Genomic DNA, 110,760 nt, shown 5'->3' on the forward strand with positions numbered 1-110,760 from the left:
CTCGACGACGTCCAGCTGCCCGGCCTCGGCGACCATTTCGAGCAGCACGTTCCAGCGTTCGTACCGGTTCACCCCGCCAATCATGCAGCTATTGCGCGATATGTGCAAAGATGTGCGCGAAATGCTGAGTATCTCCTCGATCAGGCTCCCAGTCTCGCCGCTCGGCCCTGAGAACCCGCTGCCGCCGCTGCACACGCTGCCCGACCCGCGCGGCGGCCTGGAGGCGACCGCGGCCGACGCCGAGATGGCCGCCCAGCTGGCCTACGGCCATGCCGAGTCGCTGCTGCCGTACACCTTCCAGGACGGCTACGGCCGCGAGCGCGCCGAGCGCGAGCTGAAGACGGCGGTGCTGGACAACGGCGTGCTGCGCGCGGAGTTCCTCCTGGAGTACGGCGGGCGGCTGCGCTCGCTGATCCACCGGCCCAGCGGCAGGGAGCTGCTGCACAGACCGCCCCACCTGCAGCTGGCCAACCTGGGCCTGCGCAACGCGTGGTTCGCCGGCGGGGTCGAGTGGAACCTCGGCACCGTCGGCCACACCGCGCTGGCCTGCGCGCCCCTGCACGCGGCCAGGATCACCCGGCCCGACGGGGTGCCGGTGCTGCGGATGTGGGAGTGGGAGCGGATGCGGCGGCTGGTCTACCAGATCGACGCCTGCCTGCCGCCGGGCTCGCCGGTGCTGCTGGTGCACGTGAAGGTGGCAAACCCGTTCACCGCGGACGCGCCGGTCTACTGGTGGTCGAACGCCGCGGTCCCGCAGACTCCGGGCAGCCGGGTGCTCGCACCGGCCCGCCAGGCCTACCACTTCTCCTATGACGGCCGGCTGCGCCGGGTGCCGGTGCCGCGCTGGCAGGACTCCGACCAGTCCTACCCGGGACGCAACGAGCACGCCGCCGACTTCTTCTACGAGATCCCCGACGGCGAGCGCCGCTGGGCCGCCGCCGTCGACGAGTCGGGCGCCGGACTGGCCCAGGTCTCCACCGATCTGCTGCGCGGCCGCAAGCACTTCCGCTGGGGAGTCAGCGACGCCGGCCGCAACTGGCAGGACTGGCTGTCCGGGCCCGGCCGGCCGTACCTGGAGATCCAGGCGGGCCTTGCCCGCACCCAGCTCGAACATGTCCTGCTCGGGCCGCGCTCGTCCTTCTCGTGGACGGAGGCGTACGGCCTGGCCGAGGTGGACGGCGCGCACGGCGACTGGACGGACGCGATCGCCCGCGGGGCCGAGGCGGTGGAGCGGCTGATCCCGCGCGACCGGCTGGCCTTCGAGCACGACCAGGCCGTACGGCTGGCGCAGGCCGTACCCGAGGAGAGCCTGCACGTCGGCAGCGGCTGGGGCGCGCTGGAGCGCAAGGCGCTCGCCAGGCGGCGCAGCAGGGCGCTGAACCTGCCCGCGACCCCGTTCGCCGACTCCACCATCGGCCGCGACCAGCAGTCGTGGCTGTCGCTGGTGCGCAAGGGCACGATCCCGACGCCGGCGCCCTCGCTGCCGCCCTCGTCCTACACGGTCGGGCCCGAGTGGCGCGCGCTGCTCGAGACCACGGAGCCGACCTGGTTCACCCAGTTCCACCTGGGCGTCAACCTGTACCACGACGGCGACCACGAGGGCGCGCGCAAGGCGTGGGAACGCTCCCTGGAATGCGCGGAGAACGCCTGGGCGCTGCGCAACCTGGCCGTGCTCGAAGCCGACCCCGGCGCGGCGGCCGAGCTCTACGTCAGCGCGCACGCACTGTCGCCGCGGTTGCGGCCGCTCACGATCGAGACACTCTCGGCGCTGCTCGCGGCCGGACGTCCCGGGCAGGCGATCGCGCTGATCGACAGGCTCGGGCCGGCGGACCGCTGGCACGGGCGGATCAGGATGCTGGAGTGCCGGGCGGCGCTCGACGGCGGCGACCTGGCCAGGGCCAGGCGGATCCTCGACACCGGGCTCGTCGTCGACGACCTGCGCGAGGGCGAGGACTCCCTCGACGCGCTGTGGTGGGACTTCCACGGGGAGCCCAGGGCGCGTGCCGAACACCGGCTCCCCTGCCGGTACGACTACAGCGTCAAGCAGTACTAGTGCATCATTCCCCGCACTCCTTGCAGGAGTGTGCATTTTTGTGCGCAAAAATCGTCACTTTGTGCATCATGTAATCAAAGCGATGCATGGACTGCCTTGTTCGCCCCTTTGAGGCGGATCTAGGGTGCCGCCAGATGTCATCTGTGAAAGGTGAACCGAAATGCGCGCACCCCAAGGGACCGCTCGCTTCCTGGCGGCCGCTGTCGTGGCCACCCTCGCCCTGACCGCCTGCGGCGGCAGCGGCGACCAGGGCTCAGCGGAGGAGAAGGGCGGCCAGTTCACCTACTGGTCGATGTGGAAGGAGAACGAGCCGCAGGCCAAGGTCATCAAGGCCGCGATCGACAAGTTCCAGGCGGAGACCGGCACCAAGGTCACGGTGGAGTGGCAGGGCCGCGACATCCGCACCAAGATCGGCCCGGCGATCGCCGCCAACAAGGCGCCCGACCTGGTGGAGAACGGCTTCGACGTGATCAGCTCGCTGCTCGTCTCGACCGGCCAGGCCGCCGACCTCACCCCGGTCTACGACAGCGAGGTGCCTGGCGAGGGCAAGAAGGTCTCCGAGGTCATCCCCGCCAAGTACGTCGACGCGATGCCGAAGGACCCCGAGGGTGTCACCCGCTGGATCGTCCCCTACGTGCTCAACTCGGCGACGTACCACTACAACAAGGCCGACGCCGACCTAGCCACCACCCCGGCCACCTGGGACGAGTTCGTCAAGCTCTGCGACACGCTCAAGGCCGAGGACAAGGCGTGTGTGGCCTCCGACGGCGACAACACCTGGACCAACTTCCTGCTGCTCGACTACCTGCTCGTCCGCGACAACGGCGCCGGCACCATGGGCAAGATCTTCAACGACAAGTCCGGCGCCGCGTGGGACCAGCCGGGCGTGCTGGAGTCGGCCAAGCGCGTCGAGCAGTTCGTCAAGGCCGGATACATCCTCCAGGGCTACGACGCCAGCAAGTACCCCGCGCAGCAGACCAACTGGGCCACCGGCAAGGCCGCCTTCCACCTGGACGGCACCTGGGTGCCGAGCGAGGCGCAGAAGAACCTGGCCGGCGGTTTCAAGGTGGGCCAGTTCGCCGTCCCCGCCACCAAGGGCGGCAACACCGAGATCGACATCATCCCGCTCGGCTTCGCCATCCCGAAGAAGGCCAAGAACCCCGGCCCGGCGCAGAAGTTCATCGCCTACTTCCTGAAGAAGGACAACATCTCCGGCATCTCGACGGAGGCGAAGAACATCACCCCGCGCGCGGACGTTCCCGCGCCGGAGGAACTGCTGGACGCCCAGAAGCTGCTGAACGACAGCCCGAGCCGCCTGCCCATCGACGGCGTCTCCGGTGACTACCTCGACAAGGCGATCTTCCCCGCCTTCAGCGAGCTGTGGCTGGGCAAGGCGACGGCCGAGCAGTTCATCGCCAAGGCCAAGGAGGGCCACCTCGCCTACTGGAAGGCCAACGGCTAGTGGCGGTCACGACGCTCGCCGCGCCCGCGCGGGCCCGCGCCGCCCGCGGGGGCCCGCTGGAGCGGCAGGCCAGCCGGCTGTTCTGGCCGTTCGTCGGGCCCGCCCTGGCGTTCTACGCGCTGCTGTTCCTGGCGCCCATCGCCTACGCCGCCTACACGAGCCTCTACAGGTGGGACGGCATGGGCGCCATGAGGTGGCGCGGGCTCGGCAACTACCAGACGCTGCTGGACGACCCGGCCTTCCACTACGCGGTGCTCAACACGCTGAAGATCCTCGTGGTGGGCGGCGTGGCGACCTTCACGATCAGCTTCCTGCTCACGCTGGCGCTGCGCGAGATGGCAGGCAGGATGTTCGCCCGCTCGGTGCTGTTCTTCCCGTGCCTGGTCAACGCCCTGGTGTTCGGCATCGCGGCCGGCTTCCTGTTCGGTCCGAACGGCCCGGTCAACAAGGCGCTGAACCTGCTCGGCGTGGACGCGGCGCCCAAGTGGCTGTCCATCGACAACCTGCCCGCGATGATCATCGCGACCATCGTGTGGACGGCCACCGGCTACTACACGACGATCATCATGGCGGCCGTCGACCAGATCCCCACCTATCTCTACGAAGCGGCCGAGCTGGAAGGCGCCAACGCCTGGCAGCGGTTCCGGCACATCACGCTGCCGCTGTCGTGGGAGGTCGTCAGCGTCTGCGCGGTGCTCTGGACGGTCAGTTCGGTGAAGGTCTTCGAGATCGTCCTGCTGTTCGGCGGCGGCGCCACCGTCAGCAGCGCCCCCATCCAGACCTGGACGACCGCCATGTACGTCTACTACTCCGCCTTCCCGTCAAGCTCGGTGCCCAAGCTGGGACTTGCCGCCGCGGCCGCCGTCGTCAGCCTCGTCATGGTCGGCCTGCTCGTGCTGATCCTGCGCCGCCTCATGCGCCGCGAGCGGGTGGCGCTGTGAGACGCGTCGGGCATGCCATCGTCTGGGTCCTCGTCGCCGCCGACCTCGCCCTGCTGGCCTGGATCTTCATCACCTCGCTGCGCGACACCCAGTCGATCTTCACCGAGCCGTTCGGGCTGCCGGTGCCGCCGCAGGGCGGCAACTGGGCCAAGGCCTGGGCCGAGGGCGGCTTCAGCAGCGCCGCCATCAACAGCGTCGGCGTCGCCGCGGTGTCGTCGCTGATCGCGGTGGCGCTCGCCGCGCCCGCCGCCTACGCGCTCGCGCGCCGCCGTACCCGCACCTCCAACGCGCTGACCATGACCTTCGCGCTCGGCCTCGGCGTGCCAGGCCAGGTGCTGCTGGTCCCGCTGTTCGTCGGCCTCGCGGCCGTGGAGCTGACCGACAGCTTCACCGGCCTGACCATCGTCTACATCGGCCTGGCCATGCCGTTCACCGTCTACCTGCTGACCGGCTTCTTCGCCGGCATCCCCGTGGTGCTCGAAGAGGCGGCCGCCATCGACGGGGCCGGCGGGCTGCGGTCGTTCGTCAAGGTGGTGCTGCCCGTCGCGCGCGGCGGGCTGATCACCGCGTTCCTGCTGCAGTTCATCGGCGCATGGAACGAGACCCTCTTCGCCATCGCGCTGATGACCAGCGACGAGAAGATCACCCTGCCGGTCGCGCTGGTCAACTTCGTCGGCCTGCAGCAGTACGCCGGGCGCGACTGGGGAACCATGTTCGCCGGCATCTGCATCATCCTCGCGCCCATGGTCGCCCTCTTCTCGTGGCTCGGCACCCGCATCATCCAGGGAATGACCGTCGGAATCGGCAAATAAGGAGAAATTTCCCTTGAAAACGCTGTTTGTTGGGATAATGCTGGCTGGTTTGACCGCGACGCCCGCCCTTGCCCAGCCGGGGCATGGCCCTGCTCATGGTGGGGCCTACCATGTCGACTGCGGCTCGAAAAAGGCGCCCAAGGGCACGGTCGGCCACCCTTTCACCTCGCTCGACCAGGCGAACGCGATCGACCTCCAGCCCGGCGACCGGGTGCTGTTCAAGCGCGGCACCACCTGCACCGGCACGCTCGCCCCGCAGGGCTCGGGCGCCGAGGGCGCCCCCATCGTGATCGACGCCTACGGCCGCGGCGCCAAGCCGAAGATCCAGGGCGGCGGCGCCGACGACGCGGTCAAGCTGCACAATCAGCAGCAGTGGGAGATCCGCAACCTCGACATCGCCAACACCGGCGCCACGCCGGGCAAGCGCCGCGGCGTGCGGGTCAGCGCCCGCGATGCCGGCACCCTGAAGCACATCGTGCTCGAAGGGCTCGACGTGCACGACGTCAACGGCGACGACACCAAGGACGAGTACGGCTCGGCCGGCATCACCATGTGGGTCGAGGGCAACACCACGCCCACGATCTTCGACGACGTGCGGATCACCGGCAACACCGTGGCGCACGTCGACCGCTCCGGTATCTTCCTCTTCTCCACCTGGAACAACTCCGGCTGGGGCAAGGAGCCTGCCAACCGGCACCTGCCGTGGACCGGCGTGAAGGTCGACGGCAACACCGTGACCGACGTCGGCGGCGACGGCATCGTGCTCGGCAGCGTCACCGGCGCGGTCGCCGAGCACAACAGGGTGCACGGCTTCCAGCGCCGATCCAAGGGTTACAGCGCCGGCCTCTGGACCCACAACTCCGACAACGTGGTCATCCAGTTCAACGAGGTGTCCGGCGGCGAGACCACGCGCGACGGCATGAGCTTCGACGTCGACGAGAACGGCTTCGGCACCGTCTTCCAGTACAACCACAGCCACGACAACGCGGGCGGCTTCCTGCTGCTGTGCAACGCGGCAGGCAAGATCAAGGACGCGGTGATCCGCTACAACCTGAGCGTGAACGACCACTTCCGCGGCATCGAGAACTGCAGCGGAGGCGTCGAGAGCGCGGCCGTCTACAACAACACCTTCGTCATCGGCGACGGCGTCACCCAGACGGTCATCAACGAGAACAACGCCAACCGGCGCAACGTCTCCTTCGCCAACAACATCGTGCTCGTCAAGGGCACCGGCAAGGCCACGTTCAACCTCCGCTCCGGCGGCTACAAGCTGGAGAACAACCTCCTGTACGGCGTGGCCGTACCGGAGGGCGCGACCGGCACCGTCACCGGCGACCCGCTGCTGACCGCCGAGTACCAGCTCCAGCCCGGCTCGCCCGCGCTCAAGGCCGGCAAGCCGATCGACGCCAACGGCGGCCGCGACTACTTCGGCAACCCGGTGACCTGCACGCCCGACATCGGCATGCACCAGCTGTCGCCCTGCGCCTGACGATTTCCCATCGGGGGACCACCACCATGACCAGCATCCTGCGGTGCGACACGCTCCGCCTGCCCGCCGCCGAGCCGCCTCGGGCCAGCCCGCTGCCCATCCTGCACGGCACGCGGGTTCGTTCCGGCATCGTCGGCGCGGACGCGGAGATGACCGCCCAGATCGGGTACGGCCAGCCGCGCTCGCTGCTGCCGTACACCATGCAGGACGGCTACACCCGCGCCCGCCGCGAGCGTGAGCTGCCGGTGGTGGTCCTCGAGAACTCCCTGCTGACCGCCGCCTTCCTGCCCGCGTACGGCGGGCGGCTGTGGTCGCTGGTGCACCGGCCGTCCGGCCGCGAGCTGCTGCATCGCAACCCGATCCTGCAGCCGGCGAACCTCGCGCTGCGCGACGCGTGGCTGGCCGGCGGCGTCGAGTGGAACCTCGGCGCCACCGGCCACTGGCCGCTGACCTGCGAGCCACTGCACGCGGTGCGCCTGGTCGGGCCGGACGGCGTGACGCCGATGCTGCGGATGTACGAGTTCGAGCGCATGCGGCGGCTGGTCCTGCAGCTCGACGCGTGGCTGCCGGAGGACTCGCCCGTGCTGTTCGTGCGTGTCTCGATCCACAACCCGGCGCCGGTGATGACCCCGGTCTACTGGTGGTCCAACATCGCCGTGCCCGAGGCGCCCGGGGTGCGCGTGGTGGCGCCTGCCGCGCGGGCGCACCATTTCGACTACGCCGCCGAGCTGCGCGTCGTCGACTTTCCCTTGCTCGACGGGCTCGACCGCAGCTACACCGACGAGGTGCCGCGCGCGGCCGACTACTTCTTCGAGATCCCTGCCGGGGAGCGCCGCTGGATCGCGGCCCTCGACGCCGAGGGCCGCGGCCTCGTGCAGACCTCCACCGACCGGCTGCGCGGCCGCAAGCTCTTCCATTGGGGCACGGGACGGGGCGGACGCCGCTGGCAGGAGTGGCTGAGCGGCCTCGGCTCCCGCTACCTGGAGATCCAGGCGGGCCTGGCCCGCACCCAGCTGGAGCATCTGCCCATGCCCGGCGAGACGACGTGGACCTGGGTCGAGGCGTACGGCCTGCTGGAGGCCGACCCCGACCGGGTCCATGCCTCCTGGTCCGAGGCCCGCTCGGCGGCGGGTGAGGCGCTCGACCGGCTCGTCACCCGCGAGAGCCTCGAGTCGGAACTCGCCCGCGCCGGGTCAGCGGGCACGCCGATCACGCTGGCCCACGGGTCGGGCTGGGCGGCTCTGGAGGTCGCGGCCGGCGGGCTCCCCGAGCTGCCCGGCCTGCCCTTCGGCGACGTGGGCGAGGAACAGCGCCCGTGGGCGGAACTGGTGGGGTCCGGACGCCTGCCGATCTCCGACCCTCCTGCCGCACCCGTCACCGGCCCGAGGTGGCGGGCGCTGCTGGAGGCCCACCCAGCCGACTGGCACGCCCGCTACCACCTGGGCCTGGTCCGCTACGCCGACGGCGACCTGGAAGGCGCCCGCGCGGCCTGGCACGAGTCCCTGGATCTCCAGCGCACCCCCTGGACCCTCCGCTGTCTGGCGGAGAGCGCCCGCCTGGCCGAGACGGGCCCCCAGGCCGACCTGCTGGTGGAGGCGCACACGCTCGCCCCGGCCGTCCTGGAACTCACCGTGGAGAGCCTGCGCGCCCTGCTCGCCGAGGACCGCCCCGCCGAAGCCCTCACGATCATCGACGCCCTCCCCGATGACCAGCGCGCCATCGGCCGCATCCGCCTCACGGAAGCCCAGGCCGCGCTGGCGGCGGGCGACCTCGGCAGAGCCGGCGCGGTCCTCGCCGCGGACATCGAGGTGGACAATCTTCGCGAAGGCGAGATCTCCCTGGACGCCGTCTGGTTCGCCTACCACGCGCGCCGCCTGGCGGGAACCGGGCCGGTCACCCAGGAGATCGCGGAACGCGCCAGGCGGGAGAACCCCCTCCCCGACCGTTACGACTTCAGGATGCAGGAATGACAGATCCGGCACGTCTTCACCCGCCCAGCAGGCCGGAGATCGTCTTCTGCAGCCGGGCCGCCCGCCCGGCCGGGGTCCTGGCCTTCAGCAGCGGCAGGATCATCAGGTAACGGCCGGTCTTGTCGAGCGCCTCGAACCGAACGGCGGCCTCCGGGTGGGCCGCCAGCGCCTCGGCCAGGTCAGGCGGTACGGTGGCGTCGCGCTGGCCGACGTAGGCCGCCTCCCACCGGCCGTCCGCCTGCGCGGCGGCGACCTCCGCCAGGCCGGGCGGCCGCATGCGCCCGGCGGCGGTCAGCGCCTCCACCAACTCCACGTTCACCCGCGACCACGGGCTGCCCTTGCGGCGGCGCGAGTAGCGTTGCAGGTAGAAGTCCTCGTCGAAGGACTTGCGCTGGCTGTCGATCCAGCCGTAGCACAGCGCGACCTCCAGCGCCTGCCTGATCGTGACCGAGGAGAAGGACGACCCCTTCTTGGCGATCTTGAGCCAGGCGCCGCCCTCCTCCTCGTGGTGCTCGGCCAGCCACGACTCCCACTCGGCGGCGTCCGCGAAGTGCCTCATCGCCCCAGCATCTCCAGGTAGTGCTGGTTGTACATGACGCCCAGCACGTTGCCGAACGGGTCCACGACCGAGGCGGTGACGAACCCGGGGCCGTGCTCGGTGAGCGGCAGGTACGGCGTGGCCCCCATCGCCAGCAGCTTGTCAAGGACACCCTGCACGTCGTCGACGTGCCAGTGGATGATCGCGCCCCCGGGCGAGCCCGCGGCGGCGGGCGGGGCGAAACGCCGGTCGATGATGCCGAGTTCGGCCTGGTAGTCGCCGATCCGGAACTCGTAGTACGCGGCAGGCTGCCCGTTGCCGGGGCGCTCGAAGTACGGCTCGACACCCAGCAGCTCGGCGTACCACTTCTTCGCGGCCTCCACGTCGTCGGCCCAGATGTTGACGGTAGCCAGTCCTCGCAACATGTGTTGCTCCTTTCCTCAGGACAAACAGTATGAGCCGTTGAGGAACCTCCGTTTCCTCAATGCCTGACACACTGAGGAAATGTTGGAAACCTCGGTCCGACTCCTGCGCCTGCTGTCCCTGCTGCAGTCACGTCCCGAATGGCCAGGCCGTGAGCTGGCCGAACGGCTCGACGTGACCACCAGGACCGTCCGCAACGACATCGAACGGCTGCGCATCCTCGGCTACACGATCGGCTCCACCACCGGCACGGCCGGCGGCTACCGGCTCGGCGCGGGCAACGCCCTACCCCCGCTGATCCTGGACGACGAGGAGGCCGTGGCCGTCGCCGTCAGCCTGCACGCGGCGGCCAGCGGTACGGTGACCGGCATCGAGGAAACCTCGGTGCGCGCCCTCACCAAGCTCCAGCAGATGCTGCCCGCGCGGCTACGGCGCCGCATCGACGCCCTCGGGGCGGCCACCGTGTCGGTCGCCGGCCGCGGCCCCACGGTCGACGCCGAGACGCTGACCCTCATCGCCGCCGCCATCCGCGACCACGAGCAGCTGCGCTTCGACTACCAAGGCCACGACGGCACGACAAGCACACGCGCGGCCGAACCCCACCGCCTCGTCTACACCGGCCGCCGCTGGTACCTGCTGGCCTGGGACACCGCCCGTGCCGACTGGCGCACCTTCCGCGCCGACCGCATCCGTCCCCGTACGCCGAACGGCCCCCGCTTCACTCCCCGCCGGCCGCCGAGCGATGCCGCCACCCAGGTCGTCCGCGGCGTCGGTTCGACGGCCTGGCGATACCCGGCACGCGTCCGCCTGCACGCCCCGTTGGCTCAGCTTTCCGACCTCCTGCCGCCCACCGTCGGTCTGCTGCACGACGACGGCGTGCTGGAGACGGGCGGTGAGTCGCTGCACAACCTGGCCGCCTTCCTCGGCACTCTCAACGTGCCGTTCACCGTCCTGGACCCGCCGGAACTGCGCGACCTCCTGCACTCCCTGGCCACCCGCTACGCGAACGCCTGACCACCCGCCCCTGCAGTTCAGGGGGCGACGTGACGGCGGCCCGCCCCGTCCCGCTGGGGTGGCGTGGTAGGACAGGCCCCGGCCACGTGCCCGCGGTGGGCTATCGGGTGCTTGCCGTACAGACGAGAACGCGAAAGGTCCGCGCCCCCGGGATGGGAGCGCGGACCTTTTCGGGTCAACCCAGGTCAGTGGCCGTGGCCGTGACCGTGGCCGTGACCACCGGCGGCCGGGGCCTCCTCCTCGGGCTTGTCCACCACGAGGGCCTCGGTCGTGAGCAGCATGCCGGCGATGGACGCGGCGTTCTGCACGGCCGAGCGGGTCACCTTGACGGGGTCGATGACGCCATCGGCCACCAGGTCCACGTACTCGCCGGTCGCGGCGTTGAGGCCGTGGCCGGCGGGCAGCTCGGAGACCTTGTGGGTGACGACGTAGCCCTCGAGACCGGCGTTCTCGGCGATCCAGCGGGCCGGCTCGACCAGCGCGCGGCGGACGACGCCCACACCGGTCGCCTCGTCGCCGGACAGACCGAGGTCGTCCAGGTCCTTGGAGACATGGATCAGCGCGGAGCCACCGCCGGAGACGATGCCCTCCTCGATCGCGGCGCGGGTGGCGGAGATCGCGTCCTCGAGGCGGTGCTTCTTCTCCTTGAGCTCCACCTCGGTGGCCGCGCCGACGCGCAGCACGCAGACGCCGCCCGACAGCTTGGCGAGGCGCTCCTGGAGCTTCTCGCGGTCCCAGTCGGAGTCGGACTGCTCGATGGCGAGCTTGATCTCCTTGACGCGGTCCTCGATCGCCTGCGCGTCGCCGGCGCCGTCCACGATCGTGGTGGCGTCCTTGGTGACGACGACGCGGCGGGCGGTGCCGAGCACCTCGAGGCCGACCTGGTCGAGCTTGAGGCCGATCTCCTCGCTGACGACCTGGCCGTTGGTCAGGATCGCGATGTCCTGCAGCATGGCCTTGCGGCGGTCACCGAAGCCGGGGGCCTTGACGGCCACCGAGGTGAAGGTGCCGCGGATCTTGTTGGTCACCAGGACGGCCAGGGCCTCGCCCTCGACGTCCTCGGCGATGACCAGCAGCTGCCGCTTGGTCTGGGCGATCTTCTCCAGCAGCGGCAGGAAGTCGGCGATGGAGGCGATCTTGCCCTGGTGGATCAGGATGTACGGGTCCTCGAGGACCGACTCCATGCGCTCGGGGTCGGTGACCATGTAGGCCGACAGGTAGCCCTTGTCGAACTGCATGCCCTCGGTGAACTCGAGCTCCATGCCCATGGCGTTGGACTCTTCGACGGTGATGACACCGTCCTTGCCCACCTTGTCGAACGCCTCGGCGATCAGCTCGCCGATCTTGGCGTCCTGTGCGGAGATCGTCGCGACATTGGCGATCTCCTTCTTGTCCTCGACGGGGCGCGCGACGGCCAGCAGCTTGTCGCTGACGGCCTTGGCGGCCAGGTCGATGCCGCGCTTGAGCGACAGCGGGGAAGCGCCCGCCGCCACGTTGCGCAGGCCCTCGCGGACCATCGCCTGGGCCAGGACGGTCGCGGTGGTGGTGCCGTCACCCGCGACGTCGTTGGTCTTGGTCGCCACTTCCTTGGCGAGCTGGGCGCCGAGGTTCTCGTACGGCGCCTCGAGCTCGACCTCGCGGGCGATGGTGACACCGTCGTTGGTGATCGTCGGCGCACCGAACTTCTTGTCGATGACCACGTTGCGGCCGCGCGGGCCGAGGGTCACCTTCACTGCGTCCGCGAGGGCGTTGACGCCGCGCTCGAGCGCGCGCCGCGCGTCCTCTTCGAACTCCAGGATCTTCGGCATGGGAAAAGTCCTCTCAGCGTAGAAAGCCCCGGGCACTTGCGGGCCCGGGGCTTTCTCACGGCTTACTTCTCGATGATGGCGAGAACGTCACGGGCGGAGAGCACGAGGTACTCCTCGCCGCCGTACTTGACCTCGGTGCCGCCGTACTTGCTGTAGAGGACGATGTCGCCCTCGCTGACGTCGAGCGGAATCCGCTTGTCGCCGTCCTCGTCCCAGTTGCCGGGGCCCACCGCGAGGACCTTGCCCTCCTGCGGCTTCTCCTTGGCGGTGTCCGGGATGACCAGGCCGGAAGCGGTGGTCTGCTCGGCCTCAAGCGGCTGGACCACGATGCGGTCGCCGAGCGGCTTAACGGGAACCTTAGTGGCGGTCGTCACGATCGGACCTCCCCTTCAGATTTGAATGATCTAGAAGAGGCGACCAGCTGGGCCTGCCGTCGCGGGTGTCAGACCAACCTCGTCGCACGTTGGCACTCTCAAGGTGAGAGTGCCAAAACGAAACAGTATGCAAGCAGGCCTTGCCCGTCAACACGAACCGCGCTGCTCAGCTCAGAGCGGATACGTAGGAGCCCTCGGCGAGGTCCGCCAGCGCGCCGGGCCTGCCCGGCTCCCACCCCAGTTCTTCCTTGGTACGGCGGGCGCCCGCGCGCTGGCTGAGCGCGAGAGCCTCGGCGAACGGCCCGCCGAACACCTGGGCCGCCTCCTCGACCGGCCACGGCTCGGCGCCCTCCCGCACGCCCGCCACCTTCGACGCGGCCCTCGCGATCTCGGCCACGGACACGGCCTCCTCGGCGACCCCGTGGTAGACCGCCCCCGGCCGCCCCTTCTCGACTGCGGTCACGATGAGGTCGGCCAGGTCGTCCACGTGCACGAACGTCCACGTCGGAGTCTTGTCCTCGCCCACCACGTAGGCGCCGACCCCGCGCTCGGCCGCCTGCCCGACCAGGAGCGAGACGATGCCCGCGCCCCGCCCGTGGACCACGCCGGGCCTGACCACGATCCCGCCCCTGCCGAGCACGGCCTGCTCGACCTCCGGCCGGTCGCCGACGATCGCTACCGGGTTCACGGGGCTGTCCTCCTGGCCGTCCCGCGTCGGGCCGAGCACCCACACGCCGCTGACGTAGACGATCGGCTTGCCCAGCGCCTCGACGGACGCCAGGTCATGCGCCTTGTCACCGGTGAGGACCGCCGCGTGGACGATCGCGTCGATGTCGTCGGTGACGGCGGCCTTCAGCGAGCCGAGGTCGGCCAGGTCGCCCGTGCGGACGTCCTTGACGCCCTCGATCTCGCGCTGCTGCCGTACGAGGGCCGCCACCTCGTGGCCGCGCTCGACCAGCCGCTCCACGACCGCGCCGCCGATGTACCCCGTCGCGCCCAGCACCAGAACCTTCATCGTTACCACCTCAAAAGTTTCGATATCAAAATCTTGCGTGGACACTAACACGCGCCACTGAAGACTTCAATATCGAAGTGTTTGATATCATTCCCGTCATGGAATCAGACCAGCCCACCGACGTCGTCGCCCGCCTGGTCCGTGCCTCCCGGCTGCTCGAACGGGGCCTCAAGGAGCACTTCAGCGCGCACGGGCTGGAATCATGGGAGTTCGACGTGCTGGCCACGCTGCACAGGGCCGGCGGCAACTCCTGCATGAAGGACCTGTCCAGCGCGCTCCTGCTCAGCCCCGGCGCCGGAACCAACCGCATCGACCGGCTCGTCGCCAAGGGCCTGGTCACCCGCGATCCCGCCCCCGGCAACCGTCGCATGATCATCGTCACACTGACCGAGACGGGACGCCACCTGGTCACCGGCCTGTTCGACGGCCGCGACACCACCGAGCGCGCGCTGCTGTCGGGGCTCTCGCCCGACGAACAGTCCGCCCTCCGCGACCTCCTCGGCAAACTCCTCCTCTCCCTCGACGACACGGAACCCTGCACGGCAAGGGATGACCTGCTCGCCGGCTGACCGATGCTCAACGCCCTGCACTAACGTCGTATGGCGTGGACCACGACGCCTTCCTCGAACTCCTGACACCGCGCGGGCAGAAGGCCCTCGCCGAGGCGGTCGAGCTGGCGAAGGCCGATCCGGTCGTGGCCGCGACCAGGTTGCGCAAGACCTACGACGCCGCCCTCACCTCCGCCGCCCTCACGCAGGCCAGGCTGAGGGAGCGGGGCAGGGCGAAGTTCGGTGGCGACGCGGCGCTGATGTACTTCACGCCCCACGGCGTCGAGCAGGCGACCCGGCGGGAGGTCGCCGACCATCGCGCCCGCAGGCTCGCCCACCTCATCGGCCGCCCTTCCTCCTCGTCCGACGAAACCCTCGCTCTTCAGGCCTCGCCCCAAGAGACCCCCGGAGAGCCCCTCGGTCTTCGACCCCCACCCGATGAGGCCCCTTCGCCGGGCGGAGTCGCGGGCGGGTGGGCGGGTGCGCCCGGGTGTGCGGGGCTGCGGGTGGTCGACGTGTGCTGCGGCATCGGCGGCGATCTCATCGCGCTGGCTCGCGCGGGCTGCCTCGTGGACGCGGTCGACACCGACCCGCTGACCGTCGCGGTCGCGCTGGCCAACGCCGACGCGCTGGGGCTGTCCGACAGGGTCACAGTTCGTACGGCCGACGCCGCCACGGTCATCCCCGAGGACTACGACGTCCTGTTCGCCGATCCGGCCCGCCGTACCGCCAAAGGCAGGACCTTCGACCCGAACGCCTACTCCCCCGCCTGGCCCGTCGTCCTCGACCTGCTCGACCGAGCGCCCGCCGCGTGCCTGAAGGTCGCGCCGGGGATCCCCTACGAGTTCGTGCCCGAGGGCGCCGAGGCCGAGTGGGTCTCCTTCAAGGGGGAGGTCAAGGAGGTCGCGCTGTGGACGGGCGCGCTGGCGGGCGTCGAGCAGCCGTCGGTACGGCAGGCCGGTCCCGCGAGCCCGGCCACCGCAGACCGTACCGACGCGGGCCGTACCGACGCGGGCCGTGCCGACGGCGACGCAGGCCGTACCGCTGCGGGCCTTACCGACAGCGGAGGGTTCAGCAGGAGGGCGACGCTGCTGCCCGGCGGGAGCACGCTCACCGCCACTGGCGCGCAGGCCCCCGTCGGCCCGATGGGGCGCTACGTCTACGAGCCCGACGGGGCGGCGATCCGGGCGCATCTGGTCGCCGAGGTGGCCGCGATGGTCAACGGACGGCTGGCCGACCCGATGATCGCCTACATCACCGGCGACGATGCCGTCGACACCGCATGGGCGTCCGGGTACGAGGTGGACGAAGTCATGCCGTTCTCCGTCAAAAAACTGAGAGCCGCACTCCGTGCCCGCCAGGTCGGAAACGTGACTATCAAGAAACGCGCCTCGGCGGTCGACATCGAACGCTTGCGGCGCAATTTGCGACTGTCCGGCGACAAATCCGCGGTAGTCATTCTGACCCGAATCGCGGACCACCCTTCCATGCTTATCTGCACCCCGCTCGAACTGGGCAAATGACAAATCGGGGCGTTCCATTGATAATTACGATCTTTTAAAGTCGGCGCCGAAAGATCTTGATCGAGCTACTAAGGTGGCCGGACGGGAGTTTCCCCTAACGATTCTGAATACCCACCGCTGTGCGGCAGGCCGTCGGCGAGTGAAGGAGCTATCGGTGGATCACTCCAACCACACCACCCTTCTCCAGGCAGGCAGCCAGACCGCCATCTCCGACAGGATGCGCGAGCTGCTCGCGCGGGCCGCCCAGGACCACGTCTACGAGCAGCGAACCCAGGGCGCGGTGCTCGACGAGATCCGCCAGCGGCTTGAGGGCATGGAGTGGCTGCTGCGCGAGGTCAGGGAGCGCGAGCTCGGCGGCCTCACCGGCACGCTCGAGACGGTGAGCGGCCGCCTCGACGAGATCACCACCAGGCCGCCGTCGTGGGCGGAGGGGCTGGCCCAGCACGTGGAGGCGGTGCGCGACCACGTCGACGCCGTCGGCGAGCAGGTCGGCACCGTCGACGCCCGCGTCGAGTCGGTCGGCGAGCGGGTCAAGCCGGTGTCCGAGCTGCCCAGCCTCCGGGCCGATGTCGGCACCGTGAGCGAGAGCCTCGACGAGGCGCTCAGGCGGATCGAGTCGGTCATCACGAGCACCGACGGCATCGCCAAGCGCCTCGGCGACTTCACCAGCAAGCTCGGCCAGCTCAACGCCAGCATGGAGGCCGCGGCCAACCGCTTCACCAGGCTCGACAAGTCCATGGCCGAGCTCACCTCCCGCACCGACCGCATCGAGAGCGGCGTCAAGGGCATGCCGGAGATGTTCGAGGCGAAGCTCAAGGCGGTCGACGGGTCGCTGGCCGCCTCGACCGAGCTGCTGTCGGCAGCGATCGAGGAGGTCGCCGCCAAGGTCGACACCGCCGAGACCCACCTCACGGGCCGCCTCGACGGCGTCGACAGCAGGGTCGACCGCGTCGACGGCCGGCTCATCGCCGTCGACAACCGGCTGACCAGCGTCGACGGCCGCATCGAGACCGCCGACGAGTGCCTGGCCGACATCGACACCCGGCTCGACGGCATCGACGGCCGCCTCGGCGGGCTCGACTCCCGTCTCGTCGGCGTCGACCAGCGGCTCGGCACCCTCGACGGCCACCTGGGCCGCCACGACGACCGCTTCGACGGGCTCGACGGGCGCGTCGACGGCCGGTTCACCGCGCTCGACGAACGCATGGCGGGCGCGGCCGGTCAGCTCGCCGAGACCGCCACCCGCACCGAGGGGCGCTTCAACGACCTCGACACCCACCTCGACACACTCGACGAGCGGCTGGCCGAGGTCGAGGAGCGGGTCGTCACCAGGTTCGACGGCGTCGACGCCACGCTCACCGGCCTGTCCACCACCGCCGACAAGGCGGGCGAGCACCTGGAGGCCATCGACGACCGCGTGGAGGCCGTCAACCAGCGGGTGGGTCAGCTGCCCGTCACGCTCGGCATCAGCGAGCGGGTCGGCGAGCTGCTCGACACCCAGACGATCGCGCACGTCAAGCGCCTCGACGCCATCGACGAGCGGCTGACCGCCGCTGCCGCCACCCTTGCCGACGCCGTCGCCGCCCGCCCCGACCGGGTGGAACTGGCCGAGAGCGTCACGGGCATCGTCGAGCCGGCCACGACCGACCTGACCAAGCGGCTCGGCGCACTGGAGGAGACGATGCTCGCCCTGGCCGAGGCCCTCCTGCGGCCGAGCCGCAACCCGAAGGACTAGCTGGCGAGAGACGCACAGGCCCCCGCACACCGGTTGTCGGTGTCCGGGGGCCTCCGCGTCTCAGCAACCTGGCGTCTCCGAAGGGCCGAGGTATCCCGAGCCCGAGGGGCTCGCGGTTAGCGGGTCAGGCGCAGGGTGACCAGCTCGAACGGCCGCAGCCGCAGGGACACCGTGTCCCCCTCGTGCCGCCGCTCGGCGATCGGCCGCTCCAGCAGGTCCGTCGCCGTGACGCCGGTGATCGGGAAGCCTGCCGTCAGCGTCGCCCGTGCCCTGCCGCCGTGCGCCTCGTGGAACCGTACGATCACATCGCCGCTCCCGTCGTCGGCCAGCTTGACCGCGGTCACCACCACCGCCTCGTTGTCGATCGTGACCAGCGGGGCGACCTCGGCGGCACCGGGCAGCGTCCGCTCGGGCAGGTTGATGAAGTATCCCTCGCGGACCGCGTCGCCGATCGTCGCGCCCGGCACGAGCGCGTGCCGGAACCGGTGCACGCCCTGGTCGGTCTCGGGGTCGGGGAAGCGGGGGGCGCGTAGCAGCGAGGCCCGCAGCGTGGTGGTCGTCCCCGAGTCGGTGGCGCGGACCGTGCGGGTCACGTCGTGGCCGTAGGTGGAGTCGGTGACCAGGGCGACGCCCCAGCCGGGCTCCTCCAGGTGCACGAAGCGGTGGTTGCACGCCTCGAACTTGGCCGCCTCCCAGCTCGTGTTCGTGTGGGTGGCCCGGTGGGCGTGGCCGTACTGGCTCTCGGCGGCGTACCGCTCGGCGTGCACGTCCAGCGGGAAGGCCAGTTTGAGGAACTTCTCGGTCTCGTGCCAGTCGACCTCGGTCGTGATGTCGAGCCGCTTGGCTCCGGGCGGCAGGCTGAGCTCCTGGGTCACCTTCGAGTGGCCGAACGAGCGCGTCACGCGCACCGAGCCGGGCGTCGCGCCTGGTGTCACCTCGTCGGCGGCCACCAGGTCGGTGACGGTGTTGCGGTAGAACTCGTCGACGTCCCAGGCGTCCCACATGTTCGGGAAGTCGGGGTGGATCTGCAGCAGGTTCGCCGCCTGGCCGGGGGCGACGGTCTCGCGGTCGGCGGTCAGGTCGTGGACCGACCTGACGAGGCCGTCCCCGTCGATCTCCACGCGGAGCAGACCGTTGTCGAGGACGTATCCGCCTCCGTCCCGAGGTCGGAGGTCGGTGCCGCCGTCGGCGGGAACGGCGCGGGCGCCGCCCGCGCTGACGCCGCGGCGGGTGTGCGGGGCGGCGTTGAAGACGAGCCGCGTTCCGGCCGCGGGCTCACCGGCCAGGGCGCGCTGCGCCGCGTCGATGATGCCGTTCAGTTCCTCCGCCACGGCCGCGTACGTCTTCTCGGCCTCGCGGTGCACCCAGGCGATGGACGAGCCGGGCAGGATGTCGTGGAACTGGTGGAGCAGCACCGTCTTCCAGATGCGGTCGAGCTGCTCGTGCGGGTACGGGTGCCCGGCCCTGACGGCGGCGGTCGCGGCCCACAGCTCGGCCTCGCGCAGCAGCGACTCGCTGCGCCGGTTGCCCTGCTTGGTCTTGGCCTGGCTGGTGAGCGTGGCGCGGTGCAGTTCGAGGTAGAGCTCGCCGACCCAGACGGGCGGGTTGGGGTATTCGGCCTCGGCCTTGGCGAAGAAGTCGGCGGGCGTCTCCCAGGTGACGGTGGCCGAGCCCTCCAGGTCCCGCATCCTGGCCGCCTTGGCGACCATCTCGCGGGTGGTGCCGCCGCCGCCGTCGCCCCAGCCGGTGGGGGCGAGGGAGTGCCGGGCGACGCCCTTGTCCTTGAAGTTGCGCGCCGCGTGGGCGATCTCGCTGCCCTTCATCGAGCAGTTGTAGGTGTCGACGGGCGGGAAGTGGGTGAAGATCCGGGTGCCGTCGATGCCCTCCCACAGGAAGGTGTGGTGCGGGAACTTGTTGGTCTGGCTCCACGAGATCTTCTGGGTGAGCAGCCGCTTCGATCCCGCGGCCTTGATGATCTGGGGCAGGCCTGCCGCGAAGCCGAACGTGTCGGGCAGCCACACCTCGTCGTTCTCGATGCCGAACTCGTCCAGGAAGAACCGCTTGCCGTGCACGAACTGGCGGGCCATCGCCTCGGAGCCCGGCATGTTGGTGTCGGATTCCACCCACATGCCGCCGGTGGGAACGAAACGTCCGGCGGCCACCGCCTTGGTCACCCTGGCCCAGACCTCGGGCCGGTGCTCCTTCACCCAGGCCCACTGCTGCGCCTGCGACATGGCGAAGACGAAGTCGGGCTCGTCCTCCAGCAGCGCGGTCATGTTGGAGGTGGTGCGGGCCACCTTGCGGACGGTCTCGCGCAGCGGCCAGAGCCAGGCCGAGTCGATGTGGGCGTGGCCGACGGCGCTGATCCGGTGCGCGGACGGCTGCGCGGGCGTGGAAAGGACTCCGGCGAGCCGTTCGCGGGCGGCGGCCGCGGTGCCGTTCACGTCCTGCAGGTCGACCGCGTCGAGCGCCTTGTCGACGGCGCGCAGGATCTCCCAGCGGCGGGCGCCGTCGACCGGCAGCTCCCGCATCAGCTCGCCGAGCACCTCCAGGTCGATCACCAGCTGCCAGACGGTCTCGTCGAAGACGGCCAGGTCCATGCGGGCCAGCCGGTACTGCGGCGCGCTGCCCGCCGTCTCCTTGTCGCCGAGCGTGGTCGGCAGGAAGGGGTGGTAGTCGAGGATGACGGGATTGGACGCCGCCTCGATGTGCAGCCGTACCTCCTCGCCGCCCTCGACGGGCGCGCCGACGCGGATCCACTGGTTGCGCGGGTTGAGCCCCTTCACCGGCGTGCCGTCGGGACGGTAGACGAGGCCCTCGCACTGGAAGCCGGGCATGTTCTCGTCGAACCCGAGGTCGAGGATGGCCTCGACGCTCCTGCCCGCCCACTCCACCGGCACCGTGCCGGTGACGGTGAACCAGCTGGTGCCCCAGGGAGCGCCCCACTGGTCGCCGACCGCGATGGACTCGGGTACGGCCGACAGCCCCTCGGCGACCGGGACGGGCTCGCCGGGCGCGTGCCAGACGGCCACGTCGAGCGGCACCGAGGCGGGGTAGACGGCCGGGCGGATGCGCTCGTCGAGGACGCGCTTGAGGCGGGCTTCGACCAGATCGCGGTCGTCATGCATGGGGGTACTCCCTGGTGAGGTGGACCGTCATCCCTTGATCGCGCCTTCTTCGACGCCTCTGAAGAAGAATCGCTGGAGGGACGCGAACACGATCACGATCGGCACGAAGGAGATCATCGTGCCGGCCGCGATGAGCCGGGGGTTGGAGGTGAACGTGCCGTTGAGGTACTGCAGGCCGACGGTGAGGGTGTAGTTCTCGGGGTTGGTCAGGACGATGAGGGGCCAGAGGAAATCATCCCAGGCGCCGATGAAGGCGAAGATGGTGATGACGCTGAGCATGCCGCGCACGTTCGGCAGGCCGATGTGGCGCAGCCGTTGCCAGGCCGTCGCGCCGTCGATGATGGCGGCCTCGTCCATCTCCGGGGGGATCGCCTGGAACGCGGTCCGCATCAGCAGGACGTTGAGCATGCCGATGGCGCCCGGCAGGGCCACGCCCAGGAGGGTGTCGGCCAGGCCGAGGCTGCGGACGGTGACGTACTGGGAGATGATCGTCACCTCGCCGGGCAGCACGAGCGTCGCCAGAAAGAGGCCCAGCAGCAGCTTGGCGCCCCTGAAGCGGAGCTTGGCCAGGGCGTATCCGGCGATGGTGGCGCCGACGGCGTTCCCCGTGATCACGATGGCGGCCACGATCAGCGAGTTGACGGCGTAGGACCACACGGGGATGGTGTCGGCCACCTTGGCGTAGTTGTCGAGCGTCGGCTGCTGGGGCAGGAAGCTCGGCGTCTGCGTGTAGATGTCCTCGGTCACGCTCTTCAGCGAGGTGGACAGCTGCCACAGGAACGGGGCGACCGTCAGCACCAGCACGAACAGCAGCAGCGTGTAACGCAGGACCTTCTCGCCGGTGGTGATCGTGTTGAAGCCGCCGCGCCGGGCCGGCCTGGCATGCGTCGCCACCTCAGGCCGCCTTCCTGTTGAGCCGCAGGAGCAGGAGCATCGGGCCGATCGTGATGACCAGCAGGACGATGCTGAGCGCCGAGGCGTAGCCGAGATGGCCGTTGAAGCCGCGGCTGTACATCTGGATGAGCATCACGACCGACATGTCACGGCCTCCGGGGCCGCCGGTGCCGTTCGAGAGCACGTAGAGCTCGGAGAAGACCCTGAGCGCGGAGACCGAGACCAGCACCGAGACCAGGAGCATCGTGTTGCGGACGCCGGGCACGGTGACGCTCCAGAACCGGCGCACCGGGCCCGCGCCGTCGACCGCGGCGGCCTCGTGCAGCTCACGCCTGACGTTCCCGAGAGCCGACAGATAGATGATCATGTAGTAGCCGAGCCCCTTCCAGATGGTCAGGCTGATCGCGCTGAACAGCAGCAGCCACCGATCGGTCAGGAACGGCACTGGCGCCGCGATGACGCCGAGCCACTGCGCGAAGCCGTTCACCAGGCCGCGGTCGTTGAGCATCCAGCCCCAGATCAGCGCGACCACCACGGCGGAGGCCACCACGGGGGTGTAGAAGGCCGTGCGGAAGAACATGATGCCGGGCAGCTTCTTCTCCACCAGGATCGCGATCAGCAGCGGCAGCATCGTCAGCACCGGCAGGCAGACCAGCATGAACACGATGCTGTTGAGCAGCGCGTCGGCGAGCTGGTCGTCGTCCAGCACCCGCTCGAAGTTCGCCAGGCCGGTGAAGCGCCCGCCGCCCAGCGGTTTGGCGTTGGTGAACGCCAGGACCACCGTGTTGATCGACGGCCAGACGTTGAACACGAACAACCAGAGCGCGGCGGGCGCCACCAGCAGCCAGGGTGTGAACCAGCGTCGATGGGTCATCAGTTCTTGAGGAGCTCGTCGCACTTGGCCTTGGCGGCGTCGAGGGCCTCCTTGGAGGAGATCTCCCCGCTGATCGCGAGCGCGATCTGCTGTCTGATGAACTTGCTCATCGCGTCGGTGACCTCGACCGGCTGCTTGATCTTGGCCTGCGCGAGCGAGGCGAACGCGATGACCTTGGCGTCACCGGCGTTGGTGCCGTCGCTCTTGCTGAAGAACGGGTCGTTGGCCGAGGCCTTGGTGCTCGGGAAGATGCTCACCAGGTGGGCGAAGGCCGCCTGGTTCTCCGGGCTGGTCACCCAGCGGGCCAGGGCGATGGCCGCGGGCGCGTTCTTGGTCTGCTTGGAGACCGACAGGCCCTGCACGTACAGCGGCGGCGCGCCCATCGCGGTCGAGGGCACCACCTTGGGCGCGAGCGTCGGGTTGTCGACGGCCAGGCTGGTGATGTGATTGGCACCGGCGGTCGTCCAGGCCACCGTGCCCTCGTTGAACAGCTTGGCGTTGCCCGCGTACGAGTCGGTCAGCACGTCACGCGGCAGCAGGCCCTCCTTGAAGGCGTCGCGGTACTTGTCGAGCAGCGCGGCGGCCTCCGGCGTGTTGAAGGTGAAGCTCTTGCCGTCGTCGGCCATCAGCTTCACCCCGGCGTCGGCCAGGTCGCCGAGCTCGGGCCTGCGGCTCATCAGGTAGACCTTGCCGCCGGACTTCTCCTTGACGGTCCTGGCCTGGGCGACGAGCTCGTCGAAGGTGGCCGGCGGCTTCTTCGGGTCGAGGCCGTACTTGGTCATCAGCTCGGAGTTCCAGTAGTTGACGTCCGTGTTGAGGTACCACGGGTAGCCGAAGACGCCCTGGTAGCCGCGGAAGGTGTAGGCGTCGACGCCTCCGGCGACGTACTCGTCGGACAGCTTCTTGTCAGCCTGGGAGACGTCGAGCAGCATGCCCTGCTTGACCAGCGGGAGCGCGAAGTCCGGCGGGAGGTTGGTGACGTCGGGCAGGGTGCCGCTGGCGGCCTGGCTCAGCACCTTCTCGGAGTAGGCGTCGGCGGGCTGGTCGAGCCATTCGACCTGGACGCCGGGGTACTTCTTCTCGAAGGCGTCGATGACGCCCTGCACGTACGTGGTGAACTTGGGCTTGAGCGCCCACGTCTGCAGGCTGACCTTGCCCTTCACCTCTCCCGTGGCGTTCGCGCTCGGCGCCGCCGCCTGCGGCTCCTGCTCGCCCAGCCCGCAACCCCCGGCTACCATCGTGGCCACCACGGCCAACCCTGCCCAGTACCTTCGCATGACGTCTCCTTCGGCCACTAAACCGCTCTAGTTGCGGGACTATCCCCCCGGGTAGACTTTCGTGTCAATAGATGAGATGAACTCGTGAAGGAGTCATGCGTGGGCCGACCGACGATCGCCGACATCGCGGAGCGGGTCGGGGTGTCCAAGGGGGCGGTGTCGTTCGCGCTCAACGGGCGTCCCGGGGTCGCCGAGGCGACGCGGGCCCGCATCCTCCAGGTGGCCAAGGAGATGAACTGGCGTCCGCACAGCGCCGCCAGGGCACTGGGCGGCGCGCGGGCCGAGGCGGTCGGGCTGGTGATCGCCAGGCCCGCCAGCACGCTGGGCGTCGAGCCGTTCTTCGCCCAGCTCCTGTCCGGCCTGCAGGCCGGGCTGTCGGCGCAGTCGGTGGCGATGCACCTGCTGATCGTCGAGGACGTCGAGGCGGAGATGGAGATCTACCGCGACTGGGCCTCCGCCCACCGGGTCGACGGCTTCATCGTGGTCGACCTCAAGGTCAGCGATCCCAGGATCGAGGTGCTTGAGGAGCTCGGCGTGCCCACCGTGGTGCTGGGCGGCCCCGGCCGGCACGGCTCGCTGTCCAGCGTGTGGGCCGACGACAGGGAGGCGATGCTGTCGGTCGTCGAGTACCTCGCCGCGCTCGGCCACCGCCACCTGGCCCACGTCGCCGGGCTGCCCGCCTTCCGGCACACCCAGCGCCGCATGCGCGCGCTGCGCGACTCGGCGCGACGTCTTGAGCTGGCCGAGGCCGTGTCACTGGCCACCGACTTCAGCGACTCGGAGGGCGCCGCCGCGACCAGGACGCTGCTGTCCCGCGCCCGCAGGCCCACCGCGATCATCTACGACAGCGACGTGATGGCGCTGGCGGGGCTGGGCGTGGCGGGCGAGATGGGGGTACGGGTGCCGGACGAGCTGTCGATCGTGGCCTTCGACGACTCGGTGCTGACCAGGATCGCGCACCCGGCCATCACCGCGCTCTCGCGCGACACCTTCGCGCTGGGCGGCCAGGTGGCCGAGGCCATGCTGGCGCTGATCGCCGCCCCGCAGGCGCGGCGCGACCTCAGGACGGCCACCCCTCGGCTGGTCGTCAGGCGGAGCACGGCGGCTCCCGGGGCTTGGCAAGAGTGACTAAATCGGTTTAGGGTCCGGGCAGATCGACTCACCGCTCGGAGGACGCGTGCCCGTGCCCCACCCCATCCGTTTCGGCGCCAACTACGTGCCCTCCGCAGGCTGGTTCCACAGTCAGCTCGACCCCTCGCCTGACGCCGTCCGCCGCGACTTCGAGGACCTCGCCGGGATCGGGCTCGACCACGTCCGCGTGTTCCCGATCTGGCCGTGGATCCAGCCGAACCGCACGCTGATCAGGCAGCGCGGGATCGACGACCTGCTCCGGCTGATCGACCTGGCCGCCGAGTTCGACCTGGCCGTGGCCGTCGACCTGCTGCAGGGGCACCTGTCCAGCTTCGACTTCCTGCCGTCGTGGGTGCTGACCTGGCACGAGCGCAGCCTCTTCACCGACCCCGACGTCCGCGACGGCATCGCCGCCTACGCCGACCGGCTCACCCGCGCCGTGGCAGGCCGCGACAACGTCTTCGCCGTGACGCTCGGCAACGAGGTCAACAACCTCTACCCGGCCAACCCGACCACCCCGGAGGCGTCGACTCGATGGGCCGCCGAGCTGATCGACGTCGTCCGGTCGGCGGCGCCCCACCTGCTGGCCCTGCACTCGCTGTACGACGCCACCTGGTACGAGCCCGACCACCCGTTCCACCCCGCCGACAACGTCGACCTCGGCGACCTGACGACGGTCCACTCGTGGGTGTTCAACGGCGTCTCGGCCATCGACGGCCCGCTCGGCCCCGCCACCGTCACCCACGCCGACTACCTGGTCGAACTCGCCGCCGCCACCTCGCTCGACCCGGCCCGCCCGGTCTGGCTGCAGGAGGTCGGCGCGCCCCGCCCCGACATCCCCGAGGCCGACGCTCCCGCGTTCGTGCGCGGCATGCTCGACGCCGTCACCGTGAACCCGGCGCTGTGGGGCGTCACCTGGTGGTGCTCCCACGACCTCGACCGCGCTCTGGCCGACTTCCCCGAGCGCGAGTACGACCTCGGCCTGTTCACCGTCGACCACCGGGCCAAGCCCGCCGCCGAGGAGCTGGCCGCCGTCATCAAGGAGCAGCGCCGTACCGCCGTGGACAGGCCCGCGCTGGTGTGCGGCGTCGACCTGCGCTCCGCGCCCGAGCGCAGGGCCGAGGTCGCCCCCGGCAGCGCCTTCCACACCGAGTGGGTACGGCTGCGCCAGGCCGGACCGCTGGCCATCGTCACCGCCGACCGCGCCGCCGACACCGCTCATCTCAACGCTCGGGGGATCACCACCGTCCTGGCCCAGGCCTGAGAGAAGGAGATCAGATGCGACGGACGTTATTACCCCTGCTGTGCGGGGCCCTCACCGCGACGGCCCTCGTCGTCGCGGCCCCCGCACAGGCCGACCCCACCCCTGCCGCCTCCCCCTCCGCCGACTCCACGTCGGCCGGACCCGACGCTTCCTCCGTGAGCAGGCGGGCCGCCGTCGGCGGTGGCGACCAGCCGTACGCCTCCTACTGGCACCCGAGCACCATCCTCGGCTGGGACCCCGCGACCGACCCCGACGCCCGCTTCAACCGCTCGCGGGTGCCGCTCAGGCCCCGGGCCTCCGACCCGGCGCTGAAGGCCAACGCGAACGCCCGCGCCGGCGAAGGCCGCGTCGCCTCGCTGGTGTCGTTCGGCCCCACCTCGGGCAACCCCTCCCAGGGCGCGCTCGACCCCAACTACTACGCCTTCACCCACTGGCAGTACGTCGACACGCTGGTGTTCTGGGGCGGCTCGGCAAGCGAGGGCCTCATCCTCGCCCCCAACGCCACCGTGATCGACGCCGCCCACCGCAACGGCGTCAAGGTCTACGGCACCGTCTTCTTCCCGCCCACCGCCTACGGCGGGCAGATCCAGTGGGTGCGCGACTTCGTCACCAAGTCGGGCTCCTCCTACCCGGTCGCCGACAAGCTCGTCCAGGTCGCCCGGCACTACGGCTTCGACGGCTGGTTCATCAACCAGGAGACCGCCGGCGGCGACGCCGCCCTGGCGACCGAGCTGCGGTCCCTGATGAAGTACGCCAGGGGCAAGGGCCCGGTCGAGTTCATGTGGTACGACGCGATGACCGAGAGCGGCTCCATCTCCTGGCAGGACGCGCTCACCACGGCCAACGACGCCTTCCTGTCCGACCCCGCCAGGGTGTCCGACTCGATGTTCCTCGACTTCGGCTGGAGCGCGGGCGACCTGACCTCCTCCCGCGACCTGGCCCGGTCGCTCGGCCGTGACGAGCACGAGCTGTACTCCGGCATCGACACCGAGGCCAACGGCTACAACACCGGCGTGGCATGGGACGCGGTGTTCCCCGCAGGGCAGCCGCACGTCACCTCGCTCGGCATCTACCGCCCCGAATGGACGTGGAAGTCGTCGACGGGGCCCGCCGACTTCCGTACCAAGGACTCGCGCTTCTGGGTGGGCGCCAACGCCGACCCGTCCAACACCTCGACGTCGTCGGCGTGGAAGGGCCTGGCCCACTACATCGCCGAGTCGACCGCCGTCACCGCCAAGCCGTTCGTGACCGGCTTCAACACCGGGCACGGCGACTTCTACAACGTCGGCGGCGTCCGCGTGCGCGACGGCGGCTGGAACAACCTGTCGCTCCAGGACGTGCCGCCCACCTACCAGTGGATCGTCTCGTCCACCGGCACCAAGCTGACCCCCTCCCTCGACTACGGCGACGCCTACGAAGGCGGTTCGTCGCTGCGCCTCACCGGCCGCCTCGACGCGACCAACACGGTGCGCCTCTACCAGACCCGCCTGCCGGTGGCCGCCGACACCAAGCTGTCCGTCGTGGTCAAGACCCCGGCCGCGGGCGCCACGAACCTGAAGGCCGCCGTCGCGTTCACCGACGCGCCGACCGCCTTCACCACGATCGACCTCGGCTCCACCAGCGGCACCGGCTGGGAGCGCAAGACCCTCAACCTGTCCGCCCACGCGGGCAAGACGATCGCGCAACTCGGCCTCCAGGCCGCCGGCAGCGCCGACTCCTACGACATCCGCGTCGGCCAGCTCGCCGTCTACGACGGCACGGTCGACACCGTCGCCGCCCCGACCGGGGTGAACGTCCTCGGCGCCACCGACGTGTCCGCCACCCGCAAGTCGCTCCGCCTGTCCTGGACGGGTACGGCCCAGGCCCACCACTACGACGTCTACCGCCGCAACCCCGACAGCACCCGCACCTACCTGGGGGCGACGCCGAACGACGCCTACTTCGTACCGCAGCTCGACCGGAACGGCACCGAGACCACCACGACGATCGAGGTGGAGGCCGTCGGCGCCGAATACGGCCGCTCGACCGCCGCCACGACCACCGTCTCCTGGTCCGGCACCCCGCCGACCGACACCAACCACGCGCTCAACCGCCCGGCCACCGCCTCCAGCCAGTGCAATGCGAACGAAGGCCCGGCCAAAGCCGTCAACGGCACCGTGAACGGCGGCAACACCGACAAGTGGTGCGCGCTGACCGCCACCAAGTGGCTGGAGGTCGACCTCGGCGCGGCCAAGTCGCTCAACCGGTTCGTCGTCAAGCACGCCCAGGCCGGCGGGGAGTCGTCGAGCTGGAACACCCGCGACTTCACGATCCAGGTGCGTGCGACGACGTCCGACGCGTGGACCACGGCCGTGACCGTCACCGGCAACACCGCGGCCACCACCACGCACCCGGTCACGGTGAACGGCCGGTACGTCCGGCTGACGATCACCAAACCCACGCAGAACTCCGACCCGGCCGCCCGAATCTACGAGTTCGAGGCCTGGGGAAGCTGAGCCGCACCACGCTCGGGGAGGCCGGGTGCGGCCACCCCGAGCGGTCCTTGACCCCGGCGCCGCCACCGCCTGATGATCAACGATATGTTCCCGCGCCCGAGCGTCATTGCGGCCGGGCTGATCACGCTCGCGCTCGTCAGCGCCTGCGGCGACCGGCCCGCCATCGAACGCGTCTCTCTCGACTTACCCGATCCCGCGACACTCTCGCCTGCGATCTCGCCATCCATGGGCGCGTCGCCTCTCGTCTCACCGTCCAGGCTCGCGACCACCTTCACCTCCCCGCCCGCCACGGCCGTTCCGCCGTCGCACCTGACGAACGTCCCGCCGCCGTCACCCCCGGCGGCGATCCCCTCCCTGCCCTCGACCGGCCCGCCGCGTTTCGTCGTGACAGCGCGCGTGCCGATCGCCCGCTTCCACGGGAGGTCCAAGACGGCCGCCGCCTTCATCCCGGTGCTGCCTGCCGTACACGACGCCACGACGGGAAAGCGCATCGCCGGCATCCGGCTGCCGCAAGGCGTGGACAGCTCCTGGCAGCTCGTGGCCTCCGCGCCGGACAACCGCACCTTCCTGCTGTCCGGCTGGACCGGCCCCGACACTCCCATCCGGTTCTTCCGCGTCCGACTGTCCGAGGACGGACGGCCCGGCGAGCCCGAACTCGTACCCGGATTCGACAGTGACGGCCAGAACCCCGGCAGCGCTCTCGCTCTCAGCCCTGACGCCACCAAGCTCGCCTACGCAGGCATCCTCTTGGGTGGAGGCGCCAGGGTGTCGGTGGTCGACCTCGCCACCGGAACCCGCCGCGACTGGGACACGCGGGCGTCCACCATGGTGTCCGGGCTGGCCTGGGCACCTGACGGGGAGCGGCTCGCGTTCGCGGCGGGCGGCTGGGGGCTGGGCGTCCTCGATCCGGCCGACCCCGGATCCGACCTGCTCGCCGCCACCCGTCTGGTCAAACACGGGCATGGCCTGCAGTCACCGCATGCGGTGGCCTACACCCCCGACGGCACGGCCCTGATCTATTCGGTGGGCCACGCCATCGAACGCATTCCGCTCCCTGGCGGTACGGCGCCGCAGGTCCTGGCCACGCTGACGCTGCCCTCTGACGCGTCGGCGACCATCAGGTTCAGCCTTGACGGCACCGGCAGGTACCTGCTCACCGCGCACGGATGGCGTCTCTACCGGGTGGACCTCGAAAACGGCTCGACCACGTCGATGCCGATAGAGGCCGACGAGGGCCTTCCCCCCAACGCCGCCTGGTGAAGGGCCCGCGCGAGGAGAGCCGAACGGCTGCGCAGCGCCCGCCTCCTCGGTGGGAGGTCCCGCCCTGGAACGGCTGCGCACCGCCCGCCTCCTCGGCGGGAGGTCCCGCCCTCCGGCCTACTCGGCTGAGGCATGAGACCGGGCGCACCGGCGTGTCGGCCTACCGGCTCCCGAGTTGCCGCAGCGCCTGCTCGGATGCCGAGCCCGGCTCGGCGGCGAACAGGTCCAGCCCGCAGCACGACGGCTCGTCCGGCAGCGCGACGAGCTCACCGTGCAGAGTCAGTTCGCCCACGACCGGGTGGTGCAGCACGTACGTCCGGTTCCTGACCTGCGCGACCGGGTGCTCCGCCCACATCCGCGCGAAGTCCGCGCTCAGCTCCCGCATGTGGTCGATGTGCGCCGCGAGTCCGGAATCCCCGCGATAGCGCCCGAGCAGAACGCGTAGATGCGCCACGTGCTCGCGTGCCGCCCGCGCCCAACCCGTGCGGTGCAGCTCGCGCAGGTAGGGCTCGGTGAACAGCAGGTGCGAGAGCGTGCGGCGGCTGTCCGGCAGCGCGGGGAAGTCGCCGAACACCGCCACGGCGAGCTGGTTCCGCCGACGATCTGCGTGTGCCGGCCGACCAGCAGCGCCGGCATCATCACGAACGACTCCAGCACGTAGCGCAACCCCGCAGGCACCTGCGACGGGGCCGCGGCCTCGGCACACGGCCGGGGAGGCCGCGCGATCCGGTGCAGGTAGGCCGATTCGTCGGTGTCCAGCCGCAGCGCCGTACCGATGGCGGTCAGGACCTCGTCCGAAACGCTGTCCGCCTTGCCCTGTTCCAGACGCGTGTAGTGGGCGATGCTCACGCCCGCCAGCCGGGCCAGCTCCTCACGCCGCAAGCCTGCGACCCGGCGCACTCCTCCGTAGTCGCGCAGCCCGACGTCCTCTGGGCGCAGGCGGGCACGGCGTGACTTGAGGAACTCGCTCAGCTCGGTCCGGTCGTCCACGCGGCAACCCTACGCCCGGGCACGCGGCGGGTGATCACGCCGTGAGTACGCAGAATGCGGGCCTGGTCGGGCGGCCGCGGCGGCTCCACGCTGTCAGAGCCACCCACGCGCGAGCGCCGCTCGCCGGCTCTTGTCGCAGCATCCACACGGCATCCACACGAACGCTCTTGTCGCGGCATCCACACGAACGAACGGAGACAAGCCGTGCCCCTAACGCTCGGAATCATCGGCAGCGGAATGATCGGTTCTGCCGTTGCCCGCCTGGCCGTCGCGGCAGGCCTTGAGGTTGTCCTCAGCAATACGCGAGGCCCTGAAACGCTCACTGATCTTGTCGCTGACCTGGGCGGGCGTGCCCGAGCGACCACACCGGCCGAAACGGCACGCGCCGGGGACCTGGTGGTCGCGGCCATCCCGCTGAAGGCCTGCGAGCAGCTTCCCGCTGACGCTCTGGCCGGCAAGACGGTGCTGGATACGGCGAACTACTACCCCGAGCGGGACGGCCACCTGGCCGAACTGGACGCGGGCGAGCTGACTTCCAGCGCTCTGATGCAGCACCACCTCGCGGGCTCCCAGGTGGTCAAGGCGTTCAACACCATCACCCCGCACCAGCTGTTCTCCCTCGCCCGGCCCGCGGGTGCGCCGGACCGCAGTGCCCTGCCCATCGCCGGCGACGACGCGGAGGCCAAGGCAGCGGCCACTCGGCTGTTGGACGTCCTCGGTTATGACGTGGTGGACATCGGCAGGCTCGCCGACAGCTGGCGCAGCGAACCGAACACGCCGGTGTACATCCAGCCCTACCTTGGTGAAGTGCCCAAGATGAACGTTGCGGCATTCCTCCGCTGGACTCTCCAGACACCCGGCATCGCCGTTCCCGCAGCGCAGGTCCGTGAGCTCGTCGAGACCGCGGTTCGCCTGCCGGCAGGCGAGGCCAGGCTCCCGAGCGACGACTGACAGAGATGATGTAGGGGAGCACCTCCCGCCAGGGCCTGACCCAACGACTGACTGACTCTGGAACCCGGCCGGGTCACCGGCAACGTGTCTCATACGGTGGCCCGTCCTTCGTCGCGGCTCGCACGTGCCTCGAGGACGGGCCGCTGTCTACCTCAGCCCCCCGAGGTTGGGATGTCGCCGTAGGACTCCAGCAGGGTAGACAGCGCCGCGACCAGCAGCTCGCGATCTTCGGGGCCCAGGGCTTGGAGCAGGCGGGCCTCGTTGGCGATGTGCAGCGGCAGGACGCGGTCGATGACCTCCAGGCCGTGATCGGTGAGGCGGATCCTGACCGAGCGGCGGTCCACCTCGTCGCGGACCCGGATGACCAGGCCCTTGTCCTGCATCCGGTCCACCCGCAAGGTGATCGCCCCGGTGGTGACCAAGGAAGTCTTGAGGAACGCGCCCGCTGTCAGCTCGTAGGGCGCGCCGGATCGCCGCAGCGTGGACAGCACGTCGAACTCGCCGGGCTCCAGGCCGTGCCCGGCCAGGAAGTCTTTGATCTCCTTGTCCCACATGCGGGAGATCCGCATGATCCGGCCGACGACGCCGATCGGCCAGAAGTCGATGTCGGGTCGCTCGCGCCGCCACTGCTCCAGCACCGAGGCCACTGCGTCGGCCATGGACCACCCTCCTCACATTTAGGCGAGCGCTCATTAAGTTGACACTCGCACAAGTGCTGATTATCTTAGCGCTCATCTTATCGAGCTGACTCAATGAGTGGTGGTTGTCATGCCTTTCACCTCAGTCCGCAACACCGACGTCCACTACGAAGTCGATGGACAAGGACCCGGCCTGGTGCTGGTCCACGGCACCGGCGGCGACGCCGAGAAGGTCTTCGGCAACGTCGTGGAGCACTTCACGCCTATCAGGACCGTCGTGCGACCCAACTTCAGCGGCAGCGGGCAGACCGCCGACGACGGCGGCGAGCTGAGTGTCGACCTGATCGCCGACCAGGTCACCGCGGCCACCCGTGCCGCGGTGGACGGCCCGGTGGACCTGCTCGGCTTCTCCCTCGGTGCCGTCGCCGCAGCCGCGGTCGCCGCGACCCATCCGGACCTGGTGCGCAGCCTGATCCTGGTGGGCGGCTGGGCCCACTCCACCGGCCCCCGCGACCAGTACTACTTCCAGACCTGGGCCAAGCTCCTCGAGACCGACCGTGAGCTGCTCAAGCGCTTCTCCGCCCTGACCGGCTTCAGCGCCGCCGCCCTGGACCGCTTCGGCCACGAGGGACTCGCCCACTCCCTGGCCGACGCCTGGCCACCCCCCAGCATCGGGCGTCAGATCGAACTGGGCGCCAAAGTGGACCTCCGCGCCCTTCTCCCCAAGATCACATCCCCTACGCTGGTGATCGGGTTCGCCGAGGACAACATGATCCCCATCGAGGGCTCCCGCCAGCTGAGCGCCGCGATCCCCGGCAGCCGCCTGGTGGAGGTTGAGGGCGAGGGCCACATGGACTGGTTCGCCGACCCCAGCGGGCTGGTCAAGCTGACCCGCGAATTCATCGACGGCGCCGCCGGCCCGCGCGCATAACCCTGAGGAGCACCCGTGTCCTACCCCGACCCCCGCTACTTCGGCGACACCGGCGAGATCAACGCGACCTTCCGGCCCGCCACCGCCGCACCCGACTTCGTCTCCAAGCCCGTCGCCACCTCAGGACCCAACGTGGCCCAGGGCACCGCCTACCACTACCTGTCCACCACCGCCTCCACCGGAGGGGAGTACGGCCTGTACCGCGTGGACATGGGCCCGCAGTTCGGCGGTCCGAGCACGCACTTCCACAAGTCCATGTCGGAGTCGTTCTTCATCCTGTCGGGCACCATGCGGCTGTTCGACGGCAGGCGGTGGATCGACGCCACCGCCGGCGACTACCTCTACGTCCCGGTTGGAGGACTGCACGCCTTCCGCAACGAGTCCGGCGAACCCGCCTCGATGCTGATGCTGTTCGCACCCGGCGCGCCCCGCGAGGAGTACTTCGAGGGCGTCACCGAGCTCGCCGGCCTCAGCGACGAGGAACGCGCGGAGTTCTTCCTGCGCCACGACAGCTTCTTCGTCTGACATCCAGGGATGTGGCGATAGACGCGCACGTCATTCTGCCCGCCGGCCCGCTCCGCCGGGTGACCGCGGGCCCGGACGGCTACACCGCCACCGCACCGGCCGACGCCCCGGCCGGCACGCCGGGCAGCCCCGGCAAGATCGTCCCAACCTGGATCGCCTGACGACATCACCTGTCCCCACCCCGGCCCCCACCTCAGCGGCCCCACATCGGCGACCATGGCGTCATGGACCACAGGCGAGTGCTCGGCGTCGACGGCTGCAAGCAGGGCTGGATCGGCATCGCCGTCGCCGCCGGGCAGTTCGCGCACGCGTACTTCGCGACCCAGATCGATGAGCTGGTCCGCCTGGCCGCCATGGACGGTGAGCTCGAGGTCGTGGCCGTCGACATGCCGATCGGCCTGCCCGACCGCGGACGGCGACAAGCCGACGTCCTGGCCCGTCGAGCGGTGGGCGCGCGCTGGCCATCGGTGTTCATGACGCCGACCCGAGCAGCGCTGGAGGCCGACGACTACCTGACGGCGGCCACGATCAACCAGGAGCTGGCCGGCGAAGGAATCTCTCGCCAGGCGTTCGCGCTGAAGGGCAAACTCCTCCAGGTCGATCGCTGGGTCGGCCAGACGAGCCGGCGTGTCGTCGAGGTCCACCCCGAGGTCTGCTTCGCCCGCCTGGCAGGCGCTCCCCTCCCGAACCGCAAGACCACCTGGGCCGGCGCGGAGCACCGACGTACCCTCCTCGAAGGCGCCGGCCTCCGCCTCCCCCACGACCTTGGTACGGCCGGCACGATGGCGGGCGTCGACGACGTCCTCGACGCGACCGTCGCCGCCTGGACGGCACACCGCGTCGCCACCGGCCACGCCCACTCCATGCCGTCCCCACCCCAGACCTTCACCGACGGCATCGCCTGCGCGATCTGGGTCTGACCGATCAATTGGCACCCCAGACCCCTGATCAAGATGCGGTAGTGGCTGATGGATCGTGGGGATGTTTGCGATGATGACTGCGACAGGCTCAGTTCAGGGAGGTGAAGCACGTGTCCTACAACCCAAAGCTCGCGGCGGCGTTGTCCGGCGCCACGCTTCGCCAACTCGCGCATTGGCGTAAGGCCAGCGCCCGTCGCGGAGCGGTGCTGGTGCCTGAAGTCTCCCCGGTCCGGCCACTGCTGTACTCGTTCCGGGATCTGGTGGCGCTGCGCACCTGCGTGAAGCTGCGGAACGACGCCTCGCTGCAGAAGATCCGCCGGGCGTTGGACACGCTCCGCGATGACCTGCAGGAGCGTGAGCATCTGTCGGCTTACCAGCTCGTGGCGGATGGGTCGACGATCTACCTCATCGAGCCGGGCCAGGCGACCGACCTGGTCCGCCGCAAGGCCAACGTCGTCATCCACGAGATGGTTGACGTCCTGCGCCCCTTCTACCGCGATGGGCGGCATATCCCGGATCTGCTGCGACCCCGTGAGCACGTCACAGTCGATCCGGCGATCCGCGGCGGCATGCCGGTGATCAAAGGAACACGCGTGCCATACGACGAGGTCGCGGCCCTGCTACGAGACGGGGTCCCGGCCGACAGGGTCGCGGAGTACTACCCGAGCGTGTCAACCTCGGCGGCCTTGGACGCCGCCGACTTCGCCGACTACGTCGACAGTTACGAACCCCCCAGGGAGCAGCGTGAGGCTGCTGCTGGATGAGAACGTCCCCAGCCCCTGCACCAGGTCCTGACCACCTTCATCGTGAACCACGAGATCGTCCATCTCCTGGATCTCGACGGATGGTCTGGAACTCGGGACGAGACCCTCTACCCGCAGGCTGCCGTTGAAGGGTTCAACGTCGTGCTGACCAACGACGGTCGGCAGATGCAGCGCCCACGCGAGGTAGGCGCCATCGCCGCATCGGGGCTGCATCGGATCGAGTACCCGCACAAGCATCCTGGCCTGGTCGGGATAGGAATCGCGATCGCGACGATCGCCGCGGGATTGCCCAGCGCGCTGGCGATGCTGGAGGAAGCCGACGGTCCACGGCTGATCACCCTGCGAAGCGTTGATCCTACGGTGTCAAGCCGATTGCACGTCATCGACCCCGCCGCGGCTCCGCCGAAATTCTGGCCAACTTCGTAAGCTGGCCGTCACACCCTCTCCCTTGTTACCTGCCTCTGCGTGGGGACAGACGACGTTCGCGGCGGCATCTTCCTGGTCGCCGGAGACTGTAACGACTGGTAGGACGAGGCGATCGCACTGGCTGATGAGCGGTTCACCGATCATCTGATGGCCTCGAAGGAGCAGGAGGGGTGATGAGCGCCGAGTTCGTCAAGTGGAGCGAGGTCAAGGCCAAGGCGCGTGAGCTCGACCCGCGTAGCGATGCCGAACGCGAGGTGGCGCAGGCGGCCTCCCGGGCGCGGCTGGAGGCATATCAGCGCGGCTACCAGCTCAGTGAGATGCGCAAGGCCGTGGGCGTCACCCAGGCCGAACTCGCCGAGACCCTCGGAGTCAGCCAGGCCCGGATCTCCCGGATCGAAAGCGGAGAGGTGTCCGGCATCGACGACATCCCCGCCTACGTGACCGCGCTCGGCGGCACCGTCGATCTGGTGGCGACCCTCGGCGACCGCACCTGGAAGGTCGCCTGAAGACACGCGTCCCCACCCGATGGCCTCCCTCATAGCCAGGGGCGAAACAGTTCACAGACTCGGCCTACCCCAAGGCGTCGATGACTGATCGACCTGGGGAAGCCGTTTTCCCTCCGACCGAGTGATGCACTCGAGACGCGCTGTTGTCACAGAAGACTGCGATCGGACGATCAGGAGAGCTACTCTAGGTGAGGCTTAGGCAGGGGAGCCGCCCGCGAGGGCCGCTCCCCATCGCCTTTTTCGCGGTCGATCTCGCCGAAAAGGCCTGGGCTCGCCGGTCTCCCGAATCACTCGAAGCGAACGAGCAAACACGGGGAAACCACAACCGCACACCACCTGGCAACCGCCATTGCGGCACTTCCCCATCCGAAACGTAGGGAGAGCATCGCGGGTTGGTCTTCGCCGAACTCCTCGCACGCGATGACCTACCGGCTCACCGCTACACCGCCAACACCCCGCTCATCCACAACCGAGTGCGCTACACCCCGCCCGGGATCCCGAGACGCGTGGTCAACGGGGACGGGAGTGGGGCGGGAGCCCCACGGAAAGACCAGCCCCGAGCCGGAGGCGAGGGACCGAGCTTTCTACACGTGCACCGTCGTGATCGGGAGCGACGAGTCGGCCGGGATCTCCAGGGTCGACGGCGTGATGCCCGCCGCCACCAGGTCGGATCCCAGCGTCGCCACCATCGCCCCGTTGTCCGTGCACAGCCCAGGACGCGGTACGCGAAGCCGTACCCCCGCCTTGTCGCAGCGCTCCTGCGCCAGCGCTCGCAGCCGCGAGTTGGCCGCGACGCCGCCGCCGATGAGCAGGTCGTGCACGCCGTACTTCTTGCACGCCTGCAGCGCCTTGCGGGTCAGCACGTCGACGACCGCCTCCTGGAAGGAGGCTGCCACGTCGGGCACGTGGATCGACTGGCCGGCGGTTTCGCGGGCCTCCACCCAGCGCGCGACCGCCGTCTTCAGCCCCGAGAAGGAGAAGTCGAACGTGCCGTCGTCGATCTTCCCGCGCGGGAACGCGATCGCCGTGCCGGAGCCCGCGACGGCGGCCTTGTCGATGTGCGGGCCGCCGGGGAACGGCAGTCCGAGCACGCGGGCCACCTTGTCGAACGCCTCGCCGGCGGCGTCGTCGACGGTGGAGCCGAGCGAGATGACGTCCTCGGACACGTCGGGCACCAGCAGCAGCGAGGAGTGTCCGCCGGAGACCAGCAGCGCGATGCACGGCTTGGGCAGCGGGCCGTGTTCGAGCTGGTCGACGGCGACATGGGCGGCCAGGTGGTTGACGCCGTAGAGGGGCACGCCGAGGCCGAGCGAGTAGGCCTTGGCCGCGGCGACCCCGACCAGCAGCGCTCCGGCCAGCCCCGGGCCCGCGGTGACGGCGATGGCGTCGATGTCGGTGAGCTTCACGCCCGCCGTCGCCAGCGCCGACTCGATCGTCGGCGTCATCGCCTCCAGATGCGCCCTGGAGGCGACCTCCGGCACCACGCCGCCGAAGCGCGCGTGCTCTTCCATGCTGGAGGCGATGGTGTTGGCCAGCAGCGTGTGGCCTCTGACGATGCCGATGCCGGTCTCGTCGCAGGAGGTCTCGATGCCAAGGACCAGGGGTTCGTCAGCCATCCAGCTTCCTCTTCATCATGATCGCGTCGGTGCCGTCGTCGTAGTAGCGGCGGCGCACCCCGATCTCCTCGAATCCGAACCGTTCGTAGACCGATCTGGCCCGCGGGTTGTCCGCGCGAACCTCCAGGAAGATCTCCTGGGCCGCGCGCCGCCGCGCCTCGTCGAGCAGCTCGGTGAGCATGGCGCTGCCGACGCCCTCGCCCTGCCGTTCGCTCAGCACCGCGATCGTCTGCACGTCGGCCTGGTCGGCGGCGACGGCCAGCCCCGCGTAGCCGATGATCAGATCGCCGTCGACGGCGACCACATAATGCCTGGTGCGCGGCTGGTCGGCCAGCTCGCCGCGCATCATGCCCTCGCTCCACGCGTCGAGGGGAAAGGTGGCCCGCTCCAGGGACATGACCGCGGGCAGGTCCGCCTCGGTCATCCGCCTGAGCTTCACGCCGTCACCTTCTTCGGCGGCTTGGGGATCACCGCGTCGGGCCGGCGCAGGTAGATCGGCCGCGGCTGGTCCATCGGGAGCCCGGCGGCCAGCCGCTCGGCGGCCAGCGCGGCCATGAACCCGCCATAGGGGTACGGCGGTGCGCCCGGCTCGCCGAGGACGTCGGGGTAGAGGGCGGCGCCCGCTCCCACGACGGGAAGCCCGCCGGTGCGCGGCACGTCGGCGGGCCGGTCGACGAAGGGCCCTTCCAGGCGGGTGCGCGCGTCGGAGTAGCGAGCCCAGAAGACCTCCTTGCGCCGCGCGTCGGTGGCGGCGAGGAACTCGGTCGTGAGCCCGCTGCCGTAGGCGACGGCGTCGAGGCTGCAGATGCCGTACGCGGGCGCGCCGATCGCGGTGGACAGCGCCTGCGCGGTCATCAGGCCCACTCTCAGCCCCGTGTAGGGGCCTGGGCCCGAGCCCGCGACGATCGCGGTGACGTCGTGGAGCGAGGCGCCCGCCTCGTCGAGCACCTTCTCGATCGTGGGAACGAGCAGCTCACCGTGGCGGCGGGCGTCGACCACGGTGGATTCGGCGAGCACCCTCGCGCCGTCGTGCAGCGCTGCTGTGACGGCGGGGGTCGCGGTATCAAAGGCCAGGACCAGCACGAATGTTTAGCCTAGTGCGTCGGCGCCGGTGCTGCCCGACATCGTGCGTGCTCCGGGCTCAGTTCCAGCCGGTCCTGAACCGCAGCCAGTCGAGCGCCGCGACGCCCTGCGCGCGCTGGAAGGCCCTGACGGTCGGCAACCCCGGCGGGTCGGGCTGGCGGCCCTGCCGGACGAAGTAGCCGGTCAGCGCCGCGAGCACCGCGGTCACGGCCGGATCCTTGTCGTCGAACAGCTCCTGCGGCGGCGGCCCGCCCTGCATGCGCACGGACGGCAGCATGCACACCAGGTCGATCCACGGCGCGCCGACGGACGCCCACGGCCAGTCCACGACGTAGACCCTGTCGTCGGTGAGCAGCACGTTGTCGGCCCTGAGGTCGGCGTGGACGAGCGAGTCGCCCTCGGCCGCCGCCGCCCAGCCCTCCTCCAGCTCCGCCAGTGCGTCGAGGTTGCGCAGCGCCCACGGGTCCAGGCCCGTGGTGTCCTCGTCCAGCAGCCTCCGCCAGCCGGTGAAGCTTTCCTCGTGCATGTCGGCGAAGGTCCGCGCGGTGATCGGGGCGGGAGTGAGCGCGGTGGACAGCTCGTCCACCGCGTCCAGCACCCGCCGCAGCTCGTCGTCGCGCCACGGCATGGCCGGGTGGCGTCCCGCGACGTCCTCGAAGACCAGCGCCACCCAGTCGCCCGTGTCGAAGGAGGCCAGCAGCTTGGGCGCGGGCACCCGCTCGGGCAGCGCGCCCGCGATCTCCACCTCCGCGCGGTAGATCTCGATGGAGCGCGGGTTGGGAACGGCACCGCAGGCCTTGACGAAGGCGCGCCTGCCGTCGTCGAGCCTCAGCCGTACGGCCGCGGCGGGAGAGAAGCCGCCGGTCTGGGTGACCGCCTCGACCACGCGCCCGCCGAGGAAGTCGGCGACCTGCCGCCGCAGCCCGGCAGGCACCCGCTCCCACGGAAGGCGCACCCCCGAGGCGGGCGGGTTCAGCTCGTCGCTCATGCCCCTCATCCTCTCGACGCCCGCAAGCGGTTTTCCTCAGGCGAGCTTCACCGGCGAGGCGTAGACGATGATGTTGTCCTCGTACTCGTGCCTGGCGAAGTCGAAGTTCCCCCCGCACGTGACGAGCCGCAGCCCCGCCTCGGTGTAGACGCGCTGGGCGGGGAAGCGGTCCTTGTCGACCTGCTCCACCGACTCGACCCGGTACTCGGCGACCTTCCCGTCGCTGCGCGACACCTTGACCAACTGCCCTTTGCGCAGCTGCCTGAGCTTGTAGAACACCGCGGGCGCCGTCTTGGTGTCGACGTGCCCGATGATCACCGAGGCGCCCTTCTCGCCGGGCACCGCGCTGTGCTTGAACCACCCCGCGACCTTCGGCTTCTCGTACGGCGGAAGCTCCACCTCGCCGCCCTTGGTCAGCCCGAGCTTCATCAACGGCGCGTCGAGATCGATGGCCGGGACCTCGATGCTCTCGGGCACGACGGACGAGGGCGCCGCTTCCTCCTGCCGTACCTGCAGGGTCTTGCCGAAGGCGACCAGCACGAGGCCGGTGGCTGCCCCCGCGAGGATCACCCGTGAGAACCGGGCCATCTGTCAGCCGCGGCGGCGCCGTAGCGCCAGGCCGAGACCGGCGGCCAGAGCCAGGCCGAGCAGCACCCCTGCCGGGCCGAGCGGGATGCCCGACTCGTCGGCCCCGTCCTTGGCGAACGTGCCGCCGCCGCCCGCGCCGGGCGCCTTGGTGGGCACGGCGGTCCCGGTGGAGGTCGGCTCGTCGGTGGGGCCCGCGGCGACCACGCGCAGCGTGGCCTTGCCGGTGTCGTTGGTGCCGTCGCACTTGACGTTCACGGGATAGCTGCCGCGCTTGACGGTGCCGGAGATCTGGGCGTCGCCGCGCACCCACGGCACGGGGGCGGGGGTGGCGGTGGTGCCGGGCGTGGCGGTCGGCGTGGGCGGCGGGACGGGGTCGAGCGGGACCGCGGCCAGGAACGCCTTGGAGGTGGCGGTGCCGCTGTGCTCGGGGCCGTCGGTCGGCACGGGGCAGTTGGCCAGGATCCACACCGTGGAGGTGTCGCCGGCGGTCACCTTGTCAGGGTTGAGCCGTACGTCGATGTTCTGCCTGGTGGCGGGAGCCGTCGCGGTGGCGGGAGCGGTGGTGGTGGCTGTGGAGGTGGCGGTCGTGGTCGCGGTGCCCGACGGCGTCGCCGTCTGCGCCGAGGCCGAGCATCCCGCCACGCCTAACATGAGGAAGGCCCCCATGCACGCGACTCGCCTGATGGTGAGCACCGCCGCACCCCACTTCGCCGTTTCCACCAGCATCCCCCACCTGATACCCAGAAAATCTGGGGGAACCCATAAGGAAATGATCTCAGGCTTGACTGGAGGTTGGCGAAGATTTGTCTGTTAGGCGGGATCAGACGGCGTGTCGGCCCAGCGCGCGCCCACTCCCCGCACGGTGACGGTGCGCGCGTCGTCACCGTCTGATCTGTCGATATGGACTTCGAGCCGCTCCTCGGACAGCCCCTCGACCAGCCCCTCGCCCCATTCCACGATCGTCACCGACTCCTCCAGCGAGGCGTCGAGGTCGAGGTCGTCGACCTCGAGATCGCCGCCGAGGCGGTAGGCGTCGGCGTGGACGAGCGGCGGCCCGTCGACGAGGGAGGGGTGGACGCGGGCGATGACGAAGGTGGGCGAGGTGATCGGGCCGCGCACCTTGAGGCCTTCGGCGATGCCCTGCACCAGCGTGGTCTTGCCGGCGCCGAGCGGCCCGGACAGGATGATCAGGTCACCGCCCCGCAGCCCGGCGGCCAGCCGTACGCCGAGTGCGCGCATCTCCTCGGCCGTCGCGACGACAGTCACAGTTCCACCCTCTTCACCAGGTCGCGCAGGGCGTCGTTGACCACGTTCGGGCGCTCCAGCTGGACGAGGTGGGAGGTCTCCGGCACCTCGGTGAGCTGCGCCTTGGGCAGCGCCGCGGCGATCGCCCTGCTGTGCTCGGGCGGCGTCAGCCAGTCTTTCTCGCCGACCATGATCGCGGTCGGCACGTCGTCGAGGACGTGCAGCGCCGACAGTTTGTCGTGGTTCATCAGCGCCGGGTAGAAGTCGGCGATCACCTCGATCGGCGTCGAGCGGATCATCGATTCGACGAAGTCGACGAGGGTGGGGCTGACGTTCTTGGAGTCGCCGAACCCGAAGTGGCGCAGCACCAGGAAGGCCACGTCGTTGCCGGCGTGGCGGGTCCTGTCGACCAGCGAGCCGCCCATGCCCAGGATGGAGACCGTCGCGGGCGCCACCTTGTGCAGGCCCTTGGCCAGCAGGGCGGGCAGGCCGAGGGTGATCTCGGCCAGCTTTCCGGCGCTGGTGGAGATCAGCGCCACACCCTTGATCTTGTCACCGAACAGCTCAGGGTGGCTGTCGGCGAGCGCCATGATCGTCATGCCGCCCATCGAGTGGCCGACCAGGACGCACGGCCCTGGCACGAACGCCTCCAGCACCTCGTACAGGTCTTCGCCGAGCCGTTCGATCGAGGCGTCCTGGTCTTCGGTGCGCTGGGACAGGCCGTGGGAGCGCTGGTCCCACAGCACGATCCGGTAGGTGTCGCGCAGGTCGCGGCGCTGGTAGTGCCAGGAGTCGTTGTTGTGGGTGTAGCCGTGGCAGAACACGATCGTCACCGGCGCGTCGTCGGGGCCGTCGATCTCGATGTGGAGCGCCACCCCGTCGGAGGTGGTGAGCGTGCGGTCCCTGCCCTTCAGCTCGCCGAACGGCTCGTCGGCCTCAGGGTCGGGGCGCAGCCTGATGCGGCCGACCGCGTAGCGCTTGGCCAGCGCCACGGCGGCCACGCCCGCGGAGGCCGCGCCGACGATCGCACCCGCGATGCCGACCTTCCTGCGCGTGGTGGTCGTCATTTGCCCGCTCCCTCGTAGACCCTCGGCACCCTGGCGCCCAGCCTGGTCACGATCTCATGTGTGATCGTGCCGAGATTGTCGGCCCATTCCTGACAGGTCGGTTCGCCCTGGTCGCCGGGGCCGAACAGGACCACCTCGTCGCCGTCCGACAGTGGGTCGTCGCCCACGTCGATCATGAACTGGTCCATGCACACCCTGCCGACGATCTGCCTGCGTCGGCCGCCCGCCATGACCTCGGCGCGGCCCGTCGCGTGCCTGAGGATACCGTCGGCGTAGCCGAGCGGCACCAGGCCGAGCGTCGACTCGCACGAGGTGGTGTAGAGGTGGCCGTAGGAGACGCCTGCGCCCTCGGGCACCCGCTTGGCCAGCGCGATCCGCGCCACCAGCGTCATCGCCTGCCGCAGGCCGAAGTCGCCCTGCTCGGGGATGGGGCTCAGGCCGTACATCGCGATGCCCGCCCTGACCAGGTCGTAGTGGGTGCGGGGCAGCGACACGATCGCCGCCGAGTTGGCGAGGTGTCTGATCACGTGGGAGCCGCAGACGCCCGCCTGCTCGGCGAGCTTCAGCGCGCTCTCGTAGGCGTCGATCTGCAGGTCGACGGAGCCGTGCCCGGGGATGTCCGAGCAGGCGAAGTGGGACCACACGCCGACGACCTCGATCGCGCCCTCCGCCTGCAGCCGGGCCGCCGCGGCCAGCAGCCCCGGCCAGGCGGCCAGGGGCGCCCCTCCCCTGCTCATGCCCGTGTCGGCCTCGAGATGGGTCCTGGCGGTCCTTCCCGTACGGCGGGCCGCCGCGGCGATCTCCGCCAGCCGGACCTCGGCCGAGGCCGACAGCTCGACGTCGGCCAGCAGCGCCTCGTCGAGCGGCTCGCCTGGCGTGAGGATCCACGACAGCACCGGCACGTCGATCCCGGCCGCGCGCAGCGCGAGGGCCTCCCTGACGTAGGCGGTGCCGAGCCTGCTCGCCCCGCCCTCGACGACGGCCTTCGACACCGGCACCAGACCGTGGCCGTAGCCGTCGGCCTTGACCGCGCCCATCAGCTCCGCGCTCGGCGCCCGCTCCTTGAGCAGCTCGACGTTTCGCCTGATGGCGGCCAGGTCGACCCGCGCCTGAGCGGGCGTCGCCTCACGGAAGCTCATGACCCCAGTTTGTCAGCTCCGACGAGCGGCCGAGCGTGAATCGCCGCCGAGAGATCCGCTGAGAGATCGGATGGCCGCGGGCACGGCCGCGGCCACGTCGGCCGCGGTCAGCGGCGCGCCGTCGGCGGCCAGCCGCCCCGCGAGCCCGTGCAGGAAGGCCGCGCACGCGCCCGCGTCATACGCCGTGAGCCCGGCCGCCAGCAACGCCCCCGCGATGCCTGACAGCACGTCGCCGGTGCCGCCCGTGGCCAGCCACGACGTTCCCGTCTGGTTGACCCTGACCGGCCTGTCCTCCTCGGCGATCACCGTCGTCGACCCCTTGAGCAGCACCGTCACCCCGAGCTCGGCCGCCGCTCTGCGCGCGTGTTCGAGCCTGCTCGCCTCCACCCTGTCGCTCGGCACGCCGAGCAGCCGCCCCAGCTCGCCCGCGTGCGGGGTGACCAGCACCGGCGCGGTACGGCGCAGCAGCCCGCGATCCCGCGCCACGATGGTGAGCGCGTCGGCGTCGAGCAGCACGGGCACGTCGGTGGCCAGCACGCCAGCGAGTAGTTCGTGCGCCCACTCGCCGGTGCCGAGCCCAGGCCCTGCCACCCAGGCCTGGACCCGTCCGACGTCGCCGATCGACGGGTGGTCCAGCTCCGTGATGATCGCCTCGGGCCAGTGCGCGCGCACCTGCTGGACCGGCGGGGCCGTACCGACGTAGCGGACCATGCCCGCGCCCGCCCGCAGCGCCCCGCCGACGGACAGCACCGCCGCGCCGGTGTAGCGGTCGCTGCCGGCGGCGATGCCGACCACGCCCCTGCGGTACTTGTCGGATTCCGCGCCCGGCCTGGGCAGCAGGCTGTCGACGTCCTCGGCGGTCAGCGCGGCCACGTCGGGGTCGGGCAGGTAGGGGCCGAGACCGATGTCGATCACTTCGAGCGCGCCGACGCGGGAGGCGCCCGGGTCGACGAGCAGCCCGGTCTTGCAGGCGCCCATCGTCACCGTGATGTGCGCCTCGACGGCCACGCCCGCGACCCGGCCGGTGCTGGAGTCGACGCCGCTGGGCACGTCGACCGCGACCACGAGCGCGTCAACGGCGTTGGCCTCGGCCACCAGCGACGCGTACGGCTCGCGCAGCGCCCCCGACGCGCCGATGCCCACAAGCCCGTCGACGACGAGGTCGGGCGTCCCCACCTCGTCGGCGATCCTGCCGCCCGCCGCGAGGAAGGCGGCCAGGCCCTCGGCGTGCGTCTTCGACCCGGCGAGGATCGCCTCGACCCTGGCGCCGCGGCGGGCCAGCCGTTCGCCCGCGTAGAGGGCGTCGCCGCCGTTGTCGCCGCTGCCGACGAGCAGCAGCACGCGCGAGCCGTACACCCTGCCGAGCAGGGTCGCGCAGACGGCGGCCAGGCCGCTGGCCGCGCGCTGCATCAGCGTGCCCTCGGGGAGCGTGGCCATCAGCGCGAGCTCGGCTGCCCTGATCTGGTCGGCGGTGTAGGCGGTGCGCACGTGTCAGAACCTAACCCTCGGCGATCACGTAGGCCAGGGCGATACCCGCGTCGTGGGTGAGCGAGACGTGCCATCGCTTGACGCCGAGGCCGTAGGCGACCTCGGCGGCCTGGCCGCTGATGTGCAGCTCGGGCTTGCCGTGGTCGCCGGTGCGGATCTCGGCGTCGAGGTGGCTGAGGCCGGGCGGCGCGCCGAGCGCCTTGGCGACGGCTTCCTTGGCCGCGAACCTGGCCGCCAGCGACTGCGGCCCGAGCGTGCGCTCCGTCTCGGTGAACAGCCGGGAGCGCAGCCCGGGCGTGCGCGCCATGGTCGCCTCGAACCTGGCCACGTCGACGACGTCCACCCCGATGCCCAGAATCATTCACCCAGCGTACTAATGGGAAACGTGCCAAGTGGACTGCCACTACGGCCCTAACCAGGCACGACAGTGGAGTGGCAGTCCGGCGAGCAGGTTTCCTGTTAGTAGATGGTCAGAAGCCTCCCTTGTGCCACGGACCCCAGATGGCGAACGTCAGCCCCTTGACCGACTGCACGTTGACGTACAGCGTCCGCCGTCCGGGGCCGAAGGTGGATCCGGCGAACTCGGCGCCCGCGTCACCTGGGACGGGCGCGAGCCGCGCGAAGTCGAAGATCTCGCCGCGCCGAGTCAGCCCCCGCAGGTAGTTGTCGGCGCCGCCGTCCTCGCACAGCACGAGCGTGCCCCTGGCGCTGGTGGTGATGTTGTCGGGCAGGTCGAGCACCATCGAGCCCGGCGACTCGTAGACCAGGCGCAGCCGCTCGCTCCACGTCTCGTAGGCCCACACCTGGCCCCGTCCCTTGCCGAACCCGGACGGCGGCGTGTCGCCCTGGGCGGTCGCGCCGCCCTGCGTGGAGACGAAGTAGATCACCCCGTGATGGTGGATCGCCCCTTCCAGGCGGGAGAAGATCGCCGCGCCCTTGGCCCGCCCCTGCTTTCCGACGGCCTGGATCGCCACGTCGTTGGCCGGACGGCCGGTGAAGGTGGGGTCGGGGTCGTCGATGTCCACCCACGTCACCGCGTAGGACGCCCCTCGCGGCTGGCCGAGCGACAGGTCCTTGTTCGGCTCGCCCTTGACGGCCAGCATCTGCAGCCGCCCGCCGTCGAGGATGCGTCCCGCCCTGAGCGGGTTCTTCGGCGGCACGTACCGGTAGAAGCCCGACGCGAACGCGAAGTTGTCCTCCGTCAGGTAGACGGCGCCGCTCAGCGCGTCGAAGGCCGCCGACTCGTGCGCGAACCTGCCGGCCGACCTGATCGGCCGGGCTTCGGCCTGACCGTGGATCGGCACCTCGAAGATGTAGCCGTGCTTCTGCTTCAGCAGCGTGTTGTCCGCGCCGGTGAAGTCGTTGCCCACGTCGGGGCCGTTGACCGTCTCCTCGCAGGTCACCCACGACCCCCACGGCATCGGCCCGCCCGAGCAGTTCATCTGGGTGCCGGTGAGCGAGGGGCCGCTCCGTAACACCTCGCCGTACCTGGTCACCTGCAACGTCGCGGTGCCGCCGCCGGCGGCGGGGTCATAAGCCTTCGACACGTCGCCGAACGCGCCCACGGGCCCGTTGACCTCGTGGTTGCGCACCAGGATCGTGGTGCCCGCCCGGCCGCGGAAGGCGGCCATGCCGTCGTGGCGCGACGGCGTCACCGTGCCGTCGGTGAACTGCTCGCCCGCCTCGTTGAACGAGCGGTACCTGAAGCCGTCGGGCAGGTGCAGCCTGACCTGTCCGTCCCGCTCGTCCTCGATCGGCCTGAGCGGCCCGTAGCCGCCTCCCGGCCGCAGGGCGCCGTTGACACCGGCGCCCGCGACTCCCGTGAACGGCCCCGCGACCCCTGCGGCCGTGACGCCCGCGGCTCCTGCGAGGAAACGACGACGATCCATGCGGTCCTCCTTGGCGATGGTGTCGTCACCGTAAGCCGGGGGCGGGGAAGATCCCAATGTCAGATGTCGCCAACTACACCCACGAACCAACCAAGGTTTGCCGGTCAATAGGCTTTCAGGGTGAACAACGGCTACGTGGACCTGAGCAGGGAGCAGTGGAGCGAGCTCCGCAAGAACACGCCCTTGACTCTCACCGCAGACGAGCTGGAAGACCTCCGTGGCGTCGACGATCCGATCGATCTCGCCGAGGTCACCGACATCTACCTCCCCCTGACCCGGTTGCTGAACCTCCACTTCACCGGGTCCAAGCAGCGCAGCAGCGTGCTGAGCGCCTTCCTCGGCAACGAGGAGCAGCGCGTGCCGTACATCCTGGGCATCGCGGGAAGCGTCGCGGTCGGCAAGTCGACCACGGCGCGGCTGCTCAGGACGCTCCTGGCGCGCTGGCCCGAACATCCCCAGGTCGCGCTGATCACCACCGACAGCTTCCTCTACCCCAACGCGGTGCTGGAGGCCAGGGGGATCATGCAGCGCAAGGGCTTCCCCGAGAGCTACGACCGCCGCGCCCTGGTCCGGTTCGTCGCCGAGGTCAAGGCGGGCGCGGCCGAGGCGCACGCCCCCGTGTACTCCCACCTGGAGTACGACATCGTCCCCGGCGCCACCCAGGTCGTGAAAAAGCCGGACATCCTCATCATCGAGGGCCTCAACGTCCTGCAGCCCGCCCCACCCGCCGCGCTCGCCGTCAACGACTACTTCGACTTCTCCATCTACGTCGACGCCAAGGTCGAGGACATCCGCAACTGGTACGTCCAGCGCTTCCACCAGCTGCGCCGTACCGCCTTCGAGGACCCGAAGTCCTACTTCAAGTACATCGCCGAGCTCTCGGAGGAGGAGGCCACCGCGTTCGCCAAGAACGTGTGGCGCGACATCAACGAACGCAACCTCGTCGAGAACATCCTGCCCACCCGCGGCCGGGCGGGCCTGGTGCTCAGGAAGGGCCCCGACCACGCCATCAAGCGGGTACGGCTGCGCCGAACCTGACGCCGGCCTCCGCCATCACGTAGACGGCGAACCGCCCCTGACACCCCAGATCGTCGACGTCGGCGAACCAGCACGGCTCGCCTTCCTCGTGACAGCTGATCATCATGGACGGCAGCCTGTCCGAGCACGGTCAACGCCCTATCAACATCCGATGGACGACAATGGGCCGCGTGCTGCATCTGCGACTCATCAGCCCTCCCGGCCGCACCCACGAGGTGATCGACGTTCTGGAGGGCTGCACGGGGGTCACCAACCTCGTCGTCCTGGCCGGGGCGGCCCGCGTGCCCGAAGGCGACCTGATCCTCTGCGACATGGCGCGCGAGGCCGCCAACGAGGTCATCGACCGTGTCGGCTGGCTGGCGCAGGAGGGCTCGATCGCCGTCGAGGACATCGACCTGTCGCTCTCGCGGGCCGCCGAGCAGGCCGAGGCGGAGGCGCCGGGCGAGGGCGACGACGCCGTGGTGTGGGCGGCGCTGGCCCAGCGCGTCGACGACGACCTGCGGCTCACCTGGGCCTACCTCGTCTTCATCGCGATCGCCACCCAGCTCGCCGGCATCGGCGTCGTGACGAACTCGCTCGTGCTCATCGTCGGCGCGATGGTCCTCGGCCCCGAGTTCGGCGCCATCGCCGCCGCCTGCTTCGGCCTGCTCACCCGACGATGGCACCTGGTCGGCAGGGCCGTCTCCACGCTCGCCATCGGCTTCGCCGTCGCGATCGCCATCACCTTCGCCTGCGCCCTCGTCTCCAGGGGGCTCGGCTGGATCGACGCGAAATCCCTCGGCGTCGGCCACGAGGAGGTCCAGTTCATCGTCAAACCCGACCGCTGGTCCTTCATCGTCGCGCTGCTGGCGGGCGCGGCGGGCGTGCTGTCGGTCACCGCGGGCAAGTCGTCGGCGCTGGTCGGCGTCTTCATCTCCGTCACGACGATCCCCGCGGCCGGCTACGCGGCCGTCGCCCTGGCCCTCGGCAACTGGCCGGAGGTCGGCGGATCGGCGCTGCAACTGGCCGTCAACATCGCGGGCATGGTCATCTCCGGTACGGCCGTGCTGTGCGTCCAGCGGCTGATCTGGCCCCAGGGGATGAGCCCCGGTTCGTCCTCGCGAACGAGGCTGTCGCAGGCCTCGCGCGGGTAGTGTCCGGATCATGCACATCCTCGCGACCGAGGGGCTGACCGAACGCTTCCCGACGGTGACCGCGCTGGACCAGTTGTCCATCACGGTCGAGCCCGGCGTCACGGGCCTGGTAGGTGCCAACGGGGCGGGCAAGTCGACGCTGATCAAGATCCTGCTCGGCCTGCTGCCGCCCACGGCGGGCAGCGCCCAGGTCCTCGGGCTCGACGTGGTCACCCAGGGCCCGCAGATCCGCACGCTCGTCGGCTACATGCCCGAACACGACTGCCTGCCGCCCGACGTGTCCGCCACCGAGCTGGTCGTCCACCTCGCGCAGATCTCCGGCCTGCCGCGCACCGCCGCCCGCGAACGCGCGGCCGACGTGCTGCGCCACGTTGGCCTGTACGAGGAGCGCTACCGCGCCATCGGCGGCTACTCCACCGGCATGAAGCAGCGCGTCAAGCTCGCCCAGGCGCTCGTCCACGACCCCAAGCTGGTCTTCCTCGACGAGCCGACCAACGGGCTCGACCCGCGGGGCCGCGACGAGATGCTCACCCTGATCAGGCGCATCGGCGCCGAGTTCGGCATCAGCGTCCTGGTCACCTCCCACCTGCTCGGCGAGCTCGAACGCGTCTGCGACCACGTCATCGTCATCGACGGCGGCCGGCTGCTGCGCTCCAGCGCCATCACCGAGTTCACCCAGGCGACCCAGACCCTCACCGTCGAGGTCGAGGAGGGCGCCGAGCCGCTGGCCGCCAGGCTCGCCGAGCTCGGGCAGTCCGTCACCGCGCACGGTCGCGGCCTGCTGGTCCACGTCAGCGGCCCGGAGACCTACGACTCCATCCGCGACGCGGTGTCCGAGCTCGACCTGTGCCTCATCCGGCTCGAACAGGGCAGGCAGCGAATCGAGGACGTGTTCCGTGTCTGAGATCTACGACATCGGCTACCGCCACTACGAAGGGGTACGGCTCGGCAGGGCCCATGCCGTACGCGCGCTGATCGTCCAGAACCTGCGCAGCGTCTTCGGCCTCGGCCGCAGGGCGCGCAGCAAGCTCATGCCGTTCCTGCTGGCGGGGTCCATGTTCCTGCTGCCGGTGGTCTCGATCGCGCTGATGGCGACGGTGGGCCGCAGCGACGTCGGCTACACCGGCTTCGCCGTCCTCATGCAACCGGTGATCGCCATCTTCCTGGCCTCGCAGTCACCCACGATCACCGCGCCCGACCTGCGGTTCAAGGTGCTGCCGCTGTACCTGTCGCGGCCCATCTCCTCCCTCGACTACGTCGCGGCCAAGGTGGTGGCGATGACCGTCGCGCTGTTCGCGCTGGTCGCCATCCCGCTGACGGTGATGTTCGCCGGCGAGCTGCTCGTCGACCCGCCGGGGCCCCCGCAGACCAAGGAGTACGTCGCGGCCGTGGTCACGGCGCTGGTGCTGGCGCTGCTGCTGTCCACGTTCGGGCTCGCGCTGGCCTCCTTCACGCCGCGCCGCGGCCTCGGCGTCGCCTCCGTCATCGCCGTCTACCTGCTCGCCGCGGCCGTACAGAGCGCGCTGTTCAGCGCCTTCGAGTCGCTCGGCCGCGGCGACCTGGCCGAGTGGGCGTGGCTGATCAACCCGTTCTTCCTCGTCGACGTGGTGCAGTCGTGGCTGTTCGGCACCGCGCCCGCCGCCGGTTCCGCCTACCCACCCGGCGCCGTCGCCGCGCTTGCGGTCGTCGGGCTCATCGCGCTGAGCATGGCGGCCTTCATCCTCCGCTACCGGAAGGCGGCCTCCCGGTGAAGATCGAGCTCGCCCAGGCCTCGCGTTGGTACGGCAACGTGGTGGCCGTCAACGACATCACCATGACCATCGGCCCCGGCGTCACCGGCCTGCTCGGCCCGAACGGCGCGGGCAAGTCGACGCTGCTGCACATGATGGCCGGGTTCCTGGCCCCCTCGGGCGGCACGGTTACCCTCGACGGCGACAGGACCTGGAAGAACCACCACATCTACCGCCACATCGGCCTGGTCCCCGAGCGTGAGGGCATCTACGGCTTCCTCACCGGGTGGCAGTTCGTGCTCTCGGCGGCCAAGCTGCACGGCCTGGCCGCGCCCGAGGACGCCGCCACCAAGGCCCTGGCCATGGTCGAGATGGAGCCGGCCAAGGACCGCCGCGTCGAGACGTACTCCAAAGGCATGAAGCAGCGCGTCAAGGTCGCCGCCGCCCTCGTCCACGACCCGCAGGTGCTGCTGCTCGACGAGCCGTTCAACGGCATGGACCCCCGCCAGCGGCTCCAGCTCATGGACCTCATCACCACCATGGGCGCGGCGGGCAAGACGATCCTGTTCAGCTCGCACATCCTGGAGGAGGTCGAGCGCGTCGCCCAGCACATCGAGGTCGTCGTCGCCGGACGGCACGCCGCCTCGGGCGACTTCCGCGAGATCCGCCGCCTGATGACCGACCGGCCGCACCTGTTCAGGATCCGGTCGAGCGACGACAGGAAGCTGGCCGCCGCGCTCATCGTCGACAGGTCGGCGGCGGGCGTGACGCTCACCCCCAACGGCCTCGAGGTCCAGGCGGCGGAGTTCCGCCGCTTCACCTGGCTGCTGCCGCGCGTGGCCCGGCACGAAGGCGTCCACCTGCTCCAGGTCTCCCCCGCCGACGAGGACCTGGAGAGCGTCTTCGCCTACCTGATCACAAGGAGCTCCTGATGAACGGCGTCGTGGCGGGCATCACCTACCGCGCGGTACTCGGCCGCCGCCGCATCTTCCTGCTCATCCTGCTGCCTGTCGCCCTGGTGGCGATGGCGGTGCTGCTGCGGCTGGTCGGCAGCGCCGACGAGCGGTCGGCGGTCACGCTCATGCAGAGCTTCGCCATCGGGACCATGCTGCCGCTGCTCGGCCTGATCGCCGGCACCGGCGTGATCGCCCCCGAGATCGACGACGGGACCGTGCTGCACCTGCTGTCCAAGCCGATCTCGCGCCCCGTCATCGCCCAGACCAAGTTCGCCGTGGCCGCCTCGCTGCTGGCCGTCTTCGCGGGAGTGCCGACGTTCCTGTCGGCGTGGCTGCTGGTGGGCGGCGAGTCGGGGATCGCCGGCGGCTTCACGGTGGGGGCGCTGTGCGGCGGCATCGCCTACGCGGCGGTGTTCCTGCTGCTGGGAGTCGTCACCAAGCACGCGGTCACCATCGGGATCATCTACGCGCTGGTGTGGGAGGGGCTGATCGGCAACCTGGTGTCGGGCGTCAGGCAGTTCTCGATCCAGCAGTGGGCCAGGTCGATCGCCGACCAGATCAGCTCGTCGCCGTTCCTGTCGACGGACGTGAAGCTGAGCTTCGCGATCCCGGCGCTGATCGTGGTCACGGTCGGCGCGGTGGTGTGGGCGGGCCGGCGGCTGCGCGCCTTCTCACTGACCGGCGACGAGTAGAACACAAGAGGGGTACGGCACGAGCGTGCCGTACCCCTCTTGTGTGGGAAACCTCAGACGCAGGCGGTGCGGACCACGTCGGCCAGGCGGCCCGCGACCCTGCTGGCCTGCTCCTCCGAGGACGCCTCGACCATCACCCTGATCATCGGCTCGGTGCCGCTCGGCCTGATGAGGACGCGCCCCGTCTCGCCCAGCTCCGCCTCGGCCGCCGCGACGGCCTCCGACAGCTGCGGCGCGGCCGCCTTGCCCCTGTCGACGTCCTTGACGTTGATGAGGATCTGCGGCAGCACGGTCATCACCCCGGCGAGGTCGCGCAGCGACTTGCCCGACCTGGCCACCACCGACAGCAGGTGCAGCGAGGTCAGCAGCCCGTCACCCGTCGTGGCGTGGTCGAGCAGGATCACGTGACCCGACTGCTCGCCACCGAGGGTGAAGCCGTCGGCCTTCATCGCCTCCAGCACGTAGCGGTCGCCGACCGCCGTCTGGACGACCTCGATGCCCGCCTCACGCATGGCCAGCCTGAAGCCGAGGTTGGACATCACGGTCGCGACCACGGTGCTCTTGGCAAGCCGCTTCTCGGCGTGCATGGCCAGCGCCAGGATCGCCATGATCTGGTCGCCGTCGACCACCGCGCCGGTGTGGTCGACCGCCAGGCAGCGGTCGGCGTCACCGTCGTAGGCGATGCCGAGATCGGCGCCGCGCGAGATGACGACCTGCTGCAGCTTGTCCAGATGAGTGGAGCCGCAGCCCGCGTTGATGTTGAGCCCGTCGGGCCTGGCGCCGATCGCCTCGACCTGGGCGCCCGCGCGCAACAGCGCCTCCGGCGCCACCACGCTGGCCGCGCCGTTGGCGCAGTCGACGACGATGTGGAGCCCGTCGAGCCGCCCGTCGAGCGTGTCGAGCAGGTGGGAGATGTAGCGGTCGGCCTCGCCGTACGCCTCGCGCACGCGGCCGACACCCGCCCCGACGGGGCGCTCCCACCGCTCGCCGAGCCGGCGCTCGATCTCGTCCTCGACCGTGTCGGACAGCTTGAAGCCGCCGCGGGCCAGGAACTTGATGCCGTTGTCGGGCGCGGGATTGTGGGAGGCCGACAGCATGACGCCGAGATCGGCGCCGAGCGCGGCCGTCAGATGGGCGACGGCGGGGGTGGGCAGCACGCCGAGACGCAGCACGTCCACCCCGGACGACGCAAGGCCGGCGACCACCGCGGCCTCCAGGAATTCACCTGAAGCGCGGGGGTCCCGGCCTACGACCGCCACAGGCCTCTTGTGGCCTGTGGCGGCGAAAGCGCCTGCATCGCCGAGGACGTGAGCCGCCGCGACCGAGAGGTCCATGGCGAGCTCGGCCGTGAGGTCGCGACCCGCGACCCCACGTACCCCGTCGGTGCCGAAAAGGCGCCCCAATTTAGCGCTTGCTGTACTGCGGAGCCTTGCGGGCCTTCTTGAGGCCGTACTTCTTCCGCTCCGTGGCGCGGGCGTCACGGGTGAGGAAGCCGGCCTTCTTCAGCGGCGGGCGGTTGTTCTCGACGTCGAGAATCGCCAGCGCGCGGGACAGGCCCATGCGGAGGGCACCGGCCTGGCCGGTCACGCCGCCGCCGTCGATGCGGGCGATGACGTCGAAGGCCTCCTCGGCACCGAGCACCACGAAGGGCTCGTTGACGATCTGCTGGTGGACCTTGTTGGGGAAGTAGGTCTCAAGCGAACGACCGTTGATCGTCCACTTGCCGGTGCCGGGGACGATGCGCACGCGGGCGATCGCCTCCTTGCGGCGGCCGGTGCCGTACGAGTTGCCCGTGGTGACGGGCTTGCGCACGGGAGCTTCGGCGCTGGCAGCGGACTCGGTGGTGTACTCGGACGGGAACTCCTCGGTGGAGAAGTCCTCCTGCTCGGCCTCGATCACGGCCGTCTCGACACCGGTGGGCTCAGCCACGGTTCTCCTCTAAATCTTTCGCGAACTACTACTGGGCGATCTGGGTGATCTCGAACGGCACGGGGCTCTGGGCCTGGTGCGGGTGCTCAGACCCGGCGTAGACCTTCAGCTTCTTGGCCATCTTCCGGCCGAGCGCGTTCTTGGGGAGCATGCCCTTGACGGCCTTCTCGACGGCGCGGTCGGGCCGCTTCTCCATCAGCTCGCCATAGGTCACGGAACGCAGACCGCCCGGGTAGCCCGAGTGGCGGTAGGCCTTCTTCTGCTCGAGCTTGTTGCCGCTCAGCGCAATCTTGTCGGCGTTGATGACGATGACGAAGTCACCGGTGTCGACGTGGTTGGCGAAGATCGGCTTGTGCTTACCGCGGAGCAGAGTCGCGACGTGGCTGGCCAGCCGGCCCAGCACCACGTCAGTAGCGTCGATGACGTACCACTGACGCTGGACGTCGGCGGGCTTCGGTGTGTACGTGCGCACGGTCGTAGCCTTCTTTAATCGCGTCTTCGGCGCTGTCGGAAGCGACAGCTCTATGGTCGGTCGGTGCGGGCGCACGACAGCCCGGACCTTCCGTCTCCAACCGATGGGAGATGACGCCGGACGCGCCGCGCATCGGTCACGATCGGACCGACTCGCATACAACGAACGCTTAGGTTACCGCCACTCGCGGACCTGGGTCAAAACGAGCGGAGAGCACCGCCGCACACTCTACCCGCGGCACGGTTCTGTTTCGTTTCGCTGTAACCCCTTCTCCGGCAATATCTCGCGTCCCTATCGTTGACTGCGGTATGTGGCAGACCCCTCACACCCGGCATCCCCAGCCCCGACCACGGCGCCGGAACCTCCTGGGCCTGCTGGCCTGCCTGCTGGCGGTCCTGTTCGCCGGCGTGCTCATCGGCAGGCTGTCCGTCGACCGCCTCGACGCCTCCGACCAGGTCTATCTCAACAACACCGCGCCACCGGCCGCCACGCCGACCCCGTCGGTCACGCCGTCGGCGAGGAAGCCGGGTTCGCGGGTGGAGAGCCGGCCCCGCCGTACGGTCAAGACCACACCGACGCCCAAGCCCACGGCGCAGGCGCGCAGGAAGCTGACCGAGGTGCCTGGCGAACTGCCCGGCGACCCCACCACCGTGCTCGGCGCACCGCTGCTGGAGATCTCCCCCGGCCTGGCCGCCCAGGCCGTCAGGCTCACCAACGCCGCCCGCGCCCGCAAGGGCTGCGCCCCGCTGCGCGTCGACAGGCGGCTGACCGCCTCGGCGCGCGCCCACTCGCTGGAGATGGCCGAGTCCGGCCTGTTCGCCCACGACTCCCCCGACGGCTCCTCGCCGTGGAAGCGCATGGAACGGGCCGGCTACCGCGACGGCGCGGCGGAGAACATCGGCCGCGGCTACTCCTCGGCGGAGGAGGCCGTGCGCGGCTGGATGGACAGCCCCGCGCACCGCCGTAACCTCCTGCATTGCGGCTATCGCGCCGTCGGCGTCGGCGTCGTGTCGGGGCCCGGCGGGCCGTGGTGGACGCAGGACTTCGGATTTTCGTGACCTCGCCGACGGTCAACCCCGGCTAATCTCGGCGCATGGGTTCCACCAAGAAGACCGACGAAACCCCCACCCAACAGCGCAGCGCGATGTGGAGCCCCTATGACGAGGGCCCGCGCTCGCGTACACCGCTGTGGTTCGCCCTCGGCGGCCTGGCCGTCCTCGGCGCGCTCGTGGCGGGCATCGTGGTGATGTGGAACAGCGCCGGCCCCGACCCGACGGCCGACCCCGTGGGCCGCGCCAGCGCGCCCGCCGTCGACCAGCCGGTCGCCCCGTCCGACAAGTACGGCTTCGCCGCCTCCCGCGAGAGCGACCCCGACACGCTCACGCAGAAGGAGCTCTTCCCCAAGAAGAAGTTCAAGGTCGACGGCCGCTCATATGAGGTGACGATCCTCAAGACCGACAAGAAGTGTGGGGACGCGGCCGAGGGCGACAAGCTCGACAAGGCGCTCAAGTCAGGCAAGTGCACGCAGCTCATCCGGGCCACCTTCAAGGACAAGTCCGGCAAGATCATCGGTACGGTCGGCGTCGCCAACCTGCTCGACGGCAAGGCGTCGGCGAAGGTCGCCGCCTCCGTACGCACCAAGGGCGAGAGCAAGCTGTTCGTGAAGCCGCTGGCGGGCAAGGACGACATCACCAAGTTCATCGGCGCGGGCGAGGCCAGCGTCCACGTGGCCACCCACGGGCACTACGCGGTCATGCTCTATGTCCAGTTCAAGGACGGCCACGAGCCCGACAAGAAGGGCGCCAAGCAGCTTTCCCAGGCGGGTGCCGACGTGACGAAGGCGACGGTGTACCCGGCACTCGACTCACGCTCGCTCAGCGGCCGACGGGCAGGCTGAAACCACCCAATTAGCGCTTGAAAGGGACGAACCACCCGGCCGATCCGCCCGAGAACACCCATACGGGCATGGCGATCTCGTGACTATGGTTAGGCTCCCCCTATGCGTGGCCAGGAATCTGGGTCTGAGCACGAGCGCGAAACGGACGGCTCAGCCGCACCGGCGACGCCACCGCCGAGTTTCGGCAGGCCGACGGTGCAGGCCCCATCAGCCTTCCAGGAGAGCGCCCACAGCGCGTCGCACGGCGACGCGCTGGCTCCTTTCGGCGACCTCTCCGCCGGTCAGGTGATCGACTCCGGTACGGCGTCGGCCCGACCGCCCATCCCCGTCTACCAGGGCCTGCCCCCGGACCTACCGGCCGCCGAGCCCGCCATGGCTCCTGACGCGGGCCACCCTCCCGTCGCCGGCAGCCCGTGGGCCCCCGATGCCACATCCGGGCCTGGAGCCCCCTGGTCGCCCGAGACCGCATCGGGATCCCAGTGGTCGCCCGAGAGCGCGCCTGGATCTCCGTCGACGCCTGAGGCCGCGTCCCCGTGGTCGCCCGAGACCGCATCGGGATCCCCGTGGTCCCCCGAGACCGCGCCTGGATCTCCGTCGACGCACGAGGCTGTCTCCGACGCGGGGCAGCCGCGGGTCGGTGACGACGCGGGACGGCCCTCGCCCGTGGAGGACGCGACGATCGAGCGCCCCAGGCCCGGCAGCCCACGGCCCACGTTCCCCGGGGTGCCTGCCGAGACGTGGTCGACCGCGGCCCAACCGTGGGAGCAGACCGAGGACGGCCAGCCCTACGACTGGTTCGCCGACCCCGAGCCTGGAGCGGAGACCCCGTTGGCTTCACCGCAGCCCGGCCCACCCACGTCACAGCCCGGCCCGCACGCGTCGCAGCCTGGCCCGCCCGCCGCGCCGTCCGGCTCGCACGCAGCGCAGCTTGGCTCGCCCGCGTTGCCGTCCGGGCTCCAGCAGGCCGCATGGGCAGCCCCCGGCGCCGCGCAGCCGCCTGCCCTCGGTGCTCCCGTGCCTCCCGGCGCGCCCTACCCCCCGCCACCCGGCGCCCCTCAACCCCTCATGCCCGGCGCCCTCCAGCCCCCTGCGCCCGGCCCGCTGATGCACGGCGTCCCGCAGCCCCCCATGCCCGGTACTGCGATGCATGGCATCCCGCAGCCGCCGGTGCCCGGTCCTGCGACGCACGGCGCGACTCCGCCCCCGTCGTTCGGCGCCCCGCACCCACCGCTGCCCGAGCCGCCCTCCCCCTGGGCCCCCGACCAGCCTCCCGCGCCTTGGACGCCGACGTCCGGAGAGGCACAGTCTCCTTGGGCGCCCTCACACGCCGATCAGCCCTCTCACGCCGAGTGGCAGCCACCGTCCGGGCCGCACCCCGACCAGCACCCGCAGACCGAATGGCAGCCACAGTCTGGGTCACACGCCGTCCAGCCGCCCCAGGCCGAATGGCAGCCGCCATCCGGGCCGCACCCCGACCAGCACCCGCAGACCGAATGGCAGCCACCATCCGGCCCGCACGCCGATTGGCAGCACCCGCAGGCCGATGCGTCCCACGCGGAGGGGCAGCCTTCGTCGGGCCCGCAGGCCGCACCCGCTCAGGCCGCGCCGGTCCAGCAGTCAGGGTCGTGGACGCCGTCTCCCGCCGCGTGGCAGACCGAGCCCGAGCAGGCCGACACCTGGCAGCCCCCGCAGGCCTTCACCGCGGCCGCCGCGGGCATGAAGGTGTGGCCGTCCTCCACCACAGACGCGCCGGCCATGCCCCCATGGCCGGCCGCCACCGGTGAGCCCCTCGACGACCACGACGGTTCGCAGGAGCCCCAGAACCTCGACCCGAACATGACGGTCGCGTTCGCCCACGCCGAACCCGGCGACGTCCCCGTCTGGCCCCCGCACTCATCGAACGAGGACCACCAGCCCGGCGACCGCATCCCGGATCTCCCGTTCGACAGCGCCACGTGGGGACGCACCAAGGGCGACGAACCGCCCGCCGACATCCTGGACGACGCCCCCACCGACCGCGCCACCACCCCGAGGCCGACCGACCCCGCCTTCGGCGGCTCACCGACCCCAGGCGCCCCCGACGCGAGCCCGCCCGACACAGGCGCACCCGGCGCAGGCGCACCCAACACAAGCTCGCCCGGTACGGGTGCACCCGGCGCAGGCTTGACCGGTACGGGCTCAGCCGGCGAGGACGCACCCAGCTTCGGCGGATCCGGCACAAGCTCGACGGGCACGGACCCGGCAGGCCCGAGCTCATCTGGCATGAGCTCGACCGACACGGTTTCGGCCAGCATGAGCTCGACCGGCACGGGTTCGGCTGGCATGAGCTCGACCGGCACCGACTCGGCCGACGAGGGCGCATCCAGACCCGGCAGACCCGACGCAGGCGCGGCCGACACGGGCTCGGCTGGCATGGGCTCGGCTGGCACAGGCGGGGCCGCATCCGGCGCAGGGTCACCCACCACAGGCTCGGCTGGCACGAGCGGGGACGCATCCGGCGCAGGGTCGCCCACCGCGAGCCCGCCCGGCCCTGGCACATCCGCGACCGACGTCCCAGGAGCCAACGCGTCGCCCAACGGCATGTCGCCCAACGACGCACTGGACGACCCCCCGTTCCCGACCGATGGAGCCCCGCTGCCCGCGATCCCGCCCCCATCCGGCCTCCCCGCGCATCCCGCCCCGCCCAGCAACGGCACCGGCCCCGGCGACGAAGCGCCGCCCGCCGTACCGACTGGACCGACCGGCTCCGGAACGGCGCCTGCCGTCCAGACCGGCAGTGGCGTGGTCCCCATCGTGCACACCGGCACCGGAGCGGCGCCCGCCGTACCAGGTGGAGTGCCTGCCGCCGACCTGCCGACGCCGCCGCACGGCGCTCCGGCGGCGGCCTTCGACCCGTTCTCGCCGATGCCGCAGGGCGGCATCGCGCCCCCGCCCGCCCCCCCCGTCAAGGAGCCGAGCAAGGGCAAGAAGGCGCTGATCGCCACCCTCGGCGTCCTCGTCGTGGCGGGGGTCGCCACCGGCGGCTTCTTCGCCTACCGATCGATGAGCACCGGGGAAAGCGCCGACCCTGGCGCGTCGGCGGTGCCCAGCGCGGTGCCGTCCGTCGCGGGCACCGACGACCCGCTGGCCAACTCGCTGCTCAACTCCGAGGGCACCGACCCGGAGAAGATGTCGATCAACGAGGCGTTCCCCGAGCAGAAGGTCGATCTCGGTGGTCGCGTCTATATGCGGGTGAAGGTCGACATGTCCGACAACTGTGAGCAGGCGGCCACGGGCCCGTTCGCCACAGCGCTGCGCGACCAGAAGTGCAGCCGGATCCTGCGGGCGACGTACGTCGACGAGAAGAAGAAGCACGCGGTCACCACGGGCATCGCCGTCCTGCCGACCAAGGAGGCAGCCGCGGCCGCCGACCAGGCGAAGGACCTCGACAAGAACCTGTGGTTCCGTCCGCTGCCCGGCTCGGCCTCCAGCGGCGCGCACCGGGTGCACATCGCGGGCGGCTATGCGGCGGGCCTGCTGTGGGGCCGCTACATCGTCTTCAGCTACGCGACGTTCGCCGACGGCCACACCCCGACCGCCAAGGAGAAGAGTCTGAGCGCCGTCAGCGGCGCCTTCCGCGACCACACCTCGCTGGTGCTGGAGCGCAGAATCACCGAGTGAGCGTGCGGACCCTGCGGGTCGCGGCCGCCCTGGCGGCCAGCTCCTCGTCCCGCGGGTAGCCGACCTCCTCCAGGCACAGGCCGTGCGCGGGCGCGACATGCACCCCCGAATCCCGTACGACTCCCGCCAGCACCAGCGCGGGCCACTCCACGGGCCGCCTGCCGTCTCCCACGGCGAGCAGGCACCCGACGAGCGCTCTGACCATGGAGTGGCAGAAGGCGTCGGCCACGACGGTCGCCTCCAGCACCCCGCTGGGGGTACGCACCCAGTCGAGCCGCTGCAGCTCCCTGATCGTGGTGGCGCCTTCCCGCTTCTTGCAGAAGGCGGCGAAGTCGTGCTCGCCGAGCAGATGGGCGGCTCCGGCGATCATCGCGTCGAGGTCGAGCGGGCGGGCGTGCCACACGATCTCGGCGCGCCGCAGCGGCTCGACACCGCCGGGCGCGTCATAGACGCGGTAGACGTACCGCCTGGAGAGCGCGGAGAAGCGGGCGTCGAAGCCCTCAGGAGCCACGCTGACGCGATGAACCCGCACATCCGGCGGCAGGACCCCGGCCAGCCGCCTCAGCAGCGTGGCGAGCCGCTCATCGACGCTCTCCTCGACGGCGGGCTCGCCCTTGCGGCGGTTGCGCTCCAGCTCGCCGAGCGCGGTCATCGGCAGGTCGACATGGGCGACCTGGCCGCGCGCGTGGACGCCCGCGTCGGTCCTGCCCGCCACGGTGAGCGAGACCTCGTCCAGCCTGAGGATCTTGCCGAGCGCGTCCTCGATCTCGCCCTGCACGGTGCGCCGTTGCGGCTGCCGGGCCCAACCGGAGAAGTCGGTGCCGTCGTAGCCGAGGTCGAGGCGGAGCCGTACCACGATCATCCCTCCAGGAAGAATGGGGAAGGCCCGGCACCCAGAAGGGTGCCGGGCCCATGGGCCTGAAAGATCAGGCCTCGTCCTTCTTCGCCTCGTCGGCGGGAGCCTCGGCGGCCTCCGCGGTCTCGGCGCTCTCCTCGGCCTGAGCCTCGGCGCTCTCCTCGGTCGTCTCCTCGACGACCTCCTCCACAGCCTCGGCGGCGGCCGGGGCGGCAGCGGCGGCGGGAGCCGTACGGCCGGTGGTGACCTGGTTCAGAGCCTCGGTCACCAGCTCGATGACCGCCATGGGCGCGTTGTCGCCCTTACGGTTACCGATCTTGGTGATGCGGGTGTAGCCACCGGGACGCTCGGCGAAGGTCGTCGCGATCTCGGTGAAGAGGTGGTGGACGACGCCCTTGTCCTTGACGACGGTCAGCACCTGGCGACGGTTGTGGATGTCGCCCTTCTTGGCCTTGGTGATCAGGCGCTCCGCCAGCGGGCGGACGCGCTTGGCCTTGGTCACGGTGGTGGTGATGCGACCGTGGCGGAACAGGTCCGTGGCGAGGTTCGCCAGGATCAGCCGCTCGTGAGCCGGGCTGCCGCCAAGACGTGCACCCTTGGTGGGCTTGGGCATTGCGTTCTCCTTGAGAGTGAACCCGCCCCGGCCGTGTCAGGTACCGGAGTCGAGCCGCCAGGCCGCCACGTGGGCGGCCCGCGATATATCCAGCTGGTTTCCCAGGACCCGGGTCATCCGGGACCGCGCAGGAGGAATCCTGCGCGGTTCGGGCGAGGGACGCGAAGCCCCTCGCCCTTGGTCTTCTAGTACTGCTCGGTCTCGACGTACGCGCTGTCGTCGTCGTCGTAGCCGCCGCCGGCCACCGCGCTCGGGTCGAACCCGGGCGGGGAGTCCTTGAGCGCCAGCGACATCTCGTGCAGCTTCTGCTTGACCTCTTCGATGGACTTGGCGCCGAAATTCCTTATGTCGAGCAGGTCCTGCTCGCTGCGGGCCACGAGCTCACCCACGGTGTGGATGCCCTCGCGCTTGAGGCAGTTGTAGGAACGGACCGTGAGGTTGAGCTCCTCGATCGGCAGCGCCAGGTCGGCCGCGAGGGCCGCGTCCGTGGGCGAAGGACCGATGTCGATGCCCTCGGCCTCGACGTTGAGCTCCCGAGCCAGCCCGAACAGCTCGACCAGGGTCTTGCCCGCGGAGGCCACCGCGTCGCGGGGCTTCATCGCGGCCTTGGTCTCGACGTCGAGGATCAGCCTGTCGAAGTCGGTGCGCTGCTCGACACGGGTCGCCTCGACCTTGTAGGTGACCTTGAGCACCGGGGAGTAGATGGAGTCGATCGGGATACGACCGATCTCCTGGCCCGGCTGCTTGTTCTGCGCGGCGGAGACGTAGCCGCGACCGCGCTCGACGGTCAGCTCCATCTCCAGCTTCGCCTTGCCGTTCAGCGTGGCGATGCGCAGCTCGGGGTTGTGCACCTCGACACCGGCCGGAGGCGCGATGTCGGCGGCGGTGACCTCGCCGGGGCCCTGCTTGCGCAGGTACATCACGACGGGCTCGTCGTGCTCGGAGGAGACGACCAGCTCCTTGAGGTTCAGGATGATGTCGGTGACGTCTTCCTTCACACCGGGAACGGTCGAGAACTCGTGCAGCACGCCCTCGATGCGGATGCTCGTCACCGCCGCGCCCGGGATGGACGACAGCAGCGTGCGACGCAGCGAGTTGCCGATGGTGTAGCCGAAGCCCGGCTCCAGCGGCTCGATGACGAACTTGGACCGGGTCTCGTCGATGGACTCTTCGAGAAGAGTCGGACGCTGAGCGATCAGCATGTTTCGGGATCTCCCCTTGTCGTGTGGCGCCCGCTATATGACACCACTCCGATAAACAGCCTAAATGGGGTACGGCATGCCGTACCCCATCCGACCCCGCCGGCCAGGAAACCCAGACCTTTGGGGAAGCCTGCGAGCGGCGGCGGCGAACCTGCGACAGGCACGCCGCCCCGTCTCGTCCAAGTAAAGGGCTTACTTGGAGTAGAGCTCGACGATCAGCTGCTCCTGCACCTGGGTGTCGATCTGCTGGCGAACCGGCAGCTGGTGAACCAGGACGCGGAGCTTCTCCGGCACGACGCCCAGCCAGGCCGGGATCGTCTTGTCGCCGGCGGTCGCCTTGGCCACCTCGTAGGGCAGCATGTTGACGGCCTTCTCGCGGACCTCGACGATGTCGTGCTCACGCACGCGGTACGACGGGATGTCGACCTTCTTGCCGTTCACCAGGATGTGGCCGTGACGGACCTGCTGGCGAGCGGCGTCGCGCGACTGGGCGAAACCGGCGCGGTAGACCACGTTGTCGAGACGGCTCTCCAGAATCTGGAGGAGGTTCTCGCCGGTCTTGCCGCCCTTCTTGTTGGCTTCCTCGTAGTAGTTGCGGAACTGCTTCTCGAGGACGCCGTAGATGCGGCGGGTCTTCTGCTTCTCACGAAGCTGGAGCTGGTACTCAGACTCCTTCGGACGGCCGCGGCCGTGCTCACCCGGCGGGTAAGGACGGATCTCGATGGGGCACTTCGCGGACTCACACTTGCTGCCCTTGAGGAAGAGCTTGGTCTTCTCGCGACGGCAGAGCTTGCAGTCCGCACCCGTGTAACGAGCCATTTCTCAATATCTCCTGGGTGTCAGACGCGGCGGCGCTTCGGCGGACGGCAGCCGTTGTGCGGAACCGGGGTCACGTCCTGGATGGAGCCGACCTCGAGGCCCGTCGCCTGCAGCGAACGGATCGCGGTCTCACGGCCGGAGCCGGGGCCCTTCACGAAGACGTCGACCTTGCGCATGCCGTGCTCCATGGCGCGGCGGGCGGCGTTCTCGGCGGCCATCTGAGCGGCGAACGGGGTGGACTTACGGGAGCCCTTGAAACCCACGTGGCCGGCGCTGGCCCAGGAGATCACATTCCCGTTCGGGTCGGTGATCGAGACGATCGTGTTGTTGAACGTGCTCTTGATGTGGGCGTGCCCGTGAGCGACGTTCTTCTTTTCCTTGCGGCGCACCTTCTTGGGCGCACCCTGGCGGCTCTTAGGAGGCATTCTTTGCCTTCACTCCTGAGGTCTTCGGTCCCGCGGCTGCGAGGACTACTTCTTACCGGGCTTCTTCTTACCGGCGACGGTCTTCTTCTTGCCCTTACGGGTGCGCGCGTTGGTCTGCGTGCGCTGGCCGTGGACGGGAAGACCCTTGCGGTGACGGATGCCCTGGTAGCAACCGATTTCGATCTTGCGACGGATGTCGGCCTGGACCTCACGGCGCAGGTCACCCTCGATCTTGAAGTTCGCCTCGATGTAGTCACGCATCGGGACGAGCTCCGCGTCGGAGAGCTGGTGCACACGGAGGTCGCCGCTGACGCCGGTGGCCTGGAGGATCTCCAGGGCGCGGGTGCGGCCGATTCCGTAGATGTAGGTGAGAGCGATCTCCAGCCGCTTTTCGCGGGGGAGGTCGACGCCAACCAGGCGAGCCATGGTCGGGCATTCTCCTTCACTGTGGCGGAGGTCTTGCGCCTCACTCCCCTCCCCATGCCCGGGGTGAGGGCCCCGGCCTCCGACCGGGGGTGGCCCACTTTCGTGGGTGTGACGCGCGATTACTGATTCAGGCTTGTCATGCGTCGAGCCCGCTCCCCTGGAGGGGCGGACTCGGAAAAGCCTTCGCGACTAGCCCTGACGCTGCTTGTGGCGCAGATTGTCGCAGATCACCATGACGCGACCGTGCCGGCGGATCACCTTGCACTTGTCGCAGATCTTCTTAACGCTCGGCTTAACCTTCATAGTCCTTCGTGATTCCTCAGACGTTTTACTTGTATCGGTAGACGATCCGCCCACGACTCAGGTCGTAAGGGCTCAGTTCCACGACTACCCGGTCGTCCGGCAGGATTCGGATGTAGTGCATCCGCATCCGTCCGCTGATGTGGGCCAGGACCTTATGGCCGTTGTCGAGTTGCACCCTGAACATCGCGTTCGGGAGCGACTCAACCACAGTGCCCTCGATCTCGATGGCGCCGTCTTTCTTGGCCATGTCCCTCGCGTTTCACTGATCGGTCGTCTGAGGTTTCGGATCACTAAGCAGCCGCGGCCATCCGCATCGAATGAGAGCGGCGGTCTGCAGGACCGCCAACACAGGATGGCCATAGTGAGCCGACTAAGGAGTGTACGACACCCGGCGGGAAAATGCGAAATGCACAAGCCAGGTGTCCTGACACAACCACAGCCAAGGTTACCTCAGATCCCCGGCTGCATAGGCCGCCCTGAACATCGCGTGGACGATGAGGTTGTCGGCATAGGACCGCGTCCGGCGGTCGAAGGCCCCTCCACAGGTCACCAGCACGAGCCTACGCTCGGCGGTGGCCCCGTAGACCTCGTCGGCGGGGAAGCTCGTCTTGGGCGCGCGCTCCGTCCGCTCGACGGAGAACACCGCCACCGTACCGTCGCCGCGCACCACGCCGACCACGTCACCCTTGCGCAGTTCCGCCAGGCGCGCGAAGACCGCCGGCCCCGTCCTGGTGTCCAGGTGCCCGGCGATCACCGCCGACCCTCTCTCCCCCGGCGTGGGGCCGCCGCCGTACCAGCCGGCGACCTCGGCATGATCCAGCGGAGGTACGGCCAGCTCCCCGCCGTCGCTCACGCCGAGCACCACCAGCGGCGCCTCGATCCCCAGTCGCGGGACGAGGACGTGCGTCGGCTCGGCCCTGCCCAGTTCCCCCGGCAGCGGCGCGGGCCACCGGTCGTCGAAGGCAGGTGCGACGCGCTCGTACCCGAGCTCGTCGAGCGCTGCGGGCGCTGCGGGCGCTGCGGGCGCTGCGGGCACGGAGGGCGCTGCGGGCGCGCATCCGCCCGACGCCGCCAGCGCGGCCGCCAGGACGACGTGCCCGCCCGGCCCCAGCGGCCGCCGACTCGCCGGGCCGGGCGGGCACGTGCTCACGGTGCGCCGTCGCGTCGCGGACGGCGCTTCCTCCTGGTGACGAAGGTCGCGGCACCGCCCACCGCGACAAGGACGGCCAGCGCCCCGGCCAGCCACGGCCCGCGGGACGGCTGAGCCGCCATCGTCAGACCGCCTCCACCGGTGTCCGGGCCCTTGACCGGGTGCTGCCCGGCCACCGTGAGGTAGCCGGTCGCGTCCGCGTCGGCGCAGCGCACGGTGACCGGGTACCGGTTCGGTTTCAGGTCCCGCCCCAGCGTGGTCGTGCCGCGCATCCGGCCGTTCGTCGGCGACAGGCTCACCGCGAAGCCGGGGAAGGCCTGCGACACGGCCCTCAGCCCCGCGGTCCCGAGGCAGGCGTCGGTCGTGACCGTCACCTGGGCACCGGGCCTGGCGGGGTTCGGCGCCACGGAGACATACCGCCCACCCTGCGGTACGGCTCCCGCCGTCAGTGACCCGATCGCCACCGCCATGATGGCGATCCTCGCCAACAGCCCGGAACACCGCCTCAGGCCCATCGTCCCCCCATTGCGATGGTTCCATCGTCAAAGATCATCTACCCTGCACGATCACCGCCAACTACGACCAGCGGTAAAGAGTGGATCTATTACCCGCCGTACCGGGACAGGCAACGGCGAAGGCCCGCCGGGTGACCGGCGGGCCTTCCTGGTGAGAATCTCAGTAGATGCGGTGCTTGCTACCGCAGTGCTCGAACTTCGAGGCGCCGTAGCACGTGTAGGTGTAGACCTTCTTGATGCCGTGGCCGCTCCAGCCGCTGGAGTGCTTGCCGTCCCAGCCCTGGGCGAACTTGTGCCACGTGCCGCCCTTGTAGTACTCGAACCACACGTAGCCGCGCTTGCCGCCGGATCTATCCACGCCGTACCACTTCGTGTAGACCTTGCCGTGAGAGCTGAAGGTCTTGCCGAAGGTGTAGGCCTTGCCGTCACCGGAGAAGTACTTGCCCCAGCTCCCGGCGGAGGCGGTCGTGACGGCCGGAGAGGCGGCGGTGGCCGCCTGGACGGCGGGGGCGATGGCCAGGGTGGTGATGGCCGAGCCCGCGATGGCTGCTGCTGCGAGAATCTTGCGCATTTCTTCCTCCTGTGAGTGATGTGCCACTCACGTTAGGAAGCCGCCGCCACGCGTTCCGCGCACAAATCCACACAGTGCATTAGTGCACAGATGGGGCTATTTCCGATTAGTGCCGAAAATCGTACTAACAAGGAGCAAAGCGCCCCACGGACCGGCCACCCACATCGGCCAGAAGTAGCCGCCGAAGTCGGTCAGCAGCCAGATCACCGAGGTCACCGCGACGGCCGACGCCCACGCCGCCCAGGCGCCCTTCATCCCGGCGTGCATCCCCGCCTGCGAGGACGTGGTGGCGGGAAGCTTGGCGGCCTGGGCCCGCAGGTCGACCTCGGGAAGGTCGGCGGTCACCCTGGCGAGCTCGCCGTAGGTCTTGCTCTGGTAGACCTGCTCCAGCCGCTCGTTGAACTCCTCGACCGTGATCCGGCCCTGCGCCGTGTGTTCGCGGAGGATGGCTGCCACCCGATCGCGGTCGACGTCCGATGCACGCATTTCGGGGCTCTGCGCCATCCCCACCACTTCCCGCCTCAGTCCAGCAGTTGCGACAGGCGCTCCTTGCCCCCGTCGAGGGCGGTAAGCACCCAAGGTCCATTATGTGTCACCGCGACGCTGTGCTCGAAGTGTGCGGACGCCTTTCCGTCGATCGTCACGACGGTCCAGTCGTCGTCCAGCACGCGGGTGCGGGGCGTACCCAGGTTCACCATGGGCTCGATCGCCAGGCACATCCCCACCTCGAAGGCCGGGCCGCGACCAGGACGCCCGTGGTTGGCCACCCAGGGGTCCATGTGCATCTCGGTGCCGATGCCGTGCCCGCCGTACTCCTGCGGGATGCCGTACCGCCCCTGCGACTTGACGTACTTCTCGACCTCGTAGCCGACATCCGACAGGTGACGGCCGACCGACAGCGCGGCGATGCCGCGCCACATCGACTCCTCCGTCACCCGCATCAGCTCCGTCAGCGCGGGGGCGACCTCCCCCACCGGTACGGTCACCGCCGAGTCGCCGTGCCACCCGTCGAGGATGGCGCCGCAGTCGATCGAGATGATGTCGCCCTCGCGCAGCTTGCGCTCGTTCGACGGGATGCCGTGCACGACCTCGTGGTTGACCGACGCGCAGATCGTCGCGGGAAAACCCTGGTAGCCCTTGAACGACGGGATCGCGCCCTCGCCCCTGATCGCCTTCTCCGCGATGGCGTCCAGGTCGAGCGGCGTCATGCCCGGCTCCACCGAGCGCTTCAGCAGGTCCAGCGTCCGCCCGACCACCAGACCGGCCGCGCGCATCTTCTCCAGCTGCTCCGGCGACTTGATCTGGATTCCATGCCTGTTCTTCTTGAACAAGTTCGACACCCCCCAGGGTGGTTCAACGGGCAAACACTGGAGCCCAATTCCCCCACAGTGGGCTTGATCCCGCAATACGCATATGAATCACGCCACCACTGTTATTGGGCATGAATAACGCCGACCCTGATCAACAGGGCCGGCGTCTTCGGTTCTCGCTACCCGGCGTAGGGCCGGATCTCCTTCATCGCCCGCTGGGTGATCTCCTCGACGGGACCGGTCGCGTCGACCCCGACCAGGAGGCCCTCGTCGGCGTAGAAGCGGATCAGCGGCGAGGTCTGCTCCTGGTAGACCTCCAGGCGATGCCTGACGGTCTCCTCCTTGTCGTCGTCACGCTGGAACAGCGTGCCGCCGCAGGCGTCGCAGATGTCGTCCCGCTTGTTGTCGAACTCGACGTGCCAGATGCGACCGCACTGACTGCAGGTGCGCCGTCCGGCCAGCCGGCGGACGACCTCCTCGTCGTCGACCACGAGCTCCAGGACCAGGTCGAGCTTCTGATCCCAGTCCTTCAGCATGTCGCGCAGGATCTCGGCCTGCGGGACGTTGCGAGGGAAGCCGTCGAGCAGGAAACCATCCTGCGCGTCGTCCTCGGACAGCCGATCGCGGACCATGGCGATGGTGACCTCGTCGGGCACGAGGTCGCCACGGTCCATAAAGGTCTTGGCGAGCTTGCCGAGCTCCGTGCCGCCCGAGACGTTGGCACGGAAGATGTCACCTGTCGAGATCTTCGGGATGGACAGGTTCGATGCGATGAACTGGGCTTGTGTCCCCTTACCCGCTCCGGGGGGCCCGACCAGAACGAGACGCACTACCGCAGGAAGCCTTCGTAGTTGCGCTGCTGCAGCTGGCTCTCGATCTGCTTCACCGTGTCAAGGCCGACACCAACCATGATCAGGATGCTCGTCCCTCCGAACGGGAAGTTCTGGCTCGCCCCCGCGACCGCCAGTGCGACGATCGGCACCATCGAGATGAGACCGAGGTAGAGCGCACCGGGCGCGGTCAGGCGGGTCAGAACGAAGTTCAGGTACTCGGCCGTGGGCCGACCCGGACGGATGCCCGGGATGAACCCACCGTACTTCTTCATGTTGTCGGCGACTTCGGCGGGGTTGAAGGTAATCGACACATAGAAGTAGGTGAAGAACACGATCAGCGCGAAGAAGGTGATCATATAGACCGGCGTGTCACCCGTGACCAGGTTCCGCGAGACCCACTCGACCACGGGGTTGACGTCCTCCGCGGTGGCGTTCGCGAACAGTGACACCAGCAGCTGCGGCAGGTAGAGCAGCGACGAGGCGAAGATGACCGGGATGATGCCCGCCTGGTTGACCTTCAGCGGGATGTAGGTCGAGGTGCCGCCGTACATCCTGCGGCCGACCATGCGCTTGGCGTACTGCACGGGGACCCGGCGCTGCGCCTGCTCGACGAAGACCACCGCGGCGATCATGAAGATACCGACCACCAATACCACGGCGAAGGTGAAGGGGTTGGCGCGGAAGATGTTCATCAGCTCGGACGGGAAGACCGCGACGACCTGCGTGAAGATGAGGATCGACATGCCGTTGCCGACACCGCGGTCGGTGACGAGCTCGCCCAGCCACATGATGACCGAGGTGCCCGCCGTCATGATGATGACCATCGTCACGATGCTGAAGACGTTGTCGGGATCGAGCAGCACCTGCTGGTTGCACTGCGGGAACAGCTGCCCGGTGCGCGCCAGCGCGATGAACGCGGTCGACTGCAGGATGGCGAGGCCGATGGTCAGATAACGCGTGTACTGCGTGATCTTCGTCTGCCCTGCCTGGCCCTCCTTCTTCAGGGCTTCCAGGCGCGGGATCACCACGACCAGCAGCTGAAGAATGATGCTCGCGGTGATGTACGGCATGATGCCCAGCGCGAACACCGACAGCTTCAGCAGAGCGCCGCCGCTGAACAGCTGCACCATGCCGTAGATGTTGCCGGACTCACCGGCCTGGGCCTGTGCGAGACAGGCGCGAATGTTCTCGGTGTGAACACCCGGAGTCGGAAGAACCGAGCCGAGGCGGAACAGCGCGATGATGCCCAGAGTGAAGAGCAACTTCTTGCGCAGGTCCGGCGTCCGGAACGCCCGGGTAAACGCGGTCAGCACGGTCCCTCCAGCACGCCGTGAAGGCGGTATGGGTCTGCGATGGTGCGGGGATCAGCCATCTGAGTCTCAAGGTCAGGCGTCGAGCAGGACAGAACCCTGCCGTCTCGCGAACTCTAACGCACTACAGGCACGGGAGCCCATTGTCAGGACCCCCGTGCCTAGTAATGGCACTTACAGCTCGGTAACGGACCCACCGGCAGCGGCGATCTTCTCCTTGGCGGAACCCGAGAAGGCGTGAGCCTGCACGTTCACCGCGACGGAGATCTCGCCGGTACCGAGGACCTTGACCGGCTGGTTCTTGCGGACAGCGCCCCTGGCGACCAGCGTCTCGACGGTGACCTCGCCACCCTCGGGGAACAGCTCACCGATCTTGTCCAGGTTGACGACCTGGTAGGTCGTCTTGAACAGGGCGTTGGAGAAGCCCTTGTACTTCGGCAGACGACGCTGCAGCGGCACCTGGCCACCCTCGAAACCGAGAGGGACGGTGTTGCGCGACGTCGTGCCCTTGGTGCCACGACCGGAGGTCTTGCCCTTGGACGCCTCGCCACGGCCCTTGCGGACCTTGGCCTTGTTGGCGCCCTTGGCGGGACGCAGGTCGTGGATCTTCAGCGGAGCCTTGTCAGTCATGACTAGTCGACCTCTTCCACCTCGACGAGGTGCGTCACCACGGCGACCATCCCACGGATCTCGGGACGGTCCTCCTTGACGACGACATCGCCGATTCGCTTCAGGCCAAGCGAACGCAGCGAGTCGCGCTGGTTCTGCTTGCCACCGATCTTCGAGCGAACCTGAGTGATCTTCAGGCGTGCCATGACTAGCTCACCGCCTTAGCCGCGGCAGCGGCCTCGGCCAGGCCCTCGGCGCGAGCCTTGAGCATCGCCTTCGGAGCGACGTCCTCGATCGCCAGGCCACGGCGGGCGGCGATCGCCTCCGGCGTGGACAGGCCCTTCAGCGCCGCCACGGTGGCGTGCACGATGTTGATCGGGTTGTCCGAGCCGAGCGACTTGGACAGCACGTCGTGGATGCCGGCGCACTCCAGAACGGCGCGCACCGGGCCACCGGCGATCACACCGGTACCGGCGGAAGCCGGACGCAGGAAGACGACACCGGCCGCCTCCTCACCCTGCACGGTGTGCGGGATGGTGCCCTGGATGCGGGGAACGCGGAAGAAGTGCTTCTTCGCCTCCTCGACACCCTTGGCGATGGCCGCGGGAACTTCCTTGGCCTTGCCGTAACCGACGCCGACCAGGCCGTTGCCGTCACCGACGATAACCAGGGCGGTGAAGCTGAAGCGACGACCACCCTTCACGACCTTGGCCACTCGGTTGATCTTCACTACGCGCTCGATGTACGAGACGCCCTTGTCGGCGGCGCCGCCGCGGCGATCGTCACGACGGTCCCGCCGCTCGCCACCGGTGCCGCCACCGCGACGCGGAGCTGCAGCCATCAGTGGTTCCTCTTCTCAGCAGTTGCCATCAGAATTCGAGCCCACCTTCGCGGGCGCTGTCCGCCAGAGCCGCGATACGGCCGGCGTACCGGTTGCCACCACGGTCGAAGACCACGGCGGTGATCCCGGCTTCCTTGGCCCGCTGAGCGAGGAGCTCGCCGACCTTCTTGGCCTTCTCGGTCTTGTCGCCCTCGGCAGTGCGCAGGCTGGCGTCCATGGTGGAGGCGCTGACCAGCGTGTGGCCGACGGAGTCGTCCACGATCTGCACGAACAGGTGACGGGTCGAGCGGTTGACGACCAGGCGCGGACGCGCGGCCGTACCGACAACCTTCTTGCGGACGCGGCCGTGACGGCGGGCCCGCGAGACGGTGCGAGCAGCCGTGTGCTTGCTGTACGCAGTCTTGGGAGCCATGCCTACTTACCAGCCTTTCCGACCTTGCGGCGGATAACTTCGCCCTGGTAACGCACGCCCTTGCCCTTGTACGGGTCGGGCTTGCGCAGCTTGCGGATGTTGGCGGCGACCTCGCCGACCTTCTGCTTGTCGATGCCGTCCACGTGGAACAGGGTCGGCTTCTCGACGCGGAAGGTGATGCCCTCGGGGGCGTCCACGATCACCGGGTGGCTGAAGCCCAGAGCGAACTCCAGCTGCGTCGGGCCCTTGGCCGCGACGCGGTAACCGACACCGACGATCTCCAGGGTCTTGGAGTAGCCCTGGGTGACACCGGCCACCATGTTGGCGATCAGCGTCCGAGAAAGGCCGTGCAGAGCGCGGACCTTGTTCTCGTCGTTGGGCCGGGAGACGGCGATGGTGCCGTCGTCGTCGCGAGCCACCGTGATGGGCTCAACGACCGTGTGCGAAAGCGTGCCCTTCGGGCCCTTGACCTGGACATCCTGGCCGTCGATCGTGATGTCGACGCCGCTCGGTACAGGGATGGGCAGCCGTCCGATTCGCGACATGCTGTAGTCCTCCCCTCGTTACCAAACGTAGGCGAGGACTTCCCCGCCCACACCACGCTTGCCGGCCTGCTTGTCGGTCATGAGGCCACCGGACGTCGAGATGATCGCGACGCCCAGTCCGCCCAGGACTCGAGGCAGGTTGTCCTTCTTCGCGTAAACACGCAGCCCGGGCTTGGAAACCCGGCGCAGCCCCGCGAGCGAACGCTCACGGCTCGGCCCGAACTTGAGCTCCACCACGAGGTTCTTGCCAACCTTGGCGTCCTCGACGGTCCAAGACTGGATGTAGCCCTCCTGCTGGAGGATCTCGGCGATGTGCGCCTTGATCTTGGAATACGGCATGGTCACGGAGTCGTGATATGCCGAATTCGCGTTGCGCAGACGCGTGAGCATGTCTGCGATCGGGTCGGTCATCGTCATGGCCAACGGCCTTCCTCGCCGCGGTATCCAGTCGGTGAAGCCGTGCTCTACCGGTGGACCTTCGGCGCGGTCATGGGCGCCTCGAACGGCGCCCCGTTGATATTTCTCGTACGGCTCGGCGGGGACGGAACCCCGAAGCCTCTGATAGGACGCGCGAAACGCCCTACAGAAGGATGCCATCTCCCGCGAGGTGCTCCCTCCATGAGAGGGAGCACCCGCGGGAGGATGTCACCAGCTGGACTTGGTGATGCCCGGCAGCTCGCCCCGGTGCGCCATCTCGCGGAAGCAGATGCGGCACAGGCCGAACTTCTTGTAGACGGCGTGCGCACGCCCGCAGCGCGAGCAGCGGGTGTAGGCGCGAACCGCGAACTTCGGCTTGCGCGCCGCCTTCACCTTCAGAGACGTCTTAGCCATGCTCAGGCCTCCTTGAACGGGAAACCGAGAAGCTTCAGCAGCGCCCGGCCCTCATCGTCGTTCTTCGCCGTGGTCACGACCGTGATGTCCATGCCACGCGGACGGTCGACCTTGTCCGGGTCGACCTCGTGGAACATGACCTGCTCGGTCAGACCGAAGGTGTAGTTGCCGTTGCCGTCGAACTGCTTGGGCGACAGGCCGCGGAAGTCCCTGATGCGGGGCAGCGCCAGCGAGAGCAGACGGTCGAGGAACTCCCACATGCGGTCGCCGCGCAGCGTGACGTGCGCGCCGATCGGCATGCCCTCACGCAGCTTGAACTGCGCGATGGACTTGCGGGCCCTGACGACCGCGGGCTTCTGGCCGGTGATCGTGGTGAGGTCACGGACAGCGCCCTCGATGAGCTTCGAGTCGCGAGCCGCCTCGCCGACGCCCATGTTGACCTTGATCTTGGTCAGGCCGGGCACCAGCATGATGTTCTCGATGCCGAACTCGTCACGAAGCTTCGCGATGATCTCCTCGCGGTACTTCGTCTTGAGGCGCGGCGTGGGACGCTCGGTCTCAGTAGTCGTGGCAGTCATCAGTTGTCCTCACCCGACTCGTCGGCCTGGTCGGCCTTCTTGGCAGGCTTCTCGTCATCCTTGAGCTTCTTCACGTTGCTCACGTGGATGGGAGCCTCCATGGTCTCGACGCCGCCCTGCTTGGCGCCGCGAGGACCGTTGAGGTTCTCCTTCGAGTGCTTCTTGATCATGTTGACGCCCTCGACGACCACGCGGTCCTCGCGCGGGTTCGTCGAGATCACACGACCCTTGGCACCCTTGTCCTTGCCGGCGATGACCTGAACCAGGTCACCCTTCTTCACGTGCAGCTTCGTCATCACAGCACCTCCGGCGCGAGCGAGATGATGCGCATGAACTTCTTGTCACGCAGCTCACGGCCCACCGGGCCGAAGATGCGGGTGCCACGAGGGTCACCGCTGTCCTTGATGATGACGGCGGCGTTCTCGTCGAAGCGGATGTAGGAGCCGTCAGGACGGCGGCGCTCCTTCACCGTACGGACGATGACCGCCTTGACGACGTCGCCCTTCTTCACACCAGTGCTGCCGGGAAGTGCGTCCTTCACCGTGGCGACGATGACGTCGCCGATTCCCGCGTAGCGTCGACCCGAGCCACCGAGAACGCGGATGCAAAGGATCTCCTTGGCACCCGTGTTGTCGGCGACCTTGAGTCGCGACTCCTGCTGGATCACGTCAACTCCTGTTGGTCTCCGCCGGTTCTCATCGCTGAGCCTGGCGGAACTCTGAGTGGTCTTGGTCCTCCGGCTACAGCCCCGAAGGGGCCGCACCGCAGGCGACGCGAGGGCTTGTCCCGGGCGCCGTGCTCGGTGGCACGGTCACCGCGAGGAGCCCCCGTGTCCTTGGACACCGTCATGGGGGGTGTCTCCACCCCCCACGAGGCGCGCATCTATACGGAAGACCTTACTTGGCCTTCTCAAGCACCTCGACGACCCGCCAGCGCTTGGTGGCGGACAGCGGCCTGGTCTCCATCAGGAGAACGCGGTCGCCGACGCCGCAGCTGTTGGCCTCGTCGTGCGCCTTGTACTTGGTCGTACGGCGGATGACCTTGCCGTACAGCGGGTGCTTCACGCGGTCCTCGACGGCGACGACGACGGTCTTGTCCATCTTGTCGCTGACGACCAGGCCCTCACGGGTCTTGCGGTAGTTCCGCGCGCTCTTCTCGGTTGCCTCAGACATCGCTCGTCTCCTTCTCGACCGTGACGATTCCGAGCTCGCGCTCGCGCATCACGGTGTAGATACGGGCGATCTCGCGGCGGACGGCGCGCAGCCGCCCGTGGCTCTCCAGCTGACCGGTCGCCGACTGGAAGCGGAGGTTGAACAGCTCCTCCTTCGCCTCCTTCAGCTTCTGAACCAGGGTGTCCTGGTCCTCGAGCCGCAGCTCTCCGGCGGTCAGGCCCTTAGCCATCACGCCTCACCCACTTCACGCTTAACGATTTTGCACTTCATCGGAAGCTTGTGGATCGCACGCGTCAGCGCCTCACGAGCGATGGGCTCGGCGACGCCGGACAGCTCGAACATCACGCGACCAGGCTTGACGTTCGCGATCCACCACTCCGGCGAACCCTTACCGGAACCCATGCGGGTCTCGGCGGGCTTCTTGGTGAGCGGACGGTCGGGGTAGATGTTGATCCACACCTTGCCGCCACGGCGGATGTGACGGGTCATGGCGATACGAGCCGACTCGATCTGGCGGTTGGTCACGTAGGAGTGCTCAATCGCCTGAATGCCGAACTCGCCGAACACAACCCTGGTGCCGCCCTTGGCGGCTCCGCTGCGGTCGGGCCGGTGCTGCTTGCGGTGCTTGACCCTGCGCGGGATCAGCATGGTCAGCTCCCTTCAGCACCCGGCTGCGCAGCCGGGCCGGTCTCGGGGGCAGCCTGGGAGGCAGCCTCAGTCCTGGGGGCACGGTCTCCACGGCCGCCGCCACCGCGGCGGGCGCCACCGGCGCCACCACGACGGGGACGCTCGCCGCCACCACGACGGTCGTCGCGGTCACGACGCTGGCCGGCGCGAGCACCGGCGGCAGCCGCCTCACGCTCGGCGCGGCTCGTCGGAGCCTCACCCTTGTAGATCCACACCTTCACGCCGATGCGGCCGAAGGTGGTACGGGCCTCGTAGAAGCCGTAGTCGATGTCCGCGCGCAGCGTGTGCAGCGGCACCCGGCCTTCGCGGTAGAACTCCGACCTCGACATCTCGGCGCCGCCGAGACGACCGGAGCAGGCGACCCTGATGCCCTTGGCGCCGCTCTTCATCGCCGACTGCATCGCCTTGCGCATGGCACGGCGGAAGGAGACACGGCTGGAGAGCTGCTCGGCCACGCCCTGCGCGACGAGCTGGGCGTCGATCTCGGGGTTCTTGACCTCGAGAATGTTGAGCTGGACCTGCTTCTTGGTCAGCTTCTCCAGGTCACCGCGGATGCGGTCGGCCTCGGCGCCGCGGCGGCCGATGACGATGCCGGGACGCGCGGTGTGGATGTCGACCTGAACGCGGTCGGTCGTACGCTCGATCTCGACCTTGGAGATGCCGGCCCGCTCCATGCCCTTCTGCAGCATGCGACGGATCGCCACGTCCTCGGCGACGTACGACTTGTACAGCTTGTCGGCGTACCACCGGCTCTTGAAGTCGGTCGTGATGCCGAGGCGGAACCCGTGCGGGTTAACCTTCTGGCCCACTATCGGGTCCTTCCCTTCGGCTCGCGGGACTCCACGATCACGGTGATGTGGCTCGTCCGCTTGTTGATCCGATAGGCGCGACCCTGGGCACGCGGACGGAACCGCTTCAGCGTCGGGCCCTCGTCGACCCACGCACGGCTCACGACAAGCGTCTGCGGGTCGAGCTTGAAGTTGTGCTCAGCGTTCGCCATCGCGCTCGAGAGCACCTTGTAAATCGGCTCGCTCGCTGCCTGGGCAGCGAACTGCAGCACGGCCTGCGCCTCCGAAGCGGGCAGCCCGCGAATAAGGTCCACCACGCGGCGGGCCTTCTGGGGCGTGACACGGACGAACCGCGCCTGAGCCCTGGCTTCCATCGCTTACTCCTCTGATGCTTCTGAAGGCGCTTACCGCCGGCTGCGGCGGTCTTCCTTGACGTGGCTGCGGAAGGTCCGCGTGGGGGCGAACTCACCGAGCTTGTGACCGATCATCGACTCGGTGACGAACACCGGGACGTGCTTGCGGCCGTCGTGAACGGCGATCGTGTGACCGAGCATGTCGGGCACGATCATGGAACGCCGCGACCACGTCTTGATGACGGTTTTGGTGCCCTTCTCGTTCTGGGCGTCCACCTTCTTCTGAAGGTGGTCGTCCACGAAGGGACCCTTCTTAAGGCTACGTGGCATTTCGGCTGCTCCTACCGCTTCTTCCTCTTGGACCGACGGCGGATGATCAGCCTGTCGCTGGCCTTGTTCGCCTGACGGGTACGGCCCTCGGGCTTGCCCTTGGGGTTGACCGGGTGGCGACCACCGGAGGTCTTACCCTCACCACCACCGTGCGGGTGGTCGACGGGGTTCATGGCCACACCACGGACGGTCGGGCGCTTGCCCTTCCACCGCATACGGCCGGCCTTGCCCCAGTTGATGTTGGCCTGCTCGGCGTTGCCGACCTGGCCGACCGCCGCGCGGCAGCGCACGTCGACCATGCGCATTTCGCCGGACGGCATACGCAGCGTGGCGTACTGGCCCTCCTTGGCGAGCAGCTGGATCTGTGCACCGGCGGAACGGCCGAGCTTGGCGCCGCCGCCCGGACGGAGCTCCACCGCGTGGATGAAGGTACCGGTCGGGATGTTGCGCAGCGGCAGGCAGTTGCCCGGCTTGATGTCGGCCGCGGGGCCGTTCTCGATCCTGTCGCCCTGCTTGAGGCCGGTCGGCGCGATGATGTAGCGCTTCTCGCCGTCGGCGTAGTGCAGCAGCGCGATGTTGGCGGTGCGGTTGGGGTCGTACTCGATGTGAGCGACCTTCGCCGGAATGCCATCCTTGTCATGCCTGCGGAAGTCGATGATCCGGTAGGCGCGCTTGTGCCCACCGCCCTGGTGGCGAGCGGTGACCCGGCCGTGGACGTTACGGCCACCCTTGTTGTGAAGGGGAGCAAGCAGCGACTTCTCGGGCGTGCTGCGGGTGATCTCGGAGAAGTCCGAGACACTCGAGCCGCGGCGACCCGGGGTCGTCGGCTTGTACTTACGGATGCCCATCTTTTTCGTTCATCCTTCGTCGGTTACATGGGTGAGCCCGCCGTGCTCTCGCACGGCGGTCTCATCCCCGCGGGCCGTACGGCCTGCGCTTACTTACTAATGAGAAACGTGCAACGCGGGCCGCCATCACCTGCCTGTGCGAGCACCGACCAGTTATGGCGGCCTGACGAGCACGTTTCTTGTTAGTTGTCGGCTAGCCGATCTGACCGAAGATGTCGATCCTGTCGCCCTCGGCCAAGCTCACGATCGCGCGCTTGGTGTCGGGACGCTTGCCGAAACCGGCGCGGGTGCGCTTGCGCTTGCCCTGCCGGTTGATGGTGTTCACGTTGGTGACCTTGACCCCGAAGATCTGCTCGACGGCGATCTTGACCTGGGTCTTGTTCGCGGTCTTCTTCACCAGGAACGTGTACTTGTTGTTCTCATCGATCAGGCCGTAGCTCTTCTCAGAGACAACCGGCTTGATGATGATGTCGCGCGGGTCGGCGATCTTCTGCATCAGGCCTCTTCCTTCCCGCTCTTCTGCAGCCGAGCCACGACCTGGTCGTAGGCCTCCTGCGTGAAGACCACGTCGTCGTGCACGAGCACGTCGTAGGTGTTCAGCTGACCGGCGTCCAGCAGGTGGACCTCCGGCGCGTTGCGCAGGCTCAGCCAGGTGAGCTCGTCGGTCTCGTCGACCACGACCAGGACGGTCTTGGCCTCGGTGATCTTACGCAGGGCCTCGATGGCCGCCTTGGTCTTCGGCGTCTCGCCGGTGACCAGGCCGCTGACCACGTGCACGCGACCGCCGCTCGCCCTGTCCGAGAGAGCGCCACGCAGGGCGGCGGACTTCATCTTCTTGGGCGTCTTCTGGGAGTAGTCACGCGGGAGCGGACCGTGGACGGTGCCACCACCGGTGAACTGCGGCGCGCGGGTCGAACCCTGACGGGCGCGACCGGTGCCCTTCTGGCGGTAAGGCTTCTTACCGCCACCCCTGACCTCGCCACGGGTCTTGGCCTTGTGCGTGCCCTGCCGGCGAGCGGCGAGCTGGGCCACGACGACCTGGTGGATCAGCGGGATGTTGACCTTGGCGCCGAAGATGTCTTCGGGCAGGTCGACGGAGCCGGTCTTCGCGCCGCTGGCGTCGAGGACGTCAATGCTGGTCACTTGGCAGCCCCCTTCTTTGCAGCGGTGCGGACGAGGACCAGGCTGCCGTTGGCGCCGGGGATCGCACCCTTGATCAGGATGAGACCGTTCTCGGCGTCCACGGCGTGAACCTTGAGGCTCTGCACGGTGGTGCGGACGTTACCCATCCGACCGGCCATGCGAAGACCCTTGAATACGCGGCCAGGGGTGGCGCAGCCACCGATGGAACCCGGCGAGCGGTGCTTGCGCTGCGTACCGTGCGACGCGCCCAGGCCCTTGAAGCCGTGACGCTTCATGACACCGGCGAACCCCTTGCCCTTGGACTTGCCAGTGACGTCGACGTACTGGCCGGCCTCGAAGGTGTCAGCCAGCAGCTCCTGGCCGAGGGTGTAGTCGCTCGCGTCGTCGGTGCGGATCTCCGCGAAGTAACGGCGCGGGGTGATCTCGTGCTTACGCAGGTAGTCGCCGAGCGGCTTGTTGACCTTCCGGGGGTCGACCTGTCCGTAGCCGAGCTGGATGGCGGTGTAGCCGTCCTTGTCTGCGGTGCGGACCCTGGTCACCACGCACGGACCGGCCTCGACCACGGTCACCGGAACCATCCGGTTGTCCGCGTCGAAGACCTGGGTCATGCCGAGCTTCTTGCCCAGGACGCCCTTGATCGTCTTAGCCATGTCAGTGCGTTCCCTCAGAGCTTGATCGAAATGTCGACGCCGGCGGGGAGGTCGAGTCGCATGAGCGAGTCGACCGTCTTCGGCGTCGGGTCGATGATGTCAATCAGCCGCTTGTGCGTGCGCATCTCGAAGTGCTCGCGGCTGTCCTTGTACTTGTGCGGCGAGCGGATGACGCAGTACACGTTCTTCTCGGTCGGCAGCGGCACCGGGCCCGCGACCTTCGCGCCAGTCCGCGTCACCGTCTCGACGATCTTCTTGGCCGAGCTGTCGATGACCTCGTGGTCATAGGCCTTAAGCCGGATGCGGATCTTCTGTCCCGCCATAATGGCCTCGGTGTCCTTCGCTGTCGTCTGAAAAAGTATCGTGCGGCCTGTTGCCGCTGATTGGTACGGGCGGAGACCGCCCGCTGACCCCACGTAGCAGACGTAATCGATCTGCGTCTTTCTTCCGTGATCCGGCAGTTACTTCGGTCACGTTGCCGAAGCCACTGCGAGATCACGGTGTGCGTGGAGCCCGTGGTGCTCAGTTCGCGGATCGGCGGTCGGCCCCTTCCGGAGGCCGACCGCCGCCCCAGCGGTCGTACTACTTGAGGATCTTCGTGACGCGACCGGCGCCGACCGTACGGCCGCCCTCACGGATCGCGAACTTCAGACCGTCCTCCATGGCGATGGGCTGGATCAGCTCAACGCGCATCTCGGTGTTGTCGCCCGGCATGACCATCTCGGTGCCCTCGGGGAGGTTCACCACGCCGGTCACGTCCGTCGTACGGAAGTAGAACTGCGGGCGGTAGTTGTTGAAGAACGGCGTGTGGCGGCCGCCCTCGTCCTTGCTCAGGATGTAGACCTGGGCATCGAACTCGGTGTGCGGGGTGGTCGTGCCCGGCTTGATGATGCACTGGCCGCGCTCGACGTCCTCACGCTTGATGCCGCGCAGGAGCAGACCGACGTTGTCACCCGCCTGGCCCTCGTCGAGCAGCTTGCGGAACATCTCGACGCCGGTGACCGTGGTGGTGGTCTTCTCCGTACGGATGCCGATGATGTCGACCGTCTCGTTGACCTTGACGATACCGCGCTCGATGCGGCCGGTGACGACGGTGCCGCGACCGGTGATCGAGAAGACGTCCTCGATCGGCATCAGGAACGGCTTCTCGGTGTCACGAGCAGGCTCGGGGACGCTCTCGTCGACAGCGGTCATCAGCTCGATGATGCTGTCGCCCCACTTCTGGTCGCCCTCGAGGGCCTTCAGAGCGGAGACGCGAATGACCGGCAGGTCGTCGCCGGGGAACTCCTGAGCGGACAGGAGCTCACGAACCTCGAGCTCGACGAGCTCCAGGATCTCCTCGTCGTCGACCATGTCGGCCTTGTTGAGGGCCACGACGATGTAGGGGACGCCGACCTGGCGGGCCAGGAGGACGTGCTCCTTCGTCTGCGGCATCGGGCCGTCGGTGGCGGCGACCACGAGGATCGCGCCGTCCATCTGAGCGGCACCGGTGATCATGTTCTTCACGTAGTCGGCGTGACCGGGGCAGTCCACGTGAGCGTAGTGGCGCTTCTCGGTCTGGTACTCGACGTGCGCGATCGAGATCGTGATGCCACGAGCCTTCTCCTCGGGCGCCTTGTCGATCTTGTCGAACGGGGTCGCCTCGTTAAGCTCAGGGAAACGCTCGTGGAGCACCTTGGTGATCGCCGCGGTCAGAGTGGTCTTGCCGTGGTCGATGTGCCCAATGGTGCCGATGTTCACGTGCGGCTTAGTCCGCTCGAACTTGGCCTTAGCCACTGGTTCTCTCCTTAGAGAATCTGACTGACTTACTTCACACTCGGGCCCGGGAGTTTAGCCCGGCCCCTGGGCGGTGGGGCGGCATGTGACCACCCCACCAGGGACTCCGGGGTGCTCCCGGACCTCTTCTCCAGCGGCTGGGCCGCGGGCGAGTCTCCGGGCGCAACGCCCCGGCCTTCGGGCAGAGAGGACAGCGCCCCTCTGCCGTCGGGTCTCGGGAACTATTCGCCCCGGGCCTTCGCGACGATCTCCTTGGCGATGCCAGGAGGCACTTCCGCGTAGGAGTCGAACTGCATGCTGTAGCTCGCGCGCCCCTGCGTCTTGCTACGCAGGTCACCCACGTAGCCGAACATCTCCGACAGGGGTACGAGAGCCGCGATGACGCGGGCGCCTGCGCGCTCGTCCATCGACTGGATCTGCCCGCGGCGACCGTTGAGGTCTCCGATGACATCACCCATGTAGTCCTCGGGCGTGGTGACCTCAACGGCCATCATCGGCTCGAGGATGACTGCGTCGGCCTTGCGAGCGGCCTCCTTGAAGGCCATCGAGCCGGCGATCTTGAAGGCCATTTCCGAGGAGTCGACGTCGTGCGCCGCACCGTCGGTCAGCGTCACCTTCACGCCGACCATCGGGTAACCGGCGAGCACGCCGAACTCGGCCGCCTCCTGGGCGCCCGCGTCAACCGAGGGGATGTACTCCCTCGGGACACGACCACCCGAAACCTTGTTCTCGAACTCGTAGCCGTCGTTGCCGTCGCCCAGCGGCTCCAGGTTGATGATGACCCGCGCGAACTGACCGGAACCACCGGTCTGCTTCTTGTGGGTGTAGTCAACCTTCTCCACCTTGCGGCGGATGGTCTCGCGGTAGGCGACCTGCGGGCGGCCGACGTTGGCCTCGACCTTGAACTCGCGACGCATACGGTCGACGAGGATCTCCAGGTGAAGCTCGCCCATGCCGTGGATGACCGTCTGACCGGTCTCGTCGTCGCGACGGACCTGGAAGGACGGGTCCTCCTCGGCCAGACGCTGGATCGCGGTGCCGAGCTTCTCCTGGTCACCCTTGGTCTTGGGTTCGATCGCCACGCTGATGACCGGCGCGGGGAACGTCATCGACTCAAGGACGACCTGGTGAGCCGGGTCGGCCAGCGTGTCACCCGTGGTGGTGTCCTTCAGACCCATCACGGCGACGATCTGACCAGCGTGCGCGGACGGGCGCTCCTCGCGCTTGTTCGCGTGCATCTGGTAGATCTTGCCGATCCGCTCCTTCTTACCCTTCACCGAGTTGACGACCCCGGTGCCGGTCTCGAGCGTGCCCGAGTAGATGCGGATGTAGGTCAGACGACCCAGGTGCTGGTCGCTCATGATCTTGAAGGCGAGCGCGGAGAAGGGCTCCGTGACGTCCGCGTGACGCTCGACGACCTCGTCCTCGTTGTTGACCGCGTGGCCCTTGAAGGCCGGGATGTCGGTCGGGGCGGGGAGGTAGGCCACGATCGCGTCGAGCAGGGGCTGAACGCCCTTGTTCTTGAACGCGGTGCCGGTCAGGACCGGGTTGATGGCGCTCGCAAGCGTGGCGCGGCGGATGGCCGCCACCAGCTGCTCCTCGGTGGGCTCGTTGCCCTCGAGGAAGAGCTCCATCAGCTCGTCGTCGTTCTCGGCGACGGTCTCGACCAGCTTCTCACGCCACTCACGAGCAGCGTCGGCGTACTCGGCGGGGATGTCGACGGTGTCGTACATCTCGCCCTTGGCAGCCTCTTCGCTCCAGAGCAGACCCTTCATCTTCACCAGGTCGATGACGCCCTTGAAACCGGACTCGACGCCCCAGGGAAGCTGGATGACAGCCGGGGTCGCACCCAGACGGCTGATCATCATGTCGACGCAGCGGTGGAACTCCGCGCCGACGCGGTCCATCTTGTTCACGAAGCAGATGCGCGGCACGCCATAGCGGTCAGCCTGGCGCCACACCGTCTCCGACTGCGGCTCGACACCGGCGACACCGTCGAACACGGCGACGGCACCGTCGAGGACGCGGAGCGAACGCTCCACCTCAATGGTGAAGTCGACGTGACCAGGAGTGTCGATGATGTTGATGGTGTGGTCGAGCCACTCACAGGTCGTCGCGGCCGACGTGATCGTGATGCCGCGCTCCTGCTCCTGCTCCATCCAGTCCATCGTGGCAGCGCCCTCGTGGACTTCACCGATCTTGTAGTTGATGCCGGTGTAGAACAGGATGCGCTCGGTCGTGGTGGTCTTGCCCGCGTCGATGTGGGCCATGATCCCGATGTTGCGGATCTTGGCCAGGTCAAGAGCGGTCGTGGTGGCCACTTCTCTCGCGTCCTCGTCGTCTCGTCGAACCCGCTGTTACCAGCGGTAGTGGGCGAAGGCCTTGTTGGACTCGGCCATCTTGTGGGTGTCCTCGCGCTTCTTCACGCTCGCCCCGAGGCCGTTGCTGGCGTCGAGGAGCTCGTTCATGAGGCGCTCGGTCATGGTCTTCTCGCGGCGGGCGCGGGAGTACTGCACCAGCCAACGCAGGGCCAGGGTGGTGCTGCGCGCGGCGCGCACCTCGACCGGCACCTGGTAGGTCGCGCCACCGACACGGCGGCTGCGGACCTCGAGGGTGGGCTTGACGTTGTCGAGGGCGCGCTTCAGCGTGACGACCGGGTCGTTGCCGGTCTTGTCCTTGCAGCCCTCGAGGGCCCCGTAGACGATCGACTGCGCGATGGAGCGCTTGCCGTCCAGAAGGACCTTGTTGATGAGCGCGGTCACCAGCGGCGAGCTGTAAACCGGGTCAGACATGAGCTGACGACGGCCAGGAGAACCCTTGCGAGGCATGGTTACTTCTCCTTCTTCGTGCCGTAGCGGCTGCGGGCCTGCTTGCGGTTACGGACGCCCTGGGTGTCGAGCGAACCACGGATGATCTTGTAGCGAACACCCGGCAGGTCCTTCACACGACCGCCACGCACGAGCACGATGGAGTGCTCCTGCAGGTTGTGACCCACACCGGGGATGTAGGCCGTGACCTCGATGCCGTTGGTGAGCCGAACACGGGCCACCTTGCGCAGTGCCGAGTTGGGCTTCTTGGGGGTCGTGGTGTAGACGCGCTGGCACGTGCCGCGACGCTGCGGGCTCCCCTTGAGGGCAGGAGTCTTGGTCTTGGTGACCTTGTCCTGCCGGCCCTTGCGGACCAACTGCTGAATAGTGGGCACTGCCACTCCGTTCGTGCCTTGGCCGGTAATACGTCAGGTTGAGCGTTTCGCAGGTACTGCCGGTGTCATGACCTGCTAGTTTTCCCCTCCCGCCGACCCACGCGGTCGGGCGTGTCGCGCTCTGTCGAGCCACGAGCCCCCGCGCTGTCATACGCCGGAGAGGGTCCATGCCGCGCCGCCTGTCGGAGCGCATGCATGAGGGCCCGCGAACCTACGGGCACGAAGGGCAAGACTACCCAGCCCAGCGCAGCACGTCAAAACGACTGCGACCCGGTCGCCGTTACTGCGACCGTACATTCGTGCCGTGGTCCTATCAGACCCTTGTCTAGCTTACCCGCATCACCCGAGTTCTCCGGCCCTTCTGCGCCACACGTTTTCCCCTCCTGTACGGCAAGCCCCCCGACCGTCGCACCTGTAGCCCTCCGCATCGGCGACTTCCCGTCAGCGGCCGCGTGTCGGCAGCCCCGGTATCGGCGGCCGTCCGCAACGGCACCCCGATGGGCGGCCCACGGTCACGGCCCTCCGTATTGCGGCCCACCGTCAGCGACCCTTCGTCAGTGGCCTTCCGTAGCGGCGGCCCGCCACGTGCGCTCGGTGAGCGTGCCCCTGGACAGAGCCCGACCACGTGCCGAGGGTGGCGCGTGGAATGGCTTGCCGTACAGGAAGCTGAAAAGACGGAAACGCCCCGCATCCTGTCGTGAGACAGGACACGGGGCGTTCCGGGGCGCCTAGCGGTTGTACTGACCGAAGTCGTACTCCTCCAGCGGCACGGCCTCGCCGCTGCCGGTGCCGAAGGTGTAGTCCGCGGCCGAGCCGTCGTACCCGCCGACGGTGTACATCGCGGCCTTGGCCTCCTCGGTCGGCTCGACCCTGATGTTGCGGTACTGGGGCATGCCCGTACCGGCCGGGATGAGCTTACCGATGATGACGTTCTCCTTCAGGCCCAGGAGCGAGTCGGACTTGGCGTGGATCGCCGCGTCCGTCAGAACCCTGGTCGTCTCCTGGAAGGAGGCCGCCGACAGCCACGACTCGGTGGCGAGCGACGCCTTCGTAATGCCCATGAGGACCGGACGGCCGGCGGCGGGGGTGCCACCCTCGGCGACGGTCTCGCGGTTCATCTGCTCGAAGCGCGGACGCTCGACGAGCTCACCGGGCAGCAGGTCGGTCTCACCGGACTCGAGCACGTTGACGCGCTTGAGCATCTGCCGAACGATGATCTCGATGTGCTTGTCGTGGATCGACACACCCTGCGAGCGGTAGACCTGCTGGACCTCGGCCACCAGGTGCAGCTGCACCGCGCGCGGGCCGAGGATGCGCAGCACCTCGTTCGGGTTGACCGCACCGGCGATGAGCTGGGTGCCCACCGACACGTGCTGGCCGTCCTGGATGAGCAGGCGCGAGCGCATCGAGACCGGGTAGGCGATCTCCTCCGAACCATCGTCGGGGGTGACCACGATCTTGCGGGTCTTGTCGGTCTCGTCGATGCGAGCCCGGCCCTCGGCCTCGGAGATCGGGGCGACACCCTTGGGGATGCGCGCCTCGAACAGCTCCTGGACACGGGGCAGACCGTGGGTGATGTCGGCGCCCGCCACACCACCGGTGTGGAAGGTACGCATCGTCAGCTGCGTGCCGGGCTCACCGATCGACTGGGCGGCGATGATGCCGACCGCCTCGCCGACGTCCACGAGCTTGCCGGTGGCCAGCGAGCGGCCGTAGCAGGTCGCGCAGACACCGATCTTCGCCTCGCACACCAGCGCGCTGCGGGTGCGGACGGTCTCGATGCCGGCCTCGACCAGCGCCGTGACGTGGTTGTCGTTGATGTCGACACCCACCGAGGCGATGATCTTGCCGTCGACCTCGACGTCCTCGGCCAGGATGCGGCCGTGCACGTTGGACTCGGCGTTCTCCGCCTTGACCAGGTTGCCGGCCGAGTCGCGATCGCCGACGTGCAGCGGGACCCCGCGGTCGGTGCCGCAGTCGATCTCGCGCACGATGACGTCCTGCGCGACGTCCACCAGACGACGGGTCAGGTAACCCGAGTCGGCGGTACGCAGGGCGGTGTCGGCCAGACCCTTCCGCTGACCGTGGGTGGAGATGAAGTACTCCAGAACCGACAGGCCCTCACGGAAGGAGGCCTTGATCGGCCGCGGGATCGTCTCACCCTTGGTGTTGGACACCAGACCACGGATACCGGCGATCTGACGCACCTGCATCTTGTTACCGCGGGCGCCGGAGTTGACCATCATCCAGACCGGGTTCGTCGCGGGGAACGCGTTGACCATGTCGGTCTCGACGTCCGCCGTGGCGTGGGTCCAGATCTCGATGAGCTCCTGACGGCGCTCCTCGTCGGTGATCAGACCGCGCTCGTACTCACGCTGGACCTTGTCGGCCCTGCGCTCGTAGTTCTCCATGATCTCGGCCTTGTTGGGCGGCGCGACGACGTCGTCGATGGAGATCGTGACGCCGGAGCGGGTCGCCCAGCGGAAGCCCGCGTCCTTGAGCGCGTCGAGCGAGTTGGCGACTTCGACCTTGGGGTAGGTCTCGGCCAGCTCGTTGACGATCGCGGACAGCTGCTTCTTGCCGACCTGGAAGTTGACGAACGGGTAGTTCGCCGGGAGCGTCTGGTTGAACAGGCACCGGCCGAAGGTCGTCTCCAGGCGGATGGTGTCGCCCGGCTCCCAGCCCTCGGGAGCGGCCCAGCCACGCGGCGGCTGGACGTCACCGGCGAGCCGGATCTGGATCTTCGCCTGGATGTCCAGCTCGCGGCGGTCGAAGGCCATCTGCGCCTCGGCCACCGAGCCGAAGACCCTGCCCTCGCCCTGCGCGCCTTCCTTCTGCGTGGTCAGCCAGTAGAGGCCGATGACCATGTCCTGGGTGGGCATCGTCACGGGCTTGCCGTCGGCCGGCTTGAGGATGTTGTTGGTCGAGAGCATCAGGATGCGAGCCTCGGCCTGGGCCTCAGCCGACAGCGGCAGGTGCACGGCCATCTGGTCGCCGTCGAAGTCCGCGTTGAACGCGGTGCAGACGAGCGGGTGGATCTGGATGGCCTTGCCCTCGACCAACTGCGGTTCGAACGCCTGGATGCCCAGACGGTGCAGCGTGGGCGCGCGGTTGAGCAGCACCGGGTGCTCGGTGATGACCTCTTCGAGCACGTCCCACACCACGGGGCGAGCCCGCTCGACCATGCGCTTGGCCGACTTGATGTTCTGGGCGTGGTTGAGGTCGACCAGCCGCTTCATGACGAACGGCTTGAACAGCTCCAGCGCCATCTGCTTGGGCAGACCGCACTGGTGCAGCTTGAGCTGCGGGCCGACGACGATGACCGAACGGCCGGAGTAGTCGACTCGCTTGCCCAGCAGGTTCTGGCGGAAGCGGCCCTGCTTGCCCTTCAGCATGTCGCTGAGGGACTTCAGCGGACGGTTACCGGGACCCGTGACCGGACGACCGCGACGGCCGTTGTCGAACAGCGCGTCGACGGCCTCCTGGAGCATCCGCTTCTCGTTGTTCACGATGATCTCGGGCGCGCCGAGGTCGAGAAGTCGCTTGAGGCGGTTGTTCCGGTTGATCACACGACGGTAGAGGTCGTTGAGGTCGGAGGTGGCGAACCTGCCACCGTCGAGCTGCACCATCGGGCGCAGGTCCGGCGGGATGACAGGGATGCAGTCGAGGACCATGCCGCGCGGCGAGTTGGTCGTGTTGAGGAACGCCGACACGACCTTGAGCCGCTTGAGGGCGCGGGCCTTCTTCTGGCCCTTGCCGCTGCGGATGGTCTCGCGCAGGTTCTCGGCCTCGGCGTCGAGGTCGAAGCTGATCAGGCGCTCCTGGATCGCCTGCGCGCCCATGCCGCCCCTGAAGTAGCGGCCGAAGCGGTCGCGCATCTCGCGGTAGAGCATCTCGTCGCCCTCGAGGTCCTGGACCTTGAGGTTCTTGAAGCGGCTCCACACCTCGTCGAGGCGGTCCAGCTCACGCTGGGCCCGGTCGCGAAGCTGACGCATCTCGCGCTCGGCGCCCTCACGGACCTTGCGGCGCTGGTCACCCTTGGCACCGGCCGCCTCGAGCTCGGCCAGGTCGCCCTCGAGCTTCTTCTGCCTGGCCTCGATGTCGGCGTCACGGCGCTGCTCGATGTGCTGCCGCTCGACGGAGATCTTCGCCTCCAGCGACGGCAGGTCACGGTCACGCAGCTCGGTCTCGACGTGCGTGATCATGTAGGCCGCGAAGTAGATGACCTTCTCCAGGTCCTTCGGGGCCAGGTCGAGCAGGTAGCCAAGGCGCGAGGGAACGCCCTTGAAGTACCAGATGTGGGTGACGGGAGCGGCCAGCTCGATGTGGCCCATCCGCTCACGACGCACCTTGGCGCGAGTGACCTCGACGCCGCAGCGCTCGCAGATGATGCCCTTGAAGCGGACGCGCTTGTACTTACCGCAGTAGCACTCCCAGTCGCGGGTCGGGCCGAAGATCTTCTCGCAGAAGAGTCCGTCCTTTTCCGGCTTGAGAGTCCGGTAGTTGATGGTCTCGGGCTTCTTCACCTCGCCGTGGGACCACTGGCGGATGTCGTCGGCCGTGGCAAGGCCGATCCGGAGCTCGTCGAAGAAGTTGACGTCCAGCATGTGCTATCTCCCCCTCAGACTTCTTCCACGCTGCTCGGCTCGCGCCGCGACAGATCGATACCGAGCTCCTCGGCCGCCCTGAAGACGTCCTCGTCGGTGTCGCGCATCTCGATGGACATGCCGTCCTTGGAGAGCACCTCGACGTTCAGGCACAGCGACTGCATTTCCTTGATGAGGACCTTGAAGGACTCGGGAATGCCGGGCTCGGGAATGTTCTCGCCCTTGACGATCGCCTCGTAGACCTTGACCCGGCCCAGGACGTCGTCGGACTTGATGGTGAGCAGCTCCTGCAGGGCGTAGGCGGCGCCGTAGGCCTCGAGGGCCCACACCTCCATCTCGCCGAAGCGCTGTCCACCGAACTGCGCCTTACCGCCCAGCGGCTGCTGGGTGATCATCGAGTACGGGCCGGTCGACCGGGCGTGGATCTTGTCGTCGACCAGGTGCAGCAGCTTCAGGATGTAGATGTAGCCGACCGAGATCGGGTACGGGAACGGCTCGCCGGAGCGGCCGTCGAACAGCTTGGCCTTGCCGGTCTCCTGCACCATGCGGTCACCGTCGCGGTTGGCGATGGTGTTGCTGAGCAGGCCGACGATCTCCTCCTCGTGGGCGCCGTCGAACACCGGGGTGGCGACGTTGGTGCGCGGCTCGACGTGGCCGAAGCCCTTGTCGCGCAGCCGCTCGGCCCACGCCTCCTCGATGCCCGAGATGTCCCAGCCTCTGGCGGCGATCCACCCGAGGTGGGTCTCCAGCACCTGGCCGACGTTCATTCGACCGGGCACACCGAGGGGGTTGAGGATGATGTCGACGGGCGTGCCGTCCTCCAGGAACGGCATGTCCTCGACGGGAAGGATCTTGGAGATGACGCCCTTGTTGCCGTGACGGCCGGCGAGCTTGTCACCGTCGGTGATCTTACGCTTCTGGGCCACGTAGACGCGGACCAGCTCGTTGACACCGGGGGGAAGCTCGTCGCCCTCCTCGCGGCTGAACACGCGGACGCCGATGACCTTGCCGGACTCACCGTGCGGCACCTTCAGCGAGGTGTCGCGGACCTCACGCGCCTTCTCACCGAAGATCGCGCGCAGCAGGCGCTCCTCCGGGGTCAGCTCGGTCTCACCCTTGGGCGTGACCTTGCCGACCAGGATGTCACCGGGAACGACCTCGGCGCCGATGCGGATGATGCCGCGCTCGTCGAGGTCGGCCAGGACTTCCTCGGAGACATTGGGGATGTCCCTGGTGATCTCCTCGGGGCCCAGCTTGGTGTCGCGGGCGTCGACCTCGTGCTCCTCGATGTGGATCGAGGACAGGACGTCGTCCTGCACCAGACGCTGGGAAAGGATGATCGCGTCTTCGTAGTTGTGGCCCTCCCACGGCATGAACGCCACGAGAAGGTTCTTGCCCAGGGCCATCTCGCCCTGGTCGGTGCACGGGCCGTCGGCGATGACCTGGTTGACCTCGACCCTGTCGCCCTCGGCGACGATGGGCTTCTGGTTGAAGGAGGTGCCCTGGTTGGACCGCTTGAACTTGGCGACACGGTAGGTGGTGCGCGTGCCGTCGTCGTTCATGACGGTGACGTAGTCGGCGGAGACCTCCTCGACCACACCGGCCTTCTCGGCGCTGATGACGTCGCCGGCGTCGGTCGCGGCACGGTATTCCATGCCGGTGCCGACCAGCGGCGCCTCGCTCTTCAGCAGCGGCACGGACTGCCGCTGCATGTTGGAGCCCATGAGCGCGCGGTTGGCGTCGTCGTGCTCCAGGAAGGGGATCATCGCGGTCGCGACGGAGACCATCTGGCGCGCGGAGACGTCGACGTAGTCGACCTCCTCGGCACGCGCGAGCTCGGTCTCACCGCCCTTGGTACGCACCAGGACGCGCGGCTCGGCGAACGAACCGTCGGCGTTCAGCACGGTGTTGGCCTGTGCCTTGACGTAACGGTCTTCCTCGTCGGCCGTGAGGTAGTCGATCTGCTCGGTCACCTTGCCGTCGACGACCTTGCGGTAGGGCGTCTCGACGAAGCCGAAGGCGTTGATGCGGCCGTAGGAGGCGAGCGAGCCGATCAGGCCGATGTTCGGGCCTTCAGGGGTCTCGATCGGGCACATCCGGCCGTAGTGGGACGGGTGCACGTCACGGACCTCGAAGCCGGCCCGCTCACGCGACAGACCACCGGGGCCCAGCGCGGACAGACGCCGCTTGTGCGTCAGCCCGGCCAGCGGGTTGGTCTGGTCCATGAACTGCGACAGCTGCGAGGTGCCGAAGAACTCCTTGATCGACGCCACCACCGGGCGGATGTTGATCAGGGTCTGCGGCGTGATGGCCTCGACGTCCTGCGTGGTCATCCGCTCGCGGACGACGCGCTCCATACGGGCCAGGCCCAGGCGGACCTGGTTCTGGATGAGCTCGCCGACGCTGCGCAGACGGCGGTTGCCGAAGTGGTCGATGTCGTCGGTCTCGACGATGACCTCACGGTCCCCGGCACCCGGCATCGACTCCTCGCCGGCGTGCAGCCTGACGATGTACTCGATGGTGGCGACGATGTCCTCTTCGGTCAGCGTGCCCTGGGTGATCTCCGAGTCGGCCCCGAGCTTCTTGTTGATCTTGTAACGACCGACCTTGGCCAGGTCGTACCGCTTGGGGTTGAAGTAGAGGTTCTCCAGCAGGGTCTGCGCCGACTCCTTGGTCGGCGGCTCACCCGGCCGCAGCTTGCGGTAGATGTCGAGCAGGGCGTCATCCTGGCCGGCGGTGTGGTCCTTCTCCAGGGTGGCCCGCATCGACTCGTACTGGCCGAACCGCTCGAGGATCTGTTCGTTGGTCCATCCCAGTGCCTTGAGAAGCACGGTGACGGCCTGCTTGCGCTTGCGGTCGATGCGCACACCGACGCTGTCGCGCTTGTCGATCTCGAACTCAAGCCAGGCACCCCGAGACGGGATGACCCTGCAACCGTACAGATCCTTGTCGGAGGTCTTGTCGACACTACGGTCGAAGTAGACGCCCGGCGACCTGACGAGCTGCGAGACCACGACACGCTCGGTGCCGTTGATGATGAAGGTGCCCTTCGGCGTCATGAGCGGGAAATCGCCCATGAACACCGTCTGGCTCTTGATCTCACCAGTGGTGTTATTGATGAACTCCGCCGTCACGAACATCGGGGCGGAGAAGGTCATGTCCTTGTCTTTGCACTCATCGACTGAGTACTTGGGCGGCTCGAACCGGTGGTCGCGGAACGACAAGGACATGGTCCCCGAGAAGTCCTCGATGGGACTGATCTCCTCAAAGATCTCCTCGAGGCCCGACTGGATCGGGACGTCCTTGCGCCCGGCCTGGCGAGCCGCCTCGACCCGGGCCTTCCACTTCTCGTTGCCGAGCAGCCAGTCGAATGACTCGGTCTGCAGAGCGAGAAGGTCAGGAACTTCGAGGGGCTCCTGGATACGCGAAAACGAAACGCGACGGGGACCGGCGGGTACGGCGGAGGCGTTGCGCGAGGCTGCCAACAGATGTCCTTCCGAGGGCTCGCGGCGGACTGACTACACGCACGCCAGACAACCTCGCAACGTGAGCAAGAGAAGCGGGTCGTCAAAGGGCAGCGCAAAGGGGCAGTGTAGCCGAACGGCACACGCCTGTCCACTTCGCTCTCGCTGCATGCTCCACGTTGTCCGCAGCATCGCCCGTCCGAGCGGAAACGTCAAGCCCGCGAGCCGGACTTTCGGCCAACTCAAAGCCTGGACGCTGGGATTTCGTCCCCCGGCGACAGATGGCTAGCTGTAGGCCCCAAGACGATACCCGTGAGCCGGGGCCGCTAACGCTCTGTCACACCGAGGCCCGAAACCATGCTGACGATCGGTGGAACCGTGACAGACGTACCCAACTTCAAAGGCTCGCTAAACCTGGAATTTGATAACAATTGAATGTCGGGACATGCCCGACATCAGGTGCTGCCCACGAGGGTGGACAGGTCGCCCACGAGCCAGCGCGACCCATCCTTCACCATGACGAATCTAACGCGGTTCTGGATCACCTGCTGACGCGGCTGGGCATCGCCGTGCGCCTGCTTGGTCGTCCCCATGTTCACGAACAGCAGGACCGACACCCTGTCCGGCGTGGCGTCCTGCACGGCGGCACCGGCGACGGTAACCTCCTGCACGGTCCGCTGCTCGGTGGCCCTGGGCACCAGCGACGTGCGCAGCTCCGTGAAACGGTGGGTCAGCTCACCCGTGGTCAGAGCCTGCGCCCTGTCCAGGTCGTCGTCGATCGTCCGGTAGTTGTAGGACAGCAGGTCAGGCGCCAGCGTCCTGGCGGCGGCCATCGCCTGCTCCCCCGCCGCCCGCCCACCCCGCAGCTCGTCCAGCTCCCCGTGCATCCGCAGCGAGACCCAGCCGACAAAGGCCACGGCCACGGCCAGCACCGCCGCGATCGCGATCCTCACAGCACCTGCTCCGCTCTGGCGACCAGCCACCGGCCGCCGACCTTGGACAGGTCCATCGACCACCGGTAATAGCGGTCCTGCGGCGGCGTGCCCGTGTGCTCCCACTTGATCGTGGAGTCGGCCACGACCAGCACCTTCGCGCTGTCGCCCGCCATCGAGACCAACCCCGAGGCGCGCACCGCCCCCGTCTGCACCACCTTGTTGGCGATCGTGGTCTCCCTCAGTTTGGGCGCGCCCGCGTGATATTCGGCGTACGCGGCCCCAGTGGAGGTGGCGAGGATCTTGGCGATGCTTTCGTCGGCGCTCTTGTAGCTGAGCGAGAGCAGGTTGAGCGCGTGGGCGGCGGCGGCCTCGATCGCCGCCCGGCGGTCGGCGGCCGCCACCTCCTCGTCGCGCAGCTGCGCGCTCAGCCAGACGGCGACCCCCGCCACCAGCACAAGAACCGCCGCCAGCGCGACGGTCACTGTGCGCACCACGGTCACCGACCGGGAGGAGTCAGCAGTGCCTGCCATATCGCGGGATCATAACGCTCACCCCATTCCTCCAGACCCGGAACGCTGGGGGCGGGCAGGGGTTCCGGGACCTTCCGGAGGCGGATCCTGTACGGCAGGAGCCACCTCGGCAATCTCCATGACCACCTTGGCCCCTGCCCCGGCCGAACGCCCTGTCGGAGCCCGGGCTCGTCGAGTCTCAGGCGGGATGCTTGCGGCGCCCACCGCGCCGGACCCACCCTGCCGGTCGCCCGCCACCCCGCGTCCTGCAGCCCTCCCGAGGCTCCCAGGACCCCGACCTCCGCTCGCCACCCACTCCCGCTCCCCCGCCGCCCGCCCGGCATCCCGGAGGCCTTCGGCGCCTCGGCCGCGGTCGCCGCCACCCGCGTCCTGCGGCTCCCTTCCGGGCCTTCCGGGTCCCCGACCTCCGCTCGCCACCCACTCGCACGCCCTGCCGCGTGCCCAGCACCCTGCCCTGCCGGAGCAGAGGGCGCGGCCTCCGCCATCCGTGCGCGGTTTCTCCCTCGTCTTCTGGCCCTCGCCGCGCACAGCGGTCTGCCTCGCCTTCCGGCCCTCTCGGCGGGCACGGCGTGGCCGTACACCACACCACCGGGCGCCCCTGGGGGCATCGGCCCTTCGCCCGCCTGACGGCTGACGGAAGGCGCACACGGCGTCATGCGCTCAACGAACCGACCCCCAGCGCGTCGCAGGGGTGGGGGCTCAGCGCACGCCGTTCAAATGGGCGTTGACGAGCCTCGGGTACTCCTCCAGCCAATTACGGCCGCGCTCGTCGACGAAGGAGCCCTGCGGCGGGATCACCCCGTTGGCCGCCAGCCACGAGCCCGGCGGCTTCTGCGTACGGCGGATGCCGTTGCCGCTGGGCATCAGCTGCGGCGGGATCGGCGGCAGCGCTCCCGGGTCGTGGCCCATCTGCGCCTCGGCCTCCAGCTCGGAGACGTCCTTCTCCTCCGACATGCCGATGGGGCCGTGCCTGCGGGCGTTGAGGAACTGCCTGACCACCGGCTCGTCGCTGGACAGCAGCATCTCCCTCGGCCCGAACATCACCAGCTCGCGCCGGAACAGCAGCCCGATGTCGTCGGGCACCGTGCGCGCGGTGTTGATGTCGTGGGTGACGATGAGAAACGTCGCCTCGATCTCGGCGTTGAGGTCGACGATGAGCTGGTTGAGGTAGGCGGTGCGGACCGGGTCGAGACCCGAGTCCGGCTCGTCGAACAGGATGATCTCGGGGTCGAGCACCAGGGCGCGGGCCAGCCCTGCGCGCTTGCGCATGCCGCCGGAGATCTCGCCCGGCAGCTTGCCCTCCGCGCCGACGAGTCCGACCAGTTCCATCTTCTCCATGACGATCTGGCGAACCTGCGACTCGTTCTTCTTGGTGTGCTCGCGCAGCGGGAAGGCGATGTTGTCGTAGAGGCTGAGCGAGCCGAACAGCGCGCCGTCCTGGAACAGGACGCCGAACAGGCGGCGCAGCTCGTAGAGCTTGTTCTCGCTGCAGTTGGCCAGGTCGTAGCCGTCGATCCAGATGTGGCCGCGCTCGGGGCGCAGCAGGCCGACGAGGGTCTTGAGGAAGACCGACTTGCCGGTGCCCGAGGGTCCGAGCAGGACGGAGATCTCGCCCGCGGGGAGGGTCAGCGAGACGTCCTCCCAGATGACCTGCCGACCGAACGACTTGGTCAACCCATCGACCACGACCTCGACGCCCACAGGTCACCTTCCAACGCCGGTGGTAACGGACTTACCGCAGGATCGCTGTTACGGAGCTTCCCGCGAATTGGAATCCATTCCAATAACTCGACGGGATTGTTACTCGGCGGTTATGTCAGTGCCCGCAGCGCGACCGCCATCGTGGCTTGTCCGCTGGCCGTACGGCCCGCCGGGTCGGAGGAACGGCCGAGGAACTGGAGGAGGCACTCACGCGCCCCTGAGCCGCTTCGGACCTCGCCGAGCCCTGTGGTCGTCACGCCTAGTCGATCCTGTACCCGGCCCCTGCCCCGAGCGGTCCCTCGTTGAGGCTCCCGAGCCCCCATGGTCGTCGCTCCGTGCCGACCGGAGAACCGACCCCGGAAAACAGAAAGAGCGGAACCCACCCGGCACCAGGGTGTGTTCCGCTCTTTCCGAAAAGACGCGCCGTCTTACTTGACGGTGACGGTGGCGCCGGCGCCCTCGAGGGCAGCCTTGGCCTTCTCCGCCTGCTCCTTGTTGACCTTGCCGTCGAAGACCGGCTTCGGAGCGCCGTCGACCAGGTCCTTGGCCTCCTTCAGGCCGAGGGAGGTCAGCGCGCGGATCTCCTTGATGACCTGGATCTTCTTGTCGCCGGCGGCCTCGAGGACGACGTCGAACTCGTCCTGCTCCGCGGCCTCCTCAGCGGCGGCGGCCGGGGCGGCAGCGGCGGCAACGGCGACCGGAGCGGCGGCCTTGACGTCGAAGGTGTCCTCGAACAGCTTCACGAACTCGGAAAGCTCGAGGAGGGTCATCTCCTTGAACGCGTCGAGCAGCTCGTCGGTGCTGAGCTTCGCCATGATGTTTCCTCCGTATGGATCTTGCTAAATGGTGTTACGGGACCGCGGTGAAGTTGCGGCAATCCCCGGTCTTACTCGCCCGCCTCCGCGCGCTTGGCGCGAAGGGCGTCGGCCAGCTGAGCCATGTTGGTGGGCAGCGCGGCGAACACGGCGGCAGCAGCGGACTGCTTCGCCTTCATCGCACCGGCCAGCTTCGCGAGGAGAACCTCGCGGGACTCGAGGTCAGCGAGCTTGGTGATCTCGGCAGCATCGAGGGCCTTGCCCTCCATGAAGCCGCCCTTGATCACCAGAAGGGGATTGGCCTTGGCGAAGTCACGCAGACCCTTGGCGGCCTCGACCACGTCGCCCGTCACAAAGGCGACGGCCGTCGGGCCGACCAGCAGCGAGTCGAGACCCGTCATGCCGGCCTCGTTGGCTGCAATCTTGGTCAGGGTGTTCTTCGCCACGGCGAACTTCGCGTTCCCACCGAGCGCAATACGCAGCTGCTTGAGCTGTGCGACGGTGAGACCGCGGTACTCGGTCAGAACGGCGGCGCTGCTGCCCTCGAACTCGCTCTTGAGCTCGGCAACCGCTGTCGCCTTATCCGCCCTCGCCATGGGCCTCCTTCCAGATGTGCCACCGGCGAAGGCCTCTGAACATGAAACAAGCCCCGGCGCAGGCGCACGGGGCTCACCCATGTGAAAACACACACGGAAGAACTTCGCATCTCACCTACGCGGGCCGTCCACGCTGTGTGGATCCTTCGGTCACCGGGCCTTGAGGCACCCAGCGACGACCGGCGGTCTTTGGCAAGCACCAGAATAGGGGCGACTCGTCAAGATGCCAAATCGCCCCGCTGGGATCAGTTCCTGGGAAGGTCGCCCACCTGGTCGGCGGGCGGGGCGGCGATGGAGACCGGCTCGTTGAAGCCCTTGAAGAACAGGTTCGCGGTGAACTTCGCGCCCTTCTCCTCGCCGGCCATGGCCAGCTTGCGCGGCAGGCCGTCCGAGCCGACCCAGATGTCGAAGGTGACGTTCTGGAGTTCGGCCATGTGCTGCTTGGCCTGCTCCTGCTTGTCGGCGGGCAGCTGCGACACGGCCGCGTCGACGGGGAACGTGCCGCTGTAGTGGGTGGTGTCGACGCCGCCCACGGTCTCGGTGCCGACCTGCTTGACGTTCTGCGAGGCGGTGACGAGCTTGGTGACGTTCGCCAGGTCGAACCGCTGGACCTGGTCGAGGAACTGCTTGGCCTCGGCGCCGCCCTCGCTCAGCGGGACCTTGATCCACGGCTTGGCGGTGCCCAGCACCTTGTTCAGCGTCTCCGCCTTCACATAGACGGTGTCGCCCTGCAGCACGGCGCGCGCGCCGCCCGGCAGGCTCTGCCCGCCGAAGTTAGCGGTGTCGAGCGTCAGGTCGGCGGCCAGTTGCGGCTGGCTCTGGTAGACCATGCGCCCCTGGACCTTGCCGGTGCCCTCCTGCGGATGGGACACCTCGACCACGCCGTCGACGGTGTAGCTGGTGACTTCCTGGGTCTTCTGCGCGGCCTGCTCCAGGACCTCGGCGGCGGCCAGCTTGGCCTGAATGGGCACCGCGCCTGACGCGGCCGATCCGGTCGATCCACAACCCGCGACCGCGACGAGAGCGGCGGCGCCCGTCGCGGCGACGGCGAGAGTAATCCTGCGCTTCAGCATGCCTTCGACACTACGTCTCAGATTCACGCATGTCGGCTTCCCCCGACCAACTCAGGGAAACTCCAGGGTCATCCCTGAGCCTCCTGTTTCATGGTGGTTCCGGTCCATATCCATCCCGTACGGCAAGCCGTACCACGCGCCACCCTTGGCACGTGGCGGGCGTCTGCCGAGGGATACGCGTCACCGAGCGCACGTGGCCGGGCACCCCAACGGAAGGCCGGTGGCCGGCGTCCGACGCGACGGGAAGCGGCGGCCGGTGGCAGGCAGTCCTTGGCGGACGGGGGCGGCGGGCTGCCGGCGGGCGTCGCGAGGGGCAAGCGACGGCCTGTGGCCGGCCGTCCGTAGCGGCGGGAGGCGGCGGCTCCCGAGGAGCGTCCCCTGGACGGACTGCCACCACAGGACCACGGAGGCGCCTGACCCCGCTGTGCCGTACAGACCGAGGAACGCCGGTCGTCCGCGCGCACGAGCACGCCGGAACAGCAGAAGGCCGCAGAGGGCGAGAAAGCGGAAGACCCCCGCAGGACATCCTGCGGGGGTCTTCCGGCGAGAGAAGGGAGATCAGCCCTCGAGCTCGGCGGTCAGCGCGCGAGTCACGTTGGGGTCGACCGGGACGCCCGGGCCCATCGTGGTGGAGAAGGTGACCTTCTTCAGGTAACGCCCCTTGGCCGCGGACGGCTTGAGACGCAGCACCTCGTCAAGGGCGGCGGCGTAGTTCTCGATGAGCTGGCGCTCGTCGAACGACGTCTTGCCGATGATGAAGTGGAGGTTCGCCTGACGGTCGGTGCGGAACTCGATCTTTCCGCCCTTGATGTCGGTCACGGCCTTGGCCACGTCCGGCGTCACGGTGCCGGTCTTGGGGTTCGGCATGAGACCGCGCGGGCCGAGGACACGGCCCAGGCGGCCGACCTTGCCCATCAGGTCGGGGGTGGCGACGACGGCGTCGAACTCGTTCAGGCGGTTGCCCTTGGCGATGTCGTCGATCAGCTCGTCGGCGCCGACGATGTCGGCGCCGGCCTCGCGGGCAGCCTCGGCACGGTCACCGGTCGCGAAGACCAGGACCCGGGCGGTCTTACCGGTGCCGTGCGGGAGGTTGACCGTGCCGCGCACGATCTGGTCGGCCTTGCGAGGGTCGACACCCAGCCGCAGCGCCACCTCAACGGTGGCGTCGAACTTGGTGGTGGTGGTCTGCTTGGCCAGCTTCGCGGCCTGGGCAGGGGTGTAGAGCTTGTCGCGGTCGACCTGGGCCGACGCGTTCTTGTGCGCCTTGCTGCGCTTCACTTCGGGTCTCCTCGGTGGAGTCTGTGGTCGCGGGCCAGCGCGTGGCCCTCCCACGGTGGAACAGGATGGACTTACTCAGCGACGGTGATGCCCATCGACCGGGCGGTGCCGGCGATGATCTTCTCAGCGGCCTCGATGTCGTTGGCGTTGAGGTCGGGCATCTTGGTCTCGGCGATGCTGCGCAGCTGCTCGCGGCTCAGCTTGCCGACCTTGTCCTTGTGGGGAACCGCAGAGCCCTTGTCGAGGCCGAGCGCCTTCTTGATCAGCTCAGGCGCCGGGGGCGTCTTCGTGATGAAGGTGAAGCTGCGGTCCTCGAAAATGGTGATCTCAACGGGGATGATGTTGCCCCGCTGGGCCTCGGTGGCAGCGTTGTACTGCTTCACGAAGTCCATGATGTTGACGCCGTGCGGACCGAGGGCGGTACCGACCGGCGGGGCGGGCGTGGCCTGGCCAGCGGGAAGCTGGACCTTGACCAGTGCCGCGATCTTCTTCTTCGGAGGCATGTGTCCTTCTCCGGGTCCTGATCGTGATGCGGTCCGCGCGCGGGTGCGGGCGGACATGTCGGAAGGCCGCCCTTCGCGAGGGACGGCCTGCCGAACGTCGTGTCGACGAGAACGTGTGACGCGATCCTCGGCGGCTAGCGCACTGCCGGGGTCACGCGTTCCCCATCGAGTGTATGCGAGCCGGTCAGATCTTCGAGACCTGGTTGAACGACAGCTCGACCGGGGTCTCGCGGCCGAAGATCGACACCAGCACCTTGAGCTTCTGCGACTCGGGGCTGATCTCGCTGACCGAGGCGGGCAGCGTGGCGAACGGGCCGTCCATGACGGTGACCGACTCGCCGATCTCGAACTCGACCGTGGGGCCCGTGGCGGTCTTGGCGGTGGCCTTCTTGGCCTCCTCCGTCGGCTCGGGCGCCAGCAGCTTGGCGACCTCGTCGAGGCTGAGCGGGCTCGGCTTGTTGGAAAGGCCGACGAAGCCGGTCACACCTGGCGTGTTGCGCACGGCGGCCCAGGACTCGTCGGTGAGGTCCATGCGCACGAGCACGTAGCCGGGCAGCACGCGCTCCTTGACCGGGACCTTCTTGCCGCTCTTGAACTCCTGGACGGTGTGCGTGGGCACCTCGACCTGGAAGATGTAGTCCTCCATGTTGAGCGACACGTTGCGGCTCTCGATGTTGGACTTCACGCGGTTCTCGTAGCCGGCGTAGGAGTGGATGACGTACCACTCGCCGAGCTGGCCGCGCAGCGAACGCTTGAACTCCTCGACGGGGTCGACGTCCTCCTCGACCTCGACCTCGGCCGCCTCGTCGACGGTCACCGGAGCCTGCTCGGCCTCCTCGGTCTCCTCGACCTCGGCGTCGTCGGGCTCGTCGGCCTCATCGAGCTCGGTCTCCTCGACCTCGTCGATGGCCTCCTCAGCGGCGACGTCGTCGTCCCACTCCTCGCGAGGGGTGTCTGAAGTCTCGGACACGGTGACTTTTCCTCTTTCGTCGAATCGAATGGTGCCCTGTCAGGCGTCGGGTCAGCTGCCGCCGAAGATCCGCAGGACGCCCTCCGTGAACAGGGCGTCAAGCCCCGACACGATCGCAACCATGATCAGAACGAATACCAGAACGACCGTGGTGTAGGTGATGAGATCCTTACGCGTCGGCCAAATGACCTTGCGCAGCTCGTTGACGACCTGCCGATAGAAAAGGGCTGGTGAAGTGCGCTTCTGCTTCTTCTCGCCGCTCGGCTTGCCTGCGGTCTCGCTGTGCGTGTCGATCGCCACAGTCCTCACCTGATCTGTCGTATCCAACGCAGTTGCGCGGCGCGCTTGCACGCCTTGCTGCGCGGACCGCACTCAGCAGGGCAAGAGGGACTCGAACCCCCAACCGCCGGTTTTGGAGACCGGAGCGCTACCAATTGCGCCATTGCCCTATGTCGTCAACCACACTACATCGATTGACCGCTTGCCCGGACCGATCACCACATCGACATGCGGCGGCAGGACCATGCGAAAGTGTACGGGGGAATGACCGCTACGTCGAACCAAAACACGATCGCCCAGGTCGCGACGGCTTGCCCGCACTACGATGGTCGTCATGTCCAGCCGCATCTCCGCACGCATCTCCGCGATCTCAGAGTCCGCCACGCTGGCCGTCGACGCCAAAGCGAAGGCGATGAAGGCGGCAGGCCGCCCGGTCATCGGCTTCGGCGCGGGCGAGCCCGACTTCCCGACGCCCGGCTACATCGTCGATGCTGCCGTCGAGGCGGCGCGCGAGCCGCGCTTCCACAAGTACACGCCCGCCGGGGGCCTGCCCGAGCTGAAGCAGGCGATCGCCGCCAAGACCCTGCGTGACTCCGGCTACGAGGTCGACGCCTCCAGGGTCCTGGTGACCAACGGCGGCAAGCAGGCCGTCTACCAGGCGTTCGCCACGCTCCTCGACCCCGGCGACGAGGTCCTGGTCGTCGCGCCGTACTGGACGACCTACCCGGAGGCGATCAAGCTGGCCGGCGGCGTGCAGGTCGACGTCGTCACCGACGAGACGACCGGCTACCTGGCCTCGGTCGAGCAGCTGGAGGCGGCCCGCACCGAGCGGTCCAAGGTGCTGCTGTTCGTCTCGCCGTCCAACCCGACCGGGGCGGTCTACTCCCGCGAGCAGGTCGAGGCGATCGGCAGGTGGGCGGCCGAGCACGGCCTGTGGGTCGTCACCGACGAGATCTACGAGCACCTCGTGTACGGCGGCGCCGAGTTCACCAGCATCGCCACCGCCGTCCCCGAGCTCGGCGACAAGGTCGTCATCCTGAACGGCGTCGCGAAGACCTACGCGATGACCGGCTGGCGGGTCGGCTGGCTGATCGGCCCCGCCGACGTGGTGAAGGCCGCGACGAACCTGCAGTCCCACGCCACCTCCAACGTCGCCAACGTCTCCCAGATCGCCGCGCTGGCCGCCGTCTCCGGCGACCTGTCGGCGGTGGAGGAGATGCGCGAGGCGTTCGACCGGCGGCGCAAGACCATGGTCAGGATGCTCAACGACATCCCGGGCGTGGTGTGCCCCGAGCCGCTCGGCGCCTTCTACGTCTACCCGTCGGTCAAGGCGCTGCTCGGCAAGGAGATCAGGGGCAGGCGCCCGCAGACCTCCGCCGAGCTGGCCGAGCTGATCCTGGAGGAGGCGGAGGTCGCGGTCGTTCCCGGTGAGGCCTTCGGCACTCCCGGATACTTCCGCCTGTCCTACGCGCTGGGCGACGACGACCTGGTCGAGGGCGTCAGCCGCCTGCAGAAGCTGCTCTCCGAGGCGAGCTGAACCGCCGGAAGGGCCGGCCCGGCCCTTCCGGCGACCGATCCGCGTCGCAGGTCGTCGTCATGCCGTTCCACGAGGGGCGACGCGGACGCCCCGCGCGATGTCCATGAGGTCGTTGGCCAGGTCGTCGCTCAGGTAGACGCGGACGCCGTACCCCGGCCTGACCGTCCACAGCACCATCCGCCCCTTGGGGTCGCCGTCGGCGCCCACGACCCTGCCCGTGAGCGCGCGGCGCCCGCCCACCATGGTGTCGGCCAGGTCAAGGAATCGCTCGTCGGTCGGCCACGACACGTGGGACAGGCGCCGCACGGTGCGGGCCCGCTCGCCTCTGACCACCTCGATCGAGATCCCGCTGCCCGCCCGGTTCCACGACCTGCCGCGACCGTCGAGACCGCCGTCTCCTCCCGCCGTGAACCCCGGCGGGAGGTGGGTGACGGTCACTCCCTCGAAGCTCACCGGAAGACCCCGCGAGGCCGGAACGGGGGTGATGCCCGCGAGGATGCGGTCGATCTCGGGCTCCAGGTTGCCGCTCACTCTCAGGGCGAACCCGAGCCCCGGCTGCTGCAGCCACAGCCGGCCGATCAGCCGGCTTCTGGGCCCGTTGCGGTAGCCCGGTTTCCCGTTGACGGTCGTTCGGGAACCGTTCAGCCAGTCTCCAGCACTCCACGCGGCGAGTCGGTCCAGCGAGGCCGCGTGTCTGCCCCTCACGGCGACCAGCGTGACCTGCCTTCCGTCCGCGCCGGTCCACGTCTTCGCCGTCTCTCCGTCGCTCCTCGTGGCGATGTCATGGAGGTGGACGCGGGGCGGGAGGTAGGAGACGCGCGTGCCCTCTACGACGCCGCCCGCCGGCCCTGTGGGGTCGATCAGCGCGAGCTCCTCGGCGATCATGCGCAGCTCTGCGATGTGGTTGGCGCCGACCGTCACCCTGAGCAGCAGTCCCGGCCGTTCGGCCCAGAGCAGGTCACTGCCGTCGTCGGAGGTCCTGGCGTTCCTGCCCCGTATGGACGTCCACGTCTGTCCGGCCATCAGCCCCCGCGTGTCGGGGTCGCCGGTCTTGCCGTACCTGCTCACCCGAACGAGGTCGTCGCCCGAGCTCCAGGTGAGCGTGCCGGCCAGCAGCTCGCCGGCGCCCGACGAACCCTGCACCGGCTTGCCCAGCCCTGGGGGCACGTGGCGGACCTTGACGTCGTCGAGGCGGCCGGTGGTGCTCGGCGTGGTGGCCACCCGCTGCTCGTCCCGCGGCACCAGCACCCATCCGGCCAGTGCCAGCGCCAGCGCGGCCACCACCGCCACAACCCTTCGCCTGGTACGGCGACGCCGCCGCGAGAGCCGTACCACCTGCTCCACCAGGTCGGGTGCGGCGGAGAGGTAGGCGCTGTCCTCGGCCATCGCCTGCCTCAGCTCGATCTCAAACATCGCTGGGCACCTCCTCCACGACGATCAGCGCGCGCAGTTTGGCCAGCGCCTTGGCGGTCTGGCTCTTGACGGTGCCGACCGAGCACCCGAGGGTCTCGGCGGTCTGCGCCTCGGTCAGGTCCTCCCAGAAGCGCAGCACCACCACCGCGCGCTGCCTGGGCGGTAGCAGGCGCAGCCCGGCGGCGAGGACCTGCCGCAGCTCGACACCCGAGTCCACGCCCGCGACCGGCACCTCGGGGAGCGCGCCCGTCGAGATGATCCGCACGATCGCGCGGCGGCGGGCGCGGCTGATCGCGGTGTTGACGATGATGCGCCTGACGTAGGGCTCGGGGTCGGCGTCCTTGCGCAGGCGGTGCCAGCTGCGGTAGGCGCGCTCCAGCGCGGTCTGCAGGACGTCCTCCGCCTCCTCGCGCGACCCGCAGGCCAGGTGCGCGAGGCGCAGGAGGCTGGTGCCGCGCGCCGCCACGTAGTCGGCGAACGCGATCACTCGGTGGTCTCCATACCCCTTGTACGCCTGGGCCCGCGGAAGGGTTGCCTGGGATTACGCGGGCGACCGTACGGAGGCCGCCAACAGGGTGAGCGATTCGGCGAGGGTGTCGCTGACGCGGATCCACGCACCCGTCCCTGTGCGTTCCAGCCAGACGATCATCATGCCGCCGCTCGGGTGCCTGCCGACGACGGCGGGCTTGCCGCGGACGGTCGTCTCGCGGGGCGAGGTGACGGTGGCCCGCTGCCGGTAGGTGTCCCAGTCGGCGGCGACGGTCCCGTGCTCGACCTGCACCTCGACGAACGCGGAGCCCGCGGCGTAGCGGGCCCAGCCGCCCTCGACGCCCGGCTCGGGTTCCACGGCGCCGCCGCCCGTGCGGGTCAGCCCGGGCGGCAGGTAGGTGAGCCAGAAGTTGTCGGCGACGACCGTGATGCCGGGAGCGGTCGGGGTCGGGGCCTGGGACGGGATCGGGGTCGGCGGGGCGGGGGTGGCGACAGCGGACGTCGCGACGCGCCCGAACCCGGAGGAGAAGATGGCGTAGATCGTTAGAACGGACACCCCCAGGGCGGCGAGAGCGAGCGCGGCCCGCCGTCCTCCGCCCTGGTCGGCGACTAACTCGTCAGGCGCCATACCTCCTTAATGCCCACCTTCTCCTCGAAGGTCACTTCGAGGAGCGCACCCCTTCGGCGATCTTCTTCAACTCGGCGGCGATCTCCTCGTTGCTGAGCTTCCGGGCTCTGGACGGGTTCATCGCCACCTCGACGGCGAGCTTGTCGGTGACCCTGAAGCCGAGGGTGGGCGTGCAGCAGGACTCCTCGCGCGGCTGTGCGCCGAGCCTGCCGTAGTCGCTGTCCGCCTTGACGTCGGCGAGGTAGCCCTTCTTCCCCCCGATGTCGACGTGCTCGACGGCGTCGCGCTGGAGGAGGGCGTCGACGCGCTCGGCGGTGCGTCCCTCGTGGACGAAGACCTGGATGCCGTAGTAGCCGTTCGGCTCATCGGGCAGGTCGTAGGTCGTGGTGTAGGTGGTGCCTCCGGACCGGCCCTCCCACTTGTTGGATGACTTGCCCCACGACAGGTCGTCCGGCAGGTAGTCGAGCGTGATGCCGCCGAACGTGCGGCCGTCGCCCAGGAGGCCGAGCTCGTTGCGCTCTGTCACGCGCAAAAACAGCCGGACCGTCGAGCCGGGGGCGACGTCCGCGCCCGCCTTCGGACTCTGCAAGCCCACCTTCTCCGTGCCCGACACCTTCTCACCGACGAGGTCGGCCGCCCGCAGCGCCGCCTGCGCCTCCTCGAACGTCATGTTCATCACGTCGGGCACGGTCACCTGGGTCACCACCCGCACGGTGCTGTTGGCCACGCCGCTCGGCTCGGGCCCCGCCGTCACCGCCTGGTAGACCGGTGCTCCCGCGGCCAGTACGGCGGTGGCCATCACGGCGCCTGCCATACGGAATCTGATGACGTGTCCCCTGTGCTTCCTGCGCACGCCCGCGCCCATCGTGGGCGGCGCCTTGACCTCGGACACGCTCGCGGCCATGGCGTCCGCGAGGGCCTCCTCCACCTTCATACGAGCACTCCTTCCTTGATGTTCTCGCGGATTCTGGCGAGCCCCCGCGCCGCCTGACTCTTCACCGTGCCGAGCGAGCAGCCGAGCAGCTGGGCCGTCGCGTGTTCGCTCATGTCCTCCCAGTAGCGCAGCACCAGCACGGCCCGCATCCGCACGGGCAGCTTGCGCAGCTCGGCGATGAGCGCGTCCCGCAGGTCGAGATCGGGCGTCCTGGCCTCGGTCTCGGGCGGCCTGGAGAACGTGATCTCCTGAATGATCTTGCGGCGGCGGGCGGCGGAGATGGCCGCGTTCACCACGGTCCTGCGCGCGTAGGCGTCGGGATTGTCGTGCCTGATGCGCGACCAGTGCCGATAGACCTTCTCGAGCGCGTGCTGCACGAGGTCCTCCGCGTCGTGCTGCGTCGCGCCGCAGACCAGGATGGCGGTACGCAGCAGAGACGTGCTTCGGGCGGCCAGGAACTCGTCGAAAGCCGCCTCATCTTCTTCCTTCATCAGCGAGGTCCCCTTTCGCCCCTCCCAACGCGTCAACCCCACGGCGGGTTGAGTGGCACCATATGGAAATGCCACGTCCGCTCGCCTCGCTGCCCAAGGCCCACCTGCACCTGCACTTCACCGGGTCGATGCGGCATTCGACCCTGATCGAGCTGGCCAGGGAGCAGGGCCTGCACCTGCCCGACGCGCTGGAGGAGAACTGGCCGCCCCAGCTCCACGCGACGGACGAGCGGGGCTGGTTCAGGTTCCAGCGCCTCTACGACATCGCCAGGTCGGTGCTGCGCCGCGAGGAGGACATCTACCGCCTCGTGCGCGAGGCGGCGCTGGACGAGGCGGCGGAGGGTTCGGGCTGGCTGGAGATCCAGGTCGACCCGTCGGGGTTCGCCTCCAGGTTCGGCGGGCTGACCGCCACGCTCGAACTGATGCTGGACGCCGTCGGCAAGGCCGCGACGGAGGCGAAGATCGGCATCGCGACGGTCGTGGCGGCCAACAGGACCAGGCACCCGCTCGACGCCAGGACCCTGGCCAGGCTCGCCACCCAATACAGGGACAGCGGCGTGGTCGGCTTCGGCCTGTCCAACGACGAGCGGCGCGGACGGGCCCGCGACTTCGACCACGCGTTCAGGATCGCCAAACGCGCCGGGCTGATCGCCGTGCCCCACGGGGGCGAGCTGCTCGGCCCCGAAAGCGTCGAGGAGTGCGTCTACGACCTCGGCGCCGACCGGGTGGGCCACGGCGTGCGGGCGGCCGAGTCGCCGCGGCTGATGGAACGGCTGGCCGACAGGCAGATCTGCTGCGAGGTGTGCCCGACGTCGAACGTGGGGCTCGGGGTGGTCGCCGACGCGTCGGAGGTGCCGCTGCGCCGGCTGTTCGACGCGGGCGTGCCGATCGCGCTGGGCGCCGACGACCCGCTGCTGTTCGGCTCGCGGCTGCTGGCGCAGTACGAGCTGGCCCGCGACGTCTACGGGTTCTCCGACGCCGAGCTCGCCGAGCTGGCCAGGCAGTCGATCAGGTCGTCGAGCGCGCCGGAGCCGCATCGAAAGGAGCTGCTGAAGGGTGTGGACGACTGGCTCGCCTCACCGGAGTGAGGTGGCGATCCGCAGCGCCCGCTGCTGGCGCGGTGAGCGACCAGCGCCTCGTAGGCGGAAAGGTCGCCGTCCATGGGCTGGGGAGATTCCATCGCACGAACACGGCTTCCGTCCATAACGTGAATCCCCGCGGTGGTCGGGCACTAGACTCGGGCGGACCGGCTTTGCATGGAGGAACGGACATATGTCATCTGGGTACGACCGCGTGGTCCAACCTGCCGCCGGCGACGAGGCCCTGGAGAACCACCTCGGCGGCGATGAGGCGAAGAACTACCGGCAGTACGAGTTCGACATGGTCGCCCCCCACGTCGGCCGCTCGATGCTCGAGATCGGCTCCGGGCTCGGCCACTTCGCCGAGCAGTTCCTGCCGCGCCTTGACCGGCTCGTGGTGAGCGACTTCGACCCCTACTGCGTGGAGCAGCTGCGCAAGCGCTTCGCCGACCGCTCCGAGATCGACGTGCTGCACTTCGCCCTCCCGGACCGCGTTCCGATGGAGGAGAAGGTCGACACCGTCGTGATGATGAACGTCCTCGAGCACATCGAGGAGGACGCCGAGGCGCTGCGCTCGCTGGCCCGCGTCGTCAAGCCTGGCGGCCGGATCATCATCTGGGTGCCGGGCTACATGCAGCTCTACGGAGACTTCGACAAGAAGGTCGGCCACGTCCAGCGCTACACGCCGAAGACCCTGCGCAGCTCGGTCGCGAAGGCGGGGCTCGACATCGACGTGCTGAAGCCGATCAACTTCCTGGGCGGCATCGCCTGGTGGGCGGCCGTGCGCCGCGGCGGCGTCGGCTACCCCGACCCGCGCCTGGTCAAGATCTACGACCGGACCGTGGTGCCCGCGACCCGCCTGATCGAACGCTTCATCCGCCCCCCCTTCGGCCAGACGGTCTTCTGCGTCGCCCGCGTGCCCGCATAGCCACTCCGGCTTCTCCTGGGCGCGCGGCTCTCTGCTTCCTTCCGTCTGTACGGCACGCCACACCACGGCCACCGGGGTCACTCGGTGGCCGTCCGTCTTTCACGCGTACTCCAGCAGGACTCC

The 110,760-nt window shown here is 69.0% G+C and carries 121 protein-coding genes, 1 tRNA gene and 1 pseudogene (1 of these 123 running past the window's edge); 34 read left to right on the forward strand and 89 right to left on the reverse strand.

Annotated elements, in window-relative coordinates:
- On the reverse strand, nt 1–72 hold the 5' end (the start) of the coding sequence (locus ACFXJ8_RS01835) for a DeoR/GlpR family DNA-binding transcription regulator (RefSeq protein WP_379641896.1). 711 nt of this gene lie to the left of the window's left edge; the window shows 72 of its 783 coding nt (coding positions 1–72); its start codon is at nt 70–72; the stop codon falls past the left edge of the window.
- A gap of 49 nt (nt 73–121) precedes the next feature.
- Between ACFXJ8_RS01835 and ACFXJ8_RS01840 the strand changes: the two genes are divergently transcribed.
- The 6 genes from ACFXJ8_RS01840 (at nt 122) to ACFXJ8_RS01865 (ending at nt 8,727) form a co-directional block, all read left to right on the forward strand.
- Nucleotides 122–2,053, forward strand: coding sequence for a DUF5107 domain-containing protein (locus ACFXJ8_RS01840; protein ID WP_379641897.1), 1,932 nt, complete (start codon nt 122–124; stop codon nt 2,051–2,053).
- A gap of 160 nt (nt 2,054–2,213) precedes the next feature.
- Complete coding sequence (locus tag ACFXJ8_RS01845; protein WP_379641898.1) at nt 2,214–3,515, forward strand: extracellular solute-binding protein; 1,302 nt, start codon at nt 2,214–2,216, stop codon at nt 3,513–3,515.
- The gene (locus ACFXJ8_RS01850; RefSeq protein ID WP_379641899.1) at nt 3,515–4,456 is read left to right on the forward strand and encodes a carbohydrate ABC transporter permease; all 942 of its coding nucleotides are present in this window, start codon (nt 3,515–3,517) and stop codon (nt 4,454–4,456) included. The genes ACFXJ8_RS01845 and ACFXJ8_RS01850 overlap by 1 nt, the downstream gene beginning before the upstream one ends.
- Nucleotides 4,453–5,268, forward strand: coding sequence for a carbohydrate ABC transporter permease (locus ACFXJ8_RS01855; RefSeq protein WP_379641900.1), 816 nt, complete (start codon nt 4,453–4,455; stop codon nt 5,266–5,268). Before ACFXJ8_RS01850 ends, ACFXJ8_RS01855 begins: the two co-directional genes overlap by 4 nt.
- Before the next feature lie 37 nt (nt 5,269–5,305).
- Entirely contained in the window at nt 5,306–6,757 is a 1,452-nt protein-coding gene (locus tag ACFXJ8_RS01860; RefSeq protein ID WP_379641901.1) for a right-handed parallel beta-helix repeat-containing protein, read from the forward strand.
- Between the two features lie 26 nt (nt 6,758–6,783).
- A complete protein-coding gene (locus ACFXJ8_RS01865) occupies nt 6,784–8,727 on the forward strand; it encodes a DUF5107 domain-containing protein (RefSeq protein WP_379641902.1) in 1,944 nt (647 codons plus the stop codon).
- 16 nt (nt 8,728–8,743) lie between these two features.
- On the opposite strand, the gene ACFXJ8_RS01870 is transcribed toward ACFXJ8_RS01865, so the two are convergent.
- Both ACFXJ8_RS01870 and ACFXJ8_RS01875 read right to left on the reverse strand, forming a co-directional pair.
- On the reverse strand, nt 8,744–9,286 hold the full coding sequence (locus tag ACFXJ8_RS01870; protein ID WP_379641903.1) for a YdeI family protein: 543 nt from the start codon (nt 9,284–9,286) through the stop codon (nt 8,744–8,746).
- Entirely contained in the window at nt 9,283–9,690 is a 408-nt protein-coding gene (locus ACFXJ8_RS01875) for a VOC family protein (protein WP_379641904.1), read from the reverse strand. The genes ACFXJ8_RS01870 and ACFXJ8_RS01875 overlap by 4 nt, the downstream gene beginning before the upstream one ends.
- A gap of 79 nt (nt 9,691–9,769) precedes the next feature.
- On the opposite strand from ACFXJ8_RS01875, the gene ACFXJ8_RS01880 reads away from it, so the two are divergent.
- Nucleotides 9,770–10,702: a helix-turn-helix transcriptional regulator gene (locus ACFXJ8_RS01880; protein WP_379641905.1), complete on the forward strand. Its 933-nt coding sequence runs from the start codon at nt 9,770–9,772 to the stop codon at nt 10,700–10,702.
- A gap of 185 nt (nt 10,703–10,887) precedes the next feature.
- Here the strand turns inward: ACFXJ8_RS01880 and groL are convergent, their stop codons facing one another.
- The 3 genes from groL to ACFXJ8_RS01895 form a co-directional block, all read right to left on the reverse strand.
- A complete protein-coding gene (gene groL, locus ACFXJ8_RS01885; protein WP_379641906.1) occupies nt 10,888–12,510 on the reverse strand; it encodes a chaperonin GroEL in 1,623 nt (540 codons plus the stop codon).
- 62 nt (nt 12,511–12,572) lie between these two features.
- Nucleotides 12,573–12,887, reverse strand: coding sequence for a co-chaperone GroES (gene groES, locus ACFXJ8_RS01890; RefSeq protein ID WP_197093639.1), 315 nt, complete (start codon nt 12,885–12,887; stop codon nt 12,573–12,575).
- A gap of 163 nt (nt 12,888–13,050) precedes the next feature.
- On the reverse strand, nt 13,051–13,899 hold the full coding sequence (locus ACFXJ8_RS01895; protein WP_379641907.1) for an NAD-dependent epimerase/dehydratase family protein: 849 nt from the start codon (nt 13,897–13,899) through the stop codon (nt 13,051–13,053).
- 98 nt (nt 13,900–13,997) lie between these two features.
- Between ACFXJ8_RS01895 and ACFXJ8_RS01900 the strand changes: the two genes are divergently transcribed.
- From ACFXJ8_RS01900 to ACFXJ8_RS01910, 3 genes are all read left to right on the forward strand, one after another.
- Nucleotides 13,998–14,468: a MarR family winged helix-turn-helix transcriptional regulator gene (locus ACFXJ8_RS01900; RefSeq protein ID WP_379641908.1), complete on the forward strand. Its 471-nt coding sequence runs from the start codon at nt 13,998–14,000 to the stop codon at nt 14,466–14,468.
- Nucleotides 14,469–14,503: 35 nt separating this feature from the next.
- Nucleotides 14,504–15,970, forward strand: coding sequence for an SAM-dependent methyltransferase (locus ACFXJ8_RS01905; RefSeq protein ID WP_379641909.1), 1,467 nt, complete (start codon nt 14,504–14,506; stop codon nt 15,968–15,970).
- Between the two features lie 154 nt (nt 15,971–16,124).
- Nucleotides 16,125–17,705 carry a hypothetical protein gene (locus ACFXJ8_RS01910; protein WP_379641910.1) on the forward strand — a complete coding sequence of 527 codons (1,581 nt, stop codon included), beginning with the start codon at nt 16,125–16,127 and terminating at the stop codon, nt 17,703–17,705.
- Nucleotides 17,706–17,821: 116 nt separating this feature from the next.
- On the opposite strand, the gene ACFXJ8_RS01915 is transcribed toward ACFXJ8_RS01910, so the two are convergent.
- Genes ACFXJ8_RS01915 through ACFXJ8_RS01930 form a run of 4 tightly spaced genes read right to left on the reverse strand, consistent with a single transcriptional unit; the run spans nt 17,822 to nt 23,878 of the window.
- The gene (locus tag ACFXJ8_RS01915) at nt 17,822–20,833 is read right to left on the reverse strand and encodes an alpha-mannosidase (protein ID WP_379641911.1); all 3,012 of its coding nucleotides are present in this window, start codon (nt 20,831–20,833) and stop codon (nt 17,822–17,824) included.
- 27 nt (nt 20,834–20,860) lie between these two features.
- Nucleotides 20,861–21,727: a carbohydrate ABC transporter permease gene (locus ACFXJ8_RS01920; protein ID WP_379641912.1), complete on the reverse strand. Its 867-nt coding sequence runs from the start codon at nt 21,725–21,727 to the stop codon at nt 20,861–20,863.
- Nucleotide 21,728: 1 nt separating this feature from the next.
- Nucleotides 21,729–22,601 (reverse strand): carbohydrate ABC transporter permease, encoded by an 873-nt coding sequence (locus tag ACFXJ8_RS01925; RefSeq protein WP_379641913.1) that lies wholly within the window; start codon nt 22,599–22,601, stop codon nt 21,729–21,731.
- Nucleotides 22,601–23,878 carry an ABC transporter substrate-binding protein gene (locus ACFXJ8_RS01930; protein WP_379641914.1) on the reverse strand — a complete coding sequence of 426 codons (1,278 nt, stop codon included), beginning with the start codon at nt 23,876–23,878 and terminating at the stop codon, nt 22,601–22,603. The genes ACFXJ8_RS01925 and ACFXJ8_RS01930 overlap by 1 nt, the downstream gene beginning before the upstream one ends.
- 99 nt (nt 23,879–23,977) lie before the next feature.
- On the opposite strand from ACFXJ8_RS01930, the gene ACFXJ8_RS01935 reads away from it, so the two are divergent.
- From ACFXJ8_RS01935 to ACFXJ8_RS01950, 4 genes are all read left to right on the forward strand, one after another.
- Nucleotides 23,978–25,006 (forward strand): LacI family DNA-binding transcriptional regulator, encoded by a 1,029-nt coding sequence (locus ACFXJ8_RS01935; protein ID WP_379641915.1) that lies wholly within the window; start codon nt 23,978–23,980, stop codon nt 25,004–25,006.
- A 49-nt stretch (nt 25,007–25,055) separates the two neighbouring features.
- Nucleotides 25,056–26,273 (forward strand): glycosyl hydrolase, encoded by a 1,218-nt coding sequence (locus ACFXJ8_RS01940; protein ID WP_379641916.1) that lies wholly within the window; start codon nt 25,056–25,058, stop codon nt 26,271–26,273.
- A 14-nt stretch (nt 26,274–26,287) separates the two neighbouring features.
- Complete coding sequence (locus tag ACFXJ8_RS01945) at nt 26,288–28,768, forward strand: discoidin domain-containing protein (RefSeq protein ID WP_379641917.1); 2,481 nt, start codon at nt 26,288–26,290, stop codon at nt 28,766–28,768.
- A gap of 84 nt (nt 28,769–28,852) precedes the next feature.
- Nucleotides 28,853–30,028, forward strand: a complete 1,176-nt coding sequence (locus tag ACFXJ8_RS01950; RefSeq protein ID WP_379641918.1) for a WD40 repeat domain-containing protein — start codon at nt 28,853–28,855, stop codon at nt 30,026–30,028.
- A gap of 160 nt (nt 30,029–30,188) precedes the next feature.
- Here ACFXJ8_RS01950 and ACFXJ8_RS01955 read toward each other — a convergent pair whose 3' ends face one another.
- Both ACFXJ8_RS01955 and ACFXJ8_RS01960 read right to left on the reverse strand, forming a co-directional pair.
- Nucleotides 30,189–30,734, reverse strand: a complete 546-nt coding sequence (locus ACFXJ8_RS01955) for a hypothetical protein (RefSeq protein WP_379641919.1) — start codon at nt 30,732–30,734, stop codon at nt 30,189–30,191.
- 41 nt (nt 30,735–30,775) lie between these two features.
- Nucleotides 30,776–31,018: pseudogene (locus ACFXJ8_RS01960) on the reverse strand (helix-turn-helix domain-containing protein); the annotation flags it as partial.
- 204 nt (nt 31,019–31,222) lie between these two features.
- Here ACFXJ8_RS01960 and ACFXJ8_RS01965 point away from each other — a divergent pair.
- Nucleotides 31,223–31,969, forward strand: coding sequence for an NADPH-dependent F420 reductase (locus ACFXJ8_RS01965; protein ID WP_379641920.1), 747 nt, complete (start codon nt 31,223–31,225; stop codon nt 31,967–31,969).
- Between the two features lie 152 nt (nt 31,970–32,121).
- On the opposite strand, the gene ACFXJ8_RS01970 is transcribed toward ACFXJ8_RS01965, so the two are convergent.
- Nucleotides 32,122–32,628 carry a MarR family winged helix-turn-helix transcriptional regulator gene (locus tag ACFXJ8_RS01970; protein ID WP_379641921.1) on the reverse strand — a complete coding sequence of 169 codons (507 nt, stop codon included), beginning with the start codon at nt 32,626–32,628 and terminating at the stop codon, nt 32,122–32,124.
- Between the two features lie 109 nt (nt 32,629–32,737).
- On the opposite strand from ACFXJ8_RS01970, the gene ACFXJ8_RS01975 reads away from it, so the two are divergent.
- From ACFXJ8_RS01975 to ACFXJ8_RS02005, 7 genes are all read left to right on the forward strand, one after another.
- Entirely contained in the window at nt 32,738–33,538 is an 801-nt protein-coding gene (locus ACFXJ8_RS01975; protein WP_379641922.1) for an alpha/beta fold hydrolase, read from the forward strand.
- A 15-nt stretch (nt 33,539–33,553) separates the two neighbouring features.
- On the forward strand, nt 33,554–34,063 hold the full coding sequence (locus tag ACFXJ8_RS01980; RefSeq protein WP_379641923.1) for a cupin domain-containing protein: 510 nt from the start codon (nt 33,554–33,556) through the stop codon (nt 34,061–34,063).
- Nucleotides 34,064–34,074: 11 nt separating this feature from the next.
- Entirely contained in the window at nt 34,075–34,224 is a 150-nt protein-coding gene (locus ACFXJ8_RS01985) for a hypothetical protein (protein ID WP_379641924.1), read from the forward strand.
- Between the two features lie 63 nt (nt 34,225–34,287).
- Nucleotides 34,288–34,983 (forward strand): DUF429 domain-containing protein, encoded by a 696-nt coding sequence (locus tag ACFXJ8_RS01990; protein WP_379641925.1) that lies wholly within the window; start codon nt 34,288–34,290, stop codon nt 34,981–34,983.
- A gap of 110 nt (nt 34,984–35,093) precedes the next feature.
- A complete protein-coding gene (locus ACFXJ8_RS01995) occupies nt 35,094–35,747 on the forward strand; it encodes a DUF433 domain-containing protein (RefSeq protein ID WP_379641926.1) in 654 nt (217 codons plus the stop codon).
- A 42-nt stretch (nt 35,748–35,789) separates the two neighbouring features.
- Complete coding sequence (locus tag ACFXJ8_RS02000; RefSeq protein WP_379641927.1) at nt 35,790–36,173, forward strand: hypothetical protein; 384 nt, start codon at nt 35,790–35,792, stop codon at nt 36,171–36,173.
- Nucleotides 36,174–36,346: 173 nt separating this feature from the next.
- Nucleotides 36,347–36,679 (forward strand): helix-turn-helix domain-containing protein, encoded by a 333-nt coding sequence (locus ACFXJ8_RS02005; protein ID WP_379641928.1) that lies wholly within the window; start codon nt 36,347–36,349, stop codon nt 36,677–36,679.
- 584 nt (nt 36,680–37,263) lie between these two features.
- Here the strand turns inward: ACFXJ8_RS02005 and tsaD are convergent.
- The 12 genes from tsaD to ACFXJ8_RS02065 form a co-directional block, all read right to left on the reverse strand.
- On the reverse strand, nt 37,264–38,295 hold the full coding sequence (gene tsaD / locus ACFXJ8_RS02010) for a tRNA (adenosine(37)-N6)-threonylcarbamoyltransferase complex transferase subunit TsaD (RefSeq protein WP_379641929.1): 1,032 nt from the start codon (nt 38,293–38,295) through the stop codon (nt 37,264–37,266).
- Entirely contained in the window at nt 38,288–38,719 is a 432-nt protein-coding gene (gene rimI, locus ACFXJ8_RS02015) for a ribosomal protein S18-alanine N-acetyltransferase (protein ID WP_379642060.1), read from the reverse strand. Before rimI ends, tsaD begins: the two co-directional genes overlap by 8 nt.
- 11 nt (nt 38,720–38,730) lie before the next feature.
- On the reverse strand, nt 38,731–39,378 hold the full coding sequence (gene tsaB, locus ACFXJ8_RS02020; protein WP_379641930.1) for a tRNA (adenosine(37)-N6)-threonylcarbamoyltransferase complex dimerization subunit type 1 TsaB: 648 nt from the start codon (nt 39,376–39,378) through the stop codon (nt 38,731–38,733).
- A gap of 58 nt (nt 39,379–39,436) precedes the next feature.
- A complete protein-coding gene (locus tag ACFXJ8_RS02025) occupies nt 39,437–40,366 on the reverse strand; it encodes a phosphotransferase family protein (RefSeq protein ID WP_379641931.1) in 930 nt (309 codons plus the stop codon).
- 36 nt (nt 40,367–40,402) lie between these two features.
- Entirely contained in the window at nt 40,403–40,954 is a 552-nt protein-coding gene (locus tag ACFXJ8_RS02030; protein WP_379641932.1) for a class F sortase, read from the reverse strand.
- Nucleotides 40,955–40,957: 3 nt separating this feature from the next.
- Nucleotides 40,958–41,680, reverse strand: a complete 723-nt coding sequence (locus ACFXJ8_RS02035) for a hypothetical protein (RefSeq protein ID WP_379641933.1) — start codon at nt 41,678–41,680, stop codon at nt 40,958–40,960.
- A gap of 84 nt (nt 41,681–41,764) precedes the next feature.
- Nucleotides 41,765–42,220 (reverse strand): tRNA (adenosine(37)-N6)-threonylcarbamoyltransferase complex ATPase subunit type 1 TsaE, encoded by a 456-nt coding sequence (tsaE, locus tag ACFXJ8_RS02040; protein ID WP_379641934.1) that lies wholly within the window; start codon nt 42,218–42,220, stop codon nt 41,765–41,767.
- A complete protein-coding gene (locus tag ACFXJ8_RS02045; protein WP_379641935.1) occupies nt 42,217–43,266 on the reverse strand; it encodes an alpha/beta fold hydrolase in 1,050 nt (349 codons plus the stop codon). Before ACFXJ8_RS02045 ends, tsaE begins: the two co-directional genes overlap by 4 nt.
- On the reverse strand, nt 43,263–44,405 hold the full coding sequence (gene alr, locus ACFXJ8_RS02050) for an alanine racemase (RefSeq protein ID WP_379641936.1): 1,143 nt from the start codon (nt 44,403–44,405) through the stop codon (nt 43,263–43,265). The genes ACFXJ8_RS02045 and alr overlap by 4 nt, the downstream gene beginning before the upstream one ends.
- Before the next feature lie 12 nt (nt 44,406–44,417).
- Nucleotides 44,418–45,893 carry an NAD(P)H-hydrate dehydratase gene (locus ACFXJ8_RS02055; RefSeq protein ID WP_379641937.1) on the reverse strand — a complete coding sequence of 492 codons (1,476 nt, stop codon included), beginning with the start codon at nt 45,891–45,893 and terminating at the stop codon, nt 44,418–44,420.
- Between the two features lie 10 nt (nt 45,894–45,903).
- Nucleotides 45,904–46,254: a holo-ACP synthase gene (locus ACFXJ8_RS02060; protein ID WP_379641938.1), complete on the reverse strand. Its 351-nt coding sequence runs from the start codon at nt 46,252–46,254 to the stop codon at nt 45,904–45,906.
- 109 nt (nt 46,255–46,363) lie between these two features.
- Nucleotides 46,364–47,782 carry an alkaline phosphatase PhoX gene (locus ACFXJ8_RS02065; protein ID WP_379641939.1) on the reverse strand — a complete coding sequence of 473 codons (1,419 nt, stop codon included), beginning with the start codon at nt 47,780–47,782 and terminating at the stop codon, nt 46,364–46,366.
- 135 nt (nt 47,783–47,917) lie between these two features.
- On the opposite strand from ACFXJ8_RS02065, the gene coaA reads away from it, so the two are divergent.
- Complete coding sequence (gene coaA / locus ACFXJ8_RS02070; RefSeq protein ID WP_379642061.1) at nt 47,918–48,820, forward strand: type I pantothenate kinase; 903 nt, start codon at nt 47,918–47,920, stop codon at nt 48,818–48,820.
- Here coaA and ACFXJ8_RS02075 read toward each other — a convergent pair.
- Entirely contained in the window at nt 48,792–48,926 is a 135-nt protein-coding gene (locus ACFXJ8_RS02075; RefSeq protein WP_379641940.1) for a hypothetical protein, read from the reverse strand. The genes coaA and ACFXJ8_RS02075 overlap by 29 nt on opposite strands.
- A gap of 64 nt (nt 48,927–48,990) precedes the next feature.
- On the opposite strand from ACFXJ8_RS02075, the gene ACFXJ8_RS02080 reads away from it, so the two are divergent.
- Genes ACFXJ8_RS02080 through ACFXJ8_RS02100 form a run of 5 tightly spaced genes read left to right on the forward strand, consistent with a single transcriptional unit; the run spans nt 48,991 to nt 53,331 of the window.
- Nucleotides 48,991–49,953, forward strand: a complete 963-nt coding sequence (locus ACFXJ8_RS02080; RefSeq protein WP_379641941.1) for a DUF389 domain-containing protein — start codon at nt 48,991–48,993, stop codon at nt 49,951–49,953.
- Nucleotides 49,954–49,963: 10 nt separating this feature from the next.
- Nucleotides 49,964–50,857: an ABC transporter ATP-binding protein gene (locus tag ACFXJ8_RS02085; RefSeq protein WP_379641942.1), complete on the forward strand. Its 894-nt coding sequence runs from the start codon at nt 49,964–49,966 to the stop codon at nt 50,855–50,857.
- Nucleotides 50,850–51,704, forward strand: coding sequence for an ABC transporter permease (locus tag ACFXJ8_RS02090; RefSeq protein ID WP_379641943.1), 855 nt, complete (start codon nt 50,850–50,852; stop codon nt 51,702–51,704). Before ACFXJ8_RS02085 ends, ACFXJ8_RS02090 begins: the two co-directional genes overlap by 8 nt.
- Nucleotides 51,701–52,615: an ABC transporter ATP-binding protein gene (locus ACFXJ8_RS02095; protein WP_379641944.1), complete on the forward strand. Its 915-nt coding sequence runs from the start codon at nt 51,701–51,703 to the stop codon at nt 52,613–52,615. The genes ACFXJ8_RS02090 and ACFXJ8_RS02095 overlap by 4 nt, the downstream gene beginning before the upstream one ends.
- The gene (locus ACFXJ8_RS02100) at nt 52,615–53,331 is read left to right on the forward strand and encodes an ABC transporter permease (protein WP_379641945.1); all 717 of its coding nucleotides are present in this window, start codon (nt 52,615–52,617) and stop codon (nt 53,329–53,331) included. The genes ACFXJ8_RS02095 and ACFXJ8_RS02100 overlap by 1 nt, the downstream gene beginning before the upstream one ends.
- Nucleotides 53,332–53,384: 53 nt before the next feature.
- On the opposite strand, the gene glmM is transcribed toward ACFXJ8_RS02100, so the two are convergent.
- Genes glmM through rplM form a run of 3 tightly spaced genes read right to left on the reverse strand, consistent with a single transcriptional unit; the run spans nt 53,385 to nt 55,732 of the window.
- A complete protein-coding gene (gene glmM / locus ACFXJ8_RS02105; protein ID WP_379641946.1) occupies nt 53,385–54,734 on the reverse strand; it encodes a phosphoglucosamine mutase in 1,350 nt (449 codons plus the stop codon).
- A gap of 1 nt (nt 54,735) precedes the next feature.
- Nucleotides 54,736–55,260 (reverse strand): 30S ribosomal protein S9, encoded by a 525-nt coding sequence (gene rpsI, locus ACFXJ8_RS02110; RefSeq protein ID WP_379641947.1) that lies wholly within the window; start codon nt 55,258–55,260, stop codon nt 54,736–54,738.
- Between the two features lie 28 nt (nt 55,261–55,288).
- Nucleotides 55,289–55,732, reverse strand: coding sequence for a 50S ribosomal protein L13 (rplM, locus tag ACFXJ8_RS02115; RefSeq protein WP_379641948.1), 444 nt, complete (start codon nt 55,730–55,732; stop codon nt 55,289–55,291).
- Nucleotides 55,733–56,040: 308 nt separating this feature from the next.
- Between rplM and ACFXJ8_RS02120 the strand changes: the two genes are divergently transcribed.
- Nucleotides 56,041–56,790, forward strand: coding sequence for a CAP domain-containing protein (locus ACFXJ8_RS02120; protein ID WP_379641949.1), 750 nt, complete (start codon nt 56,041–56,043; stop codon nt 56,788–56,790).
- A 35-nt stretch (nt 56,791–56,825) separates the two neighbouring features.
- Nucleotides 56,826–57,629, forward strand: a complete 804-nt coding sequence (locus ACFXJ8_RS02125) for a hypothetical protein (RefSeq protein WP_379641950.1) — start codon at nt 56,826–56,828, stop codon at nt 57,627–57,629.
- A gap of 1,595 nt (nt 57,630–59,224) precedes the next feature.
- Here ACFXJ8_RS02125 and ACFXJ8_RS02130 read toward each other — a convergent pair.
- Nucleotides 59,225–59,386, reverse strand: coding sequence for a hypothetical protein (locus ACFXJ8_RS02130; RefSeq protein ID WP_379641951.1), 162 nt, complete (start codon nt 59,384–59,386; stop codon nt 59,225–59,227).
- Between the two features lie 823 nt (nt 59,387–60,209).
- On the opposite strand from ACFXJ8_RS02130, the gene ACFXJ8_RS02135 reads away from it, so the two are divergent.
- On the forward strand, nt 60,210–61,289 hold the full coding sequence (locus ACFXJ8_RS02135) for a hypothetical protein (protein ID WP_379641952.1): 1,080 nt from the start codon (nt 60,210–60,212) through the stop codon (nt 61,287–61,289).
- Here ACFXJ8_RS02135 and truA read toward each other — a convergent pair.
- The 54 genes from truA to ACFXJ8_RS02405 all read right to left on the reverse strand — a co-directional run bounded on the left by truA (nt 61,279) and on the right by ACFXJ8_RS02405 (nt 103,308).
- Nucleotides 61,279–62,151, reverse strand: coding sequence for a tRNA pseudouridine(38-40) synthase TruA (gene truA / locus ACFXJ8_RS02140; protein WP_379641953.1), 873 nt, complete (start codon nt 62,149–62,151; stop codon nt 61,279–61,281). The two genes, ACFXJ8_RS02135 and truA, sit on opposite strands and share 11 nt — an antisense overlap.
- 64 nt (nt 62,152–62,215) lie before the next feature.
- On the reverse strand, nt 62,216–62,758 hold the full coding sequence (gene rplQ / locus ACFXJ8_RS02145) for a 50S ribosomal protein L17 (protein WP_379641954.1): 543 nt from the start codon (nt 62,756–62,758) through the stop codon (nt 62,216–62,218).
- A gap of 185 nt (nt 62,759–62,943) precedes the next feature.
- Entirely contained in the window at nt 62,944–63,960 is a 1,017-nt protein-coding gene (locus ACFXJ8_RS02150; protein WP_358143223.1) for a DNA-directed RNA polymerase subunit alpha, read from the reverse strand.
- Nucleotides 63,961–64,152: 192 nt separating this feature from the next.
- A complete protein-coding gene (gene rpsD / locus ACFXJ8_RS02155; RefSeq protein ID WP_379641955.1) occupies nt 64,153–64,779 on the reverse strand; it encodes a 30S ribosomal protein S4 in 627 nt (208 codons plus the stop codon).
- A 20-nt stretch (nt 64,780–64,799) separates the two neighbouring features.
- Complete coding sequence (gene rpsK, locus ACFXJ8_RS02160; protein ID WP_020542285.1) at nt 64,800–65,204, reverse strand: 30S ribosomal protein S11; 405 nt, start codon at nt 65,202–65,204, stop codon at nt 64,800–64,802.
- 45 nt (nt 65,205–65,249) lie between these two features.
- Nucleotides 65,250–65,630, reverse strand: coding sequence for a 30S ribosomal protein S13 (rpsM, locus tag ACFXJ8_RS02165; protein ID WP_379641956.1), 381 nt, complete (start codon nt 65,628–65,630; stop codon nt 65,250–65,252).
- A 189-nt stretch (nt 65,631–65,819) separates the two neighbouring features.
- Nucleotides 65,820–65,933 (reverse strand): 50S ribosomal protein L36, encoded by a 114-nt coding sequence (gene rpmJ / locus ACFXJ8_RS02170; protein WP_003956441.1) that lies wholly within the window; start codon nt 65,931–65,933, stop codon nt 65,820–65,822.
- A 25-nt stretch (nt 65,934–65,958) separates the two neighbouring features.
- Nucleotides 65,959–66,180: a translation initiation factor IF-1 gene (infA, locus tag ACFXJ8_RS02175; RefSeq protein WP_012887858.1), complete on the reverse strand. Its 222-nt coding sequence runs from the start codon at nt 66,178–66,180 to the stop codon at nt 65,959–65,961.
- A gap of 198 nt (nt 66,181–66,378) precedes the next feature.
- Nucleotides 66,379–67,083: a class F sortase gene (locus tag ACFXJ8_RS02180; RefSeq protein ID WP_379641957.1), complete on the reverse strand. Its 705-nt coding sequence runs from the start codon at nt 67,081–67,083 to the stop codon at nt 66,379–66,381.
- A complete protein-coding gene (locus ACFXJ8_RS02185; protein WP_379641958.1) occupies nt 67,080–67,553 on the reverse strand; it encodes a hypothetical protein in 474 nt (157 codons plus the stop codon). Before ACFXJ8_RS02185 ends, ACFXJ8_RS02180 begins: the two co-directional genes overlap by 4 nt.
- A gap of 205 nt (nt 67,554–67,758) precedes the next feature.
- Nucleotides 67,759–68,169, reverse strand: a complete 411-nt coding sequence (locus tag ACFXJ8_RS02190; protein ID WP_379641959.1) for a hypothetical protein — start codon at nt 68,167–68,169, stop codon at nt 67,759–67,761.
- A gap of 96 nt (nt 68,170–68,265) precedes the next feature.
- The gene (locus ACFXJ8_RS02195) at nt 68,266–68,655 is read right to left on the reverse strand and encodes a DUF1707 domain-containing protein (protein WP_379641960.1); all 390 of its coding nucleotides are present in this window, start codon (nt 68,653–68,655) and stop codon (nt 68,266–68,268) included.
- A 35-nt stretch (nt 68,656–68,690) separates the two neighbouring features.
- A complete protein-coding gene (gene map / locus ACFXJ8_RS02200; protein WP_379641961.1) occupies nt 68,691–69,500 on the reverse strand; it encodes a type I methionyl aminopeptidase in 810 nt (269 codons plus the stop codon).
- Nucleotides 69,501–69,658: 158 nt separating this feature from the next.
- Nucleotides 69,659–70,309 carry an adenylate kinase gene (locus ACFXJ8_RS02205; RefSeq protein ID WP_379641962.1) on the reverse strand — a complete coding sequence of 217 codons (651 nt, stop codon included), beginning with the start codon at nt 70,307–70,309 and terminating at the stop codon, nt 69,659–69,661.
- Nucleotides 70,309–71,625, reverse strand: a complete 1,317-nt coding sequence (gene secY, locus ACFXJ8_RS02210) for a preprotein translocase subunit SecY (protein ID WP_379641963.1) — start codon at nt 71,623–71,625, stop codon at nt 70,309–70,311. The genes ACFXJ8_RS02205 and secY overlap by 1 nt, the downstream gene beginning before the upstream one ends.
- 171 nt (nt 71,626–71,796) lie before the next feature.
- The gene (rplO, locus tag ACFXJ8_RS02215; RefSeq protein ID WP_379641964.1) at nt 71,797–72,252 is read right to left on the reverse strand and encodes a 50S ribosomal protein L15; all 456 of its coding nucleotides are present in this window, start codon (nt 72,250–72,252) and stop codon (nt 71,797–71,799) included.
- A 2-nt stretch (nt 72,253–72,254) separates the two neighbouring features.
- Entirely contained in the window at nt 72,255–72,437 is a 183-nt protein-coding gene (gene rpmD, locus ACFXJ8_RS02220; protein ID WP_020542293.1) for a 50S ribosomal protein L30, read from the reverse strand.
- A 2-nt stretch (nt 72,438–72,439) separates the two neighbouring features.
- Entirely contained in the window at nt 72,440–73,072 is a 633-nt protein-coding gene (gene rpsE / locus ACFXJ8_RS02225) for a 30S ribosomal protein S5 (RefSeq protein ID WP_379641965.1), read from the reverse strand.
- 28 nt (nt 73,073–73,100) lie between these two features.
- Nucleotides 73,101–73,484, reverse strand: coding sequence for a 50S ribosomal protein L18 (rplR, locus tag ACFXJ8_RS02230; protein WP_379641966.1), 384 nt, complete (start codon nt 73,482–73,484; stop codon nt 73,101–73,103).
- 2 nt (nt 73,485–73,486) lie between these two features.
- On the reverse strand, nt 73,487–74,029 hold the full coding sequence (gene rplF, locus ACFXJ8_RS02235; protein ID WP_379641967.1) for a 50S ribosomal protein L6: 543 nt from the start codon (nt 74,027–74,029) through the stop codon (nt 73,487–73,489).
- Nucleotides 74,030–74,047: 18 nt separating this feature from the next.
- The gene (gene rpsH, locus ACFXJ8_RS02240) at nt 74,048–74,446 is read right to left on the reverse strand and encodes a 30S ribosomal protein S8 (protein WP_157252527.1); all 399 of its coding nucleotides are present in this window, start codon (nt 74,444–74,446) and stop codon (nt 74,048–74,050) included.
- 228 nt (nt 74,447–74,674) lie between these two features.
- On the reverse strand, nt 74,675–74,860 hold the full coding sequence (locus ACFXJ8_RS02245) for a type Z 30S ribosomal protein S14 (RefSeq protein ID WP_358143244.1): 186 nt from the start codon (nt 74,858–74,860) through the stop codon (nt 74,675–74,677).
- A 2-nt stretch (nt 74,861–74,862) separates the two neighbouring features.
- Nucleotides 74,863–75,438, reverse strand: a complete 576-nt coding sequence (gene rplE / locus ACFXJ8_RS02250; protein WP_358143246.1) for a 50S ribosomal protein L5 — start codon at nt 75,436–75,438, stop codon at nt 74,863–74,865.
- Nucleotides 75,438–75,725, reverse strand: coding sequence for a 50S ribosomal protein L24 (gene rplX, locus ACFXJ8_RS02255; protein ID WP_379642062.1), 288 nt, complete (start codon nt 75,723–75,725; stop codon nt 75,438–75,440). Before rplX ends, rplE begins: the two co-directional genes overlap by 1 nt.
- Before the next feature lie 8 nt (nt 75,726–75,733).
- The gene (rplN, locus tag ACFXJ8_RS02260; RefSeq protein ID WP_026214151.1) at nt 75,734–76,105 is read right to left on the reverse strand and encodes a 50S ribosomal protein L14; all 372 of its coding nucleotides are present in this window, start codon (nt 76,103–76,105) and stop codon (nt 75,734–75,736) included.
- Between the two features lie 229 nt (nt 76,106–76,334).
- Nucleotides 76,335–76,610, reverse strand: coding sequence for a 30S ribosomal protein S17 (gene rpsQ, locus ACFXJ8_RS02265; protein ID WP_379570568.1), 276 nt, complete (start codon nt 76,608–76,610; stop codon nt 76,335–76,337).
- Complete coding sequence (rpmC, locus tag ACFXJ8_RS02270) at nt 76,603–76,839, reverse strand: 50S ribosomal protein L29 (protein WP_379570566.1); 237 nt, start codon at nt 76,837–76,839, stop codon at nt 76,603–76,605. The genes rpsQ and rpmC overlap by 8 nt, the downstream gene beginning before the upstream one ends.
- Nucleotides 76,839–77,258, reverse strand: a complete 420-nt coding sequence (rplP, locus tag ACFXJ8_RS02275; protein ID WP_358143252.1) for a 50S ribosomal protein L16 — start codon at nt 77,256–77,258, stop codon at nt 76,839–76,841. Before rplP ends, rpmC begins: the two co-directional genes overlap by 1 nt.
- Before the next feature lie 2 nt (nt 77,259–77,260).
- Nucleotides 77,261–78,106 carry a 30S ribosomal protein S3 gene (gene rpsC, locus ACFXJ8_RS02280; RefSeq protein ID WP_379641968.1) on the reverse strand — a complete coding sequence of 282 codons (846 nt, stop codon included), beginning with the start codon at nt 78,104–78,106 and terminating at the stop codon, nt 77,261–77,263.
- Entirely contained in the window at nt 78,106–78,459 is a 354-nt protein-coding gene (gene rplV, locus ACFXJ8_RS02285) for a 50S ribosomal protein L22 (protein WP_183650890.1), read from the reverse strand. Before rplV ends, rpsC begins: the two co-directional genes overlap by 1 nt.
- 30 nt (nt 78,460–78,489) lie before the next feature.
- The gene (rpsS, locus tag ACFXJ8_RS02290) at nt 78,490–78,768 is read right to left on the reverse strand and encodes a 30S ribosomal protein S19 (protein WP_327108825.1); all 279 of its coding nucleotides are present in this window, start codon (nt 78,766–78,768) and stop codon (nt 78,490–78,492) included.
- A gap of 11 nt (nt 78,769–78,779) precedes the next feature.
- The gene (gene rplB / locus ACFXJ8_RS02295) at nt 78,780–79,616 is read right to left on the reverse strand and encodes a 50S ribosomal protein L2 (protein WP_113701138.1); all 837 of its coding nucleotides are present in this window, start codon (nt 79,614–79,616) and stop codon (nt 78,780–78,782) included.
- Nucleotides 79,617–79,809: 193 nt separating this feature from the next.
- A complete protein-coding gene (rplW, locus tag ACFXJ8_RS02300; RefSeq protein ID WP_379641969.1) occupies nt 79,810–80,112 on the reverse strand; it encodes a 50S ribosomal protein L23 in 303 nt (100 codons plus the stop codon).
- Nucleotides 80,112–80,759, reverse strand: coding sequence for a 50S ribosomal protein L4 (gene rplD / locus ACFXJ8_RS02305; RefSeq protein ID WP_379641970.1), 648 nt, complete (start codon nt 80,757–80,759; stop codon nt 80,112–80,114). The genes rplW and rplD overlap by 1 nt, the downstream gene beginning before the upstream one ends.
- Complete coding sequence (rplC, locus tag ACFXJ8_RS02310; RefSeq protein ID WP_358143263.1) at nt 80,756–81,409, reverse strand: 50S ribosomal protein L3; 654 nt, start codon at nt 81,407–81,409, stop codon at nt 80,756–80,758. Before rplC ends, rplD begins: the two co-directional genes overlap by 4 nt.
- 14 nt (nt 81,410–81,423) lie before the next feature.
- On the reverse strand, nt 81,424–81,732 hold the full coding sequence (gene rpsJ, locus ACFXJ8_RS02315; RefSeq protein ID WP_012887830.1) for a 30S ribosomal protein S10: 309 nt from the start codon (nt 81,730–81,732) through the stop codon (nt 81,424–81,426).
- A gap of 259 nt (nt 81,733–81,991) precedes the next feature.
- Nucleotides 81,992–83,185, reverse strand: a complete 1,194-nt coding sequence (gene tuf, locus ACFXJ8_RS02320; protein WP_379641971.1) for an elongation factor Tu — start codon at nt 83,183–83,185, stop codon at nt 81,992–81,994.
- Between the two features lie 221 nt (nt 83,186–83,406).
- Nucleotides 83,407–85,455 carry an elongation factor G gene (fusA, locus tag ACFXJ8_RS02325; RefSeq protein WP_379642063.1) on the reverse strand — a complete coding sequence of 683 codons (2,049 nt, stop codon included), beginning with the start codon at nt 85,453–85,455 and terminating at the stop codon, nt 83,407–83,409.
- A gap of 87 nt (nt 85,456–85,542) precedes the next feature.
- On the reverse strand, nt 85,543–86,013 hold the full coding sequence (gene rpsG, locus ACFXJ8_RS02330) for a 30S ribosomal protein S7 (protein ID WP_183650905.1): 471 nt from the start codon (nt 86,011–86,013) through the stop codon (nt 85,543–85,545).
- Between the two features lie 2 nt (nt 86,014–86,015).
- On the reverse strand, nt 86,016–86,387 hold the full coding sequence (gene rpsL, locus ACFXJ8_RS02335; RefSeq protein ID WP_354906488.1) for a 30S ribosomal protein S12: 372 nt from the start codon (nt 86,385–86,387) through the stop codon (nt 86,016–86,018).
- Nucleotides 86,388–87,115: 728 nt separating this feature from the next.
- Nucleotides 87,116–90,994, reverse strand: coding sequence for a DNA-directed RNA polymerase subunit beta' (locus ACFXJ8_RS02340; RefSeq protein WP_379641972.1), 3,879 nt, complete (start codon nt 90,992–90,994; stop codon nt 87,116–87,118).
- 14 nt (nt 90,995–91,008) lie between these two features.
- Nucleotides 91,009–94,479 carry a DNA-directed RNA polymerase subunit beta gene (gene rpoB / locus ACFXJ8_RS02345; protein WP_379641973.1) on the reverse strand — a complete coding sequence of 1,157 codons (3,471 nt, stop codon included), beginning with the start codon at nt 94,477–94,479 and terminating at the stop codon, nt 91,009–91,011.
- Between the two features lie 434 nt (nt 94,480–94,913).
- On the reverse strand, nt 94,914–95,411 hold the full coding sequence (locus ACFXJ8_RS02350) for a hypothetical protein (RefSeq protein ID WP_379641974.1): 498 nt from the start codon (nt 95,409–95,411) through the stop codon (nt 94,914–94,916).
- Nucleotides 95,408–95,923: a hypothetical protein gene (locus tag ACFXJ8_RS02355; protein ID WP_379641975.1), complete on the reverse strand. Its 516-nt coding sequence runs from the start codon at nt 95,921–95,923 to the stop codon at nt 95,408–95,410. The genes ACFXJ8_RS02350 and ACFXJ8_RS02355 overlap by 4 nt, the downstream gene beginning before the upstream one ends.
- 699 nt (nt 95,924–96,622) lie before the next feature.
- Nucleotides 96,623–97,624 (reverse strand): ABC transporter ATP-binding protein, encoded by a 1,002-nt coding sequence (locus ACFXJ8_RS02360; protein WP_379641976.1) that lies wholly within the window; start codon nt 97,622–97,624, stop codon nt 96,623–96,625.
- 110 nt (nt 97,625–97,734) lie between these two features.
- Nucleotides 97,735–97,881 (reverse strand): hypothetical protein, encoded by a 147-nt coding sequence (locus tag ACFXJ8_RS02365; protein WP_379641977.1) that lies wholly within the window; start codon nt 97,879–97,881, stop codon nt 97,735–97,737.
- A gap of 171 nt (nt 97,882–98,052) precedes the next feature.
- Nucleotides 98,053–98,439, reverse strand: coding sequence for a 50S ribosomal protein L7/L12 (rplL, locus tag ACFXJ8_RS02370; RefSeq protein WP_379641978.1), 387 nt, complete (start codon nt 98,437–98,439; stop codon nt 98,053–98,055).
- Between the two features lie 71 nt (nt 98,440–98,510).
- A complete protein-coding gene (gene rplJ, locus ACFXJ8_RS02375; protein WP_379641979.1) occupies nt 98,511–99,035 on the reverse strand; it encodes a 50S ribosomal protein L10 in 525 nt (174 codons plus the stop codon).
- Between the two features lie 245 nt (nt 99,036–99,280).
- Nucleotides 99,281–100,108 (reverse strand): LppX_LprAFG lipoprotein, encoded by an 828-nt coding sequence (locus tag ACFXJ8_RS02380; RefSeq protein WP_379641980.1) that lies wholly within the window; start codon nt 100,106–100,108, stop codon nt 99,281–99,283.
- 558 nt (nt 100,109–100,666) lie between these two features.
- Nucleotides 100,667–101,386, reverse strand: a complete 720-nt coding sequence (gene rplA, locus ACFXJ8_RS02385) for a 50S ribosomal protein L1 (RefSeq protein ID WP_379641981.1) — start codon at nt 101,384–101,386, stop codon at nt 100,667–100,669.
- Nucleotides 101,387–101,457: 71 nt separating this feature from the next.
- Nucleotides 101,458–101,889, reverse strand: a complete 432-nt coding sequence (rplK, locus tag ACFXJ8_RS02390) for a 50S ribosomal protein L11 (RefSeq protein ID WP_327087736.1) — start codon at nt 101,887–101,889, stop codon at nt 101,458–101,460.
- A gap of 184 nt (nt 101,890–102,073) precedes the next feature.
- Nucleotides 102,074–102,859, reverse strand: coding sequence for a transcription termination/antitermination protein NusG (gene nusG, locus ACFXJ8_RS02395; protein ID WP_379641982.1), 786 nt, complete (start codon nt 102,857–102,859; stop codon nt 102,074–102,076).
- Nucleotides 102,860–102,910: 51 nt separating this feature from the next.
- Entirely contained in the window at nt 102,911–103,159 is a 249-nt protein-coding gene (gene secE, locus ACFXJ8_RS02400; RefSeq protein WP_183650941.1) for a preprotein translocase subunit SecE, read from the reverse strand.
- 76 nt (nt 103,160–103,235) lie between these two features.
- A tRNA-Trp gene (locus tag ACFXJ8_RS02405) sits at nt 103,236–103,308 on the reverse strand.
- Between the two features lie 164 nt (nt 103,309–103,472).
- Between ACFXJ8_RS02405 and ACFXJ8_RS02410 the strand changes: the two genes are divergently transcribed.
- A complete protein-coding gene (locus tag ACFXJ8_RS02410) occupies nt 103,473–104,675 on the forward strand; it encodes a pyridoxal phosphate-dependent aminotransferase (protein ID WP_379641983.1) in 1,203 nt (400 codons plus the stop codon).
- Between the two features lie 57 nt (nt 104,676–104,732).
- Here the strand turns inward: ACFXJ8_RS02410 and ACFXJ8_RS02415 are convergent, their stop codons facing one another.
- From ACFXJ8_RS02415 to ACFXJ8_RS02435, 5 genes are read right to left on the reverse strand one after another with little or no spacing between them, the layout of a single operon-like run.
- Nucleotides 104,733–106,088: a hypothetical protein gene (locus ACFXJ8_RS02415; protein WP_379641984.1), complete on the reverse strand. Its 1,356-nt coding sequence runs from the start codon at nt 106,086–106,088 to the stop codon at nt 104,733–104,735.
- Nucleotides 106,081–106,575 carry a SigE family RNA polymerase sigma factor gene (locus ACFXJ8_RS02420; protein WP_379641985.1) on the reverse strand — a complete coding sequence of 165 codons (495 nt, stop codon included), beginning with the start codon at nt 106,573–106,575 and terminating at the stop codon, nt 106,081–106,083. Before ACFXJ8_RS02420 ends, ACFXJ8_RS02415 begins: the two co-directional genes overlap by 8 nt.
- Nucleotides 106,576–106,629: 54 nt before the next feature.
- A complete protein-coding gene (locus ACFXJ8_RS02425) occupies nt 106,630–107,205 on the reverse strand; it encodes a hypothetical protein (RefSeq protein ID WP_379641986.1) in 576 nt (191 codons plus the stop codon).
- A 31-nt stretch (nt 107,206–107,236) separates the two neighbouring features.
- Nucleotides 107,237–108,139 carry a PASTA domain-containing protein gene (locus ACFXJ8_RS02430; protein ID WP_379641987.1) on the reverse strand — a complete coding sequence of 301 codons (903 nt, stop codon included), beginning with the start codon at nt 108,137–108,139 and terminating at the stop codon, nt 107,237–107,239.
- Complete coding sequence (locus ACFXJ8_RS02435; protein WP_379641988.1) at nt 108,136–108,630, reverse strand: SigE family RNA polymerase sigma factor; 495 nt, start codon at nt 108,628–108,630, stop codon at nt 108,136–108,138. The genes ACFXJ8_RS02430 and ACFXJ8_RS02435 overlap by 4 nt, the downstream gene beginning before the upstream one ends.
- 62 nt (nt 108,631–108,692) lie before the next feature.
- Here ACFXJ8_RS02435 and ACFXJ8_RS02440 point away from each other — a divergent pair, with 62 nt between their 5' ends.
- Both ACFXJ8_RS02440 and ACFXJ8_RS02445 read left to right on the forward strand, forming a co-directional pair.
- Nucleotides 108,693–109,718, forward strand: coding sequence for an adenosine deaminase (locus ACFXJ8_RS02440; RefSeq protein WP_379641989.1), 1,026 nt, complete (start codon nt 108,693–108,695; stop codon nt 109,716–109,718).
- A gap of 184 nt (nt 109,719–109,902) precedes the next feature.
- Nucleotides 109,903–110,637 (forward strand): class I SAM-dependent methyltransferase, encoded by a 735-nt coding sequence (locus ACFXJ8_RS02445; protein ID WP_379641990.1) that lies wholly within the window; start codon nt 109,903–109,905, stop codon nt 110,635–110,637.
- Nucleotides 110,638–110,760 lie beyond the last annotated feature (123 nt).

Origin of the sequence: Nonomuraea sp. NPDC059194, from assembly GCF_042754765.1 — a bacterium.
Lineage (GTDB): Bacteria > Actinomycetota > Actinomycetes > Streptosporangiales > Streptosporangiaceae > Nonomuraea.

What these genes read in the sequence shown, in the direction of transcription:
- ACFXJ8_RS01840 (WP_379641897.1), top strand. Translation starts at nt 122, where the DNA reads ATGCTGAGTATCTCCTCGATCAGGCTCCCAGTCTCGCCGCTCGGCCCT.
- ACFXJ8_RS01845 (WP_379641898.1), top strand. Translation starts at nt 2,214, where the DNA reads ATGCGCGCACCCCAAGGGACCGCTCGCTTCCTGGCGGCCGCTGTCGTG.
- ACFXJ8_RS01860 (WP_379641901.1), top strand. Translation starts at nt 5,306, where the DNA reads ATGCTGGCTGGTTTGACCGCGACGCCCGCCCTTGCCCAGCCGGGGCAT.
- ACFXJ8_RS01865 (WP_379641902.1), top strand. Translation starts at nt 6,784, where the DNA reads ATGACCAGCATCCTGCGGTGCGACACGCTCCGCCTGCCCGCCGCCGAG.
- ACFXJ8_RS01870 (WP_379641903.1), bottom strand. Translation starts at nt 9,286, where the DNA reads ATGAGGCACTTCGCGGACGCCGCCGAGTGGGAGTCGTGGCTGGCCGAG.
- ACFXJ8_RS01875 (WP_379641904.1), bottom strand. Translation starts at nt 9,690, where the DNA reads ATGTTGCGAGGACTGGCTACCGTCAACATCTGGGCCGACGACGTGGAG.
- ACFXJ8_RS01880 (WP_379641905.1), top strand. Translation starts at nt 9,770, where the DNA reads ATGTTGGAAACCTCGGTCCGACTCCTGCGCCTGCTGTCCCTGCTGCAG.
- groL (WP_379641906.1), bottom strand. Translation starts at nt 12,510, where the DNA reads ATGCCGAAGATCCTGGAGTTCGAAGAGGACGCGCGGCGCGCGCTCGAG.
- ACFXJ8_RS01895 (WP_379641907.1), bottom strand. Translation starts at nt 13,899, where the DNA reads ATGAAGGTTCTGGTGCTGGGCGCGACGGGGTACATCGGCGGCGCGGTC.
- ACFXJ8_RS01900 (WP_379641908.1), top strand. Translation starts at nt 13,998, where the DNA reads ATGGAATCAGACCAGCCCACCGACGTCGTCGCCCGCCTGGTCCGTGCC.
- ACFXJ8_RS01915 (WP_379641911.1), bottom strand. Translation starts at nt 20,833, where the DNA reads ATGCATGACGACCGCGATCTGGTCGAAGCCCGCCTCAAGCGCGTCCTC.
- ACFXJ8_RS01925 (WP_379641913.1), bottom strand. Translation starts at nt 22,601, where the DNA reads ATGACCCATCGACGCTGGTTCACACCCTGGCTGCTGGTGGCGCCCGCC.
- ACFXJ8_RS01930 (WP_379641914.1), bottom strand. Translation starts at nt 23,878, where the DNA reads ATGCGAAGGTACTGGGCAGGGTTGGCCGTGGTGGCCACGATGGTAGCC.
- ACFXJ8_RS01945 (WP_379641917.1), top strand. Translation starts at nt 26,288, where the DNA reads ATGCGACGGACGTTATTACCCCTGCTGTGCGGGGCCCTCACCGCGACG.
- ACFXJ8_RS01950 (WP_379641918.1), top strand. Translation starts at nt 28,853, where the DNA reads ATGTTCCCGCGCCCGAGCGTCATTGCGGCCGGGCTGATCACGCTCGCG.
- ACFXJ8_RS01970 (WP_379641921.1), bottom strand. Translation starts at nt 32,628, where the DNA reads ATGGCCGACGCAGTGGCCTCGGTGCTGGAGCAGTGGCGGCGCGAGCGA.
- ACFXJ8_RS01975 (WP_379641922.1), top strand. Translation starts at nt 32,738, where the DNA reads ATGCCTTTCACCTCAGTCCGCAACACCGACGTCCACTACGAAGTCGAT.
- ACFXJ8_RS01990 (WP_379641925.1), top strand. Translation starts at nt 34,288, where the DNA reads ATGGACCACAGGCGAGTGCTCGGCGTCGACGGCTGCAAGCAGGGCTGG.
- ACFXJ8_RS02005 (WP_379641928.1), top strand. Translation starts at nt 36,347, where the DNA reads ATGAGCGCCGAGTTCGTCAAGTGGAGCGAGGTCAAGGCCAAGGCGCGT.
- tsaD (WP_379641929.1), bottom strand. Translation starts at nt 38,295, where the DNA reads ATGGCTGACGAACCCCTGGTCCTTGGCATCGAGACCTCCTGCGACGAG.
- rimI (WP_379642060.1), bottom strand. Translation starts at nt 38,719, where the DNA reads ATGACCGAGGCGGACCTGCCCGCGGTCATGTCCCTGGAGCGGGCCACC.
- ACFXJ8_RS02025 (WP_379641931.1), bottom strand. Translation starts at nt 40,366, where the DNA reads ATGAGCGACGAGCTGAACCCGCCCGCCTCGGGGGTGCGCCTTCCGTGG.
- ACFXJ8_RS02030 (WP_379641932.1), bottom strand. Translation starts at nt 40,954, where the DNA reads ATGGCCCGGTTCTCACGGGTGATCCTCGCGGGGGCAGCCACCGGCCTC.
- ACFXJ8_RS02035 (WP_379641933.1), bottom strand. Translation starts at nt 41,680, where the DNA reads ATGCTGGTGGAAACGGCGAAGTGGGGTGCGGCGGTGCTCACCATCAGG.
- ACFXJ8_RS02045 (WP_379641935.1), bottom strand. Translation starts at nt 43,266, where the DNA reads ATGACGACCACCACGCGCAGGAAGGTCGGCATCGCGGGTGCGATCGTC.
- alr (WP_379641936.1), bottom strand. Translation starts at nt 44,405, where the DNA reads ATGAGCTTCCGTGAGGCGACGCCCGCTCAGGCGCGGGTCGACCTGGCC.
- ACFXJ8_RS02060 (WP_379641938.1), bottom strand. Translation starts at nt 46,254, where the DNA reads ATGATTCTGGGCATCGGGGTGGACGTCGTCGACGTGGCCAGGTTCGAG.
- ACFXJ8_RS02065 (WP_379641939.1), bottom strand. Translation starts at nt 47,782, where the DNA reads ATGGATCGTCGTCGTTTCCTCGCAGGAGCCGCGGGCGTCACGGCCGCA.
- ACFXJ8_RS02075 (WP_379641940.1), bottom strand. Translation starts at nt 48,926, where the DNA reads ATGATGATCAGCTGTCACGAGGAAGGCGAGCCGTGCTGGTTCGCCGAC.
- ACFXJ8_RS02085 (WP_379641942.1), top strand. Translation starts at nt 49,964, where the DNA reads ATGCACATCCTCGCGACCGAGGGGCTGACCGAACGCTTCCCGACGGTG.
- ACFXJ8_RS02100 (WP_379641945.1), top strand. Translation starts at nt 52,615, where the DNA reads ATGAACGGCGTCGTGGCGGGCATCACCTACCGCGCGGTACTCGGCCGC.
- ACFXJ8_RS02120 (WP_379641949.1), top strand. Translation starts at nt 56,041, where the DNA reads ATGTGGCAGACCCCTCACACCCGGCATCCCCAGCCCCGACCACGGCGC.
- ACFXJ8_RS02125 (WP_379641950.1), top strand. Translation starts at nt 56,826, where the DNA reads ATGGGTTCCACCAAGAAGACCGACGAAACCCCCACCCAACAGCGCAGC.
- ACFXJ8_RS02130 (WP_379641951.1), bottom strand. Translation starts at nt 59,386, where the DNA reads ATGGCCGGCGCGTCTGTGGTGGAGGACGGCCACACCTTCATGCCCGCG.
- ACFXJ8_RS02135 (WP_379641952.1), top strand. Translation starts at nt 60,210, where the DNA reads ATGTCGCCCAACGACGCACTGGACGACCCCCCGTTCCCGACCGATGGA.
- truA (WP_379641953.1), bottom strand. Translation starts at nt 62,151, where the DNA reads ATGATCGTGGTACGGCTCCGCCTCGACCTCGGCTACGACGGCACCGAC.
- rplQ (WP_379641954.1), bottom strand. Translation starts at nt 62,758, where the DNA reads ATGCCCAAGCCCACCAAGGGTGCACGTCTTGGCGGCAGCCCGGCTCAC.
- ACFXJ8_RS02150 (WP_358143223.1), bottom strand. Translation starts at nt 63,960, where the DNA reads ATGCTGATCGCTCAGCGTCCGACTCTTCTCGAAGAGTCCATCGACGAG.
- rpsD (WP_379641955.1), bottom strand. Translation starts at nt 64,779, where the DNA reads ATGGCTCGTTACACGGGTGCGGACTGCAAGCTCTGCCGTCGCGAGAAG.
- rpsK (WP_020542285.1), bottom strand. Translation starts at nt 65,204, where the DNA reads ATGCCTCCTAAGAGCCGCCAGGGTGCGCCCAAGAAGGTGCGCCGCAAG.
- rpsM (WP_379641956.1), bottom strand. Translation starts at nt 65,630, where the DNA reads ATGGCTCGCCTGGTTGGCGTCGACCTCCCCCGCGAAAAGCGGCTGGAG.
- rpmJ (WP_003956441.1), bottom strand. Translation starts at nt 65,933, where the DNA reads ATGAAGGTTAAGCCGAGCGTTAAGAAGATCTGCGACAAGTGCAAGGTG.
- infA (WP_012887858.1), bottom strand. Translation starts at nt 66,180, where the DNA reads ATGGCCAAGAAAGACGGCGCCATCGAGATCGAGGGCACTGTGGTTGAG.
- ACFXJ8_RS02185 (WP_379641958.1), bottom strand. Translation starts at nt 67,553, where the DNA reads ATGGCGGTGGCGATCGGGTCACTGACGGCGGGAGCCGTACCGCAGGGT.
- ACFXJ8_RS02190 (WP_379641959.1), bottom strand. Translation starts at nt 68,169, where the DNA reads ATGCGCAAGATTCTCGCAGCAGCAGCCATCGCGGGCTCGGCCATCACC.
- ACFXJ8_RS02195 (WP_379641960.1), bottom strand. Translation starts at nt 68,655, where the DNA reads ATGCGTGCATCGGACGTCGACCGCGATCGGGTGGCAGCCATCCTCCGC.
- rplO (WP_379641964.1), bottom strand. Translation starts at nt 72,252, where the DNA reads ATGACTGACAAGGCTCCGCTGAAGATCCACGACCTGCGTCCCGCCAAG.
- rpmD (WP_020542293.1), bottom strand. Translation starts at nt 72,437, where the DNA reads ATGGCACGCCTGAAGATCACTCAGGTTCGCTCGAAGATCGGTGGCAAG.
- rpsE (WP_379641965.1), bottom strand. Translation starts at nt 73,072, where the DNA reads ATGGCTGCAGCTCCGCGTCGCGGTGGCGGCACCGGTGGCGAGCGGCGG.
- rplR (WP_379641966.1), bottom strand. Translation starts at nt 73,484, where the DNA reads ATGGCTCCCAAGACTGCGTACAGCAAGCACACGGCTGCTCGCACCGTC.
- rplF (WP_379641967.1), bottom strand. Translation starts at nt 74,029, where the DNA reads ATGTCGCGAATCGGACGGCTGCCCATCCCTGTACCGAGCGGCGTCGAC.
- rpsH (WP_157252527.1), bottom strand. Translation starts at nt 74,446, where the DNA reads ATGACGATGACCGACCCGATCGCAGACATGCTCACGCGTCTGCGCAAC.
- ACFXJ8_RS02245 (WP_358143244.1), bottom strand. Translation starts at nt 74,860, where the DNA reads ATGGCTAAGACGTCTCTGAAGGTGAAGGCGGCGCGCAAGCCGAAGTTC.
- rplE (WP_358143246.1), bottom strand. Translation starts at nt 75,438, where the DNA reads ATGACTGCCACGACTACTGAGACCGAGCGTCCCACGCCGCGCCTCAAG.
- rpsQ (WP_379570568.1), bottom strand. Translation starts at nt 76,610, where the DNA reads ATGTCTGAGGCAACCGAGAAGAGCGCGCGGAACTACCGCAAGACCCGT.
- rpmC (WP_379570566.1), bottom strand. Translation starts at nt 76,839, where the DNA reads ATGGCTAAGGGCCTGACCGCCGGAGAGCTGCGGCTCGAGGACCAGGAC.
- rplP (WP_358143252.1), bottom strand. Translation starts at nt 77,258, where the DNA reads ATGCTGATCCCGCGCAGGGTCAAGCACCGCAAGCAGCACCGGCCCGAC.
- rplV (WP_183650890.1), bottom strand. Translation starts at nt 78,459, where the DNA reads ATGGAAGCCAGGGCTCAGGCGCGGTTCGTCCGTGTCACGCCCCAGAAG.
- rpsS (WP_327108825.1), bottom strand. Translation starts at nt 78,768, where the DNA reads ATGCCACGTAGCCTTAAGAAGGGTCCCTTCGTGGACGACCACCTTCAG.
- rplB (WP_113701138.1), bottom strand. Translation starts at nt 79,616, where the DNA reads ATGGGCATCCGTAAGTACAAGCCGACGACCCCGGGTCGCCGCGGCTCG.
- rplW (WP_379641969.1), bottom strand. Translation starts at nt 80,112, where the DNA reads ATGCAGAAGATCGCCGACCCGCGCGACATCATCATCAAGCCGGTTGTC.
- rplC (WP_358143263.1), bottom strand. Translation starts at nt 81,409, where the DNA reads ATGGCTAAGACGATCAAGGGCGTCCTGGGCAAGAAGCTCGGCATGACC.
- rpsJ (WP_012887830.1), bottom strand. Translation starts at nt 81,732, where the DNA reads ATGGCGGGACAGAAGATCCGCATCCGGCTTAAGGCCTATGACCACGAG.
- fusA (WP_379642063.1), bottom strand. Translation starts at nt 85,455, where the DNA reads ATGGCCCACATCGACGCGGGCAAGACCACCACGACCGAGCGCATCCTG.
- rpsG (WP_183650905.1), bottom strand. Translation starts at nt 86,013, where the DNA reads ATGCCTCGCAAGGGTTCTCCTGGCCGTCGTCAGCTCATGTCTGACCCG.
- ACFXJ8_RS02340 (WP_379641972.1), bottom strand. Translation starts at nt 90,994, where the DNA reads ATGCTGGACGTCAACTTCTTCGACGAGCTCCGGATCGGCCTTGCCACG.
- ACFXJ8_RS02355 (WP_379641975.1), bottom strand. Translation starts at nt 95,923, where the DNA reads ATGGCAGGCACTGCTGACTCCTCCCGGTCGGTGACCGTGGTGCGCACA.
- rplL (WP_379641978.1), bottom strand. Translation starts at nt 98,439, where the DNA reads ATGGCGAAGCTCAGCACCGACGAGCTGCTCGACGCGTTCAAGGAGATG.
- rplJ (WP_379641979.1), bottom strand. Translation starts at nt 99,035, where the DNA reads ATGGCGAGGGCGGATAAGGCGACAGCGGTTGCCGAGCTCAAGAGCGAG.
- ACFXJ8_RS02380 (WP_379641980.1), bottom strand. Translation starts at nt 100,108, where the DNA reads ATGCTGAAGCGCAGGATTACTCTCGCCGTCGCCGCGACGGGCGCCGCC.
- rplK (WP_327087736.1), bottom strand. Translation starts at nt 101,889, where the DNA reads ATGCCTCCGAAGAAGAAGATCGCGGCACTGGTCAAGGTCCAGCTTCCC.
- ACFXJ8_RS02410 (WP_379641983.1), top strand. Translation starts at nt 103,473, where the DNA reads ATGTCCAGCCGCATCTCCGCACGCATCTCCGCGATCTCAGAGTCCGCC.
- ACFXJ8_RS02415 (WP_379641984.1), bottom strand. Translation starts at nt 106,088, where the DNA reads ATGTTTGAGATCGAGCTGAGGCAGGCGATGGCCGAGGACAGCGCCTAC.
- ACFXJ8_RS02425 (WP_379641986.1), bottom strand. Translation starts at nt 107,205, where the DNA reads ATGGCGCCTGACGAGTTAGTCGCCGACCAGGGCGGAGGACGGCGGGCC.
- ACFXJ8_RS02430 (WP_379641987.1), bottom strand. Translation starts at nt 108,139, where the DNA reads ATGAAGGTGGAGGAGGCCCTCGCGGACGCCATGGCCGCGAGCGTGTCC.
- ACFXJ8_RS02435 (WP_379641988.1), bottom strand. Translation starts at nt 108,630, where the DNA reads ATGAAGGAAGAAGATGAGGCGGCTTTCGACGAGTTCCTGGCCGCCCGA.
- ACFXJ8_RS02440 (WP_379641989.1), top strand. Translation starts at nt 108,693, where the DNA reads ATGGAAATGCCACGTCCGCTCGCCTCGCTGCCCAAGGCCCACCTGCAC.
- ACFXJ8_RS02445 (WP_379641990.1), top strand. Translation starts at nt 109,903, where the DNA reads ATGTCATCTGGGTACGACCGCGTGGTCCAACCTGCCGCCGGCGACGAG.